The sequence below is a fragment of the Citrobacter freundii complex sp. CFNIH9 genome (assembly GCF_002903305.1).
Lineage (GTDB): Bacteria > Pseudomonadota > Gammaproteobacteria > Enterobacterales > Enterobacteriaceae > Citrobacter > Citrobacter portucalensis.
Genome location: NZ_CP026238.1, coordinates 2,013,755 through 2,127,348 on the forward strand (window position 1 = coordinate 2,013,755; position 113,594 = coordinate 2,127,348).

General features: G+C 50.5%; 110 protein-coding genes, 9 pseudogenes and 1 other annotated feature (2 of these 120 running past the window's edge). Of the genes and pseudogenes, 66 read left to right on the forward strand and 53 right to left on the reverse strand.

Going from position 1 to position 113,594, the window contains the following annotated elements; all coding sequences use genetic code 11:
- Window positions 1–145, reverse strand: partial view of a cytochrome b gene (locus C2U43_RS10135; RefSeq protein ID WP_103285062.1) — the beginning only. 395 nt of this gene lie to the left of the window's left edge; only the first 145 of its 540 coding nucleotides appear in the window; it begins with the start codon at window positions 143–145; its stop codon lies beyond the left edge, outside the window.
- Window positions 146–426: 281 nt separating this feature from the next.
- Here C2U43_RS10135 and C2U43_RS29755 point away from each other — a divergent pair.
- Window positions 427–594 (forward strand): annotated as a pseudogene (locus C2U43_RS29755) (HNH endonuclease); the annotation flags it as partial.
- A gap of 215 nt (window positions 595–809) precedes the next feature.
- On the opposite strand, the gene C2U43_RS10145 reads toward C2U43_RS29755, so the two are convergent.
- The 10 genes and pseudogenes from C2U43_RS10145 to rluE all read right to left on the reverse strand — a co-directional run bounded on the left by C2U43_RS10145 (window position 810) and on the right by rluE (window position 12,113).
- Window positions 810–3,809, reverse strand: a complete 3,000-nt coding sequence (locus tag C2U43_RS10145; RefSeq protein ID WP_103285063.1) for an autotransporter outer membrane beta-barrel domain-containing protein — start codon at window positions 3,807–3,809, stop codon at window positions 810–812.
- Entirely contained in the window at window positions 3,802–5,022 is a 1,221-nt protein-coding gene (locus C2U43_RS10150) for an autotransporter strand-loop-strand O-heptosyltransferase (protein ID WP_103285064.1), read from the reverse strand. Before C2U43_RS10150 ends, C2U43_RS10145 begins: the two co-directional genes overlap by 8 nt.
- A 198-nt stretch (window positions 5,023–5,220) precedes the next feature.
- Window positions 5,221–5,541, reverse strand: a complete 321-nt coding sequence (locus C2U43_RS10155; RefSeq protein ID WP_233899609.1) for an adhesin biosynthesis transcription regulatory family protein — start codon at window positions 5,539–5,541, stop codon at window positions 5,221–5,223.
- A gap of 556 nt (window positions 5,542–6,097) precedes the next feature.
- Window positions 6,098–6,367 (reverse strand): annotated as a pseudogene (locus tag C2U43_RS10160) (SOS response-associated peptidase family protein); the annotation flags it as partial.
- Window positions 6,368–6,834: 467 nt separating this feature from the next.
- Complete coding sequence (purB, locus tag C2U43_RS10165) at window positions 6,835–8,205, reverse strand: adenylosuccinate lyase (RefSeq protein ID WP_003832400.1); 1,371 nt, start codon at window positions 8,203–8,205, stop codon at window positions 6,835–6,837.
- A 3-nt stretch (window positions 8,206–8,208) separates the two neighbouring features.
- Window positions 8,209–8,850: a high frequency lysogenization protein HflD gene (hflD, locus tag C2U43_RS10170; protein WP_003832401.1), complete on the reverse strand. Its 642-nt coding sequence runs from the start codon at window positions 8,848–8,850 to the stop codon at window positions 8,209–8,211.
- A 34-nt stretch (window positions 8,851–8,884) separates the two neighbouring features.
- On the reverse strand, window positions 8,885–9,991 hold the full coding sequence (mnmA, locus tag C2U43_RS10175; RefSeq protein ID WP_003832402.1) for a tRNA 2-thiouridine(34) synthase MnmA: 1,107 nt from the start codon (window positions 9,989–9,991) through the stop codon (window positions 8,885–8,887).
- 53 nt (window positions 9,992–10,044) lie between these two features.
- Window positions 10,045–10,506, reverse strand: coding sequence for an NUDIX hydrolase (locus C2U43_RS10180; protein ID WP_008784446.1), 462 nt, complete (start codon window positions 10,504–10,506; stop codon window positions 10,045–10,047).
- A gap of 9 nt (window positions 10,507–10,515) precedes the next feature.
- Entirely contained in the window at window positions 10,516–11,445 is a 930-nt protein-coding gene (locus tag C2U43_RS10185) for a hypothetical protein (RefSeq protein WP_103285066.1), read from the reverse strand.
- Window positions 11,446–11,489: 44 nt separating this feature from the next.
- A complete protein-coding gene (gene rluE / locus C2U43_RS10190; RefSeq protein ID WP_003832405.1) occupies window positions 11,490–12,113 on the reverse strand; it encodes a 23S rRNA pseudouridine(2457) synthase RluE in 624 nt (207 codons plus the stop codon).
- Between the two features lie 202 nt (window positions 12,114–12,315).
- On the opposite strand from rluE, the gene icd reads away from it, so the two are divergent.
- The 3 genes from icd (at window position 12,316) to C2U43_RS10205 (ending at window position 17,776) form a co-directional block, all read left to right on the forward strand.
- Window positions 12,316–13,566: an NADP-dependent isocitrate dehydrogenase gene (gene icd / locus C2U43_RS10195; RefSeq protein ID WP_103285067.1), complete on the forward strand. Its 1,251-nt coding sequence runs from the start codon at window positions 12,316–12,318 to the stop codon at window positions 13,564–13,566.
- A gap of 623 nt (window positions 13,567–14,189) precedes the next feature.
- Complete coding sequence (locus C2U43_RS10200; protein ID WP_158654534.1) at window positions 14,190–16,490, forward strand: SIR2 family protein; 2,301 nt, start codon at window positions 14,190–14,192, stop codon at window positions 16,488–16,490.
- A gap of 569 nt (window positions 16,491–17,059) precedes the next feature.
- Window positions 17,060–17,776, forward strand: a complete 717-nt coding sequence (locus tag C2U43_RS10205) for an HNH endonuclease (RefSeq protein ID WP_045281728.1) — start codon at window positions 17,060–17,062, stop codon at window positions 17,774–17,776.
- Between the two features lie 374 nt (window positions 17,777–18,150).
- On the opposite strand, the gene C2U43_RS10215 is transcribed toward C2U43_RS10205, so the two are convergent.
- The gene (locus C2U43_RS10215; protein WP_231587310.1) at window positions 18,151–18,492 is read right to left on the reverse strand and encodes a hypothetical protein; all 342 of its coding nucleotides are present in this window, start codon (window positions 18,490–18,492) and stop codon (window positions 18,151–18,153) included.
- 150 nt (window positions 18,493–18,642) lie between these two features.
- Between C2U43_RS10215 and C2U43_RS10220 the strand changes: the two are divergent.
- Both C2U43_RS10220 and tnpA read left to right on the forward strand, forming a co-directional pair.
- Window positions 18,643–18,810: pseudogene (locus C2U43_RS10220) on the forward strand (isocitrate/isopropylmalate family dehydrogenase); the annotation flags it as partial.
- Window positions 18,811–19,003: 193 nt separating this feature from the next.
- Window positions 19,004–19,404, forward strand: a pseudogene (gene tnpA, locus C2U43_RS10230) (IS200/IS605 family transposase).
- Between the two features lie 212 nt (window positions 19,405–19,616).
- Here the strand turns inward: tnpA and C2U43_RS10235 are convergent.
- Together C2U43_RS10235 and C2U43_RS10240 are read right to left on the reverse strand one after the other, a co-directional pair.
- Entirely contained in the window at window positions 19,617–20,021 is a 405-nt protein-coding gene (locus tag C2U43_RS10235; RefSeq protein ID WP_103285070.1) for a DUF1398 family protein, read from the reverse strand.
- A gap of 151 nt (window positions 20,022–20,172) precedes the next feature.
- On the reverse strand, window positions 20,173–20,445 hold the full coding sequence (locus C2U43_RS10240; RefSeq protein WP_063941461.1) for a hypothetical protein: 273 nt from the start codon (window positions 20,443–20,445) through the stop codon (window positions 20,173–20,175).
- A 241-nt stretch (window positions 20,446–20,686) separates the two neighbouring features.
- Here C2U43_RS10240 and C2U43_RS10245 point away from each other — a divergent pair.
- Both C2U43_RS10245 and C2U43_RS10250 read left to right on the forward strand, forming a co-directional pair.
- A pseudogene (locus C2U43_RS10245) lies at window positions 20,687–22,209 on the forward strand (EAL domain-containing protein).
- A 169-nt stretch (window positions 22,210–22,378) separates the two neighbouring features.
- Complete coding sequence (locus tag C2U43_RS10250) at window positions 22,379–22,576, forward strand: hypothetical protein (protein WP_079935314.1); 198 nt, start codon at window positions 22,379–22,381, stop codon at window positions 22,574–22,576.
- A gap of 116 nt (window positions 22,577–22,692) precedes the next feature.
- On the opposite strand, the gene C2U43_RS10255 is transcribed toward C2U43_RS10250, so the two are convergent.
- Entirely contained in the window at window positions 22,693–24,780 is a 2,088-nt protein-coding gene (locus C2U43_RS10255) for a TonB-dependent receptor (RefSeq protein ID WP_103285071.1), read from the reverse strand.
- Window positions 24,781–25,176: 396 nt separating this feature from the next.
- On the opposite strand from C2U43_RS10255, the gene C2U43_RS10260 reads away from it, so the two are divergent.
- The 11 genes from C2U43_RS10260 to C2U43_RS10310 all read left to right on the forward strand — a co-directional run bounded on the left by C2U43_RS10260 (window position 25,177) and on the right by C2U43_RS10310 (window position 33,572).
- Complete coding sequence (locus C2U43_RS10260) at window positions 25,177–26,799, forward strand: ABC transporter substrate-binding protein (protein WP_103285072.1); 1,623 nt, start codon at window positions 25,177–25,179, stop codon at window positions 26,797–26,799.
- Complete coding sequence (locus C2U43_RS10265) at window positions 26,799–27,773, forward strand: ABC transporter permease (protein WP_048214387.1); 975 nt, start codon at window positions 26,799–26,801, stop codon at window positions 27,771–27,773. The genes C2U43_RS10260 and C2U43_RS10265 overlap by 1 nt, the downstream gene beginning before the upstream one ends.
- Window positions 27,763–28,575 (forward strand): ABC transporter permease, encoded by an 813-nt coding sequence (locus C2U43_RS10270; protein ID WP_003832419.1) that lies wholly within the window; start codon window positions 27,763–27,765, stop codon window positions 28,573–28,575. The genes C2U43_RS10265 and C2U43_RS10270 overlap by 11 nt, the downstream gene beginning before the upstream one ends.
- Window positions 28,569–29,363, forward strand: a complete 795-nt coding sequence (locus C2U43_RS10275) for an ATP-binding cassette domain-containing protein (RefSeq protein ID WP_008784504.1) — start codon at window positions 28,569–28,571, stop codon at window positions 29,361–29,363. Before C2U43_RS10270 ends, C2U43_RS10275 begins: the two co-directional genes overlap by 7 nt.
- Window positions 29,347–29,934, forward strand: a complete 588-nt coding sequence (locus C2U43_RS10280; RefSeq protein WP_008784505.1) for an ATP-binding cassette domain-containing protein — start codon at window positions 29,347–29,349, stop codon at window positions 29,932–29,934. Before C2U43_RS10275 ends, C2U43_RS10280 begins: the two co-directional genes overlap by 17 nt.
- 31 nt (window positions 29,935–29,965) lie before the next feature.
- Window positions 29,966–30,481 carry a phospholipase D family nuclease gene (locus tag C2U43_RS10285; RefSeq protein WP_003832425.1) on the forward strand — a complete coding sequence of 172 codons (516 nt, stop codon included), beginning with the start codon at window positions 29,966–29,968 and terminating at the stop codon, window positions 30,479–30,481.
- 77 nt (window positions 30,482–30,558) lie between these two features.
- Window positions 30,559–31,209, forward strand: coding sequence for a metal-binding protein ZinT (zinT, locus tag C2U43_RS10290; protein ID WP_003832427.1), 651 nt, complete (start codon window positions 30,559–30,561; stop codon window positions 31,207–31,209).
- A gap of 139 nt (window positions 31,210–31,348) precedes the next feature.
- On the forward strand, window positions 31,349–31,987 hold the full coding sequence (gene leuE, locus C2U43_RS10295) for a leucine efflux protein LeuE (protein WP_048227040.1): 639 nt from the start codon (window positions 31,349–31,351) through the stop codon (window positions 31,985–31,987).
- A gap of 173 nt (window positions 31,988–32,160) precedes the next feature.
- The gene (yeaR, locus tag C2U43_RS10300) at window positions 32,161–32,523 is read left to right on the forward strand and encodes a DUF1971 domain-containing protein YeaR (RefSeq protein ID WP_003030735.1); all 363 of its coding nucleotides are present in this window, start codon (window positions 32,161–32,163) and stop codon (window positions 32,521–32,523) included.
- A gap of 3 nt (window positions 32,524–32,526) precedes the next feature.
- Window positions 32,527–32,709, forward strand: a complete 183-nt coding sequence (locus C2U43_RS10305; RefSeq protein ID WP_003832433.1) for a DUF1869 domain-containing protein — start codon at window positions 32,527–32,529, stop codon at window positions 32,707–32,709.
- A 218-nt stretch (window positions 32,710–32,927) separates the two neighbouring features.
- Window positions 32,928–33,572 (forward strand): hypothetical protein, encoded by a 645-nt coding sequence (locus C2U43_RS10310; RefSeq protein WP_103285073.1) that lies wholly within the window; start codon window positions 32,928–32,930, stop codon window positions 33,570–33,572.
- Window positions 33,573–33,624: 52 nt separating this feature from the next.
- Here the strand turns inward: C2U43_RS10310 and fdhF are convergent, their stop codons facing one another.
- Entirely contained in the window at window positions 33,625–35,772 is a 2,148-nt protein-coding gene (fdhF, locus tag C2U43_RS10315) for a formate dehydrogenase subunit alpha (RefSeq protein WP_103285074.1), read from the reverse strand.
- Between the two features lie 361 nt (window positions 35,773–36,133).
- Between fdhF and C2U43_RS10320 the strand changes: the two genes are divergently transcribed.
- Complete coding sequence (locus C2U43_RS10320; protein WP_003832440.1) at window positions 36,134–36,382, forward strand: GlsB/YeaQ/YmgE family stress response membrane protein; 249 nt, start codon at window positions 36,134–36,136, stop codon at window positions 36,380–36,382.
- 48 nt (window positions 36,383–36,430) lie between these two features.
- Here C2U43_RS10320 and yoaJ read toward each other — a convergent pair whose 3' ends face one another.
- From yoaJ to C2U43_RS10335, 3 genes are read right to left on the reverse strand one after another with little or no spacing between them, the layout of a single operon-like run.
- Window positions 36,431–36,505: a protein YoaJ gene (gene yoaJ / locus C2U43_RS10325; RefSeq protein WP_095533175.1), complete on the reverse strand. Its 75-nt coding sequence runs from the start codon at window positions 36,503–36,505 to the stop codon at window positions 36,431–36,433.
- 2 nt (window positions 36,506–36,507) lie between these two features.
- Complete coding sequence (locus C2U43_RS10330; RefSeq protein ID WP_032941789.1) at window positions 36,508–36,606, reverse strand: YoaK family small membrane protein; 99 nt, start codon at window positions 36,604–36,606, stop codon at window positions 36,508–36,510.
- A gap of 47 nt (window positions 36,607–36,653) precedes the next feature.
- The gene (locus tag C2U43_RS10335; protein WP_103285075.1) at window positions 36,654–37,679 is read right to left on the reverse strand and encodes a sensor domain-containing diguanylate cyclase; all 1,026 of its coding nucleotides are present in this window, start codon (window positions 37,677–37,679) and stop codon (window positions 36,654–36,656) included.
- Between the two features lie 186 nt (window positions 37,680–37,865).
- Here C2U43_RS10335 and C2U43_RS10340 point away from each other — a divergent pair, with 186 nt between their 5' ends.
- Complete coding sequence (locus tag C2U43_RS10340; RefSeq protein WP_048214378.1) at window positions 37,866–38,114, forward strand: putative hemolysin; 249 nt, start codon at window positions 37,866–37,868, stop codon at window positions 38,112–38,114.
- A gap of 7 nt (window positions 38,115–38,121) precedes the next feature.
- Here the strand turns inward: C2U43_RS10340 and C2U43_RS10345 are convergent, their stop codons facing one another.
- The gene (locus C2U43_RS10345) at window positions 38,122–38,469 is read right to left on the reverse strand and encodes a DUF488 domain-containing protein (protein WP_008784512.1); all 348 of its coding nucleotides are present in this window, start codon (window positions 38,467–38,469) and stop codon (window positions 38,122–38,124) included.
- Window positions 38,470–38,667: 198 nt separating this feature from the next.
- On the opposite strand from C2U43_RS10345, the gene C2U43_RS10350 reads away from it, so the two are divergent.
- Complete coding sequence (locus C2U43_RS10350) at window positions 38,668–39,375, forward strand: CTP synthase C-terminal region-related (seleno)protein (RefSeq protein WP_020996459.1); 708 nt, start codon at window positions 38,668–38,670, stop codon at window positions 39,373–39,375.
- 37 nt (window positions 39,376–39,412) lie between these two features.
- On the opposite strand, the gene C2U43_RS10355 is transcribed toward C2U43_RS10350, so the two are convergent.
- Window positions 39,413–40,600 carry a CynX/NimT family MFS transporter gene (locus tag C2U43_RS10355; protein ID WP_071444726.1) on the reverse strand — a complete coding sequence of 396 codons (1,188 nt, stop codon included), beginning with the start codon at window positions 40,598–40,600 and terminating at the stop codon, window positions 39,413–39,415.
- Window positions 40,601–40,699: 99 nt separating this feature from the next.
- Between C2U43_RS10355 and C2U43_RS10365 the strand changes: the two are divergent.
- A pseudogene (locus C2U43_RS10365) lies at window positions 40,700–41,498 on the forward strand (AraC family transcriptional regulator).
- Here C2U43_RS10365 and C2U43_RS10370 read toward each other — a convergent pair.
- The 3 genes from C2U43_RS10370 to dgcJ form a co-directional block, all read right to left on the reverse strand.
- On the reverse strand, window positions 41,475–41,921 hold the full coding sequence (locus tag C2U43_RS10370; protein ID WP_003832453.1) for a DUF441 domain-containing protein: 447 nt from the start codon (window positions 41,919–41,921) through the stop codon (window positions 41,475–41,477). The pseudogene C2U43_RS10365 and the gene C2U43_RS10370 overlap by 24 nt on opposite strands.
- 137 nt (window positions 41,922–42,058) lie before the next feature.
- Window positions 42,059–42,562: a YbaK/prolyl-tRNA synthetase associated domain-containing protein gene (locus C2U43_RS10375; protein WP_032943105.1), complete on the reverse strand. Its 504-nt coding sequence runs from the start codon at window positions 42,560–42,562 to the stop codon at window positions 42,059–42,061.
- Window positions 42,563–42,606: 44 nt separating this feature from the next.
- Window positions 42,607–44,097: a diguanylate cyclase DgcJ gene (dgcJ, locus tag C2U43_RS10380; RefSeq protein WP_103285078.1), complete on the reverse strand. Its 1,491-nt coding sequence runs from the start codon at window positions 44,095–44,097 to the stop codon at window positions 42,607–42,609.
- A gap of 164 nt (window positions 44,098–44,261) precedes the next feature.
- Between dgcJ and C2U43_RS10385 the strand changes: the two genes are divergently transcribed.
- Complete coding sequence (locus C2U43_RS10385) at window positions 44,262–45,032, forward strand: class I SAM-dependent methyltransferase (RefSeq protein ID WP_008784518.1); 771 nt, start codon at window positions 44,262–44,264, stop codon at window positions 45,030–45,032.
- A 94-nt stretch (window positions 45,033–45,126) separates the two neighbouring features.
- On the opposite strand, the gene C2U43_RS10390 is transcribed toward C2U43_RS10385, so the two are convergent.
- Window positions 45,127–46,410, reverse strand: a complete 1,284-nt coding sequence (locus tag C2U43_RS10390; RefSeq protein ID WP_008784519.1) for a YeaH/YhbH family protein — start codon at window positions 46,408–46,410, stop codon at window positions 45,127–45,129.
- 120 nt (window positions 46,411–46,530) lie between these two features.
- The gene (gene yeaG / locus C2U43_RS10395) at window positions 46,531–48,465 is read right to left on the reverse strand and encodes a protein kinase YeaG (protein ID WP_003030707.1); all 1,935 of its coding nucleotides are present in this window, start codon (window positions 48,463–48,465) and stop codon (window positions 46,531–46,533) included.
- 433 nt (window positions 48,466–48,898) lie between these two features.
- On the opposite strand from yeaG, the gene C2U43_RS10400 reads away from it, so the two are divergent.
- The 4 genes from C2U43_RS10400 to C2U43_RS10415 all read left to right on the forward strand — a co-directional run bounded on the left by C2U43_RS10400 (window position 48,899) and on the right by C2U43_RS10415 (window position 51,864).
- A complete protein-coding gene (locus C2U43_RS10400) occupies window positions 48,899–49,645 on the forward strand; it encodes a MipA/OmpV family protein (RefSeq protein WP_008784520.1) in 747 nt (248 codons plus the stop codon).
- Window positions 49,646–50,226: 581 nt separating this feature from the next.
- Window positions 50,227–50,469 carry a hypothetical protein gene (locus tag C2U43_RS10405; RefSeq protein ID WP_032941787.1) on the forward strand — a complete coding sequence of 81 codons (243 nt, stop codon included), beginning with the start codon at window positions 50,227–50,229 and terminating at the stop codon, window positions 50,467–50,469.
- 10 nt (window positions 50,470–50,479) lie between these two features.
- Window positions 50,480–50,830: a hypothetical protein gene (locus tag C2U43_RS10410; RefSeq protein ID WP_008784522.1), complete on the forward strand. Its 351-nt coding sequence runs from the start codon at window positions 50,480–50,482 to the stop codon at window positions 50,828–50,830.
- A 179-nt stretch (window positions 50,831–51,009) separates the two neighbouring features.
- Complete coding sequence (locus tag C2U43_RS10415) at window positions 51,010–51,864, forward strand: aldo/keto reductase (RefSeq protein ID WP_100272589.1); 855 nt, start codon at window positions 51,010–51,012, stop codon at window positions 51,862–51,864.
- 565 nt (window positions 51,865–52,429) lie between these two features.
- On the opposite strand, the gene C2U43_RS10420 is transcribed toward C2U43_RS10415, so the two are convergent.
- Together C2U43_RS10420 and gapA are read right to left on the reverse strand one after the other, a co-directional pair.
- The gene (locus C2U43_RS10420; RefSeq protein WP_103285079.1) at window positions 52,430–53,314 is read right to left on the reverse strand and encodes a D-hexose-6-phosphate mutarotase; all 885 of its coding nucleotides are present in this window, start codon (window positions 53,312–53,314) and stop codon (window positions 52,430–52,432) included.
- Between the two features lie 72 nt (window positions 53,315–53,386).
- The gene (gene gapA, locus C2U43_RS10425; RefSeq protein ID WP_003030697.1) at window positions 53,387–54,382 is read right to left on the reverse strand and encodes a glyceraldehyde-3-phosphate dehydrogenase; all 996 of its coding nucleotides are present in this window, start codon (window positions 54,380–54,382) and stop codon (window positions 53,387–53,389) included.
- A 341-nt stretch (window positions 54,383–54,723) separates the two neighbouring features.
- Here gapA and msrB point away from each other — a divergent pair, with 341 nt between their 5' ends.
- Both msrB and C2U43_RS10435 read left to right on the forward strand, forming a co-directional pair.
- Entirely contained in the window at window positions 54,724–55,137 is a 414-nt protein-coding gene (msrB, locus tag C2U43_RS10430; RefSeq protein WP_103285080.1) for a peptide-methionine (R)-S-oxide reductase MsrB, read from the forward strand.
- Window positions 55,138–55,179: 42 nt separating this feature from the next.
- Window positions 55,180–55,455, forward strand: coding sequence for a YeaC family protein (locus tag C2U43_RS10435; protein ID WP_003030693.1), 276 nt, complete (start codon window positions 55,180–55,182; stop codon window positions 55,453–55,455).
- A gap of 45 nt (window positions 55,456–55,500) precedes the next feature.
- Here C2U43_RS10435 and yajD read toward each other — a convergent pair whose 3' ends face one another.
- From yajD to ansA, 4 genes are all read right to left on the reverse strand, one after another.
- The gene (gene yajD, locus C2U43_RS10440) at window positions 55,501–55,845 is read right to left on the reverse strand and encodes an HNH nuclease YajD (protein WP_003832478.1); all 345 of its coding nucleotides are present in this window, start codon (window positions 55,843–55,845) and stop codon (window positions 55,501–55,503) included.
- Between the two features lie 94 nt (window positions 55,846–55,939).
- Complete coding sequence (locus tag C2U43_RS10445; RefSeq protein WP_020996455.1) at window positions 55,940–57,193, reverse strand: glycoside hydrolase family 18 protein; 1,254 nt, start codon at window positions 57,191–57,193, stop codon at window positions 55,940–55,942.
- A 258-nt stretch (window positions 57,194–57,451) separates the two neighbouring features.
- Window positions 57,452–58,090 carry a bifunctional nicotinamidase/pyrazinamidase gene (gene pncA / locus C2U43_RS10450; protein WP_442861429.1) on the reverse strand — a complete coding sequence of 213 codons (639 nt, stop codon included), beginning with the start codon at window positions 58,088–58,090 and terminating at the stop codon, window positions 57,452–57,454.
- A gap of 14 nt (window positions 58,091–58,104) precedes the next feature.
- The gene (gene ansA, locus C2U43_RS10455) at window positions 58,105–59,121 is read right to left on the reverse strand and encodes an asparaginase (protein ID WP_103285082.1); all 1,017 of its coding nucleotides are present in this window, start codon (window positions 59,119–59,121) and stop codon (window positions 58,105–58,107) included.
- Window positions 59,122–59,358: 237 nt separating this feature from the next.
- On the opposite strand from ansA, the gene C2U43_RS10460 reads away from it, so the two are divergent.
- Window positions 59,359–60,426, forward strand: coding sequence for a GlxA family transcriptional regulator (locus C2U43_RS10460; protein WP_103285980.1), 1,068 nt, complete (start codon window positions 59,359–59,361; stop codon window positions 60,424–60,426).
- Window positions 60,427–60,462: 36 nt separating this feature from the next.
- On the opposite strand, the gene sppA is transcribed toward C2U43_RS10460, so the two are convergent.
- Entirely contained in the window at window positions 60,463–62,319 is a 1,857-nt protein-coding gene (gene sppA / locus C2U43_RS10465) for a signal peptide peptidase SppA (protein ID WP_103285083.1), read from the reverse strand.
- A 175-nt stretch (window positions 62,320–62,494) separates the two neighbouring features.
- Between sppA and C2U43_RS10475 the strand changes: the two genes are divergently transcribed.
- The 3 genes from C2U43_RS10475 to topB all read left to right on the forward strand — a co-directional run bounded on the left by C2U43_RS10475 (window position 62,495) and on the right by topB (window position 66,157).
- The gene (locus C2U43_RS10475; protein ID WP_008784540.1) at window positions 62,495–63,046 is read left to right on the forward strand and encodes an NAD(P)H nitroreductase; all 552 of its coding nucleotides are present in this window, start codon (window positions 62,495–62,497) and stop codon (window positions 63,044–63,046) included.
- Window positions 63,047–63,162: 116 nt separating this feature from the next.
- On the forward strand, window positions 63,163–64,206 hold the full coding sequence (gene selD, locus C2U43_RS10485; RefSeq protein ID WP_103285085.1) for a selenide, water dikinase SelD: 1,044 nt from the start codon (window positions 63,163–63,165) through the stop codon (window positions 64,204–64,206).
- 4 nt (window positions 64,207–64,210) lie between these two features.
- Window positions 64,211–66,157 (forward strand): DNA topoisomerase III, encoded by a 1,947-nt coding sequence (gene topB / locus C2U43_RS10490; RefSeq protein ID WP_032934436.1) that lies wholly within the window; start codon window positions 64,211–64,213, stop codon window positions 66,155–66,157.
- Window positions 66,158–66,245: 88 nt separating this feature from the next.
- On the opposite strand, the gene gdhA is transcribed toward topB, so the two are convergent.
- Window positions 66,246–67,589 (reverse strand): NADP-specific glutamate dehydrogenase, encoded by a 1,344-nt coding sequence (gene gdhA / locus C2U43_RS10495; RefSeq protein ID WP_103285086.1) that lies wholly within the window; start codon window positions 67,587–67,589, stop codon window positions 66,246–66,248.
- Window positions 67,590–67,841: 252 nt separating this feature from the next.
- Here gdhA and C2U43_RS10500 point away from each other — a divergent pair, with 252 nt between their 5' ends.
- Window positions 67,842–68,102: a YnjH family protein gene (locus tag C2U43_RS10500; RefSeq protein WP_170974251.1), complete on the forward strand. Its 261-nt coding sequence runs from the start codon at window positions 67,842–67,844 to the stop codon at window positions 68,100–68,102.
- On the opposite strand, the gene C2U43_RS10505 is transcribed toward C2U43_RS10500, so the two are convergent.
- Window positions 68,062–68,475 (reverse strand): pyrimidine (deoxy)nucleoside triphosphate diphosphatase, encoded by a 414-nt coding sequence (locus tag C2U43_RS10505; protein ID WP_103285981.1) that lies wholly within the window; start codon window positions 68,473–68,475, stop codon window positions 68,062–68,064. The genes C2U43_RS10500 and C2U43_RS10505 overlap by 41 nt on opposite strands.
- 79 nt (window positions 68,476–68,554) lie before the next feature.
- Between C2U43_RS10505 and C2U43_RS10510 the strand changes: the two genes are divergently transcribed.
- Together C2U43_RS10510 and C2U43_RS10515 are read left to right on the forward strand one after the other, a co-directional pair.
- Window positions 68,555–69,124 carry a carboxymuconolactone decarboxylase family protein gene (locus tag C2U43_RS10510; protein ID WP_032943126.1) on the forward strand — a complete coding sequence of 190 codons (570 nt, stop codon included), beginning with the start codon at window positions 68,555–68,557 and terminating at the stop codon, window positions 69,122–69,124.
- Window positions 69,117–69,740 carry a CDP-alcohol phosphatidyltransferase family protein gene (locus tag C2U43_RS10515; protein WP_008784544.1) on the forward strand — a complete coding sequence of 208 codons (624 nt, stop codon included), beginning with the start codon at window positions 69,117–69,119 and terminating at the stop codon, window positions 69,738–69,740. The genes C2U43_RS10510 and C2U43_RS10515 overlap by 8 nt, the downstream gene beginning before the upstream one ends.
- Window positions 69,741–69,840: 100 nt before the next feature.
- On the opposite strand, the gene C2U43_RS10520 is transcribed toward C2U43_RS10515, so the two are convergent.
- The 7 genes from C2U43_RS10520 to xthA all read right to left on the reverse strand — a co-directional run bounded on the left by C2U43_RS10520 (window position 69,841) and on the right by xthA (window position 76,996).
- Window positions 69,841–71,172 (reverse strand): sulfurtransferase, encoded by a 1,332-nt coding sequence (locus tag C2U43_RS10520; protein WP_103285087.1) that lies wholly within the window; start codon window positions 71,170–71,172, stop codon window positions 69,841–69,843.
- A gap of 88 nt (window positions 71,173–71,260) precedes the next feature.
- Complete coding sequence (locus C2U43_RS10525; RefSeq protein WP_032943130.1) at window positions 71,261–71,893, reverse strand: ATP-binding cassette domain-containing protein; 633 nt, start codon at window positions 71,891–71,893, stop codon at window positions 71,261–71,263.
- The gene (locus C2U43_RS10530) at window positions 71,893–73,428 is read right to left on the reverse strand and encodes a thiamine ABC transporter permease (protein WP_103285088.1); all 1,536 of its coding nucleotides are present in this window, start codon (window positions 73,426–73,428) and stop codon (window positions 71,893–71,895) included. The genes C2U43_RS10525 and C2U43_RS10530 overlap by 1 nt, the downstream gene beginning before the upstream one ends.
- Window positions 73,401–74,570: an ABC transporter substrate-binding protein gene (locus C2U43_RS10535; RefSeq protein ID WP_103285089.1), complete on the reverse strand. Its 1,170-nt coding sequence runs from the start codon at window positions 74,568–74,570 to the stop codon at window positions 73,401–73,403. The genes C2U43_RS10530 and C2U43_RS10535 overlap by 28 nt, the downstream gene beginning before the upstream one ends.
- 32 nt (window positions 74,571–74,602) lie before the next feature.
- Entirely contained in the window at window positions 74,603–75,313 is a 711-nt protein-coding gene (locus tag C2U43_RS10540; RefSeq protein WP_048235517.1) for a TVP38/TMEM64 family protein, read from the reverse strand.
- Window positions 75,310–75,966, reverse strand: a complete 657-nt coding sequence (locus C2U43_RS10545) for a TVP38/TMEM64 family protein (protein ID WP_182315605.1) — start codon at window positions 75,964–75,966, stop codon at window positions 75,310–75,312. The genes C2U43_RS10540 and C2U43_RS10545 overlap by 4 nt, the downstream gene beginning before the upstream one ends.
- 223 nt (window positions 75,967–76,189) lie before the next feature.
- Entirely contained in the window at window positions 76,190–76,996 is an 807-nt protein-coding gene (xthA, locus tag C2U43_RS10555) for an exodeoxyribonuclease III (protein WP_003030642.1), read from the reverse strand.
- A 444-nt stretch (window positions 76,997–77,440) separates the two neighbouring features.
- Between xthA and astC the strand changes: the two genes are divergently transcribed.
- From astC to ves, 7 genes are all read left to right on the forward strand, one after another.
- Window positions 77,441–78,661 (forward strand): succinylornithine/acetylornithine transaminase, encoded by a 1,221-nt coding sequence (astC, locus tag C2U43_RS10570; protein WP_103285091.1) that lies wholly within the window; start codon window positions 77,441–77,443, stop codon window positions 78,659–78,661.
- The gene (gene astA / locus C2U43_RS10575; protein ID WP_048214344.1) at window positions 78,658–79,692 is read left to right on the forward strand and encodes an arginine N-succinyltransferase; all 1,035 of its coding nucleotides are present in this window, start codon (window positions 78,658–78,660) and stop codon (window positions 79,690–79,692) included. Before astC ends, astA begins: the two co-directional genes overlap by 4 nt.
- Window positions 79,689–81,167: a succinylglutamate-semialdehyde dehydrogenase gene (gene astD / locus C2U43_RS10580; RefSeq protein WP_103285092.1), complete on the forward strand. Its 1,479-nt coding sequence runs from the start codon at window positions 79,689–79,691 to the stop codon at window positions 81,165–81,167. Before astA ends, astD begins: the two co-directional genes overlap by 4 nt.
- A complete protein-coding gene (gene astB / locus C2U43_RS10585; RefSeq protein WP_103285093.1) occupies window positions 81,164–82,507 on the forward strand; it encodes an N-succinylarginine dihydrolase in 1,344 nt (447 codons plus the stop codon). Before astD ends, astB begins: the two co-directional genes overlap by 4 nt.
- Window positions 82,500–83,465 (forward strand): succinylglutamate desuccinylase, encoded by a 966-nt coding sequence (gene astE, locus C2U43_RS10590; protein WP_103285094.1) that lies wholly within the window; start codon window positions 82,500–82,502, stop codon window positions 83,463–83,465. The genes astB and astE overlap by 8 nt, the downstream gene beginning before the upstream one ends.
- 348 nt (window positions 83,466–83,813) lie before the next feature.
- Window positions 83,814–84,299: an ATP-independent periplasmic protein-refolding chaperone Spy gene (gene spy, locus C2U43_RS10595; RefSeq protein ID WP_003832537.1), complete on the forward strand. Its 486-nt coding sequence runs from the start codon at window positions 83,814–83,816 to the stop codon at window positions 84,297–84,299.
- 353 nt (window positions 84,300–84,652) lie between these two features.
- A complete protein-coding gene (ves, locus tag C2U43_RS10600) occupies window positions 84,653–85,228 on the forward strand; it encodes an environmental stress-induced protein Ves (RefSeq protein ID WP_103285095.1) in 576 nt (191 codons plus the stop codon).
- Here the strand turns inward: ves and cho are convergent.
- Both cho and nadE read right to left on the reverse strand, forming a co-directional pair.
- Window positions 85,188–86,075 carry an excinuclease Cho gene (cho, locus tag C2U43_RS10605; protein ID WP_103285096.1) on the reverse strand — a complete coding sequence of 296 codons (888 nt, stop codon included), beginning with the start codon at window positions 86,073–86,075 and terminating at the stop codon, window positions 85,188–85,190. The genes ves and cho overlap by 41 nt on opposite strands.
- Before the next feature lie 131 nt (window positions 86,076–86,206).
- Window positions 86,207–87,037: an ammonia-dependent NAD(+) synthetase gene (nadE, locus tag C2U43_RS10610; protein ID WP_100272572.1), complete on the reverse strand. Its 831-nt coding sequence runs from the start codon at window positions 87,035–87,037 to the stop codon at window positions 86,207–86,209.
- A 211-nt stretch (window positions 87,038–87,248) separates the two neighbouring features.
- Between nadE and osmE the strand changes: the two genes are divergently transcribed.
- The 3 genes and pseudogenes from osmE to C2U43_RS10630 form a co-directional block, all read left to right on the forward strand.
- Window positions 87,249–87,590 (forward strand): osmotically-inducible lipoprotein OsmE, encoded by a 342-nt coding sequence (gene osmE, locus C2U43_RS10615; protein WP_003030621.1) that lies wholly within the window; start codon window positions 87,249–87,251, stop codon window positions 87,588–87,590.
- Window positions 87,591–87,888: 298 nt separating this feature from the next.
- Window positions 87,889–88,209 carry a PTS N,N'-diacetylchitobiose transporter subunit IIB gene (gene chbB / locus C2U43_RS10625; RefSeq protein WP_003832547.1) on the forward strand — a complete coding sequence of 107 codons (321 nt, stop codon included), beginning with the start codon at window positions 87,889–87,891 and terminating at the stop codon, window positions 88,207–88,209.
- Window positions 88,210–88,296: 87 nt separating this feature from the next.
- Window positions 88,297–88,656, forward strand: a pseudogene (locus C2U43_RS10630) (PTS N,N'-diacetylchitobiose transporter subunit IIC); the annotation flags it as partial.
- A 148-nt stretch (window positions 88,657–88,804) separates the two neighbouring features.
- On the opposite strand, the gene C2U43_RS10640 reads toward C2U43_RS10630, so the two are convergent.
- Window positions 88,805–89,785, reverse strand: a complete 981-nt coding sequence (locus C2U43_RS10640; RefSeq protein WP_000019450.1) for an IS5-like element ISKpn26 family transposase — start codon at window positions 89,783–89,785, stop codon at window positions 88,805–88,807.
- A 68-nt stretch (window positions 89,786–89,853) separates the two neighbouring features.
- Here C2U43_RS10640 and chbR point away from each other — a divergent pair.
- The 4 genes and pseudogenes from chbR to cedA form a co-directional block, all read left to right on the forward strand.
- A pseudogene (gene chbR, locus C2U43_RS10645) lies at window positions 89,854–90,501 on the forward strand (transcriptional regulator ChbR); the annotation flags it as partial.
- 124 nt (window positions 90,502–90,625) lie between these two features.
- On the forward strand, window positions 90,626–91,981 hold the full coding sequence (locus C2U43_RS10650; RefSeq protein WP_032943151.1) for a 6-phospho-beta-glucosidase: 1,356 nt from the start codon (window positions 90,626–90,628) through the stop codon (window positions 91,979–91,981).
- Window positions 91,982–91,993: 12 nt separating this feature from the next.
- Window positions 91,994–92,752, forward strand: coding sequence for a chitin disaccharide deacetylase (gene chbG, locus C2U43_RS10655; protein WP_103285097.1), 759 nt, complete (start codon window positions 91,994–91,996; stop codon window positions 92,750–92,752).
- A 169-nt stretch (window positions 92,753–92,921) separates the two neighbouring features.
- The gene (gene cedA / locus C2U43_RS10660) at window positions 92,922–93,185 is read left to right on the forward strand and encodes a cell division activator CedA (protein WP_008784569.1); all 264 of its coding nucleotides are present in this window, start codon (window positions 92,922–92,924) and stop codon (window positions 93,183–93,185) included.
- Between the two features lie 63 nt (window positions 93,186–93,248).
- On the opposite strand, the gene tcyP is transcribed toward cedA, so the two are convergent.
- The 4 genes from tcyP to hxpB form a co-directional block, all read right to left on the reverse strand.
- Window positions 93,249–94,640, reverse strand: coding sequence for a cystine/sulfocysteine:cation symporter (tcyP, locus tag C2U43_RS10665; protein WP_006684833.1), 1,392 nt, complete (start codon window positions 94,638–94,640; stop codon window positions 93,249–93,251).
- Between the two features lie 135 nt (window positions 94,641–94,775).
- Window positions 94,776–95,375, reverse strand: coding sequence for a metal-dependent hydrolase (locus C2U43_RS10670; protein WP_008784570.1), 600 nt, complete (start codon window positions 95,373–95,375; stop codon window positions 94,776–94,778).
- Window positions 95,376–95,458: 83 nt separating this feature from the next.
- A complete protein-coding gene (kduD, locus tag C2U43_RS10675; protein ID WP_103285098.1) occupies window positions 95,459–96,220 on the reverse strand; it encodes a 2-dehydro-3-deoxy-D-gluconate 5-dehydrogenase KduD in 762 nt (253 codons plus the stop codon).
- Window positions 96,221–96,366: 146 nt separating this feature from the next.
- A complete protein-coding gene (hxpB, locus tag C2U43_RS10680; protein ID WP_103285099.1) occupies window positions 96,367–97,035 on the reverse strand; it encodes a hexitol phosphatase HxpB in 669 nt (222 codons plus the stop codon).
- A gap of 166 nt (window positions 97,036–97,201) precedes the next feature.
- Between hxpB and C2U43_RS10685 the strand changes: the two genes are divergently transcribed.
- Window positions 97,202–97,738: a YniB family protein gene (locus tag C2U43_RS10685; protein WP_008784573.1), complete on the forward strand. Its 537-nt coding sequence runs from the start codon at window positions 97,202–97,204 to the stop codon at window positions 97,736–97,738.
- A gap of 64 nt (window positions 97,739–97,802) precedes the next feature.
- On the opposite strand, the gene C2U43_RS10690 is transcribed toward C2U43_RS10685, so the two are convergent.
- Window positions 97,803–98,663, reverse strand: coding sequence for a fructosamine kinase family protein (locus C2U43_RS10690; RefSeq protein ID WP_103285100.1), 861 nt, complete (start codon window positions 98,661–98,663; stop codon window positions 97,803–97,805).
- A 268-nt stretch (window positions 98,664–98,931) separates the two neighbouring features.
- Entirely contained in the window at window positions 98,932–99,861 is a 930-nt protein-coding gene (gene pfkB, locus C2U43_RS10695; protein ID WP_079933929.1) for a 6-phosphofructokinase II, read from the reverse strand.
- A 287-nt stretch (window positions 99,862–100,148) separates the two neighbouring features.
- On the opposite strand from pfkB, the gene C2U43_RS10700 reads away from it, so the two are divergent.
- Window positions 100,149–100,907: a DUF481 domain-containing protein gene (locus tag C2U43_RS10700; protein WP_003832568.1), complete on the forward strand. Its 759-nt coding sequence runs from the start codon at window positions 100,149–100,151 to the stop codon at window positions 100,905–100,907.
- Window positions 100,908–101,071: 164 nt separating this feature from the next.
- On the opposite strand, the gene yniD is transcribed toward C2U43_RS10700, so the two are convergent.
- A complete protein-coding gene (gene yniD, locus C2U43_RS10705) occupies window positions 101,072–101,179 on the reverse strand; it encodes a small membrane protein YniD (protein WP_003030590.1) in 108 nt (35 codons plus the stop codon).
- Window positions 101,180–101,483: 304 nt separating this feature from the next.
- Between yniD and thrS the strand changes: the two genes are divergently transcribed.
- The 12 genes from thrS (at window position 101,484) to C2U43_RS10765 (ending at window position 111,729) form a co-directional block, all read left to right on the forward strand.
- Complete coding sequence (gene thrS / locus C2U43_RS10710; protein ID WP_003832572.1) at window positions 101,484–103,412, forward strand: threonine--tRNA ligase; 1,929 nt, start codon at window positions 101,484–101,486, stop codon at window positions 103,410–103,412.
- Between the two features lie 3 nt (window positions 103,413–103,415).
- Complete coding sequence (infC, locus tag C2U43_RS10715) at window positions 103,416–103,958, forward strand: translation initiation factor IF-3 (protein ID WP_048997935.1); 543 nt, start codon at window positions 103,416–103,418, stop codon at window positions 103,956–103,958.
- 96 nt (window positions 103,959–104,054) lie between these two features.
- Complete coding sequence (gene rpmI / locus C2U43_RS10720) at window positions 104,055–104,252, forward strand: 50S ribosomal protein L35 (protein WP_003030583.1); 198 nt, start codon at window positions 104,055–104,057, stop codon at window positions 104,250–104,252.
- 55 nt (window positions 104,253–104,307) lie between these two features.
- Window positions 104,308–104,664 carry a 50S ribosomal protein L20 gene (gene rplT, locus C2U43_RS10725; RefSeq protein ID WP_003030578.1) on the forward strand — a complete coding sequence of 119 codons (357 nt, stop codon included), beginning with the start codon at window positions 104,308–104,310 and terminating at the stop codon, window positions 104,662–104,664.
- A gap of 120 nt (window positions 104,665–104,784) precedes the next feature.
- Window positions 104,785–104,909, forward strand: a sequence feature (Phe leader region).
- A complete protein-coding gene (pheM, locus tag C2U43_RS29360) occupies window positions 104,790–104,834 on the forward strand; it encodes a pheST operon leader peptide PheM (protein ID WP_001386830.1) in 45 nt (14 codons plus the stop codon). It overlaps the preceding feature by 45 nt.
- Before the next feature lie 124 nt (window positions 104,910–105,033).
- Window positions 105,034–106,017 carry a phenylalanine--tRNA ligase subunit alpha gene (gene pheS / locus C2U43_RS10735; RefSeq protein WP_003832580.1) on the forward strand — a complete coding sequence of 328 codons (984 nt, stop codon included), beginning with the start codon at window positions 105,034–105,036 and terminating at the stop codon, window positions 106,015–106,017.
- A gap of 15 nt (window positions 106,018–106,032) precedes the next feature.
- Entirely contained in the window at window positions 106,033–108,420 is a 2,388-nt protein-coding gene (gene pheT, locus C2U43_RS10740) for a phenylalanine--tRNA ligase subunit beta (protein WP_103285101.1), read from the forward strand.
- A gap of 4 nt (window positions 108,421–108,424) precedes the next feature.
- Entirely contained in the window at window positions 108,425–108,724 is a 300-nt protein-coding gene (ihfA, locus tag C2U43_RS10745; RefSeq protein WP_003030571.1) for an integration host factor subunit alpha, read from the forward strand.
- 121 nt (window positions 108,725–108,845) lie between these two features.
- Entirely contained in the window at window positions 108,846–109,826 is a 981-nt protein-coding gene (btuC, locus tag C2U43_RS10750) for a vitamin B12 ABC transporter permease BtuC (protein WP_103285102.1), read from the forward strand.
- Window positions 109,827–109,886: 60 nt separating this feature from the next.
- A complete protein-coding gene (locus C2U43_RS10755; RefSeq protein WP_003832585.1) occupies window positions 109,887–110,438 on the forward strand; it encodes a glutathione peroxidase in 552 nt (183 codons plus the stop codon).
- A complete protein-coding gene (btuD, locus tag C2U43_RS10760; RefSeq protein WP_008784579.1) occupies window positions 110,438–111,187 on the forward strand; it encodes a vitamin B12 ABC transporter ATP-binding protein BtuD in 750 nt (249 codons plus the stop codon). Before C2U43_RS10755 ends, btuD begins: the two co-directional genes overlap by 1 nt.
- Window positions 111,188–111,264: 77 nt before the next feature.
- Window positions 111,265–111,729: an NlpC/P60 family protein gene (locus C2U43_RS10765; protein ID WP_003832591.1), complete on the forward strand. Its 465-nt coding sequence runs from the start codon at window positions 111,265–111,267 to the stop codon at window positions 111,727–111,729.
- 661 nt (window positions 111,730–112,390) lie between these two features.
- Here C2U43_RS10765 and C2U43_RS10780 read toward each other — a convergent pair.
- Complete coding sequence (locus tag C2U43_RS10780; protein ID WP_000019450.1) at window positions 112,391–113,371, reverse strand: IS5-like element ISKpn26 family transposase; 981 nt, start codon at window positions 113,369–113,371, stop codon at window positions 112,391–112,393.
- Window positions 113,372–113,424: 53 nt separating this feature from the next.
- On the opposite strand from C2U43_RS10780, the pseudogene C2U43_RS10785 reads away from it, so the two are divergent.
- Window positions 113,425–113,594: pseudogene (locus C2U43_RS10785) on the forward strand (EAL domain-containing protein); its annotated part runs 367 nt beyond the window's last position; the annotation flags it as partial.

Genomic DNA, 113,594 nt, shown 5'->3' on the forward strand with positions numbered 1-113,594 from the left:
CATTGTAATGTGTTTCTTTCATGAGAAGGCAGGTGTTACTGCCTTTGGGAAACCATCCGCGCAGCTCCATAGCCGCATAGGTTATCGCTATTAACATAAGAGTTAGCCAGTGTAAGCGAATCTGAATTTTTGAGAATCTGATCATTATTCTTGCCTCAAACAGTGTGTTACATCGAACATAAAGCATGAAGCTTAACAAATCCTTATTTTCGTTGAGAGATTAAGAATCTGTTATTTCATTGACCGCATGTGAATGTTTTGATAATCATTCTCATTTTTTTTGGGGAGCCTTTCTGGTAATCCTGATTGTTACGGGGCGGCGACCGTGCATATTCTCGCTATTTATGAATATTCTCCGCTAGATGCCATTTCCGTTTTTCTCTCCGAGTACAACATAATTTGTATCCAACAAACAGGACTATTCCGATGCCAGCGCGCGCTAAACGCCCATGCCGACACAAAGGGTGTGCGGCAATCACCAACGATGTCAGCGGATATTGTGACCAACACCGACAGCAGCATGCTGGTGATGGCTGGCGCAACTATCAGGCAGGTAAGAGCAGGCGGGAACGTGGATACGGTCGGCCCTGGGAATGAAGTGGTCAAGTAATATTGGTCACGGTTTTACAGTAAATTTAGGCCAGCGTTTCATGGAATTGTTCATTCAAATTTAAAAGCGAAAGACCGTTCATTGAACCATGCTTCGGTCTTCTAGAAAAATGAGCGGCGCCTGACCGGCACCGCTCATTGTGTGAATGTTCACTCGAAGGGTAGACAGCCACATCTGTGACTGTCGTTTCCATCTCTGGTTAGAAATTGATGCGGAAACCGACGCTACCGGTCACCGGAGACTCGATATTCTCTCCTTTCTGGTAGTTTGCCTCAGCCCACACCCCTGAGTTTGGTGTCAACTGGGCACTCACTCCGACACCGTATTTACCTGTCGTGCCAGAAATATCGTTGGTGAAGTCATAGCGGTTGTTAATCTGCACCTTGTTGTTGTCCGAAAACTCATGGTTAACCGCAGCCTTGATGTACGGTTTGACTGTTTTTCCGGCAATATCAAGATTCATACCCAGATTCACGCCGGTCTCGGCCTGCAGAGACTTGGTTGCCCCGATGCTGGCTTTCATGCCGTTATTCAGACTGATATCTTTCGAGTCTGCCCGGAACGCCGTTGTCCGCACGTATGGCTGCGCCCATGTATTCTCATTCAAACTGAAGGTCTTGCCAGCTTCAAGACTGCCGCCGAAACCGTTCTGGCTGTAATCTCCCTTCACCGCCGTGCCGTCACTCATCCAGGTGCGCAGCTCATTACTAAAGCGGTTGAATTTGATAACCCCGTCCACGTAGTATCCGTCATTATCAAACCAGGTGGCATACAAACCACCGCCTGTACTGTCGATCGAACTATTTCCTCCACGTGCATGCTTAATGCTGTTATCGGTGTATGAGAAGAAGGCGCCCACAGCTAAACGGCTGCCATCCAGCTCAAAGACCTTGTCGCCCCCAGTTTCGAAACCGTTCTGGGTCAGGGTATAGCCCGAGCTGGCCCCGCCGCTGATGCGGTTATCTGACCCTGTATAACGGCCCCACACACCGCCTGGTGCACGGGTGTTTTGCATCACGTTACCGTGACGGAAACGCAGATTTTGCAGTTCGCTGTTGAAGACGTATGCCGGTGCAGTCGCCATGCCCAGCACCGCGTCGGCAGATTTTGTTGTGCGATATACTGGAGACGGCATACCTGTATCCGGGTTGCCAACATCCGGGTTACCTGCATCCGGGTTAGTCGGCGGAGTAACCGGAGGTGGGGTGTCAGTCTTCAGATACCAGTTGGTATTTTCCTTACTCAGGCTGTATTCCCAGGTACCTGCATCGACTTTCCCGCCTTTCAGGGTAAACGCCGCGTCACCGCCACCGGTCTGCACCACCTGAAGCGGTGCACCAGCGGATACTGGCTCCCGGCCGGTATTTTTGATATCCAGTACAAAGTTACCACTGGCGTTGCCCGTAACCTTCAGCATATCTCCGGTATGCGATGCGATATCGGTGTTCATCCGGAACGTCCCGTTACCCGACAGGCTTCCGAGCGCTAGCGAAACCGCCTGGAAGGCTGGCGTCAGACGCGTGGTTGTTGACGGACGGAAATCAACGGTCCCGTTATCCAGCGTTAATGCGCCGACAGTGGAGTCGCCATCGAGATGCCAGACAGACGCACCTTTAACCACCATGTTACCTGCGCCGGTGCTGTCTCCCGCAACGTTCCCCGTCAGGATGGTCCCGTTATCCAGAGTCAGAGTGGTGCCTGACTGTGTCGTCACATTGGCCTTCGCCTTAAGGGCATCCATCGTCATGGCACCGCCACTCTTAAGGGCAATCCCTCCGTCCTGAGACAACAGACCGCTGAAGCTGGTGTTTCCGCCTTCCTGTGTTAGGGTACCGGTACCTGTCAGGGTACCTGCGAAGGTCGCAGCACTGTTGTTGAGGAAATACAGGTTGCCTTCGTTTGTGACTACGTCACCGACGAGCGTCCCTTTATCAGTCAGGGTGGTAGTACCGTAGAGCACCCCGCCGCTGTGGACCTCAAGAGTCCCGTTGCTGCCAACAGTTGTATCGCTGGCCTGGTGACCGCTAAATACTGTCAGATAGCCTTCGTTCTCCAACAGCATATTGGCTGCACTACCGCCCGCGATACTGAAACTGCCATTAGCGTTGGTACCACTCAGGACTGCACTGGTATTGGTGACGACAGCACCGCCACTGTTCTGGGTAACCTTAGAGGCTGAACCACCGGCCTCTACCTGCAGCATGCCGCCGCTTGTAATGGTCGTTTCTGTGACATTTCCATCGATGTAAACATGCTGACGTCCACCGCTGTAAACGGTTGTGTTAGTGGCGCTGCCACCACTGTGGACGTACTCGCGTCCGCCGTTGTTAACAGAGGTGCCCGTGGTACTTCCGCCGTAGAGATACAGCCCCCCACCGGAATTAAGTGTAGTGTTAGTGGCGCTGCCGCCGCTGGAGACAAACTGACGTCCACCGTTGTTAACTACGGTGTCTGTGGCACTGCCGCCGGCACGGATATACTGGCGACCGCCTTTATTAACAGAAGTAGCCTTGGCGAAGGCGCCTTTGGAGACAAACTGACGCGCACCGTCGTTAACTGATGCGCTTGTGACGTTGCCACCACTGACTACATACTGGTCTCCTCCGCTGTTAATTATGGTGCCTATTGCACTGCCGCCGCTGAATACCGACTGTCTCCCACCACTGTTAACAGTTGCATTCGTGGCAATACCACCACTGCTGACATACTGGCTCCCGCCGCTATTAATAATGGCGTTTGCATCGCTGCCGCTGACATACTGATACCCACCGTCATTAATGATGGTGTCCGTGACACTGCCGCCGCTGTGAACTTTCTGGAGGCCGCCGCTGTTGATGGTGGTAGTAATGGCATTTCCACCGCTGGAAACATGCTGAACCCCGCTGTTGTTGATGGTGGTAGTAGTGGCACTGCCGCCGCTGGATACATGCTGGCCCCCACCGCTGTTTATGGTGGTATTTTTCACCGTTTCGCCTGCAGACAGGTGCATGTACATGTTTGTTTCACCACTTCCAATCGTCTGATTGTCACTGGGTGCCGCCATCACTGGCTGTGACGGCATAAGCAGGCCCGCAATCAGCCCTGCCAGCACGGTACGTTTGATTTGTTGGGGGCGTCGGCCCCCTTTACGGGTCAGTTCTGAAGTTACGACCCACGTTCCTGTGGATTCATTCCAGACAGTGTTATATACCTTATTCATTGCTTACTCCTTTTTTCAGGGTGGCCTCAACACCCTGTTCAGTTAAAGAACGGTGAAGTTTATTGATGACGCCATTGACCTGGGCGCCGGTTATCAGTCGGGTACATTCAAATTGCCGGTCGGTGTTTTTATGTCTCGGGCACCACAGAAAATCGTGGTGGTCAAAATTCAGCGATGTATCGTCCCAACATCCATAGCAGCCATGGGGGTTAAATACCCGCCACGGGGTATAAAATTCGCTGTTCGGGAGGCTGAAGCCACTTATCAGCACCACCGGAATACGGGCAGCCCATGCCAGCCATGACAGGCCGCTTGGCAGGCCAATGAAGAAGCTGGCATGACGCAGGAGGTTCACCCGTTCCTGAAGGGGGAGCTTGCCGGTAAAGTCTTCGGCTCCCCAGGGGATATGATTCCAGACAAAGCCCTGGCCATAATGGGCGTCCCGGTCAATGCATAGCACCCGGTAACCCAGTGATTTCAGGTGTGCGACAACCTCACACCAGCCAGTGCCGTTGTTCCAGTACTTCGCCTGACAGGTGGACTGTGTGGCGATGCATACGTAAGGCTCCTGGATAACCCGGGGCGCAGACAAGTCAAGCCGGACAGGGGCTTCACGCGGGTCAACGCCCAGAATGTAGCCTGCAGAACGATGGAAACCGACTTTGCGAAAATCCACCGGCTGATTATCTGTATCGCCACCAAAGTAGAGACCTACGCGGTAAGTTGCGTAAGGCGCTACCGTGCGTGGATTATCCTGCGTGGAAAACTGTATCTGCGGGTACTGAGGTGCCAGCAGGTCGATAATGTCCTGTGCCATCGTGCATTCCAGCTGGCACTTGTGCAGAGTCTGGAAGCGTTCGGCATAAGGAAACCAGCCGAGCAGGTCACCTAACGTCCCGGTGGGAAATGAAATCAGTACAGGTCGGTCTTTTAATTTCAGGGTTTCATCCAGCAAGGGAGTATCTTCCCCCTGACGGAATACCTGAATGCGGAAACGCACAAAATATTTCTTACTACTGGTCACCCAGCCGTTATCTGCATCGCAGCAGAAAAGAACGTTATCGGAGTCGGCATCCAGCAGACGTACGTGCCATTTCCCTTCAGGAAGCAATATACGAGCGCCATCATTAAAGTCATAAAAGATATTTTCAGGTCCGGCCTGCGTTGGAATATCCGGCGGAGAAATAAAAACTGTATTCTTCAGCGTTGACATATTCCCACCTTAAAATATACAAGCGTTGAAATTACAAAAATCGTTAAATATTAGTTGCGGAAAGTTGACAAACGCATCCGCATGCCTCACATACACCAGGGTGTGTAATGATTTTAATATCGTCTACTGGTTACAAATTCGAGAATCTCTTAAAGCTCACTGCATTGTTCGGAAATACTTAATAATTCCGCAGGGAATTCATTCGGTTATTTTGTCTTTTGACATCTTATAATAATTAAGTAGTGCTTTAACAACCTGGATAACATGCTCAAACCTGCTGATACATACTCCAAAGTAGCCATTACTAACACCATATTTATCGCAGCAGTGAGATCTTGGGTGATTTAATACGAAATAATCGTGCAATGCCCTGATAATTTTATCGCTGCGAATGGGCGTCAGTTCGATAAGAAACCAGAATTCATCGCCAGACATGTTTCCTGAAGGAAGAATGTGATTCTTTTTTTCCAGTAAGGAGTCCTGCTGAGGTTGCTGGCTATGTTCTTTTATGTATTCCACTTTCGTCTCCATTAAGCATTATCTAATTCATAACAATGACTGTCATCATTAAAAACAATACCATCCGGGAACGATTGAAAGTATACCAAAGAGAAATTGAGGAGAAAACAAAAAAAACAAAGAATAAAAATCTGGTAATCTTGATTGTCTAATTATTATATACTAAGAATTGTAAGTTTTAAAAAATATTTACATGTAAAAAGATGTTTTATTGGATGTATTCTCTTTTTTTGACAATGTTGAATTTGTTTTGTTTTTTGTAGTTAGCAGCATTTCAAATATAGCTTATTTATAAATATAGTAAGCGATGCAATTATTTATTGAGGTATTGTGAGGTGCTTTATTTTTTCATGTGTTAATGCTGCGTCAAATTTTATAAAATAACATTAACTATTTTTACAATGTGACAAAGAAACATTCATAGGTTTTATTAGAATCAGTGCAAGGTGTTAAGTACTCCAATTCCAACCACGTTACTGTTTTGACTAAGAGTGTTCAATTGCTGACATGAATATATGATGACCTTAAGCGATGAAGATAGCTGCCGGAAATGCAAGAGTGGTTTAAACATTCTGCTGGTGGCCGCAGTTTCAGATCGTGCATTAATTAGCGGCGGCTTATCCCACCATCCTGGAGCATATCCCCATAGAACCGGGTCAAGGTGCAACTGTTCATCACGTTCGCTAAGCAGCAGAACTTTTGTGCCTGGTGCAACGTTGAATCGACCTATTGGTTCTGGATCGTATGGGATGTTGAGTTCGACTGCTTCAGCGAGCAGGGCGAGATAGTCCTCGCGTGTCATTGACTGTGAAAATCGTCCACACATAGAAACCTCCAGCCAACTGTCAGACTGAAAGTATAGGATATTGGCTGACACGAGAGGATTTGAACCTCCATACCACTAATATTCCATTATGGCTTATAGCTTCTCGAAGTTGCTAAATGGCCGATAGACCACTACCCATTTTTACTTTTTTGGGGGCAAACTTGGGGGCAAAAATCAGTTTGGGGCATGATTTGGGGCGATGAAATGGCTTACATTGCCCGCAATTGTCCAAGACGGTTTTTATTAACTGGTTGATTTTATGATAATTAACTGTATTTGCTGAATTTACAAAATCAATTTTATAGTCTAACGCTGATTATGTGGCTGTGGGGATAAACATTTAATAAACCGGGGGAAGGGATAATCTCGCAGGCAATAAAAAAGCCGGAAACGCTGATGCTTTCCGGCTTACTACGATATGAACGGAAGGCCGGAACAGGCGCAAGCGCGCTCCGGCATCAAACAGATTACTTCAGTTCATCAACCATGGTGATGGCGCGACCAATATAATTGGCAGGCGTCATTGCTTTCAGGCGAGTTTTCTCTTCTTCCGGCAGCGCCAGACCGTCGATAAACTGCTTCATACCTTCGGCGTCAACGCGCTTACCGCGGGTCAGCTCTTTCAGCTTTTCGTACGGCTTCTCAATACCGTAGCGACGCATCACGGTCTGAATCGGCTCTGCCAGAACTTCCCAGTTATGATCCAGTTCATCCAGCAGATGATCGCGGTTCACTTCCAGTTTGCTCACGCCTTTCAGCGTGGACTGATACGCGATCAGCGCATAGCCAATGCCTACGCCCAGGTTACGCAGAACGGTAGAGTCAGTCAGGTCACGCTGCCAACGGGAGACCGGCAGTTTGCTTGCCAGATGCTGCAGTACCGCGTTAGACAGACCCAGGTTACCCTCGGAGTTTTCGAAATCAATGGGGTTAACTTTGTGCGGCATGGTGGAAGAGCCAATTTCACCCGCGATGGTTTTCTGTTTGAAATGGTTCAGCGCCACGTAACCCCAGACATCGCGGTCAAAGTCGATCAGGATGGTGTTGAAACGGGCGATGCAGTCAAACAGCTCGGCAATGTAGTCGTGCGGCTCAATCTGCGTGGTGTACGGGTTCCACTGGATGCCCAGCGAGGTGACAAACTCTTCGCTGAACTGATGCCAGTCAACTTCCGGGTAAGCAGCGATGTGGGCATTATAGTTACCGACTGCACCATTGATTTTACCAAGAATTTCAACCTGGTTGAGCTGACGATACTGACGCTCCATACGGTAAGCCACGTTAGCCATTTCTTTGCCTAGCGTAGACGGGGTGGCTGGCTGACCGTGGGTACGGGAGAGCAGAGGAATATCGCGATACTGAACAGACAGATCTTTCACCGCGTCGATAAGCTTACGCCAGTACGGCAGAACCACTTCGTCGCGTGCGGTTTTCAGCATCAGCGCGTGAGACAGGTTGTTGATGTCTTCTGAGGTACACGCAAAGTGGATAAATTCGGAAACAGCATGCAGTTCCGGGATATCCGCCACTTTCTCTTTCAGGAAATACTCAACTGCCTTCACATCATGGTTGGTCGTACGCTCAATGGTTTTGATGCGCGCAGCATCTTCTTCATTGAAGTTAGCGACGATCGCATCAAGGAAACCGATTGCGTCGGCAGCAAAAGCAGGAACTTCCTTGATCGCTGCGTGCGCGGCCAGTTTTTGCAGCCAGCGTACTTCAACCTGTACACGGAATTTCAGCAAACCGTATTCGCTGAAAATCCCGCGCAGCGCGCTGACTTTATCGCCGTAGCGTCCATCGACAGGGGAAACGGCGGTCAGTGAGGATAATTCCATAGATCACAACTCCGGGGTTAAATGAGCAAGAATTTGTTTTGCCTGAGTCGTCAGGCGATTACGAGAAAACATGAGTTGCAGACGGCCTCCACCAACCTGATGCCAGAGCACGGCAGCACGGATGCCAGCCAGCAGCGAAGCGCGTACTTTAGCCTGTACCTGTGGGCTCTGAAGGATGGCCGGGGAACCCGTGACCTGAATACGCGGGCCGAGTGGGCTGATGACGTCAACATAAATGCCAGCCATCGCACTCATCAACGTTTCTGACTGCAAATCAAAATGGTCCAGTTGGCGCTGCAAGCCGCTGATACGGTCTCCCAGCGTGTCCATAGCGCCCTTGGCCGCTGACAGCTTACGCTCCAGCACCATCAGGCTTAGCGTATAGCGGGTGAGTTCCGCGTTCAGTCCCTGACGACTGCTGGCGTTCAGCACGCCAAGCAGCGTTTCTAGGCCAAGACGCAGGTTGGCTTCGCTGCCGCCAAACACGCCCAGCGTAGAGCTGGGATTCATGTCGATGACACTGTTCAGTGAAACGTGTAATGCATCGGCATCACAATGCCCCTGGTGCGCCAGTTCCTGCACCAGGCGTGCCGACTGGCAAATGCCTGCCAGGGCGAGGGTGATGTCATAATAATTCTTTGCCACGTTCACTGCTTCCTTGTATCAAATGTGTAAGTAATTATACCGGCAGAGGCAATCGTTGTTCGATAATGCCGCCGCCGAGGCACACTTCGCCATTGTAAAAGACAGCCGACTGACCCGGCGTGACCGCCGCGACTGGCTCGTCGAAAATGACTTCAATACGCTCAGCATCCAGTGCCTTAACGGTGCACGGAATGTCGGTCTGACGATAGCGGGTTTTCACCGTGCAGCGCATGGTGCCGGTGAACGGTTCGCGATCGACCCAATGCAGCTGTTGCGCCACCAGGCCAACGGACATCAGACGTGGATGTTCATGACCCTGAGCGACAACCAGAATGTTATTCTCAACGTCTTTATCCACCACATACCATGGATCTTCTGTCCCTTCTTTCGTTCCGCCAATACCCAGACCTTTACGCTGACCCAGAGTGTGGTACATCAGCCCCTGATGCTGGCCAATCTCTTCGCCGTCAACGGTGATGATTTTGCCTGGCTGAGCCGGCAGATAACGACCAAGAAACTCGCGGAACTTACGTTCGCCAATGAAGCAGATGCCGGTGGAGTCTTTTTTCTTGGCCGTAATCAGACCAAGATCTTCGGCAATTTTACGCACCTGCGGTTTTTCCAGTTCGCCGACCGGGAACAGGCTTTGTGCGATTTGCTCATGGCCGAGCGTATAGAGGAAATAACTCTGGTCTTTATTGCCATCGAGCCCACGCAGCAGGCGGCTTTTGCCGTCGACATCCGCGCGACGCACGTAGTGACCGGTGGCGATGTAATCGGCACCTAAATCTTCGGCGGCAAACTCAAGGAAGGCTTTAAACTTAATTTCTTTATTGCACAGAATATCCGGGTTCGGCGTACGGCCCGCTTTGTACTCTTCAAGGAACAGTTCAAAGACATTGTCCCAGTATTCTGCGGCAAAGTTGACGGTATGCAGTTCAATGCCGAGTTTGTCACAGACAGCCTGCGCATCCGCAAGGTCGGCGGCCGCTGTGCAGTATTCCTCGCCATCGTCCTCTTCCCAGTTCTTCATGAACAGGCCTTCTACCTGATAGCCCTGTTGTTGTAACAGCCAGGCAGAAACGGAGGAATCGACACCGCCGGACATGCCGACGATCACTTTTTTTGGGCTTTCAGACATAGGAATACTCACGACATTGAACTTCAAGGCGGCATATTCTAGCACGCAGCCCTTTACTTGACACCCTCTGTAAACGGCCAGTTAAATTCGCCGATCATGGCTAGTGGGTAGCGCTGTCCGCTCTGATAACAGCGAATACTCTCCGCAACCAACGGCGAACGCAGGTTTGGCGCAGAGAAAATCTCTTCTGCGCTGACCCAACGACAGCAATCTATATCGCTGTCATGGGGTTCTGTAGCGCACATATTGGCAAGCTCGATAGAGAAAAGAAAACGCAAAAAGGGCGTTCTGTCTGGCGCAATCCATTGATGCATACGAATGAAATGCTGCGGCTGCGCTTTAATGCCCGTTTCTTCCCACAGTTCGCGTGCTGCGGCTTGCACCAGCGTTTCATCGGCTTCCAGGTGTCCTGCAGGCTGATTCCACAAGGCTTTGCCATTGATCGTTTCTTCAACGACTAAGAATTTATCTTCTGCATGCACAATGCAGGCGACCGTGACGTGCGGTTTGAACATGTTTCCCCCTTATTCCTCAGCAAATCCTTCGGCAACATCTGGCCAGCGAATTTCACCGCTGGCCTTGTCAATACTGATATAAGCCACGGGAGGTGACGTTTGTGGGTCGGCCCCTCCACGGCACAATGCGGTTTGATGATCCTCGCGCACGATAATCTCAATGGCCTTTTTAGCATTCCAGCTTTCATAAAAGATACATTGGTGGTCGTGACGTAGCCCAAGGGTGGCGACTCTCGTTGCTTTTTCTGTCGACAGCGGGTTGATGTCGTCGCGATAGTGGTCACCGCTGTTTATAGCCTGTAACTGCGACTTTTTTAACCAACCGCGTATAATTTGACGATCGGTGGTGTAATAGACCGCTTCCATAAAATCATCGTTGGATTGTTCTTGTACAGAGACGAGGTCGCCGGGCACTAAAAATACGGACGGGCTGCGACACTGTTCGGTTGGCATCGCATAGAACCATGCGCGGGTGTCTCCTGTTACCTGATAGTGGTTTGTGGAGGAGGAGGGTAAGAACCCGCGCTGCGACATCGCTTTATTTGCCCATGTCTGGCAAGACGCGCTTACTGCAAGCGGACTGGATAACGGCGTTAATCCATCTACCGAGACCCAGCCGGTGGCGAAGGTTCCTTTAGCGTCCCGATAACGTACGTAACTATAAGGCTCATCTTTGGAAAGCATGCCCGTGCTTTTGTAGCGCTGTGAACTCCTGAGTACCTCGACGGTGTCGCCATTGACCATGAACGCGGGGAGTTGACACTCTGTTGCTGGTGCAGAATAGAAATGCAGGCGTGAGTCGGTTTTTACTTTGGCAGACTCATAAAGGTAGTTTGCCTCTCCGGCTGCTGTTCCGGCAATTGTCTCACAGTCCAGTTTTGCTGAACAAAACGGTGACACGCCGAGCAGGATGAATGCTGCAAAAAGCTGCTTATCCATTTTTTATCATTCTTCCCTGTTAACACTCACGTTAAACCGTACGGTTACGATTTCAGTTCCCGCCACTCGCCGTTAGCAAGATTTTCCAGCGTGTAATCCCCCATGGCATAGCGGATGAGGCGCAGCGTAGGAAATCCAACATGCGCTGTCATACGACGTACCTGACGGTTGCGGCCTTCATATAAGGTAACTTTCAACCAGCTGGTGGGAATGTTTTTCCTTTCCCGAATCGGTGGATTTCTCGGCCACAGCCATACGGGTTCCTCCACTACTTCAATGCCTGCGGGTAGAGTGGGGCCATCATTGAGCGTTACTCCGTTACGCAGGGCGTCCAGCGCTTCTGCTGTCGGCTCACCTTCAACTTGGACGTAATAAATTTTCCCGGTACGCTTACCGGGTTGCGTTAACCGCGCCTGCAGAGCGCCGTCATTGGTCAGCACCAAAAGCCCTTCGCTGTCCCGGTCGAGTCGGCCCGCCGCATAAATTCCCGGCACGGGAATAAAATCTTTTAACGTGCTTCTGCCAGCCTCGTCAGTAAATTGTGGCAAAACATCGTAGGGTTTATTGAACAAAACCACGCGTTTTGGCTGGTTTTCTTTACGCTGCTTAGTGACTTGTCGTGAGCTGAATCGCTCAACCCGGTGATTTCTAAAAGAAGTTTTTTGCATGGTATTTTCAGATTATATCAATTGCCGCATTATAGCCTAAGAACGAGTGTCTTTCATGGCGGCGAACAATAGGGTAGTATTGACACGCTCATTACAAATCATTAACAAAAAGTTGCTCTAACGCATCCGTGTAGCAGGACGCAAACGCACATGCAGCGTGATGACAGACGAGCAGAACCAGAAGCGCTCGAAGGAGAGGTGAATGGAAAGCAAAGTAGTTGTTCCGGCGGAAGGTAAGAAGATCACCCTGCAAAACGGCAAACTCAACGTTCCTGAAAATCCGATTATCCCGTTCATTGAAGGCGACGGTATCGGCGTTGATGTAACCCCACCGATGATCAAAGTTGTCGATGCTGCTGTCGAGAAAGCCTATAAAGGCGAGCGTAAAATCTCCTGGATGGAAATCTACACCGGCGAGAAATCCACTCAGGTTTATGGCCAGGACGTCTGGCTGCCTGCTGAAACCTTAGATCTGATTCGTGAATATCGTGTTGCCATTAAAGGCCCTCTGACCACCCCTGTTGGCGGCGGTATTCGCTCTCTGAACGTAGCTCTGCGTCAGGAACTTGACCTGTATGTCTGCCTGCGTCCGGTGCGTTATTATCAGGGCACACCAAGCCCGGTTAAACACCCTGAACTGACCGACATGGTCATCTTCCGCGAAAACTCCGAAGACATCTACGCGGGTATCGAGTGGAAAGCTGACTCTGCCGATGCTGAGAAAGTGATTAAATTTCTGCGCGAAGAGATGGGCGTGAAGAAAATCCGCTTCCCGGAACATTGCGGTATTGGTATCAAACCGTGTTCTGAAGAAGGGACTAAACGTCTGGTGCGTGCAGCGATTGAATACGCCATCGCCAACGATCGTGATTCAGTTACCCTGGTACACAAAGGCAACATCATGAAGTTCACCGAAGGCGCGTTCAAAGACTGGGGTTACCAGTTAGCGCGTGAAGAATTCGGTGGTGAACTGATCGACGGCGGTCCATGGGTGAAAATCAAGAACCCGAAAACCGGTAAAGAGATCGTGGTTAAGGACGTTATCGCCGATGCGTTCCTGCAACAGATCCTGCTGCGTCCGGCTGAGTATGACGTGATTGCCTGTATGAACCTGAACGGTGACTACATCTCCGATGCGCTGGCCGCACAGGTTGGTGGTATTGGTATCGCGCCGGGTGCAAACATTGGTGACGAATGCGCTCTGTTCGAAGCAACCCACGGTACTGCACCGAAGTATGCAGGTCAGGATAAAGTGAACCCAGGTTCCATCATTCTGTCTGCTGAAATGATGTTACGCCACATGGGTTGGATCGAAGCGGCTGATTTAATTGTTAAAGGTATGGAAGGCGCGATCAACGCCAAGACCGTAACTTACGATTTCGAACGTCTGATGGAAGGCGCTAAACTGCTGAAATGTAGCGAGTTTGGCGACGCAATCATCGAAAACATGTAATGCGGTAATTTGTTAAATTCATTAACGGGAGCGTAACGCTCCCGTTGTTTTTTGTTAGGCTGCTAACGGTTATCAAAATTTTATCAAAATAAGTTATCAAAACCCCCTTGGGAGTTTGGAGTAGGATGGTCGGTCAGATGCCAGTTCTACTGCCAGGTCCCCATTTGACATTCTTCAGCTTTTTATTATTTCTGGTACACGCTTGTTAATGTTTAGGTCCGTTCTGTGCCAGAAGCGGACGTTGATGACATAGCAGTGTGTTAAACAACCGCAAACAGGTCAGTCAGTTGGTGATGGGTATGAGTTGTCAAAAGTTGTCGCCCGCCATCACCGCCAGAGGCGATTCTTGACTGTACGAACTCGAAGTTATAATGTCTTCAATGTGTGTTTTTAACTTTACGGACAGAATTAACATTGTTATTAGGTGATATGATTTAGATACGATAAAGCATTGTATTTCAATTGGTTGTGTTATTTTTAAATCCTGCCAATCAACATTTGAAAGTTCGTAAAATAAAGGATAAAGTTAAAATCATAGGCTTTTCTGACCAGAAGTTTCACTAAAATCAATGCTATCTCTTAAAATAAAGCCTCAACTTCTAAACAAATATAGGGAATCTCTAATGGAAATTGAAAGTAAAAATACTTTTGAGCGAGTTTTGCGAGAAGGTATTAATGTTTTTACCGGGGCTGGGTTTTCTGTTTTAGCTTCTGATAAAAATGGGGAAATACTTCCGATTGGTGATGGGCTTAGAAAGGAAATTATCAGAGAGTTTCCAGGTTCTCCATCCATACTACAGCTACCTCAATTGTGTACTTTAATCTCTAGATCCAGGAGAGAGGACCTTTACCGTTACATACGAGCTAGATATGAAGTTGGCGATTTTAGTTCTAAATATCAGCAATTGGCGAATGTAAACATTAAGAATATATTTACTACAAATATAGATAATCTTGTAGAGAAAATATTCAAAGGAAATCCTCATAAATATGTTAATAATGCAATGTTTAATGGCGTAAGCTTTAGAGATAAGATTGCTATAGATTATTTTTATTTACATGGGTCGGTCAGTGATCCTGAGTCTCATTTAATATTTGGTGACCTTGATATTGCTAATGCTTTTTCAACTGAACCAACAAAGTGGAATTATTTAAAATCTGTAATGAATAAATTCCCAACTGTTTTTTGGGGGTATGCACTAAAGGATGCGGGAACTTTACAGGTATTTGCAGATGCACTGAATGATAAAAACAGGAAAAATGCTTGGATAATTGTACACCCTAAGTTTGTTGATGAGGGTGAGATTGAATATTATCAATCATTAGACCTTAAGATAATACGTGCAGATACAGAGGAGTTTTTAGATTATTTATCTAGCTTCGAAGGCATTGATTCCGTTGATGGTACAATTAATAAGTATCAAAATCCGTTTATGGAATATTCTGTACCGTCTCATTCAGAAATAGAAAGACGGTCAATTAATGACTTTTACCAAGGGGCCAATCCCTCCTGGAGTGATATTTATTCATCTCGCGTAATTAGATTGAGTTATTATTCAATTGTTGAGGAATATATAAATAGCGGGAAGAATATACTAATTACAGGCGGGCCTGCTACAGGGAAATCAACCCTATTAATGCAGTTGGCAGCATTTCATGACTTTAATGGCGTCAAATTATTTCTCTCGGATATATCTATAACTAAAGCTGAAACTCTAGCTGCAAGATTAAAAGATATTCCAGTTCTTCTGTTTGTAGATAACATGCAAACTTCAATGGATGCTCTTAATAACCTTTCTCTCAAGTCAAATATTAAATTAGTTATAGCTGAAAGAGATTATGCTTACCTCTCAGCTTCTAGGGCAAACTTTTTAAGGAAAAACATCGAGATAATTGATATCACTCAAATAACTGATGCTGATTGCCAAGGGATTACGGATAATATACCAGTGGATTTAAAATCAAGAAAATTTTATAATAAGAAAGATGGCGATTCATTATTTGAATTAATTGAGCATAACTGTCGCACTCCAAGTATTAAAGAAAGATTTAAGAATGTTCTGAATGAATTAAAGAAGAGGGATGAGAAGTTAGTGCAACTATTTTTGCTGGCTTGCTACCTTCATAATAGCCGAAGCGTGACATCAATGGATGTTATTTACAGTTATTTCCAAGGGGAACGTGTTGGGCATGAAGAAATATATGCTTTAATACAGATATTGAGTAGTTGCTTATCTGAGAACGTTGGTGAATATTCTGATAGTGATCAGGATTGCTTCTCAATTCGCTCAAACCTACTGGCGGAACATATTACAACTATAGCTCCAGAAAAAGAACTTGCTTGTATGTTAGTTAACTTCCATAATAATGTATCACGTTTTTGTATTCCTAATTATGATGCTTTTAAAAGACGCGCTTATGATGCCAGGTTATTTGAAAAAGCATTTCCAGAAACCAATGATGGTGAGGAAATATATGATATTATCTTTAGAAAACATGCTTCCCCCTTTAACTTGCAGCAGAAAGCGCTCTATTTGAGTAGAAGAGGTAATCATGAAAGAGCATTTATTGTTATTGATGAGGCCATAGCGAAAAGTGGAAGCGGTAACTGGTCTGTCAGAAACTCTTACGCGATTATTAAGTTTAAAGCAAATATTGGCAGAGCGGATTCAAATGATGTTAGAAAAGCATTGGATGAAAGTATGGAGTCGTTAGAGCAATGTCATGATGCTGATTTAAGAAAGGCATTTCATGCTATGTCATATGCAGATCAGTCCCTGAAGTATTGGAGAAAATATAGGGATGATACGGCTCGAGGATATCTTAGAAAGTCCAAAGAATGGCTGGGAGAAGAGGCCGATAAAGATAATAAAATTGGAAATGTCGGAAGACTCCTAAAACAAATCAATAAGTCTTTAGGATAAATAAAAACCGCCATTAAAGCAAGTTTGTTTGTATGCCTAATGGCGGTTTTTAACATTAACATATAATACTTGACCAAATATTGGTGTTCATTTTAGTTTAAAGCTGTAGAAAATTTTTTAAATAGACTTAAGAAAAATCTAAGTGACTAATGATCACTTTATGCAGGGTGCATAAAATCAGTTAAGGATACTCTCAGGGATTTAGTGCGATTACAATCTCATAACCCCCTTTTGAATCTGTGTTTTCTTACTCTGATCTTTTCATATTATCACCAAAATTAACCAACCAGCCCCTGATTACTACCCAACTGTATAACGGCAATCTTTACATATAGTCCTGACCAACCACTAACAACTGTAGTGAATAGCTAAATTTGGTTACTATAACAGATATGTCAATGTTCGCTTCTCGCTCACAGCGGACCTTAAGCTCAGTATGTCAGCCCGCTTTGTGCCAGGAGCGGAACTTGCTTACATCATGCTATGTTAGTTTGCTGGGAGCAGGTCAAAGATGTTCACCGCGCCTATGCTTCAGCAACACCTTCCAGAACTTTTCAAGGAATAGAGAAATGGCTCGTAAGTATGTTTATGGTGATAAACCAATCCGCACAACAACCGCTGAGATAGTTGAAAACGAGTTTGCTGGAAAAGCTACGGCTGCTCAGGTCGATGCAATTTTAAAGAAAAGATTTCCACATTACAAAGACAATACTTATTTGAATCTGATAGTTAACGCAGTTAACTGCAATCGTGGTCACTGGAGTTTTAACAGGACTGCCAGACGAACAGATGATGCCACCCATCGCCACCATGAATATGATCGACTTTTCAAGCGCGGAAACGTTTTCGAGGTCTATGATTCCGCACTTCATGGTGTTTTTGAAATCTATGAAGCTTCAGACGGCAAATGGCTAACACGTCCGGTTAAAAGTGAGTTTGAAAAGGCCATAGAAACAGCGTCTCAACTTACCTCAGAACAACGTAGAGAGAAGCTGGCTACAGCCAACACCACGCCAGAAAGGGTCATTATAAAGAGCTATACCTTCAAGCGTAATCCCCTCGTTGTAGCAGAGGTATTAGCCTTAGCTGGAGGTAAGTGTCAAAGCTGCCTACGTGATGCACCATTCAAGCGGGAAGATGGTAGACCGTATCTTGAAGTGCATCATGTGGAGTGGCTTGCTAACGGTGGAGAAGACTCTGTTGAAAATGCTATCGCACTCTGTCCGAACTGTCACCGCGAAGCACACTACGGCACGCTTGTGTTGAAGCCGACTAACATTAAGTAGTCTTCTTATAGCCCTCAACGTCTGCACTTCGCTCATAGCAGACGCTCACATAAGTTATGGCTAAAAAGCAGGAATGAGGGGAAGGTGACAGGCTATGGTGAAAGAAAAGTGGGCTGCTGTTTGTGGTCGCATTGAGCGTGGCGAATGAGGCAAAGGAGCAAAAACAAAAAAGCCCGCATCAGCGAGCTTTCATGTCACTCTGGAGCCACGGCTCCTTTGTGTATCCTTTTTTGCCCCATCACCGTCTGGTCGGTGTCCTGCTGAGACTGCTAACTTCCTGTTATTGCTGGTGATGTACTATCACTGTCCAATCATGATTGGTGGAGCAGGCGGGAGTTGAACCCACTGCCGGTATGAAGAACATAGAACATGAATTATTGTTTCAAAATTGCCTCAGCCATTGCTCTCAGACGTTCAATTTGAACGTTTATTTCCGAAACAATTTCTTCAGGCTTCAGCCCCTTGTTAGATTGCACAAAATCTCTAATTTGCATCATTTGATGTGCACGAATTTCTAATTCGCTATAAATACTTAGCTCGTCAGGATCATCTGGCGATTGTTCACCTGTTTCAAATTCTACATAGGTATGTGGCGGATTGTGATAAACACGAGAAATAGGGGTCGGCCACCATTCCTCACCGGTCACTACGTCCGCATCGAATGGCACAGTTTTGTCAATTTCCATTAATTTCTGAATGAGAACAGAAGTTTTCAAGCGAACCTCCATTTAGCCCTAAAGTGGTTATCAAAATGCTACGTAAACTATACAAAATCAGTGAGTTATCGTGAAGGTAAAAAAACAAGTTTAGATACTTGCTAAGCATAAAATCGTTTTAATTCAATTGGATATAATAAATTGCTAAATCTACTGTTACGCCACATGGGTTGGGTCGAAGCGGCTGACCTGATTGTTAAAGGTATGGAAGGCGCGATTAACGCCAAGACCGTAACCTATGACTTCGAACGTCTGATGGACGGTGCTAAGTTGCTGAAATGTTCAGAGTTTGGTGACGCGATCATCGAAAACATGTAATCCAGACCTTGGGTTGTATGAGAACGGGAGCCGAGAGGTTCCCGTTTTTTTGTGCACAGAAAACCCCCAGCTAGACTGGGGGGCCGGAAAGCTTTCAGCTTTGGGCCAGTTATTAAAACCCTTTTTGATTTGTTAAAACACCTTGCGGTCTGGCAACTGCAAGGGTTAAACAAGAAATCAAAAGAGGGTCCCAATGGGAGACGAAAAGAACTTAGCGCACACCCGATGGAACTGTAAATATCACATAGTTTTTGGGCCCAAATACCGAAGACAAGCATTCTACGGGGAGAAAGGTAGGGCGATAGGCAGCATCTTAAGAAAGCTGTGTGAGTGAAAAACGTGCGGATCCTGGAATAGGAGTGCTGTGCAGATCGTATCCATATGCTTATGGAAATCCTGCCCAAAATGAGCGTATCCGGCTTTATGGGGTATCTGAAAGGGAAAAGCAGTCTGATGTTGTATGAGCAGTTTGGTGATATGAAGTTTAAATACAGGAACAGGGAGTTCTGGTGCAGAGGTTACTACGTCGACATGGTAGGTAAGAACACGGCGAAGATAACTACCTGCAGGAGTACATCAGGACGCAATGCCTGAATTAACTGAGCCAGCTTAATTGCGGATTTCATATACCTGGGTGTCCAATCAATTAAGCACAGTACAGTGACATAATCATGCGTCATGTCGCCGCAGTGTTCCGCATTAACTATGACTGTAGCCCGATGTGGTGATCCTTCACGCGGGTTTGTCCCTTAAGCCAGCTTCTACGGTGCTGAGTGGAAGAAACCGGACTACTAGTTCAACTATCATTATATTAATGGATTATTGTTCTCAACATCTTCCATGTATAAAAGCGTATCGTCAACAGAGTAGTAATGCCGTTTGTTATCATTGACATCCGTAACCCATCGGAAAACGCCAGCATTGACAAGTGTTGCAGTATATTCACGAAATGTGGATTTCCCGGAATAATGAATCTGGGCTGCTTTTTTTACTTGTTCCGGGTTCTTATTTGTACTGACTTTCAATAAGTCTCTTTTCCCTCTTATTAATATTACTTCATCATTTTCTGTCACAACTCTGATGTTATCAGTAGCCAGGTAGTAAATATAATAAGCAATATTCTGGCGTTTTAGTTCAGAGTAAAACCACGGAAAGTTATGTTCCTTTCTCACTTGCTCAAACATCTTTTCAAGAACATCAACCTGATCCATCAGGGTTATAACCTATTGTTAGTCATGAGAGCGTATAGTGTGCACGAACGGCTTTATCACTTCAATCTGGTCTGACTTCTTGGTGCGGACAGCAAAGCCATGAGAGCAATTGCGCACAGCCCATATACGCGTGCGCACCCGGTGCGTGCAATTATTCTTTTGCTGAAAGTTTGTACGGAAATACATGTAGAGCGTTGGCTGCGATGGGGTAAACGCCCAGGCCTTCTGTTCTGGCTTTGATTTCCTCGAAAGAGAGTGAAGGGGAGGGTTCTCGTCCGCCCCACAGATTAATGCCTTCAGGAACATCGTCCCGGCTGTACTCCTCGGCGATCTCGATGGTTCCGCCACTATTCAATTCGATGACAACGCTTTTTCCGTCAACAGGAATCAGGTTACCGTCATTGTCTGTGATAAAGATTTTCATTTGATTACCTCTTATTAGTTCATTCCAATGATAGCAAAATTGGATGAGGTGCAACGCCGGTTTTGTACTGCAAATTTCAGTAATGATTTTATCAATAAATTAGTAAGTTACGTTGTTATTGAGGAAATGTGACTGGGCGCATGGCGACTTTTGTTTCTGTCTACCATGCTCTGTAGAGATAAATTAGAACACGTCAATGCTCATCGCAACGACTGATCAGTTTTCACCACAGGACATGAGAATGCGCAAAGCACTTTTACCGGTAACTGCTGCGGTGTGTCTTTTTTTAATCGGTGTTTTTATTCTTAATATGCAGCTTTGGTATTCCTCCTCGATGGAAACCCTCGGGGGGCCAGATATGCCGCGAAAAATATGGATAACATACTTGATGAAGCTTTCCAGGCAACCCGTACCGCTATGCACATCGCTGAAAAAAAATGCGATTTGGAGGGACAATACCAACTTGGAACCGAAGCTGCGCTCCGACCCCATTTGCGAACGCTGATAATTATTCGACAGGGGAAGGTTTGGTGTACCTCTTTGCCGGGTAATCGGATATTACTTAAGCATATTCCCGTTATAGCTGATACTAATTTACAACTGACTCCCGCAAGCAATACCGAGAATGAAATACCAGTTCTGCTGTATCAAACACGTTTTCACACAGGCCGTATCATCGTCACCATAAGTGGCGTGCATATCCGAGGGGCACTGAATGTCCCGTTAGCGGGAGTAACGTACTCGTTGCTTGTGGGTGACGCAGTACTCGGTTTATTGGGCGATGTGAAACCTGTTGCTGCAAATGCGCAGAAGTTTGGCCAAGTGAATTCCGCGAAATATTCCTTCAGCATCATTTACGCTGAACCACCATTGTTTAGTGCTAAAAGGCTGATCAGGCATGGTTTAGGGATCCTGATTTTTATCCTACTGATATCGCTCGCCGCCGCATATGCCATTGATAAGTATCTGAACAAGAACGATACCCCTGAAGAAACGTTGCGCAGGGCGATAGTAAAAGGAGAGATCGTGCCTTTTTATCAACCTATCGTAAATGGTCGCGAGGGGACGTTACGCGGTGTTGAAGTGCTGGCCCGATGGAAACATCCTAAGGCCGGGTATATTTCTCCTGCTTCCTTCATTCCCGTCGCTGAAAAATCAGGCCTGATAGTGCCACTAACTCAAAGCCTGATGAGGCAGGTCGCGGAAAACATGAACGCCATTGCCAGCAAACTGCCATCCGGCTTCCATGTCGGCATTAACTTCAGCGCATCCCATATCACATCCCCTACATTCGTGCAGGAGTGCCTGCATTACAGGGATAGTTTTAACCGCGATGACCTCAATCTGGTAATCGAAGTTACTGAGCGCGAGCCGTTAGATGTGGATGAAGATCTTGTGCAAAGGCTCAATACCTTGCATGAGAATGGCTTTGTGATTGCGCTGGATGATTTTGGTACGGGCTATTCTGGGCTTTCTTATTTGCATGACCTGCACATTGATTACATTAAAATCGATCAGAGCTTTGTGGGAAGGGTAAATGAGCTTCCCGATTCAACCCGAATTTTGGATTGCGTCCTCGATTTGGCGCGCAAGCTGTCTTTAAGCATCGTTGCAGAAGGGGTTGAAACGAAGGCTCAGCTCGATTATCTCAACAAAAACAACATTGTTTTCCTGCAAGGGTACTATTTCTATAAACCAGTAACCTTCACTGAGTTCGTCATGATTCTGCTGTCAAAGCCTAAAGTGAAGGTTTTTGTCGAATAACTACAAGATAACCTTATTGATCAAAAGTGAGCATGAAATCTGCTTCGGTAGCAAAAATCCGACGATTATCTTTATCGTGAGACAAATCTCAGATTCTGTTAGTTAAAATCTATACCCTTATCGATGTGGTGGTTATTTATGTTTTCATATACAGCAACTGGATAATGGTATGGCAGATATAACATTCGCGATGGAGCGTGATTCAAGTCATAGAGCGGCGAAAAATAAGTTGGATGTGCGAAGCAAAGCGAAGAACACAAATCGCAACCAGCTTGCGATTGCCGCAGTCTTGTTTTTAGGCGGTATCGTCGGGGTTATTGTTTTGGCATTATATCTAATGGTGCAGGAAGGGGTGTTTCTGTATTAATTGTTTAAATATTCTTATATGTTAAAATAAGTTGCTGATTATATCTTGTGTCTTCTTTCAATAATATTCTGCTGGTCGGGGTATTAGTGTGCCCCGACCAGCAGGATCTTATAAAATTAGAACTGATAATTTAAAGATACCCAGTAGTTACGACCAGGGTTTACGTACCCAGTGGTGGATTGCGCCGTTTGATAGTAATCACCTGCGTAAGTACTATTACGCCCCACCTGATACAATTTGACCTCACTAAAGTCTTTATCCAGCACGTTATTAACCGCCGTATTAAGCGTCAGATCTTTGGTCAGCTTATAAGACATCCCCATGTCGACAACGGTCCAGGCTTTTAAATCAGCGCCTTTATCGTCATAGACGGCCTTTTGTACCGCGCTAAGGTTGTCGTAATTTTCGGTAAAGCGTGGGGCTTTGCCGCGATAACGTGCGCTGAGCCAGGCGTTCATATCTTCCGTTGCCTGCCAGTTCAGACGGGCGTTAGCCATATGTTTTGGGGTGTAACTTAATGGCGCGCCTTTATTTTCACCATCTTTTTGCTTGCTCTGAGTGTAGGTGTAGTTGAGAGATAAGGTCAGCACATCCGACCATAGAGGGAAGGTGCTGGCAAATTCAACGCCATCGGTCCTCGCCTTGCCGCTATTGGTATAGCTGTTGGTATTATCATCGATAGAATATGAGACAATTTTATTTTTGTATTCGGTATAGAAGCCGGTAATGTTGGCGTTAAGCCCGGCGTCGTTCTCGTAATACAGCCCGGTTTCGTAGCTGATACTTTCTTCAGGTTTGAGGTCCGGGTTACCGACCGTATTCACCGTTCCCTGCGCGGTTACACCGCTGATCCCGTTATGCAACTGGCTTAGTGATGGTGCTTTATAACCTGTCGTTACGCCGCCTTTGAGGGTCCATTCGTCGGATGCGTCCCAGACCATATAGGCACGCGGGCTGAGATGACCGCCAAAGACATCGTTATGCTCATAGCGTGTTCCTGCGGTTAAGGCCAGCGAGTCGAGAATATGCCATTCATCTTCCGCATAGGCTGCCCACGTTTTTTGATGGAACGTCTCGCCGGTATTGGCCAGTACCACACCATCTTTCATCCGGGCATCCCAGAATTCTCCGCCAAGGGTTAAGAGGTGCGAATCACCTAATGGCGTCAGCAGCACTGAGTCAAGAATGACGTTGGTGTTCTTCAGTTCACGTGCGTCACCGGCCCGGCCAGCGTTCTCTGGCGTGAGTGCGGAAGATACCAATTGCCGGCCTTTGTTTTCGGTTTCATTCCAGCCGAGGGAGGATTTCCAGGTGCCGAACGTTAAGGCTGTATCGTGGCCGAGGGTCACTTTGTTACGCTCATAGCGTAGCGTTTTATCATACCCCCCTGTCAGGTTGCCCAACTGCCCGTCATCGTTGTCATAGCGCTGTCTGGCGGAGTCGAGATCTAACCACAGCGTATTGTTCTCATTGGTTTTCCAGTCGAGGCGCGTGCCAATATTATAGTTTTCCGATTCGGTAGGATAAGGTACGCGGGTGGAGGCGGTATCGCTGAGGGAGGTGACGCTGGAACCCTGACGCTGGGTTGTGCTCCCCCGAACCTGCATATCCAGTACGCCCGCAATCAACGGGCCGCTTGACCAGAAGTTGGCGACCGTACTGTTACCCCATTTATTACTCTCTTGCAGGTTAACGCCGGTATTGATGGAAGTGCTCCATTTATCGGTGCTTTTTTTGGTGATGATATTCACCACGCCACCGATTGCGTCGGACCCATAAAGCGTCGACATCGGGCCGCGGATCACCTCAATATGATCGATTGCCGCCAGCGGGGGCATAAAGCTGGTATTCATGGCAGAGAAACCGTTTGGCGTTACGTCGCTGCTGCCGTTTTGACGAATACCGTCAATCAGGATCAAGGTATAGCTGGCAGGCATGCCACGGATGCTGATCTCCAGACCGCCGGTTTTACCGGTGCTGCTTTCAACATCTACCCCTTCAACAGAACGCAGGGCTTCACCTAAGTCATTATATTTATTGGTTTGTAACTCTTGCTGCGAAATAACAGAGACGCTGGCGGCGGCATTGGTGATTTTCTTTTCATAACCGGAAGCGGTTACCACCATGACATCTTCAGCAAATACCAGGGGGCTGGAAAATCCTAAACAGGACAGAACGACAGAGGCAACAGGTTTTAAACGCATAGTCAAACTTCCTTTGTTAAAAATTCAAAGGCAGTAAGATAATTGATGGAAATAATAATACAAATAATTATCATTACAAATTTACATAACTTGTCACTTCTGGTGTTTTTCTTGAATAAATATACATAAATTGTCATGAATTTTAGATAAGGATTTAGCAGGAAGGGCCAATAGTCCGCATAGGCAATTATTAGTTCGGGATTAATATTCCTGTGAATAAATGGCGAGGGATTAATCTATTTTCTGAGATTCACATCGTACTCATAACGGAGTATCAGAAAAAAGTATGATAATTTTAGAAAATCGTCATACTTTTCTGCGCCGCATCATTTTTTTCATCATTTCGGTCCGCCATAATCCCTTCCCCAGGAGACTGCTTAACGACGGTAAATCGTTATGCGGCATAAAAATAACGTAAATCTGGATAACATAATGATCAAAGGCAAGCTGGCACTGCTTACGTGCGCATTGACTCTCGCATTAACCTCACCACTTCTTGCCGCGCAAAATGCGAGCGAAGGGCAGACGTTAAAACTGGCAATTGGACCAGAACCAACGGAAGGGTTTGACCCGATGCTGGGCTGGAGTCATGGCAGCTATTTGCTTTTGCATGCACCATTATTAAAACAAAATGCAGATATGAGCTGGGGAAACCTGCTGACGGAAAAAGTAGAGACCAGCGCAGACGGCAAAACCTGGATATTGACGTTAAAACCTGACCTTAAATTCTCTGATGGTTCCCCGCTAACCGCTGAAGATGTGGTGTTCACCTATAACAAAGCAGCAAAAAGCGGCGGCAAAATCGACATGGGAAACTTCACCCATGCCAGCCTGAAAGATAACCGTACGGTAGAAATTACGCTGAATAGCCCACAGAGCACCTTTGTGAATGTGCTGGGTTCTTTGGGTATTGTTCCGGCGAAACGGTATGACGAAAAAACATTTGCCAAAAATCCGATTGGCGCAGGTCCTTATCGGCTGGTGAGTTTTCAGCCGGGACAGCAGTTGATCGTGGAGGCTAATCCCTGGTATGCCGGTAAGAAAAATGATTTCAGTAAGCTGGTGTTTGTCTTCCTTGATGAAGATAACGCTTATGCCGCAGCGCGCAGTGGCCAACTGGGACTCGTACGTATCGCGCCGTCGATGGCGGTCGCTCCTCAGCAGACAAATTTGAAACTTTGGGTACGCGATAGCGTGGAAAACCGGGGCATTGTGTTCCCGATGGTTCCTGCAGGTAAAAAAGATGCCAATGGCTATCCGATTGGGAACGATATCACTGCCGATGTTGCCATCAGGCGCGCCATCAACTATGCCATCGACCGTAAGCAGCTTGCCGATCAGGTCATGGAGGGTCATGCGATTCCTGCGTATAGCGCAGTGCAGGGGCTGCCATGGCAGGGGCAATCCGTTGCGTTCAAAGATGGTGATAGCGAAAAAGCACGTACGATTCTGGAAGAAGCCGGCTGGAAGGTAGGTAAAGATGGCGTGCGAGTGAAAGACGGCAAAGAGGCTCGACTGACTTTATGGTACGCCAGCGGTGACAGTACGCGCCGGGATTTAGCCGAAGCTGTTCGCGCAATGCTGGAACCGGTGGGCATTCAGGTATCACTACAGTCAGGAAGCTGGGAAACCGTTGAACGTCACATGCATGCGAACCCGACGTTATTTGGTTGGGGAAGCCTGGATCCGATGGAGCTTTTCCATCATTACAGTAATCAGGCCGCGGGCGTGGAATATTACAACCCAGGTTATTACAGCAATCCTGTTGTTGAACAGCATCTTAAACAGGCTATCGACGCCCCAGACTGGCAAAAAGCGTTGCCTTTCTGGCAACAGGTGGAGTGGGATGGTAAGCAAGGGGCTGGCGTGCAGGGCGATGCTGCCTGGGCATGGCTGCTGAATATTCAGCACACTTATCTGGCAAATCCGTGTATTGATTTAGGCAAAGGCGCACCGGAGATTCACGGTAGCTGGTCACTGCTCAATAATCTGGACGAATGGACCTGGACCTGCCGTTGATGAAGTCTGTTGTGGGCCATTTTCTACGGCTGATTGTGCTATTAGTGCTGGTTGCGGCTGGCACTTTTGTGCTGCTCAGTTTTTCTCCAGTCGATCCGATTCGCGCTTATATCGGCAACGATCTCCTGCACGTGCCGCCGGAACAATATGCGCGGATCGCTGCTCGCTGGGGATTGGACCAGCCGCTATGGGAGCGTTTTGGTCACTGGTTTGTTCGTGTATTGCAGGGCGATCTCGGCTATTCCATGTTGTTTAATGCGCCGGTTGCCAGCGTGATCAAGGAACGCTTTTCCACCTCGTTTGCGCTGCTTGGCGGCGCGTGGCTACTCTCCGGCATATTGGGAACGGCAATGGGATTTGTCGCGGGTCGCTACCTGAATCGATGGCCGGACAAAGCAATCTGTCGCCTCAGCTATCTGCTTTCTTCGCTGCCGACCTTCTGGATTGGCATGTTGCTGCTGGCGTTATTTGCCGTGCGCTGGCCGGTATTTCCGGTCTGCTGCGCGTGGGAGCCGGGCAACAGCGGCGATATGGCGACGCTGACCGAGCGTCTGCGTCATCTGGTGCTTCCCGTTTGCGCGCTCAGTTTGCTGGGGCTGGGGCAAATTACGCTTCACACGCGGGAAAGCATCGCCAGCGTAATGAAAAGCGAATTTGTCCGTTTTGCGCGTTCCCAGGGAGATAAAGGCTGGTCACTGTTACGTCATCAGGTTCTGCGTCATGCAATTACGCCTGCGCTGTGTTTGCAGTTTGCCTCACTGGGAGAACTGTTGGGAGGTGCACTATTGGCCGAAAAAGTCTTTGCTTATCCAGGACTGGGGCAGGCCACTATTGATGCCGGGTTACGCGGCGATCTGCCGTTACTGATGGGGATTGTGTTGTTCAGTACCGTACTGGTATTCATTGGCAACTCGCTGTCTACCTGGCTTGTCCGTATGTTGAACCGTGCTCTGGAGCGACCTGATGCTCTATAACCCGACGCCGACGCTAATTCGTCTTTTGTTCTCTTTTAGCTGCCTGTTATTCATTGCAGTGTATGGTGCCGCAATGCTGGATAACCCGTTGAGCGTTAATCTGCTTGCCCGTCATCTTCCACCTGATGCGATGTACTGGTTTGGCACCGATAACCTCGGTCGCGATCTGTGGATCCGTTGTTTTCAGGGGGCACTAACCAGTCTGCAAATTGGTATTGGTGCGGCGTTGTGCAGTGGCTTGATTGCGTTAATGATGGCGGCGGTTTCGCGCATACATCCGCGTCTGGATGTGCTTATGCGTCTGATTACTGATGCCATGCTATCGATGCCGCATCTGCTGTTGCTTATTTTGATCTGTTTTACGTTGGGCGGCGGGAAAAACGGGGTAATCATGGCGGTTGCACTAACGCACTGGCCGCGTCTGGCGCTGATCCTGCGTGCTGAAGCGCAGCGCGTGGCCCACAGTGACTATCTGACGTTGACCTGGCGTCTGGGACACGGCCATTTTTACTGCTGGCGGCATCACTATCTACCAGCGTTGTTACCCCAGTGGTTAACCGGGACATTGCTGATGTTTCCCCATGCGGTGTTACACAGCGCGGCGTTAAGCTTCCTCGGTTTTGGACTGGCACCGCATGAACCGTCGCTGGGCCTGCTGCTGGCGGATGCGCTGAGGTTTATCAGTCATGGTGATTGGTGGTTAGTGCTGTTTCCAGGACTGATGCTGTTCAGTCTGGTGATGTTATTCGATCAGCTCGCAAGGGCGGTGCATCGTTTATGGTTACGAGGTGACGCATGTTGAGTTTAAGGCAGGTCTCGCTGGACGTGGCGCGTTATCGCTGGTACGGCGCGAAAAACTGGTCTTCGCTGTTGCAGGATATCTCTTTCGACGTAGCGCCTGGTCAGATGGTGGCGCTAGTTGGGGGAAGTGGGGAAGGTAAGAGCCTGTTGCTGCAATGTCTGCTCGATCTCTTACCAGACAATTTGCGTTTCAACGGCGTTATTACCCTGGAAGGTAAAGCGCTGGGCAGTGATGATATTCGCAAATGTCGTGGCAATACCTTCAGCTACGTCCCACAAGGTATTCAGGCACTTAACCCGCTGCTCTCGATTGAAAAACATCTGCGCAGGGCATGCCAGCTTTCTGACCAGCAGTGGAATGCCGGAAAAATTGAACGATTGCTCCAGCGTAGTCGACTGGAAAGTCGCGTATTAGATGCTTTTCCGCGTCAGCTTTCAGGCGGTATGGCAAAACGTGTTCTGGCTTGTCATGCGTCTCTGAGTCAGGCTCGCTATATTCTGGCGGATGAAATTACCGCCTGGCTTGATGCACCTCTCGCTAATCAACTGCTTGAACAGTTGCGTGAGCAATGTGAGCAAGGGGCTGGTGTTTTGTGGGTAACGCATGACCTCACGCTGGCGGCCCGCCATGCGGATCGTATTGTCGCACTGCATCAGGGAAGGGTGTCGGATAACGTCAGCCGGGAACAGCTGTTACGCGGAGAGATTAGCGAACACCTGCAACGACAATGGCGGGCACTGCCTGAAAGAAATCAACTTTTTGGAGAGCGCGATGCTGTGCTGTCGTGATGTAACAATCCGTCAGGGGGAAAAGGTTCTGTGGCAAAATCTGACCTTTTCTCTACGCCCTGGAGAACGTATTGGGATTTGTGCGCCCAGTGGAACTGGCAAAACGACGTTGGGACGCGTGCTGGCGGGCTGGCAGAAACCAACTTCCGGTGACATTCTGATTGATGACCAACCGTTGCCGATGCACCAGTATTGTCCGGTGCAACTGGTGCCACAGCATCCAGAATTAACTTTTAACCCCCGACGCAGCACCGGTGATGCGGTGCATGATGCATGGCGACCGGATGCTGCAATGCTTACCCGTCTTCACATCAATCCAGAGTGGTTAACCCGCCGTCCCGGACAACTTTCAGGTGGTGAACTGGCGCGAATTGCTTTACTTCGCGCGCTGGACCCGCGGACACGTTTTCTTATTGCCGATGAAATTACAGCCCAGCTTGATCCTTCTATTCAACGGGATATCTGGGCGCTGCTGCTTGAAGAATCTCAGCGTCGGCCATTGGGTATGCTCATTATCAGTCATCAGCAGGCGCTGCTTGATCAGATCTGCACGCGAGCGCTACTCTCTTAGGTCTCTTTCGCATTTCAGGCAAATAACTAACGTGATCGTAAAAACTATCGCTGTGGCTGCGCTAATGTACGGGGCGGGGGCTTTTGCAGCACATGCTTCCATTCAGGTGGGTTTTTCACCGGAAGGGTCGGCTCGGGCTTTAGTGCTGGATTCAATTAACCATGCGCAGCACAGCATCGATATGATGGCTTATTCATTTCAGTCTGCAGATATTGTTCAGGCCCTGGTAAACGCTGAAAAGAGAGGCGTAGTGGTTCGGGCTGTTATCGATAAGAAACGTAACCAGGGCAAGGTTAGCCAGAAGGCCATCGCGTTTGCTGCCGCGAATGGGGTTGATGTGCAACTGGATGGTCACTACCACATCCAGCATGACAAGGTAATGATTATTGATGGCGACACGCTGGAAACCGGTTCGTTCAACTTTGCCAAATCCGCAGAATTTGCCAACTCTGAAAATGTGTTAGTTATTCGTGACGAACCTGCCGTTGTTGCGCAGTATCAGGCCCATTTTGACAGCCGTTGGAAAATCGCGCACCAGAGCGGTTAAATGCTTCACAACGCCGTTGATTTAAATGTGATGTTATATTATAACATTTCACTCGCAAATGATTTGAGGGTGAAATTTTGGCTATTCGTTTTAAAAAACTGACAATCGCTCTGGGGATGCTTTTAGTCAGTAGTTCGGTTCTGGCGCATGGTCATCATTCCCATGGTGCGCCAATGAGTGAAGCAGAACAAAAGGCGTCGGAAGGGGTATTTGATGATAACCAGGTGCAGAACAGGGCGCTGACCGACTGGGATGGCATGTGGCAATCTGTTTATCCGTATCTGGTCAGCGGCGAACTTGACCCAGTATTCAAAAAGAAAGCGGAGAAAGATAAAAGCAAAACGGCAGAACAAATCAAAGCGTATTACCGTACAGGCTATGCAACCAACGTAGACACTATCGGTATTGAAAATGGCGTGATGGAGTTTCATACCGGGAATCAGGTTGCATCATGTAAATACGACTACGCCGGATATAAAATCCTGAATTATAAATCAGGCAAGAAAGGTGTACGGTATCTGTTTGAGTGTAAAGCTGCTGACAGCAAAGCGCCTAAATATGTGCAATTTAGCGATCATATTATCGCGCCGCGTAAATCGAGCCACTTCCATATCTTTATGGGAAATACCTCGCAGGCAGCCTTGCTTGAAGAGATGGAAAACTGGCCTACCTACTACCCTTATCAGTTGAAGGGAGAAGAGGTTGTGGATGAGATGCTGCACCATTAATCCGGGCTAACCTTATCTGTACACACCCGTCACCAGTGGCGGGTTTTTTAATTCATAACCTTCTCTTTCCATCACCCGATGCATTCGTTAGCATATTGTATCGCAGCAAGTGCATGTGTTTTTTCAGGAAGAGGTTAACGTGTTCGCAGAGTATGGAGTTCTGAATTACTGGACGTATCTGGTGGGAGCCATTTTTATCGTGTTGGTACCGGGGCCAAATACGATATTTGTGTTGAAGAACAGCGTCGGTCGGGGAGTGAAGGGTGGTTATCTCGCCGCAAGCGGTGTGTTTATCGGTGATGCCGTGTTGATGTTTTTGGCCTATGCCGGTGTTGCCGCATTGATCAAAACAACGCCCGTTTTGTTCAACATCGTTCGCTATCTTGGCGCGTTTTATCTGCTGTACCTCGGTGCGAAGATCCTGTATGCGACACTGAAATCGAAAGCAAGCGATGCTGCGGCCGAGGAAGTCCCGTTTGGCGCTATTTTTAAGCGAGCATTAATTCTGAGCCTGACGAATCCCAAAGCTATTTTGTTTTATGTTTCGTTCTTTGTGCAGTTTATTGATGTCAATGCACCGCACTCAGGGCTGTCATTCTTTATTTTGGCCATTACGCTTGAAGTAGTGAGCTTTTTCTATCTGAGCTTCCTTATTTTCTCCGGCGCGTTCGTGACACAGTATATTCGCACGAAGAAAAAACTGGCCAAAGTGGGTAATTCCCTAATCGGCCTGATTTTCGTTGGTTTTGCCGCTCGTCTGGCCACGCTTCAGTCGTGATGCTATCGGCCCGCTGGTTGCGGCGGGCCTTCAATATGACGCTTTGCTTTTCAGTTGTAATTGTAGGGTTATAACCAATAAATGGTATTTTAAATGTATATTTTGAGGCGTACCTTGTGTACAGCAGCGATTCAATAAGACTCGCTGGTTGTCGACTGGAAAAGGGAAGAAAAATGCTTCAAATTCCACAGAATCATATCCATACACGCTCTACACCATTCTGGAACAAAGAAACTGCGCCTGCCGGAATTTTCGAACGCCACCTTGATAAAGGAACTCGTGCCGGGGTTTATCCACGACTTTCTGTTATGCAGGGGGCGGTCAAATATCTCGGATACGCCGATGAACACAGTCCGGAGCCAGTAGAGGTGATGGTTATTGAAGCCGGTCAGTTTGGCGTTTTTCCGCCGGAAAAATGGCATAACATCGAAGTGATGACCGACGACACTTACTTTAATATCGATTTTTTCGTTGCCCCGGAAGTTCTGATGGAGAGTGCAAATCAACGAAAAGTCGTGCGCACCGGCAAGGAGTAAATCATGGGCAAAGCAACCTATACCGTAACCGTGACCAATAACAGTAACGGTGTTTCTGTTGATTATGAAACAGAAGCACCGATGACATTACTGGTGCCGGATGTGGCAGCAGAAGTGGTCAAAGACTTGGTCAATACCGTTCGTTCGTACGATACCGAGAATGAGCATGAAGTCTGCGGATGGTAGGCGTTAAATACTCTTACTGATTGAATACACAGAATTTTAATGTACTAACCGCACAGCGTTTTGACGGCGCCGTGCGGTTTTTTTATTTGTGTTGAACGTAGTGATGTCCGAAAAAAGATTTCTTAAGAATACCTTAAGAAATTCGCATTGAATGCTAATTGTCGATCATTCACAGGAGTTATGATCGCAAAACAGTAACAATACAGAACATCGCGCTTATGAAACTGAATACCCAAATTACATTCCCCACACTTATTCTAGGACTGGTCATTGTGGCGATCCCGTTCACCGCGAACTGGAATCTTCCGCTGCTTAACGGCACTGTCGTCAGATGGATCGAAAATGGGCAGGCGCTATGGCTACTGTTTGGTGCCGTATTTACCCTTGGCTATATCCGGCCTTTATCACGCCCTGAAGGCGAGAAGCAATTTTGGCTTTGGGCAGCCGTGTGGTGGTTGGTATTGCTGGGGAGAAGCACCAGTTGGGGCCGTGACTATTTCCCGGAGCAGCCTAAACTTCTGTTCAGAGCTATCTCTGTTGTAATGATTTCCATGATTATTCTGCCGGTGCTGTTGTCGAAGCGCTTACGCCTGGATATTGTCCGACGCGTGCGTAATGAACCGCTACCGCTCTGGCTGCTGGCGATCACCGCCTGCGCATTTTTGATTTCCGATACGGTAGAGCATCATCGTCTGCTGGCTCCCATCTTCCTGCACAATGTCCAATATGGCGATATGATTGAAGAATTGTACGAACTGCCGTTTATGGCTGGCCTGTTTCTGATGAACCTCGGTTTTATGCAGCGGGATATGCAGGAGGAATCTGCCTCCATCCGCTTCAGTGAACCACACCTGGTAAAGTAATGAGATAAAACCTGAGTCTGGGTATCCAGACTCAGGTGGCGATGCTGGGGAATTACGCAATGGCCTCACATAAGCGCGATTTCATGTCGCTATACGATTGAGCGGCATACTTTTCAGCCCATCTCTGATCGCTAATGTGCTCGATATTTACGGCACAATATTTGGTTTCCGGCGTTTTCGAGATTGGATCGAGGTTATCCTGGGTCAACTCGTTGCATGCACCAATCCACCATTGATAGGTCATATACACCGTTCCGGAATTGATACGCTCGGATACATCCGCACGGCTGATGACCTTACCCCGACGCGAGCTGACCCACACCAGATCACGATGACGGATACCGAGTTTTTCGGCATCATGGGTATTGATTTGCACATATCCTGGTTCATCAGCCAACGCTTGTAACGCTGCGCAGTTACCGGTCATCGAGCGACAGGAGTAATGCCCAACTTCACGCACGGTACACAGTACCAGCGGATAATTGTCATCCGGAACTTCTGCGGGCGCTCGCCACGGTGCGGCAAACAGTTTGCCTTTGCCGTTGGCGGTATCAAACTGGCTGTGCGCGTAAAGGTACGGCGTACCAGGACTATCGAGATCGGGGCACGGCCACTGAACATGCCCCATTTCCCCCATTTTCTCATAGGTCACGCCGTAGAACAGCGGGCACAGCTCGCGCATCTCATCCCAGATTTGCTGGTTATTTTGATACTGCATCGGGTAGCCCATTTCGCTGGCCAAAAGGCTGATGATCTCCCAGTCACGTTTCACATCAGCGGTGGGCTCAATCGCTTTCTCAAAACGCTGGAAGCCGCGATCGGCGCAGGTAAATACGCCGCCATGTTCGCCCCATGAGGTGGCGGGCAGGAGGACGTCGGCCATTTCCGCTGTCTTAGTCATGAAGATGTCTTGCACGACGATAAAATCGAGCGCGTTAAACCCTTCCCGAACCAGGCCCAGGTCGGCCTCGGTTTGCAGCGGATCCTCTCCCATGATGTAGTAGGCTTTTATTTTGCCTTCGAGAGCCAGATGCGGAACTTCAGTGATGCGCGTTCCAACCTTGTCATCCATCTGATTAACGTCAATGCCCCATGCGCTGGCGAATTTTTCCCTGACGGCGGAATCGGTCACGTCCTGATACCCCGGGAACTGGTTAGGTAGTACCCCCATATCGCACGCACCCTGCACGTTATTTTGCCCGCGCACCGGACCAACGCCGACGTTAGGGCGACCCAGATTCCCGGTCAACAACGCCAGGCTCGACAAACCGCGAACCACATCAACGGCCTGACCAAACTGGGTGACGCCCATCCCCCACATTACGGTTGCCGATGGTGCTGCGGCAAATGTACGCATTGCCTGACGAACCTGCTGTGCGGGAACGCCGGTCAAATGTTCAACGGCTTCAGGCGCATAGTCCTTAACGGTTTCCCAGTATGTTTCCAGCCCTTCCGCATGCTTTTGCACATACTCGCGATCGTAGAGTTGCTCTTCGATAAGAACATGGCCGAAGGCATTAACCAGCGCCATGTTGCAACCGTTTTTCAACTGCAAATGTTGGTCAGCAATACGGGCGGTTTCAATACGACGTGGGTCGCAGACAATGATTTTTGCGCCGTTCTGGCGAGCTTTAATTACCCGGCGGGCTACGATTGGGTGTGAGTCGGCGCAGTTATAACCAAAGATCAGCAGGCATTTTGAGTTTTCAATGTCGCTGATGGAATTGCTCATGGCGCCATTGCCTAACGTTTCTTGTAACCCGGCAACGGAAGGACCGTGACAGACGCGGGCGCAACAATCGACATTATTGGTATGAAGTACGCCACGTGCGAATTTTTGCATCACGTAGTTAGTTTCATTTCCGGTTCCCCGGGAGGAGCCGGTGGTCATGATGGCGCGAGGACCATAGGCTTTTTTGATTTCAGACAGGCGTTTTGCGGTGTAACGAATGGCTTCATCCCAGCTAACGGGCGTGAATTTGCCACCTTTTTCATAACGGATCATCGGGCGAGTCAGACGGGGAGTCAGGAGGCGAGTGTCGTTAAGAAAGTCCCAACCATAATAGCCTTTCAGGCATAACTGATTTTGGTTCGTTACACCCTCTGCGGCTTCGGCGCGGATGATTTTGTTATTTTCGACAACAAGCTTGAGCTTGCACCCGGCCCCACAGTATGGGCAAACACTGGTGATTTTTTTCATCAATAACAGACCTGTTAAATGCTGAAATAGCGCGAATTGTAGACGCAGCCGCGCGATAAGCACCGCGGACTACGATTTGTCGTAGCGACGGGTTGTTTAAGCATAAAGTGTGCCAGAAGTGAAAACCCAGCAATAACGGGGCTGACGGCAAAAGAGTTAAGCATAATGACTGACGATTCGACATTAATGACGAGGAGCGGCAAAAATTTAGCCTGCCGGTCAGCAGTCATAACCTTATGAAACATCGGAAAAAGATGAAAATATGAAGTGATGACGATCACAAATTTTAATTTTTCAGCGCTATGCTATGCTTTTATACAACGAGTGAATCGTTAATTTAAAAACATAAGTGAGGAAAATTATGGGCATTATTTCATGGGTGGTTTTCGGTCTTATCGCTGGGATTTTGGCAAAATGGATTATGCCGGGTAAAGATGGCGGCGGATTCTTTATGACCATTATCTTAGGGGTTGTTGGTGCGGTAGTGGGTGGCTGGATCAGTACCTTCTTTGGTTTTGGTAAAGTTGATGGTTTCAACTTCGGCAGTTTCGTCGTAGCGGTTATCGGTGCGATTGTGGTATTGTTTATCTACAGAAAAATCAAAAGCTAAGTAAACATACAGACAATAGGGGCCACTGATAAGTGGCCTTTATTTTGGTTACCACCACCCCAGTTCCGTGCCCAGAACCACGATGATCGCCACGCCAATCATAATAATCGTTGTTTTTTTCATCGTTATGCTCCCGGCGCAGCGTAGCCGCCAATAAAAAACCAGGATAAGAAAACGACAGCGGAAATGAAAATAATGACAGGGAAAATAATACCGAGTCGCATACGATTATCTACCAGAGTTATTTAAAGACGAGCCAGCATAGCAGGGCTTAATGTACGACAAAAGGGGTTTTATCCTGACGCTTTTTATCCTGATACATTGCGCTGTCTGCAAGATGAAGCGCACAGTTTACATCAGTCTCCAGCGGATCAATTTCCACCACACCCAGACTGGCACCAGGATAATACAGATGAATGTCACCCAGGTGGTAGTCACCGCAAATCTGCTGTTGCAGCTGATTTTTCACCTGCTGCAGACGCATAAGCTGATCAAGTTCATCTTCCGCTGACAGGCGAACGACTAAAAATTCGTCACCGCCCAGTCGACCGAGAATGTCATTATCATTACATTCACGGAGCAGGCGCTGCCCAATCTGGATCAGGAACTGGTCACCAACCTCGTGGCCAAAGCGGTCATTGATCAATTTGAAATCATCCAAATCGATATAGGCGACAACTATCTTCTGCCTGAGGTGACGGGCAAGCGAAAAAAGGGTCTCCACATTTTCAAAAATTGCGCGCCGATTCGGTAACCCTGTCAGGGCATCAGTGTAGGAGTGAGCAATCAGCGCGGCGTTCGCTTCACGTAACTGAGCAACCAGCGACTCTTTTTGAATCGACTGGGCGATCAGACCGGCAAACAGATGTAATACTTGTTCTCCACGTTGGCTCAATGCCTGCTGCTGGCGACTGGTAGCGCAGAGCGTTCCGTAAAACGTTCCGTCGGGAAGATGAACGGGAGTGCTCAGAAAGGTGGTGATGTCCAGTGCGCGAGCGGCGGTACATTCCGGCCAGCGTGCGGGCACGTTGTCACTGTACAGACAGTTTTCCTCAATAGCGCGTTTGCACAGCGTTTCATCCCACGGCACGGATAGCCCTTCGGGGATCTGCATTTGGCGGCTATTACGCGCATACAGAATATGCTGCAGACGGGCATCCAGATCGACCTTGGTCAGGTAGGTCGATTCCATCTCAGTCACCATCTCCAGCATCTCCAGAAGTTGCCGAACCAGACTTTCAACAGACTGCTCCGTGGCTAAGGATTGTGAGACTCTGGCAAGGATCATGTCCGACATGAGATGTAAATGCTCCTGAGTAATGACTGGGCTGACGTTGCCCGCATGATAGAACATCAAGGTGAAAGATGAAACACGCCATCCAGCTCAGAATGTAAACATAAAATGGATAGCTGGCAGGAAAACATGGAGATAGATGGAAAGTCGGGGTAACCTGCCAGGATAAGGTTTTTAACAGGAGTAAATATGAAACTGGCATCTATTGTTTTGCCCGGCTTGCTGGTGCTGGCGGGGTGTACCACGGAACCGGAAGCGCCTGTGCCACCGAAAGTTGGCATGGCGAATCCAGCATCGGTGTATTGCGAACAAAAGGGCGGCTCGTTGATTGCGGTGCAGACTCCGCAAGGTGTTAAGTCTGACTGCAAACTACCCAACGGGGAAGTGATTGATGAATGGTCACTCTGGCGTAGAGATCATCCGGCAACGGCCAAGTAATATGCGGTCAGCATTGACGTAGCCACTCAGCGAGCACCAGCGCGTGGTTTTGCTGGGTATTCTTCGCCGCATACAGTAGCGTTAAGGTTTGCTGCTGGGCAATCTCTGCGAGGCGCTTTCCTTCCTGCTGCTGTTGGGCCAGCTCTGCGCGATATTGTTCGGAAAAGTGTGAAAAATCGATCAGTTCTGCGTGGAATGCTTTGCGCAATTCAGAGGATGGCGTCAGCGTTTTATTCCATTCGTTGAAAGCAAGGTCAGTCTTTTTTATCCCGCGTGGCCACAACCGGTCGACCAACACGCGATAACCATCGCTTTTTTCTGCCGGGTCATACACGCGTTTACACTGAATCTTCATCTCTTCATCCGCTCCTTTCAGCTACCGCTCAGGTATTTATCATCAACTTTATTACGGTTAAATAAGATCGTAAAACGTGACCATTATAGCATTTTGCCCGCCCTGACTCCCAATTTAAGGGATTGTGATACCACTAAAAAGTCGGTAGGCTGAGGCTCCTTATGCTGTCCCTTATTGTCAGGACACAAGGAAAGCTTAATGGAAATTTCCCCAATTAAAGATACGCTTCGCATTGCGCTGGTGGGCGATTACAGCCCCGATATTGTGGCGCACCAGGCTATTCCCCTTGCTATCGATGATGCTGCCGCCGTCCTGGAATTGGTGGCTGATTATGACTGGCTAACTACATCTGATATCAACAGCAGTGAGGACTTGATTGGCTATGATGCCATCTGGGTCGTTCCAGGCAGTCCATATCGCCATCTTGAAGGGGCGCTGATAGCGATACGCTACGCGCGTGAAAACAGCATCCCGTTCCTGGGGACCTGCGGCGGCTTTCAACATGCGATTCTGGAGTACGCCCGCAACGTGCTGGGCTGGAGCGATGCCGCCCACGCCGAGACGGACACCACGGGTCGGATGGTGATAGCACCATTGACCTGCTCGCTGGTAGAAAAAACGGATGATATTGAGCTGCGGGCCAATACGCTGATTGCCAAAGCCTACGGGCGGGATGTTATCACCGAGGGATATCACTGCAACTATGGCGTATCGGAGGATTTTGCCGCCGAGCTTGAAAGCGGCGATCTTCGGGTGACCGGTTGGGATGAGGCTGGTGATATTCGTGCCATTGAGCTGGTGACGCATCCATTTTATGTTGGCACGCTCTTTCAGCATGAACGCGGAGCGCTGGCGGGAAAACCCGTACCGTTAGTTCAGGCGATGCTGCGCGCCGCGCGCGGATAAAAAAACGGGCAGGTTGTTCACGAACCTGCCCTGTGCATTATGCGCTCGCGATCTCCCGATTGCGCCCCGCGCACAAACCAAATACCGCCATCAGCATCGCTAACACGGCGACCCCGCCAAGAGGAATCAGCCAGCTATCGTTGAGGTCGTGAATTTTCCCCATCAGTGGTGGTCCGCAGGCCGCCAGTAAATATCCGACAGACTGTGCCATGCCGGAGAGGGCAGCAGCCTGATGCGCTGAGCTTGCGCGCAGGCCAATAAAGGTCAAGCCGAGGATCATCGTCGCGCCCGAGCCAAAGCCAAACAGAATGGTCCATAGCAATGCCTGATCGGGCATTATGGCGAATCCCGCCGCGCCGACGGCGCACATTAATGAAACCAGAGCGGCGATGGCGCGCTGATCCTTAAATCTGTTCAGGACGAGAGGAATCAATAATCCCGGCGCGGCGGTCGCCAGCTGCAGTAAACCATGCAGCGAACCGGCCTGCGCCTCGCTGTAACCGTGGCTGATCAAAATGGCGGGCAACCAGCCGATGATGACGTAGTAGATAAGCGAATTGATCCCCAGAAACAGCGTCACCTGCCAGGCGAGGCTGGAGCGCCAGATCGCGCGGGAATGCAGAGCGCGCGAGTTGCTCAAGCTGGCATTGGCCGTCTGGCGGCATTGGGGTAACCAGATAATCAGCGCCAGCAGCGGAAAGGCCATCAGTACCATCAGCGCGCCGCGCCAGCCAAACCCGTTCAACGCCAGCGGTACCACAATGGCGGAACCCAGTGCCGCTGCTGCGCCCATGGTCAGCGAGTATGCGCCAGTGAGTTTCGCCACATGCTGAGCAAAATCACGCTTAATCAGTCCGGGTAAAAGCACATTTCCCAATGCGATTCCGCAACCAATGATAGCGGTGCCGCTAAACAGGAACCCTGGTGAGGGCAGCGAACGTATCGCAATACCCACGCAAATCAGTAGCATAGCAACAAACAGGCTGCGTTCGATACCCCAACGGCGCGCAACGGCGGCAGCCAGAGGTGAAACCAGTGCGAAAGCCAGCAGTGGCAGGGTGGTCAGAAGCCCCGTCTGGGCGGTGCTCAGACCGTAGTCGGCGCGAATTGCATCCAGCAACGGGGCAGCACCGGTAAAGGTGACGCGCAATGTGGTGGCAATCATCAGGATCCCCGCAATCAGCAACGCTGCGTTCTTGCCACGGGAGGAAGGTGTATTTGTCATTTTTTTCTCATATCGTCAGGCGAGGCGATACCTTAGCGTTTTTACTCAATGGATAAATCAAGCTAAAATGACAGTTTATCGCTTAAATCGGACATTTTTATGTTAGGACTGAGGCTGGATGGATACGAACCCGATCTTCACCACGATGCGGCGGTGGCGTTTTGTATTCAGGCCCGGGAAGATGAACTTTTCAGTCCGCTGCATCAGCACCGTAAAGGCCAGTTGATTCTGGCACTGCATGGCGCGATCACCTGTGAGGTTGAGAATGCTATGTGGATGGTGCCCCCGCAATATGCGGTGTGGATCCCCGGTGAAATTCCACACAGCAACCACGTTACCGTTGGCGCACAATTGTGCTTTTTGTTTATTGAGCCGCAGGCCGTCGTGATGCCCGATCGTTGCTGCACGCTGAAAATTGCTCCGTTGTGCCGGGAGCTTATTCTGGCGCTGGCATCCAAAACGGATGCCCAACGGCTGGAGCCGGCAACCCAGCGGCTGACGCAAGTGTTGTTTGATGAACTGCCGCAGCAACCCCAGGAGCAAATGCAGTTGCCGGTTTCCGATCACCCGAAAATTCGCAGAATGGTCGCAACGATGGCGAGAGAGCCTGCACAATGGCAGACGTTGGGGCAATGGGCCAGCGTATTTGCGATGAGTGAACGTAACCTTGCTCGCCTGGTCGTCAAAGAAACGGGGTTGAGTTTTCGCCGCTGGCGTCACCAGCTCCAGCTGATTCTGGCGCTGCAGGCGTTGATTGATGGCCGCAATGTACAACAGGTCGCGCAAATGCTCGGGTACGATTCGACCACGGCATTTATCACTATGTTCAAAAAAGGCCTGGGACAGACGCCAGGCCGTTATCTGAACGGGCTGGCTACTGCTTACCAACAATCAATGAGACCAGACCTGCCGCAATAAGCGGCCCCACTGGCACACCGCGAAACAGCGCCACGCCCAGTACCGTGCCCACCAGTAAACCAGCAACAAGCTGAGGCTGGCTGCCCATTAGCGTAACGCCGCGTCCGCCAAGCCAGGAGACAAATACCCCAACGGCAATAGCAACCAGTGATTTCCAGTTCACAAAGGAGTGGATGAGCGTGGAGGGCGGTAGCGTTCCGCTGGCGATCGGCGCCATGACGCCAATGGTCAGAATTATAATCCCGACGGTCAGGCCCTGTTTTTCAATCCAGGGAAAGAAGGTATTCAGTGGGGTAACACGGACAATAATCAGCACCAGAATTGAAACAGCGACAGTGGTGTTGTGGCTGACAAAGCCCAGAGCTGCCAGTCCGAGCAGGATCAGCAGAGTGACATCAAACATCGTAGTTTCCTTGCCAAAAGAAAAAATAAGCCTGCTTACTGTACGCGTAAATGCGTGACGGAACAGGCTTTTTTTAATGATTATGATTTTTTTGGGCTAACGCACGAAGCGATGTTTTTTACTGCTAACTTGTGCAGTTATTGTTCTCTGCGGAACGGGATTAATTCCGGTTGCGCGATGCGCAGGTAATCTGCGGTATCCATGATCACAGATTTTTCCAGCATTCCGGCATTGAACGCAATTTCATTAAAACGCTCAAACAACAGCGGGTCGGCGACCAGCTTGAGGTTCGGATGAAAACTGAACGGTGGGATAGCGCCAAATACGCAGCCAGTCAGTTCATCCACCTCCGCCGGGCTGGCAAGTGACGCTCTCAACCCGCCAATATGGCTGGCCAACAGGCTCAGGTCGGCCTGCTGATCGGCAGAGAGGATCGCCAGGACATGCTGATTGACGCCGTTGCCTTTTACTTTGCAGACCAGCGCTTTTGCACCCTGACCCAGTGCGGTACCGCGAATTTCAGAGACAGCTTCACATTTGCCTACGGCTTCATGGCTGACTACGCGGTAGGTCGCACCGTGTTCTGACAACAGGGAGATTAAACGCTGGTGCGTTGCGTTACCTTTGTTTACTTCCGTCATGACTTACTCCTGGTACAACAATGAAAATCCTGTCAGAAAAATAATTACGCATCGGTGCGTTTTTTCTGTTTGTTCAGGTAGAGCTGTGCATCAGATGCTTTGTAGGCATCATCAATGGTGTCGTTTGGCTGCATATTATAAATCCCGACAGAGAAGCTGATTGATCTATCTTGCGCAATAATTTGTAAGTTATAGCGAATCCTCTCCAGCAGGCGGGGCGTTAATTCACTGGGGTGATCGATGAGGATAATGCAAAACTCATCGCCGCCGAGGCGGATGGCATAGTCGCTTTTGCGAATGGACGTTTGAATAGCTTTGGCCAAAATGGTGATAATGCGATCGCCTTCCTTATGCCCCAACGTATCATTAATAACTTTTAGTTTGTCGCAATCAATGGCGATAAAGGTCACGAGCGTTCCTGTGTTCACCAACTGTTGCAAACGCTGCTCAAGCGCTGGCGTTAAAATTTTACGGTTGTAGAGCCCTGTCATCGCATCACTGACATTTTCCCGTGTGACGTTGTGATACAAGCGAAAATGCGTTCTGACCATATTCAGCAGCAATATCGTTGCCAGTAGATAGAAGGCGAATATCTTCCAGGACGAGACAATAAAGTACATAACATCAAGTGAGAGGGTGATACGTATACCGCCAGGTATGTCCTTCTCATAGTGAACATAGCGGAACAGATCGGTTTCACTTTTGTGAACGAGGATCTCTTTACCTGAACTGGTGTCAGAGACCATTACGTTAAGATAACGCCAGACGAGAGGGCGGTCGCTGGTATAGAAAATATTCTGTAAATTCTCTTTATTAATATCCACCATCACCACGCCTTTTAGCTTATTGGCGTAGTAAACCGGTGTTAAAAAGCTCATCACCTTTTTCTCGGTCAGGTTATCTTCATAAATACTGGAGATCACCGTGCGGCCAGTAAAAATACCGTCAATATCATTCTGGTCGATTCCCAACGTACCTTTTTGCAAAAACGACCAGTTGTGTATCGCAAATTTCCGCGAGTCGATCACATCATAGAAATAAACGTAGTTATTTTTGAGATCGACGTAATATCGAAATTTATACTCCAGCGTCCCTAATCCCTGACCGTAATCTTTCTGCTGGCGATTAACATTGACCGCCCGGTCAAAAGAGGGCAGCAGAAAAATGTCATCAAGCTGTTCGCTACATTTTGTTGAGGTGGTCTGCAACGTACCGTGTAATGGCAGATAGTTGCGCTTAGTGAGATTGAGCCCATGAGTGCCGTTAACGCTGTCGAAAGCGTTGCAAAGTACTTTTTGCTGTTCGAGAGAAGCAGGCCCCTGAGGGGATGAAAATGTGCGCATCAGATGGGCTGCGATGCTCTGATTTGTGTACTTATCATAGAGAAACGAGGAGTCGGCTTTCTCATTGATATAGCGCATGTACGCATTCATTGCTTTATCACTAGCAATGAGCTCATAAACCAAAAAAGAAGATGTCAAAACAATTACGCTGACGGAGATAAAGATCCTGAGCGCTTTATGATGCAATTTCATAATGATTTACAGCCCTGTAAGTCTGATACTTCAGTCTATCACACGGCATACATCCGCTCTAACGCTACGGGAAAGGACATTTTGAAATAAAAATCATTCGCGTACTTCACCTTTAACTCTTAATGTTGTATTTATAATGCAACTTATGCAAAGGAGACAGGCCAATGAGCGCGACTGAAAAAGCGGGTCATACATTTTTAGCCAGCCTGGGCAAAACCCGTCTGCGTCCGGGCGGTGTTGAAGCAACAGAATGGTTGTTTAGCCAGTCACAGCTGACGCCCGGCAGCCAGGTACTTGAAGTGGCGTGCAACATGGCCACGACGGCGATAGAGTTAGTTCAACGCTATGGCTGTACCGTATACGCCATTGATATGGATAAAACCGCACTGTCAAATGCAAGGAATAACGTAGCGGCAAATGGTCTGGAAAATCATATTCATGTGATGGCTGCTAACGCCAACACTCTTCCTTTTGCGGATAACAGTTTCGATGTTGTGATTAACGAAGCCATGCTGACAATGTATGCCGATAAAGCGAAGGCGAAGTTAATTGCCGAATATTATCGCGTGTTGAAGCCCGGTGGGCGTCTGCTCACCCACGATATTATGTTCACCGCCCAAAAACTGGGCGCGGGCGATCAGGGCCAGCTTGTCGATGTGGTGAAATCAAACGTTAGCCCAATGACCAGACAAGGCTGGCGTGATTTGTTTCTTAACTGCGGGTTCGAACAGGTCCTGCAGCAGAATGGCAACATGTCGCTGATGTCGCCGCGCGGATTAGTTCGTGATGAAGGGCTTACGGGGGCGGTAAAAATTGTGTTTAACGGCTTACGCACGAGCGAAAATCGTCGTCGTTTCCTGAAAATGTTTCGCTTCTTCCGTTCGCAACGTCATCAACTCAATTACATTGCCTGCTGCTCTGTAAAGGGAAAATAAAAAGGATAAACGGATGAATATTGATAAGATGAAAAAACAGCACCCGTAAAAAATCAGCCAGAGAAGATAACCTCTGGCTGATTTGTTTAGGTGGTTAACTATTGCTGGTCGTACTTTGTTTATGAAACAGTTCGCGGAATACCGGGTAAATATCATCCTGGTCGCGAATATGTTGCATCGCAAAGTTATCAAAAGTTGATTGCAGATGTTCGTATTCACGCCACAAGGTTTGGTGAGCGCGGCGAGTGATTTCGATATAGCTGTAATAGCGGACCACTGGCAGCAGTTTTTTCGCCAAAATTTCATGACACAGCGGTGAATCATCAGCCCAGTTATCACCGTCCGATGCCTGTGCAGCATAGATGTTCCACTGGGCAGGGTTGTAGCGCTCTTTCACCACTTCATCCATTAACTTCAGCGCACTGGAGACAATGGTTCCCCCGGTTTCCTGAGAGTAGAAGAACTCATGCTCATCCACTTCTTTCGCCTGGGTATGGTGGCGAATATAAACCACCTCCACGTTCTTATAGGTCCGGCTTAAGAACAGATACAGCAGGATATAAAAACGTTTAGCCATATCTTTGGTCGACTGATCCATTGAACCAGAAACGTCCATCAGGCAGAACATTACCGCCTGGCTGGAAGGGTCGGGGCGTTTTTCATAATTCTTGTAGCGTAAATCAAAGGTGTCGATAAATGGCACGCGTTCGATTTTTGCCCGTAGTTCGGCAATCTCTTTGCGTAACCGTTCCTCTTCCAGCAACTGTGCTGGTTCGCTTTTCGCGATGGTTTCCAGATCCGCTTCGAGAGCATGCAGTTCGCGACGCTTACCCGCTGTCATCGCCGTGCGGCGCGCCAGTGAGTTTTGCAGGGATCGCACCACGCTGATGTTGGCTGGCACACCGTTAGAGGTAAAACCTGCCCGGTGCGTTTTGTACTCCGTTAGCTGACGCTGCTGATTCTGCTTCAGGTTAGGAAGTGCTAAATCTTCGAACAACAGATCGAGATATTCATCTTTAGAGATCTGAAAGACGAACTCATCCTGACCCTCACCATCCTGGCTGGCCTGGCCTTGTCCGCTTCCTGAACCGCCACCGCCGCCCTGTGGGCGTTCAATGCGGTCATTCTGCACAAAATGGTCGTTACCCGGATGCACGCGATGGCGCAGGCCACCACGTCCCTGATGAAACATAGGTTCGCTAATATCATCAGTCGGAATAGAGACAGATTCGCCGCTATCCACATCAGTCACCGAACGCTTGTTAATGGCCTCGGAGATCGACTGTTTAATTTGCGATTTATAACGGCGTAAGAAGCGCTGGCGGTTTACCGTGCTCTTGTTTTTGCCGTTAAGACGCCGGTCAATAAACCAGGTCATAAGCCCCCCGTACTGCCAACTGTTCGCCATGTCTGTAAGTGCCGGATGGCGCTGGCGCTATCCGGCCTACGGAACATTGTTTTGCAAGCCCGGTAAGCGCATGCGCACCGGGCACTTATGTTAAGACGATTTACGTACGCGCAAATACCATTCGCACAGTAAACGCACCTGTTTACGCGTGTAGCCTTTTTCCATCATACGGTCGACAAAATCGTCGTGTTTTTTCTGCTCGTCAGTCGAGGTTTTAGCATTGAACGAAATGACCGGCAGCAGCTCCTCGGTATTGGAGAACATTTTCTTCTCAATAACCGTGCGCAGTTTTTCGTAACTGGTCCAGTTTGGATTGCGACCGCTGTTATTCGCTCTGGCACGCAGAACAAAGTTGACGATCTCGTTACGAAAATCTTTCGGGTTACTGATACCCGCCGGCTTCTCAATTTTCTCCAGTTCTGAGTTTAGTGACTCGCGGTCAAACAGCTGACCGGTATCCGGGTCGCGATACTCCTGATCCTGAATCCAGAAATCCGCATAAGTGACATAACGGTCGAAAATGTTCTGTCCGTATTCGGAATAGGATTCGAGATAAGCCGTCTGGATCTCTTTGCCGATGAATTCAGCATATTTCGGGATCAAATAGCCTTTCAGGAACTCAAGATAACGCTCAGCTTGCTCCTGCGGGAACTGTTCACGTTCGATTTGCTGCTCCAGTACGTAAAACAGATGTACCGGGTTAGCTGCCACTTCGGCATGGTCAAAGTTAAAGACGCGAGAGAGGATCTTAAACGCGAAACGCGTGGACAGACCGTTCATTCCCTCATCAACCCCGGCGTAATCCCGATACTCCTGATAGGATTTCGCTTTCGGATCGGTATCTTTCAGGCTTTCGCCATCGTAAACGCGCATCTTCGAGTAAATGCTCGAGTTCTCAGGTTCTTTCAGGCGAGAAAGAATGGTAAAGCGAGAGAGCGTTTCCAGTGTGCCCGGTGCGCAAGGCGCATGGGTCAGCTCACTGTGGTTAAGCAGTTTTTCGTAAATTTTGATCTCTTCAGAGATACGCAGGCAATAAGGCACTTTGACGATGTAAACACGGTCAAGGAACGCCTCATTGTTTTTGTTATTACGGAACGTTACCCATTCGGACTCGTTCGAGTGGGCAAGAATAATCCCGTTAAACGGCAGGGCAGAGATACCTTCTGTCCCGTTGTAGTTTCCTTCCTGGGTGGCGGTCAGCAGAGGATGCAGCACTTTAATCGGTGCTTTAAACATCTCAACGAACTCCATAATCCCCTGGTTTGAGCGGCATAGTGCACCCGAATAACCGTAGGCATCAGGATCGTTCTGGGCGTGGTGTTCGAGTTTACGAATATCCACTTTCCCGACCAGCGCAGAAATATCCTGGTTGTTTTCATCACCAGGCTCCGTTTTGGCGATTGCGATCTGCTCCAGAATAGACGGCCAGACTTTGACGACGCGGAATTTTGTAATGTCCCCGCCGAAATCGTGCAGACGTTTCGCAGCCCAGGGAGACATGATCGTACCGAGATAGCGACGCGGGATCCCATACTCTTTTTCCAGGATCTGCGCGTCTTCCTGCGGATTAAACAGGCATAACGGATGATCGTTGACCGGGCTACGTTCGCCATTGGCACTCAGGACATAAATCGGTACTCTCTGCATCAGCGACTTCAGTCGCTCAGCAAGAGATGATTTCCCCCCTCCCACAGGCCCCAGCAGATACAGGATCTGCTTCTTCTCTTCCAGACCCTGAGCCGCATGTTTCAAATAAGAAACAATTTGCTCAATGGCGTCTTCCATGCCGTAAAACTCTTCAAAGGCGGGATAGCGTGCAATTACCCGATTCGAAAAGAGTCGAGAAAGTCGAGGTTCGTGGGCAGTGTCGACCATGACAGGCTCACCAATAGCCATTAATAGCCGCTCTGCCGCGTTGGCATAAGCACTGCGATCTTGCCGACAAGTGGTAAGAAACTCCTGCAGCGTGAACTCTTCGTCCTTGGCAGCTTCATAACGCTGGCGATAGTGATCGAATATATTCATGGTATGCCGTCCTTTCGTTTTTTAGCACATGTTAAGAGCCGTTCATATGAATAGTAGAGGCCCCTGAAGAGGTAAACTGAACGACGTCGCTGCTGAATAAATAAGCAACTCTCATGCCATTTTGGTGGTCAGGAGATCAACGTATTCGGTGATACACCTTCTAAAATTAAGCGTAGATGGCATTTGCAAAACTTGCCTGTGTGCGCAAATGAATTTCAATGGCATATCAATAACTCATCAGCAAAAAAAGCACATCTTATGTAAAGAATTGGAGCGGGATTCATGCGGTGTTCACCGTCCTGCAAGCAAAATGTCATCACTCGCTGAGAAATTAGGGGGTTACATTCTGGGACGAATACGTAAAATAGTTGGGCTGAAGCGTATTGGCGGTTACACTTTGACCGCTACACATTTGAATAAGGAATTATGGATTGTGACCAAACTCAAACTTCTGGCACTTGGCGTCCTTGCCGCAACCGCAGTTAGCACCGCACAGGCGGAAAGTCAGTGGACTGTTGGCGCGGGTGTCGGCGTGATTAACAGCCCGTACAAACAGTATGACCGCGATGTTTACCCTGTTCCGGTTGTCACCTATGAAGGCGATAATGTCTGGTTCCACGGCTTGGGTGGCGGCTACTATCTGTGGAATGACACGGCAGATAAGCTTTCCATCATGGCGTACTATGATCCGACGCATTTCAAGCCGGGTGATAGCGATAGCCATGCTTTGCGCCAACTCGACAAGCGTAAAAGCAGCTTGATGGCTGGCCTCTCGTATGTACATAACACCCAGTATGGTTTCCTGCGTACTGCACTGGCGGGTGATACTCTGGATAACAGCAACGGCTTTATCTGGGATCTGGCCTGGCTCTACCGTTACACTAATGGTGGGCTGACTCTGACGCCGGGTATCGGTGTGCAGTACAGCAGCGAAAACTACAACGACTATTATTATGGCGTGTCCAATCACGAGTCTCGCCGCAGTGGTCTGAAAAGCTACAACGCTGACGATGGATGGGATCCGTACCTGGAGTTGACCGCGAGCTATAACTTCATTGGAAACTGGAACGTATACGGCACTGGCCGTTATGTGCGTTTGAGTGATGAAGTGAAAGACAGCCCGATGGTCGATAAGTCCTGGTCTGGCATCTTCTCGGTGGGTGTAACCTACAAGTTCTGATGCTACTGCGCGTCAAACACTAGCCCGCATCAGTGCGGGCTTTTTTGTGCGCTACCGATATGAATATTGATCTAAAACATGAAATTTCATCTTTTATGCTGATTTGACATTCTGTCAGGCTACAACGAATTTTTAACGTATTATTCCTGTCGCTGTTACTAAAAATAAACCTGCTATTTTATTAACCTGTTATCTATTCATTTTTGAATGAAATAAAGTCGTGAAGGTTTAGCAAGTCATTGTCATGAGGTAATGGTTTGTAGCTATACAATGCGTTGATAATGCTAGGGTTTACGATCGAGGTAAGCGTTGTTTTCTTATTGTTAAGCACAATGAAAATTATTGATAACTCTTTTAGCATGTTTATCTCATGGCGAAAGTTAACTTTCATGTGAAAAAAACAAAAATTAATCAATTGATTTTAATTTTACATCTTTAGGTATTTATCTGAAAAAATTAAAATTGACATTAAATATTCCATTGCAGATATTAATTAAACTTTAAAGTATCGACAGCAACTCTTCATGGCATTAAATATAATGCGCCATGTGGATTTTTTGAGAATAAACCTGGTATATATAATGAAAAAGTTAATCATGATAGCTGTGATGGGCGGGATTCTGGCTGGTTGTTCCTCCGAGGCTTCACGCATGAATGCTTGCGAAAGCAAGGGTGTGAGCCGTGATGCCTGTTATGTTGCGGAGCAAAACCGTCAGGCGACAATCAATGCTGCCGCTGAAAAACAGGCTATGGAAAATGCGCAAAACTTGTATGGCACAAATGATACAAATTCCAGTCACCACCACAAACACGATAAATATTAAGGTTTAACTAATGAAGAAATTAATTATTATCGCTGCTCTTGTGGCTTCCTCTGCTGCACCTGCTTATGCCATTAGCGAGGCTTATCGTCAACAGTTACAGCATGAACATAAAACCATGGTCAGTGACACGAATGCCCCGGTACACACCAGTAAAATCACGCCCGTGCATGTGAATAAACTTGGAGTGGACTTTAAACGTGGTGCTGATGGCATTGCTTATATTAATGGCAAACCTGCGGCAAATGATGAGAATAGTGCAGAAGCTCAGTCTTATAGCGCAGGTTTGATTTCCGTTATCGTCTATAAAAACGGAAAAATCAACGCTATGAAAGAGGGGAAATATTTAGGTCGGTTGAAATAACCACTTCGTAGATAAGATTTTTTATTTTTTCGGCCCGGGAACATCTGCTGTTCCCGGGCTTTTTATTTCGCTCGCCTTAACGATCGGTTTCCAATCCATGATGGTGCAATTTGTGCACCCTAACAGGACACATGCACGTTGTTTTGCTTTACTGTGGTGCATTAACACAGGAGGGTGCGATGACAGCGAAACAGGTGACGTTTACAAACCAGGTATCGCTTCCTGCTATTGGGCAGGGAACATGGTACATGGGCGAGGATCCAAGCCGACGCCGGGATGAAGTGTCTGCGCTGCAGGCCGGACTGGATCTCGGCCTGCGATTGATTGATACAGCAGAAATGTACGCTGATGGTGCAGCGGAAGAGGTGGTGGGTGAAGCATTAACGGGACGGCGTGATAGCGCTTTTTTAGTCTCGAAAGTTTACCCATGGAATGCCGGTGGACAGAAAGCCATTGCCGCCTGCGAAGCGAGTCTGCGTCGACTGAAAACTGATTATCTGGATCTCTATTTGCTGCACTGGATGGGCGATTTTTCATTTGCAGAGACCATCGATGCCATGGAAACACTGATTGCGCAGGGGAAAATCCGCCGTTGGGGCGTCTCAAATCTCGATTATGATGATATGCAGGCGTTATGGCAGGTACCCGGTGGACGAGAGTGTGCAACTAATCAGGTGCTTTATCATTTAGCCTCGCGCGGTATTGAATATGATTTACTGCCGTGGTGCCAGCAGCAGCAGATGCCGGTCATGGCATACAGTCCGCTGGCTCAGGCGGGACGACTGCGTGGAGATTTGCTTTCTAACTCTGTGGTGAATGACATCGCGCGTGCGCACAATGTTAGCGCTGCGCAGATTTTGCTGGCATGGGTGATTCGTCAGTCGGGTGTAATAGCCATCCCGAAAGCCGCAAGCGTAGCGCATGTCGAACAAAATGCCGCCGCGCTGGAGATAACGCTCTCTGTAGATGAGTTGAAGCAGTTAGATAAGGCGTATCCGGCGCCAAACGGTAAAACCGCGCTGGATATGGCCTGATTTGCCAAATGCCGATGTTCCCGCAGCTTATCAGGCCTATGGCTGTATGTAGTTTGTAGGCCGGATAAGGCGTTAGCCGCATCCGGCATGGTGCGCGGAACTGCCTGATGCGCTGTGCTTATCAGGCCTACGGCTGCGTGTAGTTTGTAGGCCGGATAAGGCGTTGGTAGCATCCAGGCACGGTGCGCGGAACTGCCTGATGGCGCTGCACTTATCAGGCCTACGGCTGTATATAATTTGTAGGCCGGATAAGGCGTTGGCAGCATCCAGGCACGGTGCGCGGAACTGCCTGATGGCGCTGTGCTTATCAGGCCTGCGGCTGCGTGTAGTTTGTAGGCCGGATAAGGCATTAGCCGCATCCGGCATGGTGCGCGGAACTGCCTGATGCGCTGAGCTTATCAGGCCTACGGCTATATGTAGTTTGTAGGCCGGATAAGGCGTTAGCCGCATCCGGCACGGTGCGCGGAACTGCCTGATGGCGCAGCGCTTATCAGACCTACGGCTGTATGTAGTTTGTAGGCCGGATAAGGCATTAGCCGCATCCGGCACGGTGCGCAGAGCTGTGTTAGCGTTTAGCTACACGAATAGTCTGCGCGAGGCGAGATGGTTTTTCTTCGGTGGTTTTCTGCGGAGCGGTCGCGTAAGCCGTTTCTACACAAACAAACGTTTTGTAGCCATCATCCGGCATATCGCTCATGCTGACGGACAGCGCCGGGCCAGGGTTCCAGCCCACGACATTCAGGTGATGGTGATGGACAACATCTATATTGCGATTCAACGCATCATCATGAATCACGCTGCACGCTTCCGGATTCAGATAGACACGATCGGTGCGGTCCGGGAAGGTCTGGATACCACCAGCCAGCACATCTTCTTTAGCATCATTCACTTTATCGATCAGGCGATCGCCAAGACCACTGACTTTCACTGCCGCAATGTCACCAACGTTGAAATAGGTATGCAGTGCCGAGGTGGTTTCAAACTCACCATGAGCTTCCAGCTCCATTTCACAGGTGGCTCCCACTTTGAAGCGAGCCAGCAGACAGAACTCGTGCGGCCAAAGCTGATGCGTTTCAGCGTTGCTCTGCAGTTCAAACGTCAGCACCACGCCATTGTCGTCTTCGTTGTGCGCTTTCAGCGTCCATTGCAGGTTGCGGGCAAAACCATGCGAAGGCAGGCCCTTCGTAGCAGCCGGACCAAACCACGGCCAGCAAATTGGTACGCCGCCACGCAGCGCTACGCCGGTTTTAAACGGGGTGTTATTACTTAACCACAGGACTTCCTCTTCACCATTTGGTTTCCAGGAAAGAAGATGTGCGCCCTGCAGCGCGAAAGAAGCTTTAACCTGTGGGTGATCGACAACAAGAACCTCAAGCTCATCAAGCTGACGGCGGGAGAGGACAGGGGTAATTTGTTCGATTACCGGAAGTGCAAAAATTTTATTAATCATTACGCAATCCTTTCTTCAGGCAAAAAAAAGAGCGACCTGAGTCGCTCTTACAGATTACTGTTTCATCTCAACTTATTTGGAGATGTGAGCAATCAGGTCCAGAACTTTGTTGGAGTAGCCGGTTTCGTTGTCGTACCAGGATACCAGTTTCACGAAGTTGTCGTTCAGTGCGATACCAGCTTTAGCATCGAACACGGAAGTGCAAACTTCACCGTTGAAATCGGTAGATACTACGTCGTCTTCGGTGTAACCCAGAACGCCTTTCATCGGGCCTTCGGAAGCAGCTTTGATTGCTTTCTTAATTTCTTCGTAAGAAGCAGCTTTTTCCAGACGAACGGTCAGGTCAACAACGGATACGTTCGGGGTAGGAACGCGGAACGCCATACCAGTCAGTTTGCCGTTCAGTTCTGGCAGTACTTTACCTACAGCTTTAGCTGCACCGGTAGAGGACGGGATGATGTTCTGGGATGCGCCGCGGCCGCCGCGCCAGTCTTTGTGAGACGGGCCATCAACGGTTTTCTGAGTAGCGGTGGTCGCGTGAACAGTAGTCATCAGACCTTCGATGATGCCGAAGTTGTCGTTGATAACTTTAGCCAGCGGAGCCAGGCAGTTAGTGGTGCAGGAAGCGTTAGAAACGATGTCCTGACCTTCGTATTTGTCAAAGTTAGCGCCTTTAACAAACATCGGAGTGTTATCTTTGGACGGACCAGTCAGAACCACTTTTTTCGCGCCAGCAGTGATGTGCTTACGAGCGGTTTCATCTGTCAGGAACAGGCCAGTAGCTTCAGCTACTACGTCAACACCAACTTCGTCCCATTTCAGGTTAGCCGGATCACGTTCAGCGGTAACACGGATTTTTTTACCGTTTACGATCAGATGACCGTCTTTCACTTCAACGGTACCGTTGAAACGGCCGTGAGTGGAGTCATATTTCAGCATGTAAGCCATGTAGTCAGCGTCTAACAGGTCGTTGATTGCAACGATCTCGATGTCAGAGCGTTCTTGAGCAGCACGGAAAACAATGCGACCGATACGGCCAAAACCGTTGATACCTACTTTGATAGTCATATATTCCACCAGCTATTTGTTAGTGAATAAAAGGTTGCCTGTAAAATTACAAAAACCTTACGCAGCGTCAAGCGGAATCGTGTCAATCATTGCGACAAATCAATCTGCTGCCTAAGCTTTGCGCAACTGACTCGCCTCACTCTTCCTTTGGGCTTGAAACCACATGGGGTCGGCGGCCCGAATTTTAAAGGGCAATCAAGATAAAAACGTGATTCTGATCACGAATTGCAGGCTGCCATTTCGCAAGGATCAAGTTTAGAACAAAAGTTCGCACTCCGGTGTTAATGTTTTGTTAGAATCTGTCTCGCGATGTGAGTTTAGATAAAGCGAGATGTGAGCAAATGGCTAATCAACCTTCTCCAGAAGAACTGAAAAAAAATTTAACCGAAATGCAGTTCTACGTAACGCAGAATCACGGGACAGAACCGCCATTTACCGGACGTTTGCTACATAACAAACGTGACGGCATCTACCACTGTTTGATCTGCGACAATCCGCTATTTCGTTCCGAGACAAAATATGACTCTGGCTGCGGCTGGCCCAGCTTTTACGAGCCTGTCAGCGATGAGGCTATCCGTTACATAAAAGATACGTCACACGGCATGCAGCGCATTGAAATCCGCTGCGGAAACTGTGATGCACACCTGGGACACGTCTTCCCGGATGGTCCGAAACCTACCGGTGAACGGTACTGCGTTAACTCAGCGTCTTTGAACTTCACCGATGGTGAAAACGGTGAGCAAATCAAGGGTTGAAGAAACGATTCAGCAAATTATTCTACGGAGAGTGGTTTTAACATGAATCTTGATGAGATGATCAACAGCATGACGCCGGAAGTTTATCAGCGCTTATCGACTGCCGTTGAACTCGGAAAATGGCCGGATGGCGTAGCGCTAACGGCAGAACAAAAAGAGAATAGCTTACAGCTGGTGATGTTATGGCAGGCGCGAAACAATATTGACGCGCAGCATATGACGATTGATACCAACGGTGAGATGGTGATGAAGAGCAAGCAGCAGTTGAAGGTTGAGTTTGGTATTACGCCAGAACCGATTGCGACGTTTAAATCCTGATTACCCAGGCCCGGCAAACATCTGTGTCGGGCCCGTCAGTTGATATTATTTCTTGTTCATCATCGCCTTCAGATCGGCGAACGGGTTGTATTTCGCTTCGCCCACGGCCTTTTGCGCATCTTCTCCTGCAACCACCGTTGAACCATACTGGTCCGCTTCCGTATATTTGGAATGCTCGTGATCGTGGCAGTACAGGCACAACATTTCCCAGTTGCTACCATCTTCCGGGTTATTCGAGTGATCGTGATCGATATGGTGTACCGTCAACTCGCGCAAATTTGAATACACGAACTCACGGGAACAGCGTCCGCAGACCCAGGGAAAGAGTTTAAGCGCCTTTTCCCGGTAACCGACTTCCAGACGGGCGTAATTTTTAGGGATAAAAGCCATAAAAGCGCATGCCTCCAGTAGAAAATGAAGAGCTGCGCCAAAAGCTGGCGCAGCAGAATGCGCTAATCATAACCTATTGTGTCAGGCGTTGGGATCAGTGTTTGATGCCTAACGAATCGGCTAACTGCTTCGCCAACTGATTATTGTCATCTGCGCCGTACTCCCAGAACATAGCGCCTGCCAACCCTTTGCTTTTGATGTAGTCGGCTTTGATCGCCACTGAACGCGGGTTTTCATAGGAGAGGGCAAAGAGTTTTTTTCCATCCGCAGACTGTACCGACAGCCACGGCACTTTCGCTTCATCATCCCAATGTTGGCTAAAGCGTTTTTGCGGATCGTTGATCAACTTCGCCACAATATCGTTGTACTTCACGTAGGTGTCTTTGCTCAGGTCGACGCCCAGTGATTTGAACAACTCAATTTGAGCTGACTCGAAATAGGGCTGGGTAGCCGGGTTTTTCTGCGCGTCAGGTTTGCTCCAGTCAATACCTGGCTCAACGGCGCGTTTTGGTACGCGTCCATAAAAGCCAATGCCCAGATTCATTTGACTCGGTTTCAGACCGGCGGCGAGATAGTTATTGACCACAAAATCGGCGCTGTACTTATCCGCCGCGGCGACCGTCGGCCATTGCGTCGAATCATACAGGTTCGAGTTGAAATACTGTGTGCCGTAAGCCATGTCATAGGTCATCAGGTTGATGTAGTCGAGCGATGGTGCAATGGCTTTTACATCCACCCAGCTTTTCGGACTTTCCGCATTCGCGCCCACGGCGATGGTCAGCAGTTTTTTATGCCCCAATGCGGCGCGCAGTTCTGTTAGCAGTGCGGTGAAGTTAGCGCGGTCAGCCGGTTGGCTTTCGACCAGTCCCCAGGCGCCGTTAACCGGGTATTCCCAGTCGAGATCGATGCCATCCAGACCATATTTCGCAATTATCTCCTGTGCAGACTGAATAAACACTGCGCGTGTTTCCTTCGTTGCTGCCGCGCCAGAGAATCCACGCGCTCCCCAACCGCCGACGGAAAGCAAAACTTTCAGGTTTGGATTTTGTTTACGCAGCTGTGGAATTTTCAGCAAATCATCCTGCACTTTCTGTGAAAGCCAAATCTGATGCAGTTTGCTGGCGTCTTTTAAGGCGTCATTGGTCTCGTCTTTTTCGTTGTTGTAGACAAGGCCAAACGAATAGTTGAGATGGGTTATCTGACGAACATCCAGTTTATTGATGTCGCCACCGGGACCGGCAGTGACGTCGCCGCCGCCATTAAAGTAGCCAACTGACATCAGTGAACTGGCGGAAACAACGCTGGCGCAGAGCAGGGGTAATGCTGCCAACAAAGGCAATAGTTTCATCGGTGTTCCTCTTTGACATTTAAACAAGCAAACACGCTACGGAAATGGCGTGGCGAAAAAAACAGCACCCGCAGGTTAACAGTTTCATAACAGGAAAAATGCGAAGAGGTTCACGCCATGCTGGCGCAGCGGCAAACCAATTTTGGTAGGTTGTATTGGTTAGAGGAGTACTGGTTGAAAGGGAGATGCGTATTAATCCGGCCTATAAATTTGCAAAAATGTGCAGTTTCAATCGACCGGATATAACGTTTTAAAGCATTAGCGCTGGGTTTCCAGCCAGTCGTCCAACGTATACAGCGTTGCGCCCGCAGCAGCCATTTCCATAAAGGCGTTTGCACTGTCCTGGGGGTGAATATTAACGCCACGGCAGCCGTCGGTTATAACGCTGACGGTGTAGCCAAGATCGAGCGCATCCAGAACGGTGAATTTAACGCAATAGTCGGTAGCCAGACCCATGATGATGAGCTCGGCAATGCGGTGTTCGAGTAGCCATGCATTCAGCGCGGTTGCCTGACGACGACCGTTATCAAAAAAAGCACTGTAGCTGTCGACCAGCGGGTTCTCACCTTTAGTGAACGTTTGAGTTATCGCACGCTGGTTCAGCAGCGGATGCAGGGCAGCACCTTCGCTGTTTTGTACGCAATGATCGGGCCAGAACGTCTGCGCCAGGCCATCGAGTTGTCCCTGGCTGTAGGGCTCGACCTGATGCTGGCTGGCAAAACTACCGTGATTCTCCGGGTGCCAGTCCAGACTGGCAACGACCGTGTCGCCGCGTATGGCACACCAGTCAATCAGGCGGTTGGCGATATCGATCGTGCTGTCACCTTGTGGGACCGCGAGGGCACCACCGGCACAAAAGTCGTTTTGTAAATCGACCAACAGTAAGGCTCGGGCCATGGGCATAGACTCCTTTAATCGTCAGGCGTGAGCTCACCACGCAGATTTTGCGTCATTGCTTCACGAATTGTCTGCGTATCCAGTCCCTGACTCAGCAAATAGTGCAGTTTGGTGAGAGTGGCTTCGACGGTCATATCCGCGCCGCCAATCACGCCAGCATGCGCCAGCGCATTCCCTGTCGCGTAGCCCCCCATGTTCACCTTGCCGGACATACACTGCGTAAGGTTCACCACCACAATGCCACGCGAGCTCGCATCTTCAAGTTCTTTCAGGAACTCTTTATTCTGCGGCGCATTGCCCACGCCGTAGGAGCGCAAAATTAATGCTTTTACCGGCTGGCGCAGGAAGTTGCGTACTACATCAGCGGAGATCCCTGGATAAATGGTGACCACGCCAATCGGTTGTGGAGTGATAGGATGGACAATCAACTCACCGGTGCCGTGAGGTGCGGGCGGTGTTCCCAGCCGACGAATGTGGATCCCGGCTTCCAGCAGTGGTGCAAGGTTGGGTGAGGCAAACGCGTCAAAACCATCAGCATGCGCTTTAGTGGTCCGGTTACCGCGAAACAGTCGGTTGTTGAAAAACAGGGTCACTTCATTGAACGGATAATTTGCTGCAACGTACAACGCATTCAGCAAATTGATTTGTCCGTCAGAACGTAGCTCTGCTAATGGGATTTGTGACCCTGTCACAATGACTGGCTTGCCCAGATTCTCCAGCATAAATGAGAGCGCCGAAGCCGTAAACGCCATGGTGTCAGTGCCGTGCAGAATGACAAAACCATCGTAATCGTCGTAGTGCGCTTTAATGTCTTCAGCAATATGCTGCCAGTCTTCTGGCGTCATGTCTGAGGAATCCATCAGCGGGACGTATTCGTGGATGGTGAAGTCTGGCATCTCTGGGCGGTGGAATTCAGGCATCAGTGCCAGCTGACGCTGGAGATGACCGGAAACAGGAATATAACCCTGTTCTGAGCGCTGCATACCAATGGTACCGCCGGTATAGGCAACGTAAATCGATTTCTTTTGCATGGGCGTCACAGGTTAAGTTGTGCATAAACAGGCGCAGTATAAAGTTCCCCCCGAAAAAATACAGTGCAAATGACGCATACCTGCCATCCGATCAATATGTCATTTATGTTCAGTGCCTTGTCCCGTTTGTTCAGTGTGGTTTTGCACCCTCGGCCCTACAGTAGCAGCCTTGCTTTTTGGATATAGCGATTGCCGTTATCATGTTTCGTCGTAATGACAATACGCATGGAGCCTGAAGTGAAGAAAGACCTGAGAATTTTTCAGCCATGCGAGTGGACGGATGGAGACATCATTACGGCTATCGATGCGAGTCAGACAGAGACACCGCACAGACCACAGTTGAATGTCGGCATTCTTCTGTGGCCGGAATTTCCTCTGCTGGCGCTGGCGGGGTTAACCGATGCGTTACGTCATGCGGCGGATATGGGAGATGATAGCCAGAAAATTCGCTGCTCCTGGCGTCTGATGAGCGCTACACCAGACCGACCTGTTCTCAGCAGTTCAGGAATGGCGATGATACCGGATAGCGCATTCGTCGCACCGGAACAATTTGATTATGTGGTGGTGATTGGCGGCTTGCTGCGCAGTATGGCGAAAGCCGATCGGGCTGCGCGACGTTACCTGCATCTTGCACATCAACTCAACATTCCGCTGGTAGGTATCTGCACGGGGAGCTTTGTTCTGGCGCAAGAAGGTTTCCTCAATGGGCTGACGGCGGCGATCCACCCCTGGCATCTGAATGATTTTAAAACGCAATTTCCTCAGCTGGCTGCCCGTAGCGGGGTCGATTTTCATGAGGAAAAAGGGATTCTGACATGTCCGGGTGGCATTTCGACGATAGGGCTGGCAACAGAGCTTATTCGCCGCCACTGTGGCCCCGACAGGGCGACAAAAGCCATCTTCCAGATGTCCGTCCCCAACCGCATAGACAGCACGTCAGTGGCGGTCTCCAGAGCGATAGGTTTTACCCACGTGAGCGACAGTCGGTTACGCAAAGCGGTCTTTTTAATTGAGCAAGGGCTGGTAAAGCCCATATCGACCCGCTGGCTGGCCGCTGAAGTCAACCTGAGTCCGCGACAGCTTACCCGGTTGTTTAACGCCGAATTCGCCCAGTCGCCGGGAGAGTTTATCCGACGTGCGCGTTTGCGTTATGCCCACTGGCTGCTGATGAATTCTGGAGAGAGCGTCACGGAGATTGCGCTGCGTCTGGGATTTAGCGACTGTGCGCACTTTATTCGTTTGTTTAGTCGGGAGTTTGGCTGTACGCCTGGAGATTGTCGCAGTACGCGACATCAGAATGTGTAAAAAAATGCTGCCCCGACTTGGGGCAGCATTGGCAGATTAGCGAACGTTGGCGCAGGTCAGGCAAAACGCATAGCGGTTTTGCGGATCGTTAAACGCGGCCAGCTTATCGCTCTCCGCTTTAACCGTACTCGCCGCAGAAGCGAGCGGCGCCGGGAGCATCGCCTGGATCGCTTCAGGCAGCATGGCACGAACGGAACCGGACATGCTGTCCATCACCATATCAACGAATGTCGGTTCGTCCTGATAATACTCAATGTGCCATTGCTTCAGTTTGGCCAGCTCAACCGCTTTCGCCACGGCGTCATCAAAATCACCCAGACTGTCTACCAGACCGTTGGCTTTCGCATCCTGGCCGGTCCAGACGTGGCCCTGCGCGATTTTGTCAATCTGCTCAGGCGTTGTCTTACGCGCATCGGCGACCAGCGTGATAAAGCGCTTATAGCCGTTCTCGATGCTCAGTTGCATCATTTGCTGCACTTCAGGTGGTAACGCTTTGGTGATGGAGATATCCGCCAGTGGGGATGTCGCCACGCCGTCGGTGTGTACCCCAATGGAATCCAGACTGTTTTCCACAGTGTTGATCACGCCAAAGATCCCGATTGAACCGGTCAGCGTGCTGGGGTTCGCCACAATGTAGCTTGCTGGGGTGGAGATCCAGTACCCGCCGGATGCCGCCATGCCGCCCATGGACACGACAACCGGCTTGCCTGCCGCTTTTGCCGCAGCCAGCTCAGCGCGAATGACTTCGGAAGCGCTGACGCTGCCGCCAGGGCTGTTCACGCGCAGGACAATTGCTTTCACTTTCGGATCAAGACGCGCTTCGCGGATCTGCGCGGCAGTCGTGTCACCGCCCACATTCCCAGGGGTTTCTTCACCGTCCATAATTGCGCCATTCGCGAAGACGACGCCAATGCTGTCCCCAGTATCCGCTGGCGTTTTCAGCGAGTAATCGTAATAGCTGACGGCGCGATAATTTTTATCCGCTTTGCTCCAGCCAAACTGTTTGGTCAGCATTTTTTCGACTTCGGCGCTGGAGGCCAGTGCATCCACCAGTTTGTTGTCGAGCGCATATTTCGCGGTATCACCATCGACTTTTGTCAAACCGTCCAGCATGGCCTGTGCGCCCGGGAACACCTGCTGAGCAGGGATCTGGCGGTTGGCAGCGACCGTGTCGAGATAGTTCTGCCACAGCTCGCCGATCCAGCGGCTGTCGGCCTCGCGCGCGGCAGGAGACATATCATCACGAATGAACGGTTCTACGGCAGACTTATAAGTCCCGACACGGAACACGTGTGTGGAAACTTTCAGCTTGTCGAGCAGGGACTTGTAGTACAAACCGTTGGTGGCAAAGCCGTGCAGATCAACGGAACCCTGCGGAGAGAGATAAATTTTATTGGCGAAACTGGCGAGGTAGTACTGCCCCTGGCTGAAGTTATCGCCCACGGCAAAGACCGGTTTGCCGCTGTCGCGGAATTCCCGCAGCGCTTTACCGATATACTGCATGGAAGGCTGGTCGGCCCCGGCAAAATTTTTCAGATCCATCACAATGCCGGTGATGTTGCGATCATCTTTTGCCTGGCGAATAGTATTCACGATATCGAACAGGGAGTTTTCCTGCAGACGATCGGAACTGGCGCCAAACAGCTGACGACCAATAACGCTTAAGCGACTGGTGCTCGAAGGCTTATCGACAATCACCCCCGAGATATCCAGCAGCAGTGCGCCTCGCTCAGCGTGTTCACTGGTATTGCTGCTGCTGACCTGCATCCAGATGCCCACGCCCACCAGCACCAAGAAGATGAAGAACAGGTTAAGCACAAATTCACGGACGAAATTCAGTAATCGCCATGTCCATTTAAAAAATCCGGCAATAAATCGCCACAGGGTTCGCATGTATTCTCCCTACCGATTAACAACACGCCACCCCGAAATTCCGGAGAAAGGCGATAAGATGAGGCTATCGTAATGACCCGACAGGCACTTGTCAGCAGGAATCACCGCCTGTGCTGTAACAAAATCCGCTCACGTGTTAATTTTGTGAACAAATCTCATTGTTGGAGTTAAGCAAATGGATGCACTCGAATTACTGATTACCCGTCGTAGCGCCTCTCGTCTCGTCGAGCCAGCCCCGACAGGAGAGCAGCTGCAAAACATTCTGCGTGCGGGAATGCGCGCGCCAGACCACAAAACGCTGCAACCGTGGCAATTCTTTGTCATTGAGGGCGAAGGGCGTGAGCGTTTTAGCGCGGTGCTTGAAAAAGGGGCGATTGCCGCAGGCAGTGACGAGAAAGCCCAGGAAAAAGCGCGCAGCGCACCGTTTCGCGCACCGCTGATTATTACCGTGGTGGCGAAATGTGAAGAAAACGACAAGGTTCCTCTGTGGGAACAAGAAATGTCTGCCGGTTGTGCGGTAATGGCTATGCAGATGGCCGCAATTGCCCAGGGCTTTGGCGGTATCTGGCGCAGTGGTGCATTAACCGAAAGTGCGGTCGTTCGCGAAGCATTCGACTGTCGCCCGCAAGATAAAATCGTCGGTTTTCTCTATCTGGGCACACCGCAGCTAAAAGCATCCACGACGATTAACCTTGCCGATCCGAGCGCATTCGTCCGTTATTTCTGATATCAACGGCAAAACTGTCTGGATTCTGAGCAAAGACACCCTAATTCAGACAGTCACTCTTACCACATCAAGGAATGAGCGCTACCATATCCGGATTGCAATGACAGGAGATGTCCATGAGCGAGCAAGCTATTCGTTTAACGCAATACAGCCACGGAGCCGGTTGCGGTTGTAAAATTTCCCCAAAAGTGCTGGAAACCATCCTGCACAGCGAGCAGGCGAAGTTTGTTGATCCGAACTTACTGGTGGGTAATGAAACCCGCGACGACGCGGCCGTATACGATCTGGGAAACGGCACCAGCGTTATCAGCACCACCGATTTCTTTATGCCGATTGTCGATAATCCGTTTGATTTTGGACGCATCGCCGCGACTAACGCCATCAGCGATATTTTCGCCATGGGCGGCAAACCGATTATGGCAATTGCTATTCTGGGCTGGCCGCTGGATAAGCTGGCACCGGAAATCGCCCGCGAAGTCACCGAAGGCGGACGCTTTGCCTGCCGTCAGGCGGGTATTGCGCTGGCGGGCGGCCACTCTATCGATGCCCCAGAGCCTATCTTTGGCCTTGCGGTAACCGGCGTTGTGCCGACCGAACGCGTGAAGAAAAACAGCACCGCTGAGGCAGGGTGTAAGTTGTTCCTGACCAAGCCTCTGGGTATTGGCGTTCTGACAACTGCAGAGAAAAAATCACTGCTGAAGGAAGAACACAAAGGACTGGCGACAGAAGTGATGTGCCGGATGAACATTGCCGGTGCGGCATTCGCCGATATTGACGGCGTGAAAGCCATGACCGATGTTACCGGTTTTGGTCTGCTGGGGCATCTGAGTGAGATGTGCCAGGGCGCAGGCGTTCAGGCACAGATCGTCTACCAGGATATTCCTAAGCTGCCTGGCGTTGAAGAATACATCGCGCAGGGCGCGGTGCCGGGTGGTACCCAACGTAACTTTGCCAGCTACGGACACCTGATGGGTGAAATGCCGCTATCGGTACGCGATCTGCTGTGCGATCCGCAAACTTCAGGTGGTCTACTGCTGGCGGTAACGCCGGAAGCTGAAGCCGAAGTGAAAGCGGCAGCGGCGCAGTTCGGTATCGATCTCACCGCCATTGGTGAGTTAGTGGAAGCTCGTGGCGGTCGCGCCATGGTTGAGATTCGTTAACTCGATGCGGTTGTTTATTGCCGAAAAACCAAGTCTGGCGCGTGCTATCGCCGATGTGCTGCCGAAGCCGCATCGCAAAGGCGATGGTTTTATTGAATGCGGAAATGGACAAGTGGTGACCTGGTGTATTGGTCACCTGCTTGAACAGGCGCAGCCGGATGCCTACGACAGTCGTTATGCTCGCTGGAGTCTGGTCGATCTGCCGATTGTCCCTGAAAAGTGGCAACTGCAACCGCGTCCCTCGGTGACCAAACAGCTCAACGTCATTAAGCGCTTTTTGCATGAAGCCAGCGAAGTTATTCACGCCGGTGACCCCGATCGTGAAGGGCAACTGCTGGTAGATGAAGTGCTGGATTACCTGCAACTGGCACCTGAAAAGCGCCAGAAGGTGCAGCGTTGCCTGATTAACGACCTCAACCCGCAGGCCGTTGAGCGGGCTATTGAGCGGTTGCGCGCCAACAGTGAGTTTATCCCGCTGTGCGTGTCGGCACTGGCGCGAGCGCGTGCGGACTGGTTGTACGGTATCAATATGACGCGCGCTTACACCATTCTTGGACGTAACGCGGGCTATCAGGGCGTACTTTCGGTCGGGCGCGTACAAACGCCGGTGCTTGGGCTGGTTGTGCGTCGCGATGAAGAGATAGAGAACTTCGTCGCCAAAGACTTCTTCGAAGTGAAAGCGCATATCGTAACGCCCGCCGATGAGCGGTTTACCGCTATCTGGCAGCCGAGCGAAGCGTGTGAGCCGTATCAGGATGAAGAAGGGCGCTTGCTGAACCGCACGCTGGCTGAACACGTGGTGAACCGCATTAACGGTCAACCGGCGATAGTCACCAGCTATAACGATAAACGGGAATCAGAATCCGCGCCGTTGCCGTTCTCGCTGTCGGCGTTGCAGATTGAAGCGGCGAAGCGCTTCGGTTTAAGTGCGCAAAACGTTCTGGATATCTGCCAGAAGCTGTATGAAACCCATAAGTTGATTACCTATCCGCGTTCGGATAGCCGTTATCTGCCGGAAGAACACTTTGCCGGACGTCACGCGGTACTGAACGCGATTAGCGTCCATGCGCCGGATCTGCTCCCGCAGCCGGCGGTCAATCCCGATACGCGAAATCGCTGTTGGGACGACAAAAAAGTGGATGCGCACCACGCCATCATTCCTACCGCGCGCAGTTCGTCCATCAACCTGAATGACAACGAAGCGAAAATTTACAACCTGATTGCCCGTCAGTATCTGATGCAATTTTGCGCAGATGCGGTATTCAGGAAGTGCGTTATTGAGCTGGACATCGCCAAAGGCAAGTTTGTCGCTAAAGCCCGTTTTCTGGCGGAAGCCGGATGGCGCACGCTGCTCGGCAACAAAGAGCGCGACGAAGATAATGACGGGACGCCGCTGCCGGTGGTGGCAAAAGATGACGAACTGCTGTGCGAAAAAGGCGAAGTAGTTGAACGTCAGACCCAGCCCCCGCGGCACTTTACTGATGCAACTCTGCTGTCAGCGATGACCGGGATTGCGCGATTCGTGCAGGATAAAGATCTGAAAAAGATCCTGCGCGCAACGGATGGTTTAGGTACGGAAGCGACGCGCGCCGGAATTATCGAGCTGCTGTTTAAGCGCGGGTTCCTGGTGAAAAAAGGACGTTATATCCATTCGACTGACGCGGGAAAAGCGCTGTTCCACTCGCTGCCAGAAATGGCGACGCGCCCGGACATGACAGCGCACTGGGAATCTATCCTGACCCAAATCAGCGAAAAGCAGTGTCGCTATCAGGATTTCATGCAGCCGCTGGTGGGAACGCTGTATCAGCTTATCGATCAGGCGCGCAGCACACCGGTACGACGCTTTCGTGGAATTGCTGCACCTGGCGGTAGTGGTAGCGATAAGAAAAAAAGCGCGCCGCGTAAACGTCCGGCGAAAAAAAGCCCGCCATCTGAAGAGGCGGGTCTGTAAGTTTGTAGGCCTGATAAGCATAGCGCATCAGGCTTAGCCGGATGCGGCACCCGTGCCTAATCCGGCCTACTGGCCTGCAGAGACAATATTAAATCACGCCCTGACCCAGCATCGCGTCGGCAACCTTCACGAAGCCCGCGATGTTGGCGCCACGTACGTAGTTGGTCTGCTTGCTTTCGCCGCCGTATTCAACGCAGGCATGGTGAATATCCAGCATGATGTGGTGCAGGCGCGCATCCACTTTCTCCGCTTTCCAGCCCAGACGAGCGGCGTTTTGCGCCATTTCCAGACCGGATGTCGCTACGCCACCGGCGTTGGCGGCTTTACCCGGTGCGAACAGTACGCCCGCTTCGAGGAACAGATCGGTGGCCTCGATAGTGGTCGGCATGTTTGCCCCTTCGGCGACAGCTTTCACGCCGTTGGCGATCAGTACGCGCGCTGCACCGACATCCAGTTCATTCTGAGTGGCGCACGGCAGGGCGATATCGACCGGAACCGACCACGGCTGTTTGCCTTCCAGATAGGTCAGGCCAAACTCACGGGCGTAATCCGCCACGCGACCGTCACGGCTGTCTTTGATCGCGCACAGACGCGCCAGCTTTTCTTTAGTAAATCCGCTTTCGTCGACCACGGTACCGCTGGAATCGGAGGCGGTAACTACTCGCGCGCCAAACTCCATGGCTTTCTCAATGGCGAATTGCGCCACGTTGCCGGAGCCAGAAACCGCCACGCGCATGCCTTCAAAGCCCAGACCATGGCGTTTGAGCATTGCTTCGGTGAAGTACACCAGACCGTAGCCGGTGGCTTCCGGGCGGATCAGGCTGCCGCCAAAAGAGAGACCTTTACCGGTAAAGACGCAGGCGCTGTTGTTGGACAATTTTTTCATCATCCCGGCCATAAAGCCGACTTCACGACCACCCACGCCGATATCGCCCGCCGGGACGTCGGTATCAGGACCTAAATGGCGGAACAGTTCGGTCATCAGTGCCTGGCAGAAACGCATGATTTCGCCTTCGCTTTTACCTTTCGGATCGAAATCGCTCCCGCCTTTACCACCGCCCATTGGCAGCGTGGTGAGGGCGTTCTTAAAGGTCTGCTCGAAACCCAGGAATTTCAGGATCGACAGGTTCACGGAAGGGTGGAAACGCATACCGCCTTTGTACGGGCCAATGGCAGAGCTAAACTGTACGCGCCACGCGCGGTTGACCTGCACCTGATTGCGATCGTCCAGCCAAACTACGCGGAACTGGATCACGCGCTCCGGTTCAACCAGACGTTCCAGCAACGACATCTGACGATAACGCGGGTTCTGCTCAAGAAAGGGCCACAGCGTCGTCATTACCTCACGAACGGCTTGCGCGAACTCGGTTTGATTCGGGTCGCGCTTTTGCACATGGTTGAGAAATGACTCCAGAGAACATGTCTGATCCATAGATATAAGAACCTCTTATGTATTGATATGGTTATATTTTTGATATTTATGTTATGTGTTGTGCAGTTTTTGACTATACCATCAGCAGTGTGACGTGACGCAAGAAAAAATTAACCCCGCTAAGTAAATTAATATTGCGCCGTGGGTCATAACCAAAAGCGATGATGGAAGGGACTAAAGTTTCTGCCGATTTATACCGTTATACTGAGCATAAATGTCAGTTAAAAAGGAAAGACAATGCGCCGTTTAATCATGGCAGGAGCGTTGGTACTGGTGTCCAGCGCGACGCTGGCAAATCAGCTTTATCGCCCTGATGTGCAGGTGAATGTACCGCCGGAAGTGTTCAGTTCCAGCGGTCAGCGGGCACAGCCCTGTAGCCAGTGCTGTATTTATCAGGATCAAAACTACTCAGAAGGGGCGGTGATTAAAGCCGATGGCGTTCTGTTGCAGTGCCAGCGCGATGATAAAACGATCAGCACGAATCCGCTGGTCTGGCGGCGTGTAAAAGGATAAACGCCTCTAACAACGGGATATCGGCGGGTGCCAGCGGATAACGCAGCGCCTCTTCGGGTGAGCACCAGACGATATCCTGATGTTCAAACGCTCTCAATTCCCCCTGAAAAGACGGTACATGCCAGGCGTGTAGGTGAATCAATCGGCCTGAAACCTCGCGTTGATGACTGGCAATGTAGCGCCCCACGACCGCCTCAATGCCCAATTCTTCACGCAATTCACGGATCAGCGCCTCGGGCTGACTTTCGCCCGGCTCAACCTTACCCCCGGCAAACTCCCACATGCCTGACTGATCCGCATGCAGCGGACGCTGAGCCAGTAAAATTTTGCCATCACGTTCAATGATAGCGGCGACCACGTCGAGGGTTTTCATCATATTCATCAAGATCTAACAGCAGAAAATGACATACTATCGTTATCTTTGTTTTATCTAAAGTATTCAGGAGCCACCGTTGAACGAACCTCAGTCGTGGGTAAAGCCGTTAACGCGTATCCCTTCCAGTTTAAAACCGCTCGTTGCCACGCAGAAAAAACATTATGGCGATGTGCTGCATCCCACGCGCTGGTGGGGGCGGATGCCGTTTCTGTTCTGGCTGGTGGCGCTGTTTGTCGGGTTTCTGGAGCGTAAAAAGGCGCGCTTAACGCCGGTGATGCGCGCGCTGTTGATGACCCGCGTTTCTCAGGTCTGCCACTGCGCTTTCTGTATTGATGCGAATAGTTTACGGCTGGCAGAACGCTGTGGCGCGCTGGATAAAGTCATGCAGGTTGCTACCTGGCAAGATTCGACGCTGTTTAGCGCTGAAGAACGCGTAGCGCTGGCCTATGCCGATGCGGTTACCGCAACGCCTCCACAGGTTGACGATGCGCTGAAAGTGCAGATGAAGCAGCATTTTACCGATGATGCCATTACGGAAATGACCGCGCTGATTGCGTTTCAAAATCTCTCGGCGCGTTTTAATGCCGCTCTCGATATTCCCTCGCAGGGACTGTGCGACAGTTTTAAAGGACGCCCGCATGCTTGACCGCCATCTTCATCCACGATTAAAACCGCTGTTGCATCGGTGCGTAGGTATTATTGATAAACCGGCGATTACCCCGGACGGACTTACGCTGGTCGGATTTGCCATTGGCGTGCTGGCGTTGCCATTTCTGGCGTTAGGCTGGTATCTGGCGGCGCTGGTGGCCATTGTGCTCAATCGGTTGTTTGACGGACTGGATGGGGCGCTGGCACGGCGCAGAGGGCTCTCCGACGCGGGGGGATTTCTCGATATCTCGCTCGATTTTTTATTTTACGCCCTTGTGCCGTTTGGTTTTATTCTTGCCGCTCCGGCACAGAATGCGCTGGCAGGCAGTTGGCTGTTGTTCGCGTTTATTGGCACCGGTAGCAGCTTTCTGGCTTTCGCCGCACTGGCAGCGAAACATCAGATTGATAACCCCGGTTACGCGCATAAATCGTTTTATTATCTGGGCGGGCTGACCGAAGGAACTGAGACAATTTTGCTGTTTGTGTTGGGGTGTCTGTTCCCGGACTATTTTGCCGTGCTGGCGTGGGTCTTTGGCGCGTTGTGCTGGATGACAACGTTCACCCGGATCTGGAGCGGATATCTGACGCTGAAAACCGTTCAGCGTCAGGCGTAAGGTAATGCGTTGCCGGATGCGCTTCGCTTATCCGGCCTACAACGATGATATATCCAGGCTGGGTAAAGCGTTCTCGCCGCATCCGGCAATAATGCCAGTCTTACTTGCTGGAGTCCGGACCCCGTTCACCGCTGGAGTCCGGACCCCGTTCACCGCTGGCGACCGGGTTTTTCGGATTGCTGCTCCACTCGTACCAGCCACCATCGTAAACAGAGACGTTTTTCCAGCCCATTGCGCGGGCATACATAAACGTTTCTGAAGCACGCCAGCCGGTACCGCAATAGAAAGAGACCTGTTGATTCGGCAGGATATTCCATTGCTTCCACATGGCGGCGATGTCATCCGCGCTGCGCATGGTGCCATCCGGGTTATGGAAATCTTCCATGTGGGTGGAGTCGCTGCCCGCGTGGCCCCAACGCGCGCCTGCGATCTCACCTTTTGGCTTAATGTAGCTGTAACCGCTGGTGGTACCGACAAATTCCGGCCATGAACGAATGCTCACCAAAGACGCATCCTGGCGATGCAGCAGACCGCGAGCCTGTTCCATATCCAGCATAAGCTGCGGCTGGGCAGGGATTTTCACGCCGAAATCAGGCTCTGGTTTCACCGTTGGCGGAGTGCCGCGTTCGACCGGTAAACCTGAGTCGGACCAGGTTTGCCAACCGCCGTCGAGCAGACGAACGTCTTTCACGCCTGCGTACAGCATAATTTGCGCCACGCGAGCGGCGGCATAGACATCGCGGCCGTATAAAATTACCGTGGTATCGTGGCGGATACCGTGTTTCGCCAGCATCGCTTTAAGCTGCTCGTCGGAAACTTTATTCCACAGCGGTTCGCTTTCAACTTCATTGGTATCAATGTAGCCCGCGCCGGGGATGTGGCTGAGCAGATACAACTTCGGCGCGCCCCAGGCGGCTTCAATCACTTTCCAGTCACCCGCCGGTTTGGCAGTCACGTCTTTACCCTGCTGAAGATCGTGCAGCCACTGTGGGTAAACCAACTGTTCGAAGTGCGGCAGACGTTGCAGACGGGCAGGGTCTGTCAGCGCATCGCTGAGGGTTGAAATCTGGTTAAAGCCAACTTTTTGCAGACGGGATTTAACGGCCTGCATGTCGTTATCGCTACCATACAGCGCCACCGGAGCGTCGGTCTTAAGTTGATGTGACTTAACCCAGGCGCTGAGTTGTTCATCATTCATCTTGTCGAGCCAGGCGGCAGACAGGTTCAGTGCGGAAGGTTCGTGTCCTGAAGGACCATTGAGCGATTGTGGCCAGCCGTTGTAAAAAGCGCTCTGACGGGTATCGATCGCCGCGCCTTGTTTTTGCTGTAACTGGTTGAGGGTGAGCGTCTGTGCTGTTTCAGCAGCCCAGGAAGAAGCGCAAGCGAGCCCTAAAGCCAGTGCCAGCGCGGTCATTTGAGAAACACGTTTCATCGAATAGCCCGACGTTGAAAAAAAGAAGACGACATTCTGTGCCGCCAGTTACGTAAAAACCTTGCGTTAACGCAGCATATCGCCACATTCACGCCCAGTTTTCCATCTGAAATACGCGGCCTGCAGGCGGTACGTCCTGCGCGTCATGGGTCACCTGTACCACCGGGATCCCCAATTTACGCACCTCGGTGAAGACCCATTGGCGAAAGTTATCGCGTAGCGACGCGTCCAGCCTGCTAAAGGGTTCATCAAGTAACAGCGCCTGGGGCTGCGCCAGTAGTGCGCGGAGCAGGGCGACACGTGAGCGTTGTCCGCCGGAGAGTGATGCCGGATCGCGCGAATAAAAACCTGCCAGGTCAGCGCGCGCGAGAGCGCATTCAATCTCATGGCGTCTGGCGGGACCTTGCAGGCTGGCGGGTAAGGCCAGCAGTAAATTCTGCCCAACGCTGAAATGGTCAAACAGCAGCGCATCCTGGAACAAAATGCCAATCTGGCGCTGCGCGGTAGGTAACGTATCGATGCGTCGTTCATTAAGCCACAGTTCGCCTGAGGCCTGGAACTGGGGAGACAACGCCCCGATCATCCATGAAAACAGCGAAGATTTCCCGCTGCCGGAAGGTCCCATAATAGTGACGATGTCACTTTTGTTAACCTGAAAATTAACGTCTTTCACCAGCGCTTTCACGCCCTGGTACAACGAAGCGCCTCGTACAGTAAGCATTAGCGGAGTCCTTGTCGAAAGCGGCCAATCCACGCGGTGAGAAAGGCTGCAAGTGCGAAAACGAGCAGTGGTAAAAGCAGCTGCCACAACGCCTGTGTTGCCAGAATCGCACTGCTACCGCCGCTGCTTAATGCCACCGCTTCGGTGGTTAATGTGGGATAGCGTCCGGCACCTAGCCACAGCGTTGGCATATACTGGGCGATACTGACCGAGAAGCCAACCGCGCAGGCAATCAACGCCGGGCGCGCCAGCTGCGGGCATTTCACCAGCCAGAATATCCGCCCCCGCGTCCAGCCCAGGGTTTGCGCAATCAAAATTAATCGTGGGTCAATGCGCTGCCACGCCGGTTTAAGCACAAATAGCATCCAGGGCATCACCCACAGCAGGTGGCCCCAGATAATGGTAGTCATCAGTCCATCTTGTTCGGCATATAACGCCAGCAGATATTGTCCGGTTACCAGCGGTAGCGCAGGCAAAATGAGCGGTAGCCAGACCCAGCGGTGTCCAGTTTGTGGACCCCATTCCAGCCAGGCAAAAAGTATCAGAAGCGCCAGCACGCTGGAAAGGAGCCCCAGTTGCAGGCTGTTGCTGAGCGCCTCGCTGTTTAGCGAGGAATAGCTGGCGATAAGCGCCAGTACCAGCGCGCATACCACACCGCTGACGGGCAAAATCTGTACCAGCGGGCGTGCGATTGTCATAGATGAAAAATGCTGGCGTTCACCGTTTACTGCCGGAATAGTATGTCGCCAGGCACGCCAGAGCAGATAACCCACCAGCGCGATAACAAGGAGCAACAGCACCAGCAACAGACTGGCAAGTGCGCCTTTCGCCTGCTGTTCGACGTCGCCCTGACTGAGCCACTGCCAGCTCAATACGGCAAGCGTTGGCGGATTGCCGGGGCCAAGAACGATTGCCACATCAACAACGGAGAGTGACCAGGCAACAATCGCCAGCATAGCTTTACCTAATGCCGGGCCGATAGCGGGCAGAACCAGCCAGTTCAGGCATTGCAGTCGGCTGTAACCCAGCGAATCCAATACGATAACCTGCTGAGAAAGTTGTTTTTCACTCAGCAGGGCCGAGAGAATCCATAACAAAAAAGCGCTCTCTTTCACCGCCAGCGTTACGCCAAGTCCAATGCCGTAGCGGTCCGGCTGTGGGCTGAGGAACGGGAGCCATTGCCAAAGTATGCCGCCTTCAGCAAAAACCAACAGCACGCTGGTGGCGAAGGCAACGTGCGGAATTGCCAGCAGCCACGGAAGACGCGTATACAGACGTACCCAGCCAGTGCCGGGCCACAAGGCGAGGATCGCCAGCAGCGCGATGGTCAGCGCGCCCCCAGCCGCGAGGCCGACGGAAACCAGCGTTGCCAGTAACGCCTGCGGAAGTTGAGGATCGGCAAAGAGCGCCAGCCAGTGTGTGGTACTAAGCGCCGGTGTTATCAGTGACCATGCCGCTGGCGCCAACGGCAGATAAACTGCCGCCATGATGGCCCAGAGTAGCAGAATTAATGCGTACCGTAGCGGCGTAGCCATTCTTGTTCCAGAGCGTTTACCCAGGCTGCATGCGGTTCTGGCAACACGGCAGGGAGCCCCTGTGGGATCCGCGCCAGCAGCGCATCACGCTGTTCGTCAGGCAATTTTTGTGGATCAAGCACCGAAGGATCTCCCCAGACAGCCGGGTCAGCTTTGCGCAGTTGTGCTTCAGGAGAAAGCAGGAAGTTTGCCACGACTTTTGCTCCGGCACTGGCGTGGGCATTCGCCGGAATGGCAACAAAGTGCACGTTGCCGAGCATGCCCTGTGAGAAACCAAAACTGTAGCTGCTTTTAGGCAATTCGCCGCTAGCCACTTTTTGCTGCGCGTGGGCAGGGTTAAAGGTCAATGATAAACGCAGGGTGCCGCTATTGAGCAGTGCATCCATTCGTGCTGGCGTGGGAGGAAAATCTTTGCCTTCACGCCAAAGTACAGGATGCAAGGTATCAAGATACTGCCACAATGGCGCGGTAACTTCGGCGAATGTCGCTGCATCTGGCGCAACTTTCAATGCCTGTGGTTTGGTGGTGAGCGAAATTAGCAACTGCTCAAGAAAAGCCGTTCCGGTAAAGTCTGGCGGGCGTGGATAGGTCACCGTGCCAGGGTGCGCCTGCGCGAATTTAAACAGTGCCTGCGGAGATTGCGGCGGCTGCGCGGTAAGATCGCGCCGGGCAATAAAGGTGAGTTGGGCACCGCCCCACGGTGATTCAGCCCCCTCTGTTGGAACGGAGAAATCTTCGGTCACCGGTTTTTGTGTATCAACATAGCGCCAGTTAGGCAGCGATTGTGCCCACTGGGTTTGCAGCAGCCCGGCTTCTTTTAGCGTACGGAAGTTTTCGCCGTTAACCCACAGTAAATCGACAGAGCCGCCGGTTTTTCGCCCGGATGCCGCTTCCGTCTGGATGCGTTTTACGGCATCGGCGGCGTCTGCCAGGCGCACGATTTTCAGGTTAATGTCGTAGTGCGTTTTCATCTCGCCGCTAACCCAGTCGAGATACTGGTTAACTGCATTGTCGCCACCCCAGGCGTTGAACCACACCGTTTGACCACGGGCGTCATTTTTGATTTGTTGCCAGCTGGCGTCCTGGGCAAACGTCGCCAGCGGGCAGAGCAACAAACTCAGACACAATAAGCAGTAACGCATAATATCTCCATGGCTAAAAATAGGGGAAGGTCTCAGTTTTTTTTCCGTTGGCGCTCAAGATAAAGGCTTCTTGCCACCGATATCACCACGCTTAGGGCAAACAGGACAAACAGACCCGTCACAAACCAAAATGTGCCGCCAGTTAACAGGCTTCCCGCCCATGAGTAGACGATAGTGGCGGGTAACTGTCCGATGCCGGTGGCGATGAAAAAATGGCGAAAACGAATTGAGGTCAGGCCAGCCGCGTAGCTTACCGGGTCGAACGGCACAAAAGGTAACAGGCGGCAGACCAGAATAGTGTGCTTACCATAGCGCTCGAAAAAAGCGTCCATATTGTTCAGCACCGTTTTTCCGGTCAGCTTTTCTACCGCATCGCGACCTAAAATGCGGGCAATAAAAAAGCACAGCGCCGCACCTGCCATTGCGCTGCTCCAGGATAGTACGCCGCCCCAAAATGCGCCAAACAGCGAGGCATTGGCAAACGTGATCACAAACGCAGGAAGCGGTGCAACGATGGCCTGTAAGATCATCAGGAAGAACGACACCACTGCCGCCTGGGTTCCATAAGAACGAATAAAGTTCTCAAGAGCATGCTGATCAAGTGTGGTAAATGCTGCCAGGCTGCCGTGGAGAAAATCACTCACGCCAGGTATCCATGCCCATGCCATTAGCGCGAGCAGTAGCAGAGCAATCAAACCCGCCCGGTAATAGCGAGTCAGCCGCGCTTTATTCCGTTTTATCATTTACCCGTACACTCATGGTTGGCTGACGGATCGATATGCTTATATCGGGCCCAGGCTTTGGCTGCCTGAACGAGGGCGAATAACGCCAGCCCTGCCACGCTGAGCTTACCGATGAATACCAGGGTAATGCCTTCGCTGGCGAGTTCATGCGACATCAGCGTATAGATAAAGATGCCGGGTAAGGTGGTAAGTGCCGATATTACGGTAAATGACCAGAACGGAATGGCCGTCAGCCCATAGGCGTAATTTTGAATATTATAGGGGAACAGCGGCACGAGCCGGGTCAGGATTAGAAAGTCTACTCCGCTATGGGCAATGCCTTTTTCGATAGCCTGAAACGTCGCCGTGTGCCCAACGTATTTCAGTAGTAGATCCCGTCCAAGCCAGCGAGCCAGCAAAAACGACAGCGCCGAGGCCACGGTTGCTGCCACTAACGAGATAAGCGTCCCAGCCACGGGGCTAAACAGCACACCGCCGACGATCACCAGGATGCTGCCTGGGATCAGACACAGCGCAGCAACAATAAACAGCAGGATATAAAGCGTATAGCCGAACATACCGCTTTGGCGGATGACGTCTTGTAAATGATGGAAATTGGTTATCAGGTCGGTCAGACCATAATGATGGAAAACTCCCGCCAGAACGCAGAACAGGACCGCGACAATCAGCAGCCGGTATTCTGCTTTATGCGAACTTCTTTTTCATGGGGGTTCTCCTGTAAAACCGAGTGCAATGGAGCATTTTCGTCAGCGAAAAGCGCGCGCGAAGATATAATAAATTCCCGGCCGTAACAATGTATTGCCGTCACTTTATTGATTTTGCACAGAATAAACAGACTCTCCAGGCCGGGCCTGGAGAGTAAAAAGACGCAGAAGGTCAGACGCGGAATTTAGCCCATACAGGCGCATGGTCGGACGGTTTTTCCATGCTGCGAATTTCATAGTCGATGCCGGTTTCTTCGCAGCGTTCCGCCAATGGGTTGCTCGCCAGCAGCAGGTCGATACGCAGGCCACGGTTATCGTCAAAGCCTTTTGAGCGATAGTCGAACCACGAGAACTGGTCATTCTTTTCAGGATTTGCGTGACGGTAAGTGTCCACCAGACCCCAGCCCAGCAGGCGTTCCATCCACTCACGCTCCTCCGGCAGGAAGGAACATTTACCGGTACGCAGCCAGCGTTTACGGTTTTCTTCACCGATGCCGATATCGAGATCGGTTGGGCTGATATTCATATCGCCCATAATCAATACCGGATTGTCGCGCTTCAGTTCAGTCTCCAGATAGTTTTGCAGGTTCTGATAAAACGCGGCTTTGGCCGGGAATTTGGTTTCATGGTCACGGCTTTCGCCCTGCGGGAAATAGCCGTTGATCACCGTGATGCTGCCCAGAGGGGACGGAATTTCTGCCATGATGATCCGACGCTGCGCTTCTTCGTCATCGCCCGGGAAGCCACGACGTACCGCAATTGGCGTTTCTTTCGTTAACAGCGCCACGCCGTAATGACCTTTCTGACCGTGATAAAAGACGTTGTAACCGAGCTTTGCTACCTCTTCGAGAGGGAACATATCGTCGTGGACTTTTGTCTCCTGTAAGCCAATAACATCCGGTTGATGTTTTTCGACAATGGCTGCCAGTTGATGGGGACGGGCACGCAGGCCGTTGATATTAAAAGAGACAAATTTCATAGTCGCTGCCACTTTGCAAGATGAATAGTGCAAGGATGGTAGCAGAATTTCTGCAGCCTGACTGCTTCTTGTCACCTGATTCCAACAATGATTGCTAATGGTGTTAACGATGGAGCAAAAACTGCACCGTTTTGGCGCGAAGCGCGTCGGAATGGGGCAATAATTTCCGAAAAATTTCGTATACGATCACAATTCCAGAATTATATTTGGCGACTGAATAAAACTGCGTTTTTTCCTCTGTTTAGTCGCCTGATGCGCAAACATATTCACTTTATATGCACATGCAGTGAATATCGCCACGTTGTAACCTGTTGATATTACGTCATCGACCTCCGTTTATGCACTTTTTTCGCTGGCTGGCACGAACCCTGCAATCTACATTTACACCGCAAACACTATATTTATTAACATATAAATAACCTTTTATTTACCGTTGAGGTCGCTATGTCTCTGTCAATTACGCGTGAAAATTTTGATGAATGGATGATGCCCGTATACGCTCCGGCCCCTTTTATTCCGGTGCGGGGTGAAGGTTCACGTCTGTGGGATCAGCAGGGTAAAGAGTATATTGATTTCGCGGGAGGCATTGCGGTTAACGCGCTGGGTCACGCCCACCCGGCATTGCGCGAGGCATTAAACGACCAGGCGAGCAAATTCTGGCATACGGGAAATGGCTACACCAATGAGCCGGTACTGCGTCTGGCGAAAAAGCTGATTGACGCCACCTTCGCCGAGCGCATTTTCTTCTGTAACTCCGGTGCAGAAGCCAACGAAGCGGCACTAAAACTGGCGCGTAAATATGCCCACGATCGTTTTGGCAGCCAGAAGAGCGGGATTGTAGCGTTTAAAAATGCTTTCCATGGCCGCACGCTGTTTACCGTCAGCGCCGGAGGACAGCCTGCCTATTCACAGGATTTCGCGCCGCTGCCGCCGGATATCCGTCATGCCGTATACAACGATCTCGATTCTGCCAGCCAACTGATTGATGACACCACCTGTGCGGTTATCGTGGAGCCTGTGCAGGGTGAAGGCGGTGTGGTACCGGCAACAAAAGCCTTTTTGCAGGGGCTACGTGAGTTATGCGATCGCCATAATGCGCTGCTGATTTTTGATGAAGTTCAGACCGGCGTTGGCCGTACCGGGGAACTGTATGCCTATATGCGCTACGGCGTGACGCCGGATCTTCTGACGACAGCAAAAGCGCTGGGCGGTGGTTTCCCCATCGGCGCACTGCTGGCGACAGAGCGTTGCGCCAGCGTGATGACGGTTGGCACACACGGTACAACGTACGGCGGAAACCCGCTGGCTACGGCGGTGGCAGGTAAATTGCTGGAAATTGTGAATACACCGGAAGTGCTCAACGGAGTAAAACAGCGCCACGACTGGTTTGTGGAGCGTATAAACGCCATTAACGAACGTTTTGGACTGTTTAGTGAAATTCGTGGACTCGGACTGCTGATCGGCTGCGTGCTGAACGCGGAATTTGCCGGGAAAGCGAAACTCATCTCGCAAGAAGCGGCTGTTGCCGGGGTGATGGTACTGATCGCTGGCGCTAACGTGGTGCGTTTTGCGCCAGCGCTCAACGTCAGCGAAGAAGAAGTCGCCACCGGACTGGATCGCTTTGCGCTGGCCTGCGAACGCATTAAAGCAGGAGGTTCATCATGATGGTGATTCGTCCCATTGAACGCGCGGATATCACCGCGTTGATGCAGCTTGCCAGTAAGACCGGCGGCGGGTTGACCTCGCTACCGGCGAATGAAGCTACGCTGATGGCGCGTATCGAACGTTCACTCCAAACCTGGCGCGGTGAGTTGCCAAAAAGTGAGCAGGGATATGTGTTTGTGCTTGAAGACAGCGCCAGCGGAACCGTGGCGGGAATTTGCGCCATCGAGGTGGCGGTGGGGCTTAACGACCCCTGGTACAACTACCGGGTCGGTACTCTGGTGCACGCGTCGAAAGAGCTGAACGTGTACAACGCGCTGCCGACGCTGTTTCTGAGTAACGATCATACGGGCAGTAGCGAACTTTGCACTCTGTTTCTCGATCCGGACTGGCGAAAAGAAGGCAACGGCTATTTGCTGTCCAAATCGCGCTTTATGTTTATGGCGGCCTTTCGCGATCGATTCAATGAGAAGGTCGTGGCCGAGATGCGCGGCGTGATCGATGAGCATGGCTACTCTCCGTTCTGGCAAAGCCTCGGCAAACGATTTTTCTCAATGGAGTTCAGCCGGGCGGATTTTCTCTGCGGAACAGGACAGAAAGCCTTTATTGCTGAACTGATGCCCAAGCATCCTATTTATACCCATTTTCTGTCTGATGAAGCGCAAGGCGTGATTGGTCAGGTACATCCGCAAACGGCCCCAGCGCGGGCGGTGCTGGAGAAAGAGGGATTTCGCTACCGCAACTATGTCGATATTTTCGACGGTGGGCCAACGCTGGAATGCGATATCGACCGGGTTCGGGCTATTCGTAAAAGCAGGCTGGTGGAAGTGGCGGAAGGTCAGCCAGCAACCGGTGATTATCCGGCCTGTCTGGTTGCCAATGAAAACTATCAAAACTTCCGCGTCATGCTGGTTCGCGCAGACCCGGATACCCAACGTCTGGTACTGACGGCGGCGCAACTGGATGCCCTGAAATGCCACGCGGGCGACCATGTACGTTTTGTACGTCTTTGTGCAGAGGAGAAAACAGCATGACACTATGGATAAACGGTGACTGGGTGACGGGGCTGGGCGAGCGTCGGGTGAAAACCAACCCGGTAAGCGGTGATGTGCTGTGGCACGGTAATGATGCAGATGCAATGCAGGTGACGCAAGCGTGCCAGGCCGCACGCGCAGCCTTTGCCGGTTGGGCTAAACAGCCTTTCAGCGCACGCCAGACTATTGTTGAAAAGTTTGCTTTATTACTGGAAAGCAATAAAGCCGAGCTAACTCAGATTATCGCCAAGGAAACCGGAAAACCTCATTGGGAAGCCGCGACTGAACTGACGGCGATGATCAATAAAATCGCCATCTCCGTCAAAGCTTATCATGCCCGTACCGGTGAGCAGCACAGCGAACTACCGGATGGTGCGGCAACGTTGCGCCATCGCCCACACGGCGTGCTGGCGGTTTTTGGTCCGTATAACTTCCCCGGTCATTTACCCAATGGTCATATTGTTCCGGCATTGCTGGCAGGCAATACGTTGATTTTCAAACCCAGCGAGTTGACGCCGTGGACCGGTGAAGCAGTAACAAAACTGTGGGAGCAGGCGGGGTTGCCGCCGGGCGTGCTGAATCTGGTGCAGGGCGGACGTGAAACGGGACAGGCGCTGAGTGCGCTGGAAGACCTCGATGGCCTGCTGTTTACCGGCAGTGCGAATACCGGTTATCAGCTGCATAAGCAGTTATCCGGCCAGCCGGAAAAAATCCTTGCCCTGGAGATGGGGGGCAACAACCCGCTGATTATTGAGAATCCGGAAGATATTGATGCCGCAGTGCATCTGACCATTCAGTCCGCATTTGTCACCGCCGGACAGCGCTGTACCTGTGCCCGCCGCCTGCTCGTAAAAAAAGGCGCGCAGGGTGATGCGTTCCTGAAGCGTCTGGTGGAGGTTAGTCAGCGTTTAATGCCCGGCAACTGGGATGCACAACCGCAGCCATTTATGGGTGGACTAATTTCCGAACAGGCAGCGCAACACGTCTATGATGCCTGGCAGCGTCTGGCGTCGTTGGGCGGCCGTACGCTGTTAGCGCCACGTCTGGTAAATGCCGGAACGTCACTGCTGACCCCTGGAATCATCGAACTGACCGGGGCGGGGAACGTACCTGATGAAGAGGTTTTCGGTCCGCTGCTCGGCGTCTGGCGTTATGACAGCTTTGATGATGCGATTCGTATGGCGAACAACACCCGCTTTGGATTGTCATGTGGGTTAGTTTCGCCCGATCGCGGCCAGTTTGAACAGCTACTGTTGGAGGCGCGGGCAGGGATCGTCAACTGGAATAAGCCGTTAACCGGCGCTGCGAGTACCGCACCGTTTGGCGGTGTAGGCGCTTCCGGGAACCATCGCGCCAGCGCGTGGTATGCCGCAGATTATTGCGCCTGGCCGATGGCAAGTCTGGAATCCCCGGCCCTAACGCTGCCAACGGCGCTTAGCCCCGGACTGGATTTTTCTCGCGAGGATAAGCTATGAAAGCCCGTGAGGTAAATTTTGATGGTCTGGTGGGACTGACTCACCACTATGCTGGATTGTCATTTGGTAATGAGGCCTCAACCAAACATCGATTTCAGGTGTCGAACCCGCGTCTGGCGGCAAAGCAAGGTCTGCTAAAGATGAAAGCGCTGGCGGATGCGGGATTTCCTCAGGCGGTGATCCCGCCCCACGAGCGGCCTTATATTCCGGTTCTGCGTCAGTTGGGTTTTAGCGGCAGTGACGAACAGGTGCTGGAGAAAGTGTCGCGTCAGGCGCCTCACTGGCTCTCCAGTGCCAGCTCCGCATCGCCTATGTGGGTAGCGAATGCGGCAACGGTTTGCCCTTCGGCAGACTCGCTGGACGGGAAAGTGCATCTGACGGTGGCGAATCTGAATAATAAGTTCCACCGTTCACTGGAAGCGCCTACTACCGAAGCATTGTTACGGGCGATTTTCCGTGATGAGAATAGCTTTGCGGTCCACGGCGCGTTGCCCCAGGTTGCGCTTTTCGGTGATGAAGGGGCGGCAAACCATAACCGGCTGGGTGGAGATTACGGTGACCCCGGCGTACAGCTGTTTGTTTACGGTCGTGAAGAAGGCAATGCATCCCAACCGAAGCGCTATCCGGCAAGGCAATCCCGTGAGGCCAGCGAAGCGGTCGCGCGACTGAATCAGGTCAACCCACATCAGCGCATTTTTGCCCAGCAAAACCCGGACGTTATCGATCTTGGCGTGTTCCATAACGATGTGATTGCGGTATCGAATCGCCAGGTGCTGTTTTGTCATCAGCAGGCGTTTGTCAGACAGCAGGCATTGTTAGAGCAGTTGCGCAGTCAGGTGGCAGGTTTTACCCCGCTGGAAGTCCCGACAGCGGAAGTGTCGGTGCAGGATGCCGTGACCACTTATCTGTTTAACAGTCAGTTGCTGAGTCGTAGTGACGGTTCGATGATGCTGGTCCTGCCGCAGGAGTGTCGGGAGCATGCTGGCGTGTGGCGGTATTTGAACCGGCTTCTCGAGGAAGACAATCCGATCGATGACCTGCGGGTATTCGATCTGCGTGAAAGTATGTCCAACGGCGGTGGTCCGGCATGCTTGCGCCTGAGAGTGGTGCTCACCCCGCAGGAACAGCAGGCGGTGAATCCGGCGGTTATCATGAACGACACGCTGTTTAACACGTTGAATAACTGGGTTGACCGTTACTATCGCGATCGTCTTACCGCTGCCGACCTTGCCGACCCACAGCTGTTGCGCGAGGGGCGTGAAGCGCTGGATACGCTGACGCAATTGCTCAACCTCGGCTCAGTGTATCCTTTCCAGCAGGAGGGGATGCGCCATGGATAACTTTCTGGCGATCACGCTCGCAGGCGCCACTCCAGAGAAAACGCAAGGAGCCACTCATGGTTTTGACTGGCAGTGGATCGGCCACGGAATTCTGGAACTGACGCCGCTTGCACCCGTTGAACATTCTCTGGTGCTGTCTGCGGGGATCCATGGCAATGAAACCGCGCCGGTAGAGATACTCGATTCATTGCTTTCCAGGCTGTTTAGCGGCGAGCTGACACTGACATGGCGGCTGCTGGTGATTCTGGGAAACCCGCAGGCGCTGGCTGCGGGAAAACGGTATTGTCATAGCGACCTGAATCGTATGTTTGGCGGTCGGTGGCAGATTTTTACCGCAAGTGAAGAAACGCACCGAGCCCATGAGCTTGAGCTGTGTCTGGAAGATTTTTATTCGCGGGCGAAAGAGCCAACACGCTGGCATCTGGATCTGCACACCGCGATCCGCGGTTCACAGCATCTGCGCTTTGGCGTATTGCCACAACGCAACGTTGCCTGGGACGAGGATTTTCTTGAATGGCTGGGAGATGCGGGACTGGAAGCGCTGGTTTTCCATCAGACGCCTGGCGGCACGTTCACCCATTTTAGCGGGGAACATTTTGGTGCGTTGGCCTGTACGTTGGAACTGGGTAAAGCGCTGCCGTTCGGGCAAAACGATCTCACCCAGTTTGCGCAAACGGCAGACGCACTGGAGAAACTGCTGCGGGGTGAGCGGGTGCCGACGAGAGAAATATCCCCGCTGCGTTATCGCGTGGTGTCGCAAATCACGCGTCGTAGCGACGATTTCATTCTCCACATGGATAACCAGACGCTAAACTTTACCCCCTTTAAAGAAGGCACCTTGCTGGCGCAGGACGGAGATGAACGTTTTATCGTCACCCATGATGTTGAATATGTTCTCTTTCCGAACCCTAACGTGGCCTGCGGTTTACGTGCCGGATTGATGCTCGAAAAGTTGTGATAAATATATTCGCCCTCAGGTTTATCCCTAAGGGCTTATTTTTACGTGCTGTTTTTATTTATTACGGATTATTCCTGGTGAGTTGCTTTCTTAATAATCATGGTTCAGGTATAGTTCTTCATAATCCTTTCAAAATCATCCGCTTGTAATTTTTAATTTCAACTCTACGCAATTTATTCTTTTTTTCTCCATAATTGATGAAAGTTTGTTTTTTACACTTTCACGGTTTTACCGTTGCTCTGATTAATTGACGATTAAGCCGGTAAAGTTACTCTCGTCAACACGACATCACATTGCATAAGAGTCGCATGAGTGTCGTAAAAATAACTGAAAGAAAGGATAGAAATTATGCGTAAACTGACTGCTCTGTTTGTTGCCTCTACTCTGGCGCTGGGTGCTGCGAACCTGGCTCATGCTGCTGACACTACAACAGCTGCACCAGCGGATGCTAAACCGATGATGCACCACAACGGCAAATTTGCCCCGCATCACGACATGATGTTTAAAGACCTGAATCTGACTGACGCTCAGAAACAGCAGATTCGCGAGATCATGAAAGGCCAGCGCGATCAGATGAAACGTCCGCCGCTGGAAGAACGCCGTGCAATGCACGATATCATCGCCAGCGATAGCTTCGATAAAGCGAAAGCCGAAGCGCAGATTGCGAAGATGGAAGAACAGCGCAAAGCCAACATGCTGGCGCATATGGAAACCCAGAACAAAATTTACAACATTCTGACCCCGGAACAGAAAAAGCAGTTTAATGCCAATTTTGAGAAGCGTCTGACAGAACGTGCAGCGCAGAAAGGTAAAATGCCGGAAGCTGCCGAGTAATCGATCAGCGTCTACACTAAATCATTCACACTGTGTCGCGCTGATTGCCGCACAGTGTGAAACAAAACTCAAGACCGCCGCTCTTGTCCACAACACGTATAACGATGTGGGCAGGATCGGCGGTTTTTTCATTTCTGCCTATTGCACCGGACGCACGACACGCTATTCTCCTGAAGCCCGCGAAAATTCTACCTGGATCAGCGCGTTATTCTTTTTTGCAAAATGCCGGGTTCATCGCTAAGGCAAATCAACTCTGCTGCCGATAACAATAATCTGCAGGGTGAACATAATAATGATGATTTATGGCTGTCTGTTTACGGCAGGCTGCCATGCTTCTCCTTTCTGGAGGGATGATGGAATACTTTGATATCCGCAAAATGCCGGTTAACCTCTGGCGGAATGGTGCGGGGGAAACGCGTGAGATTTGCTGTTTTCCGCCAGCAACACGAGATTTTCACTGGCGGGCGAGTATCGCCTCCATTGCAGCAAACGGTGAATTTTCACTTTTCCCGGGTGTAGAACGCGTGATTACGCTGCTGGAGGGAGGGGAGGTCACTCTGGAAGAAGCGAACATCTTTACGCATACCCTCAAACAGCACCAACCTTTTACCTTTGCCGGTGACAAGGTGGTAAAAGCAAAGCTGACGGAAGGGCAGATGTCTATGGATTTTAATATCATGACCCGACGAGATGTTTGCCAGGCAAAAGTCAGAGTTGCCGATCGCACCTTTACGACCTTTGGTTCACGCGGCGGCGTGGTGTTTGTTATCAGTGGTGCATGGCAACTGGGCGATAAACTGCTGACGGCCGACCAGGGTGCGAGCTGGCATGACGGCAAACACACATTACGACTGCTGGAGCGCGAGGGAAAATTGCTGTTCAGCGAGATTAACTGGATGCCGGGGCATTCTCCGGACACAGTTCAATAATGTCATATTGACCAGACAGAACAGGCCGGCAGAGAATTTTGTAGCCATCATGGTCAAAGCCTGCTGGCATACGCGCCAGGGTAGTCGCTTCATCCAGCGTTGAAACGACTCCCAGCCACAGCCAGTTGTTGATGATATGGTACTGTGTCATTTCAGCGCCGGTTTCCTGCAGTGCAATAGCATTGCTCCATGGCCAGCAAATCACTCTCACTCTTTCCAGCGCCGCTAACAGACGCAAATGATGCGCTTCATGACTCTCTTTTCCGCAGCACGCTCCGGCGCAGCGTTTAAGCGCGGAGCGAAAACAGGCGCGCCCGCGACTCAGGGGTTCCAGCCCCAACAGGCCGTAGCACAGCTGTTGTTCATCCGCGAGGCTTTGCAACGCTTGTAGCGCTGCGCGACGATTGGCAAACAGGCCAAACAGATTGGGTGCATGGGAGAAATCAATATCTCGTGCGTAGACAACCTGAACAGTTCGGTCGGTAAGCTGCAAGGCGCAAAGCTGACGATTGCGCCGCAGTCGTTTATTAAACAACGGCTGTTGTTCTTTGATCAACCGCGCTTCCAGCAGCAGGGCACCAATTTCTCCCGCCGTACAAATCCAGCTAATGCGTTTGGCCTGACGCAGCATTGCCGCTTCGTCCGCGGTACGCAGGTGTGCCAGCACGCGGCTGCGAATATTGACGCTTTTACCAATGTAGAGCGGCATAGTGTCGCTTTCACTGTGAAACAGATAGACGCCTGGTGCGGTGGGAAGCGCACTCAAAAATGGACGCAGGTGTTCAGGATATTCATAGATTGCCGCTGCCTCAAATGTCAGGCGTGGGGCTGATTGACGCCGTACCACTTCTCACTCCGGATGCTGGTTATTCATCCAGTGTAGCAGTTTGAAACCGATTAAAAAAGCGGCATCAGACAAGGAAGAGTGGCCGGACAGCGGTGATCCCAGTGCTATCCGGCAATATGTGACTAAAAAAATTACGCTTTTTTCCAGAAGTCATCAAACACCGTAATCGGTGTGCGACGTTTGTGTTCGGTCTTCAGATACCAGCCTTCAATTTTTTTCGCGATGTCGGCAGCCAGCGTTTTTCCTTCCAGATAATCGTCGATGTTGTCATAGGTGACGCCTAATGCGGCTTCATCCGGCAGAGAAGGGCGATCGTCTTCGAGGTCGGCCGTTGGCGCTTTCTTATATAAATGTTCCGGGCAACCCAGTGCGGCAAGCAGCTGCTTACCCTGACGCTTGTTCAGGCGGAAAATAGGGTTAATGTCAGTACCGCCATCGCCGTATTTGGTGAAAAATCCGGTGATGGCTTCTGCTGCATGATCGGTACCCACGACAACACCGCTGGTCATTCCGGCGATACTGTACTGGGCCTTCATACGTTCACGGGCTTTTTCATTGCCACGGACAAAATCGCTCAGTTCAATACCCGCTTCACGCAGGGCCTGTTCACTGGCCAGTACTGCACCCTTAATATTTACTGTGAGCACGCGGTCAGGTTGGATAAAGGCGATGGCATCCTGACAGTCCTGTTCATCAGCCTGAACGCCATACGGCAGACGTACGGCAATAAACTGCAACGCGTCATTCCCCGTTTCTTCGCGAAGCTCGGAAATAGCCATCTGGCAAAGTTTTCCCGCGAGCGTTGAGTCCTGTCCGCCGCTTATCCCTAATACCAGTGATTTCAGAAAAGGGTACGTTTGCAGGTAGGATTTCAAGAAATCCACGCTGCGGCGAATTTCCTCTTCTGCATTAATTCGCGGTTTTGCGCCAAGCGCCTGGATTATCTCTTGCTGCAGAGTCATTTAACCCCCTCCGAAAAATGAAATGATCAAAAAAAATGATGTGTTAAAGCTAACGCGTTGGGACCCAAACGACAAGGGATGCAGGCCTGATCTAACATCATTTTGTTTTAATAGAATTTTCCGAAACGACCTAAGTATCATCTGATTGCTTGAAAAATGTGTTGTTGTGCTCCAGGCTTATATAACACGCTGAAATACAAGAGGACGGAATATGAACAAGAACCTAACAGGAATTCTAAGCGCAGCGGCTGTTTTGACTATGCTGGCAGGGTGTACGGCCTACGATCGCACCAAAGACCAATTTGTTCAGCCCGTGGTGAAAGATGTGAAGAAAGGGATGAGCAGGGCGCAGGTGGCGCAGATTGCCGGTAAACCTTCTTCTGAAGTCAGCATGATTCATGCGCGAGGGACATGCCAGACCTACATCCTGGGTCAACGAGATGGTAAAGCTGAAACCTATTTTGTTGCTTTAGACGACACCGGACATGTGATTAACTCCGGTTACCAGACCTGCGCAGAGTACGACACTGACCCGCAGGCGGCGAAGAAGTAACAACTGCTTATTGCCTGAGCATTCAGAAGAACCGGCCATCGTGCCGGTTTTTTTGTGCCGAACGATCTTATTTATTGCCGCGAATTATTTGCCCGAAATGTGAGGGGGGTCATAACGACAGGTCAAGGAGAGACAATTTAGTTGGTCAAGGAAATACCATCCACCGGTGCAATCCCGTATACTCATTTCAGCCACCTAAAAAAGTAATTTAGCTGACGCAAGTTACCCAGAGCATGGATGCAGGTTATGGCTTGCGGAGTGTCTGGTTGACAGATAATCGCACATGAGGATCGTTTTAATGGAAAAGAAACACATTTATCTGTTTTGTTCTGCGGGCATGTCGACTTCATTGTTGGTTTCGAAGATGCGTGCTCAGGCCGAAAAATACGAAGTGCCGGTTATTATTGAAGCATTTCCTGAAACGCTGGCCGGAGAAAAAGGTCCTGTCGCCGATGTCGTGTTATTAGGTCCACAAATTGCTTATATGTTGCCCGAAATTCAGCGTTTGTTACCCAACAAGCCTGTGGAAGTGATTGACTCGCTGCTGTATGGCAAAGTCGATGGTTTAGGCGTGCTTAAGGCTGCTGTTGCAGCAATTAAAAAAGCCGCAGCAAATTAATTATTTTATTTTAATTTTTCCCGTCAAAGAGTTATTTCATTAACATTCACCGCAATTATTAATTGCGGTATTTAAGGGTATTTTTCTATGAGTAACGCTATTGCTTCACTTGAAAAGGTACTCCTTCCTTTTGCTGTAAAAATTGGAAAGCAGCCACACGTTAATGCAATCAAGAACGGTTTTATTCGTTTAATGCCGTTAACCCTCGCAGGGGCTATGTTTGTATTAATCAATAACGTTTTCCTGAGCTTTGGGGAGGGGTCGTTTTTTTATTCAATGGGCATTCGACTTGATGCTTCAACTATTGAAACTTTGAATAGCTTGAAAGGCATTGGTGGAAACGTCTATAACGGTACGCTGGGTATCATGTCATTGATGGCACCGTTCTTTATCGGCATGGCGCTGGCAGAAGAACGTAAAGTCGACTCACTGGCTGCCGGGCTGTTATGGAAGGTGCGAATAAGCAGGTCATTTCTTCCCAAGCTGACTCGCTGATTAAAATTTCGCGGATCTGGGCCGATTTTTTTCCCGCAAACACATCGAATCAGCCTATTTAGGCTATTTTTTCCACCATTTCTGGCGTTATTTCCGGTTTTTACTGAGATCTCTCCCACTGACGTATCATTTGGTCCACCCGAAACAGGTTGGCCAGGGTGAATAACATCGCCAGTTGGTTATCGTTTTTCAGCAGCCCTTTGTATCTGGCTTTCACGAAGCCGAACTGCCGCTTGATGATGCGAAACGGGTGCTCCACCCTGGCACGGATGCTGGCTTTCATGTATTCGATGTTGATGGCCGTTTTGTTCTTGCGCGGATGCTGCTTCAAGGTTTTTACCCTGCCGGGACGCTCGGCGATCAGCCAGTCCACATCCACCTCGGCCAGCTCCTCGCGCTGTGGCGCTCCTTGGTAGCCGGCATCGGCTGAGACAAATTGCTCCTCTCCATGAAGCAGATTACCCAGCTGATTGAGGTCATGCTCGTTGGCCGCGGTGGTGACTAGGCTGTGGGTCAGGCCACTCTTGGCATCGACACCAATGTGGGCCTTCATGCCAAAGTGCCACTGATTGCCTTTCTTGGTCTGATGCATCTCCGGATCGCGTTGCTGCTCTTTGTTCTTGGTAGAGCTGGGTGCCTCAATGATGGTGGCATCCACCAAAGTGCCTTGGGTCATCATGACGCCTGCTTCGGCCAGCCAGCGATTGATGGTCTTGAACAATTGACGGGCCAGTTGATGCTGCTCGAGCAGGTGGCGGAAATTCATGATGGTGGTGCGATCCGGCAGGGCGCTATCCAGGGATAATCGGGCAAACAGGCGCATGGAGGCGATTTCGTACAGGGCATCTTCCATGGCACCGTCGCTCAGGTTGTACCAATGCTGCATGCAGTGAATACGCAGCATGGTCTCCAGCGGATAGGGCCGTCGGCCATTGCCCGCCTTGGGATAAAACGGCTCGATGACAGCGGTCATATTCTGCCATGGCAGAATCTGCTCCATGCGGGAGAGGAAAATCTCTTTTCGGGTCTGACGGCGCTTAGTGCTGAATTCACTATCGGCGAAGGTGAGTTGATGGCTCATGATGTCCCTCTGGGATGCGCTCCGGATGAATATGATGATCTCATATCAGGAACTTGTTCGCACCTTCCCTAGAACGTGGAGACTTTGTCTTTATCCCGTTGGGATCGCACCACCAGAGTTTTTATGATTTTGGTGCGACAAGGATCCTTAACGTCGGCATCAGTAAACGTTTTTTTGAACAGCACTATCACCCGCTGCTGCCATTTTGTTTCGTTGCATCGCAGGTCTACCGGGCGAATAACTCGTTTCTTACCTACATTGAAACGGTTATTGCATCACTTAACTTTCGTGAGAGCGGGCTGGATGAATTTGTAGAAGTGGTCACCTTCTATATTATAAATCGGTTACGCCATCATCGCGAAGAGCAAGTGCTGGATGATATTCCGCAGTGGCTTAAAACCACCGTCGAGACCATGCACGACAAACGGCAGTTTAGCGAGAATGCGCTGGAAAATATGGTACACCTGTCCGCGAAATCCCAGGAGTATCTGACCCGCGCTACCCAGCGTTATTACAGCAAAACGCCGATGCAGATTATTAATGAAATCCGCATTAACTTTGCTAAAAAACAGCTGGAAATGACGAACTATTCTGTAACGGATATTGCTTACGAGTCTGGCTACAGTAGTCCAAGCCTGTTTATTAAAACGTTTAAAAAGCTGACGTCGTTTACACCGAATAGCTACCGTAAGAAATTAACTGAATTTAATCAGTAGATATTATTTGCTAATAACCCATTTTTTATAGCTTGCCCAAAATAGCGTCGGGACAGCCACGCTATACCTGACAAACGGGTTGAGCATAATACACGTCAGTGTTTTTACACTGAAGGGAGAAAGTATGAGCCAGAAATTAAAAGTCGTCACTATCGGTGGCGGGAGCAGCTACACCCCTGAATTACTTGAAGGCTTTATTAAGCGCTATCATGAATTACCGGTTTCTGAGTTGTGGCTGGTTGATGTCGACGGTGGAAAAGAGAAGCTGGACATTATTTTTGACCTTTGCCAGCGCATGATCGACAAAGCCGGCGTACCGATGAAGTTGTTTAAAACGCTGGACCGCCGTGAAGCACTGAAAGATGCTGATTTCGTTACCACCCAACTGCGCGTAGGGCAACTGAAAGCCCGTGAAAAGGATGAACGCATTCCACTGAGCCACGGTTATCTGGGACAGGAAACCAACGGTGCTGGCGGGCTGTTCAAAGGTCTGCGTACCATTCCGGTTATCTTTGACATTATTAAAGATGTGGAAGAACTGTGCCCGAATGCCTGGGTGATTAACTTTACTAACCCGGCAGGGATGGTGACTGAAGCGGTCTATCGCCACACGAATTTCAAGAAATTCATCGGTGTGTGTAATATTCCTGTCGGCATGAAAATGTTCATTAGCGATGTGCTGGCGCTGAAAGAGAGCGATGATTTATCCATCGATCTGTTCGGTCTGAACCACATGGTCTTTATTAAAGACGTGCTGGTGAACGGTACATCACGCTTTGATGAACTGCTGGACGGCGTGGCTTCTGGACAACTGAAAGCTTCCACCGTGAAGAACATTTTCGACCTGCCGTTCAGCGAAGGGTTGATTCGTTCGCTGAAGCTGCTGCCGTGCTCGTATTTGCTGTACTACTTTAAGCCAAAAGAGATGCTGGCGATCGAAATGGGCGAGTACTATAAGGGCGGCGCACGTGCCCAGGTAGTACAAAAAGTAGAAAAACAACTGTTTGATCTCTACAAAAATCCTGAGCTAAACGTTAAGCCGAAAGAGCTGGAGCAGCGCGGTGGCGCGTATTACTCCGATGCGGCCTGTGAAGTGATCAACGCCATCTACAACGACAAACAGACCGAGCACTACGTCAACATTCCACATCATGGACATGTTGATAACATTCCTGCGGACTGGGCGGTTGAGATGACCTGCACGCTCGGACGTAACGGTGCTACGCCGCACCCACGTATTACCCATTTTGATGAGAAAGTGCTTGGCCTTATCTACACCATCAAAGGCTTTGAGGTTGCGGCGAGCAATGCGGCATTGAGCGGCGAGCTGAATGATGTGCTGCTGGCGTTAAACCTGAGTCCGCTGGTGCATTCTGACAGCGATGCCGAGATTCTGGCGCGTGAGCTAATCCTGGCGCATGAAAAATGGTTGCCAAACTTCGCCGGGTGCATTGAGAAACTCAAAAGCGAACAACACTAACTGAGGTCGGCTATGGAACGCATACTGATTGTGAATGCGGATGATTTTGGCCTGAGTAAAGGACAAAACTACGGCATTGTTGAAGCCTGTCGTAATGGCGTTGTCACCTCGACAACAGCACTGGTTAACGGTGCGGCGATTGACCATGCGGTACAGCTGAGTCGTGACATACCTGCACTTGCCGTCGGGATGCATTTTGTTCTGACGCTGGGTAGGCCGTTGACGGCAATGCCGGGCCTTACCCGTGACGGATTACTGGGGAAATGGATCTGGCAGATGGCAGAGGAGGACACTTTGCCGCTGGATGAAATTTCTCAGGAGCTGGCCGCGCAGTATCAGCGTTTTATTGACCTGTTCGGGCGGGAGCCGACGCATCTGGATAGCCATCACCATGTGCATATGTTCCCGCAAATTTTCCCTATCGTAGCCGGGTTTGCTGCCCAGAAGGGGATTGCATTGCGTATCGATCGTCAGACCGTGTTCCAGGCGTCTGATTTTCCGGAAACGTTACGTACCTCCCAGGGATTCAGCAGCGAGTTTTACGGCGAAGCGATTTCCGAGGCTCTGTTTTTACAGACGCTGGATGCTTCAGCCGACCGGGGAGAGTCTTCGCTGGAAGTGATGTGTCATCCGGCCTTTATCGATGACATTATTCGTCAAAGTGCCTACTGTTACCCCCGCTTAACTGAGCTCGACGTGCTGACGTCTTCGTCACTGAAATATGCAATTGCGGAGCGCGGTTATCGTCTTGGCAGTTTTCTGAACGTGTAATTCCTGAGTTTGCGGCGCAATCGTGCGCCGCATTTTTTTGCTTGTGGCACAAATAGCACCTGCAACCCGTCTGCGATCCCCGATATAGTCATTCCCTTCATGAATACGCTGTTTTTGCACCGCCCAGTGGCAAAATCGGCTAAGATAGCGGTTTTCTGATTTTTAGAATTTGTCTTTAGTGAAGCAACTGATTATGAAACCTCTTCGCCAACAAAATCGTCCGGTTATCAGCTATGTTCCTCGCGTGGAGCCCGCGCCACCAGAGCATGCGATTAAAATGGATGCGTTTCGTGACGTATGGATACTACGCGGAAAATATGTCGCTTTTGTCTTAATGGGGGAGGCGTTTCAACGTTCGCCTGCATTTACGGTCCCGGAATCAGCACAGCGCTGGGCTAATCAGGTTCGCCAGGAAAATGAACTAAGGGATTAATGGATATAAAAAAACCGCCGGAGCATGATACTCCGGCGGTTTTTTGTTTTTTAGCTGACAGACTTAGCGATGCGCCAGTTCGGCGTTATCGTCGCTGTCCAGAATCGTTTTATCAGTCTGCTTGAGCCATTGGCTGGTCAGCGTACCGGCAGTCATGGAACCGCTTACGTTCAGCGCGGTACGACCCATATCGATCAGCGGCTCAACGGAGATCAGCAGCGCAACCAGCGTGACCGGCAGACCCATAGCGGGCAGGACGATCAGCGCGGCAAATGTTGCACCGCCACCCACACCCGCAACCCCTGCGGAGCTCACGGTCACGATACCAACCAGCGTGGCAATCCACATTGGGTCCAGTGGGTTGATACCGACGGTCGGTGCAACCATTACTGCCAGCATTGCCGGGTACAGGCCCGCACAACCATTCTGACCAATCGTGGCACCAAACGAGGCGGCAAATGAGGCGATGGATTCAGGCACGCCCAGACGACGGGTCTGCGCTTCAACGTTCAGCGGAATTGAGGCTGCGCTGGAACGGCTGGTGAAGGCGAACGTCAGCACTGGCCATACCTTGCGGAAGTATTTTAACGGGCTAACGCCGTTCACACCCAGCAGGATCCCGTGTACCACGAACATAATGCCCAGACCGAGATAAGAGGCCACGACGAAGCTACCCAGCTTGATGATGTCCTGCAGGTTGGAACCCGCAACCACTTTGGTCATCAGCGCCAGAACACCGTACGGCGTCAACTGCATCACCAGACGAACCAGTTTCATCACCCAGCTTTGCAGGGTATCGATAGCGACCAGAACGCGCTCGCCTTTTGGTGCATCATCTTTCAGCAGTTTCAGTGCGGCTACACCCAGGAATGCCGCGAAGATAACCACGCTGATAATCGACGTCGGGTTCGCGCCAGTCAGATCGGCAAACGGGTTTTTCGGAATAAACGACAGCACCAGTTGCGGAACGCTGAGGTCAGCCACTTTGCCAACATAGTTGGTTTCAATCGCGTTCAGACGGGCGGTTTCGGCACCACCTTGCACCAGACCTTCGGCGGTCAGGCCGAACAGGTTGGTCACCAGAACCCCTACCAGCGCGGCAATCAGCGTGGTAAACAGCAGCGTTCCGATGGTCAGGAAGCTGATTTTACCTAACTGAGAGGCGTTATGCAGACGTGCAACGGCGCTGAGAATAGACGCAAATACCAGCGGCATAACAATCATCTGCAGCAGTTGGACATAACCGTTGCCGACAATGTTGAACCACTGTACTGAGTCTTTAAGAACCTGGCTGTCGGAGCCATAAATGGTGTGCAGGGCAAGGCCGAACACGACACCCATGACCAGACCGACCAGTACTTTTTTGGCCAGACTCCACTGTTTGTGACGGGCTTGCGCCAGCACGAACAGCAGCACTACGAACACGATAATGTTCGCGATTAATGGAAAGTTCATCCCCGTTCTCCTGATCTTATTATGCGTATCACCGTTTAAAGGTGATTCTGTTGGCGCAAGATTAGCAGAACTGTGACTTACCTCTTATATTCAAATGGAATTGTTTATACCTAAAATGACTTTTTGGCTGATTTATTAGTCAATCTGATGCGTTATGAAACGATTGAACTGCATTTGTAGCGTATTAATCATCTGCGAAGACCAGCGTACCGCGCTGTTCTCTTGTACGGTCTGCGGCATCCAGATTGCCCACGCGAACAGTGCCATGCACAGAAACCGCTCCAGTTGATTGCCTTTTTGCGGCACGAGGATGGGCAGACGAAAACGCCAGCGGCAGGGCCAAAGCAGGGGAACGCCTGCTGGAGTCAGCATGTCAGCCAGAATGTGACTAAGATAGCCGAGTACCATACCTTGTAAGGCATCAGCCGGTATTATCCAGGTATCCGGGACTTTCAGGTAGAACGTGGCCAGCAGGGCAAAAACCGCCAGCAGGCTATGTGTAAACCCGCGATGACCAAATGCCCGGGCAATGGGTTTTGATATCCACTTCAGACGCTGCCCCAGCAGAGATTTGGGATGATCGATATCCGGCAGCAGGCACGTTAAAATGGCTGAAGGAACAATATGCCACCAGTCACCCTGCGCAAGAACGGGCGTTAGCTCGGCATTCTTGGCAAATACCGCACAGGCAATAGAAAAAAGAAGGTGGCCTTCCGCCGTCATGATAAAACCCAATAAACTGTCAATTCATACAGTATAGGGGTTTTATACAGTAGGCGGAAGAGGTGACGTTGTAACCCTTTGTCACAAGTGCGCCTTTACCGCGCCAGCCAACCGCCATCCACCGCCAGCGTATAACCATGAATATAGTCAGAGGCGGGACTTGCAAGGAAAACAACCGGGCCTTTCAGGTCATTTGGCGTGCCCCAGCGTCCGGCGGGAATACGATCGATAATCTCCTGATTGCGCTCGCTGTCTGCGCGCAGTTGCTGGGTGTTGTTGGTCGCCATATAGCCGGGCGCGATGGCGTTGACATTAATTCCTTTGGCCGCCCATTCATTGGCGAGCAGGCGAGTGATGCCCAGAACGCCGCTTTTTGATGCGGTATAGGAAGGTACACGGATACCCCCCTGAAAAGAGAGCATCGAGGCAATGTTAATGATTTTTCCGCCATTGCCCTGAGCCAGAAACTGGCGCGCCACGGCCTGCGACAGAAAGAAAACGGATTTTAGATTCAGATTCATCACGTCATCCCAATCTTTTTCACTGAAGTCCAGTGCATCCTGACGGCGTATAGTTCCTGCATTGTTGACCAGAATATCGACCCGGCCAAACGCCGATACCGTTTGTGTCACGATGCTGGTGAGAGCATCTTGTTGACTGAGGTCGGCCTGAATGGCCATAAAGCGTCGACCGAAGGCGTTAATTTTCTCTGCGGTTTCATGCGGTATTTTACGATTCACGCCGACTACATCGCAGCCCGCTTCAGCCAGCGCCACTGCCATACCCTGCCCGAGGCCGGTGTCACATCCAGTGACGATGGCGACTTTACCCTCGAGACGAAAAGCTTCCTGAATCATGTTTACCTCAACTATTTATGTCATTAACGCTTGCGCTATAGGGCAAGGATAGGAGAGGTTAAACAGAAATACAATTAAAAATGAAACGGCGTTTTAAAATAGAAAGTCTGAAAAGACGGGCAATACGATCATTGCCCGTTACAGGATTAGCCGCGCAGATGAGCGGCTGTGAGTTCGGTGAGCGAGGTTAGTTTGACGTCGGCAAGCACGAAGCGAGGATCGTCCTGATTCTCATGCGCTGGTACGACGATGGAACGCATACGGGCAGCTTTCGAGGCAATCATGCCGTTCACTGAGTCTTCCAGTGCTACGCAGTTTAACGGGCCAATGCCCAGTTTTGCCGCACAATCGAGGTAAACTTGCGGGTGCGGTTTGCTGTAAGGCAGTTTTTCTGCAGAAGCCAGCGCGTCGAAGTCATCGCGCAGATCAAACATGGTCAGCACTTTTTCCAGCATATGTAGCGGCGAGGCGGATGCCAGTCCTACTTTGATTCCCTGAGATTTGCACAGTGCCACAGCTTCACGAACGCCTGGCAGCAGCGGTTTTGTCTCTTCAACCAACGCAATGGCCCGGGTAATGATGCGCTCGGTGACTTCCTGACGTGAGGGGCCGTTCCAGGGTTGCTGCGCAAACCACAAATCAACCACCATGTCGATGCGTAAGCCAAGGGTATCGGGAAGTTCATGGCGGCGGGAGATATCAACGCCTAAACTTGCTATCACATCCAGTTCAGCCTGATCCCAAAGCGGTTCAGAATCGACCAGTAACCCATCCATATCGAAAATTGCAGCAAGAATTTGACGCGGGGTTGACATTACAACCTCTCCTTTACGGTGATAAAAGGGATTAGAGCCAGCCTGGACGGACTCTGAGCGTTCATTATGGCTAATTCAGAAGTATACCGCCTTTAAAGATCAGGCGAAAACGGTAATCAACGGGTAAACTTAGGCCAAAATGACACGTCTTAATCAAGGGGAACTCATGACGTATCAACAAGCTGGACGCATTGCCATCTTGAAAAGGCTGGTGGGATGGGTGGTTTTCATTCCCGCGCTGATTTCAACGCTGGTTTCAGTACTGAAGTTTATGTACGCGCACAGCGAAAAGCAGGAAGGGATTAACGCGGTCATGCTCGATTTTGCCCATGTGATGATCGACATGATGCGGGTGAACACACCTTTTCTTAACGTGTTCTGGTATAACTCGCCAACGCCCGATTTTCAAAGTGGACTGAATCTCGTTTTTTGGCTGATATTCATTCTGATTTTTATCGGCCTGGCGTTGCAGGACTCAGGCGCCAGAATGAGCCGCCAGGCGCGTTTCTTACGCGAAGGCGTTGAGGATCAGCTAATTCTGGAACAAGCAAAGGGCAGTGAAGGATTATCCCGCGAGCAACTTGAGTCGCGAATTGTGGTACCGCACCATACGATCTTCTTACAAATTTTCCCGCTTTATATTCTGCCGGTGATCGTTATCGTGATCGGCTACTTCTTCTTCTCACTGCTGGGCTTTTTGTAAGTGCCACTCTATCGGGCCTGCCACGTTGCGAAACGGCAGGCCTGATAAGCAACACGGTACGTCGTTAAGCCGACAGTAATCTATCCAGCGCTTTCTGCGCCACAACCAAATGCTGTCCCCCGAACAGAATTGCCCGATTCAGCAGCGTATAGAGCTGGTAGATTGGCTGCCTGTCGAGAAAATCCAGCGGTAGTGGCGAGACAGACTGGTAACCGTCATAAATTTGCGGCGGCTGATCGGTATGTAACGGCAGCATTGCCAGGTCACACTCTCTGTCCCCCCAGTAGCAGGCAGGGTCAAAGATGTACGGACCGTTAGGACCGAGGGCGCAGTTCCCGGACCACAAATCACCGTGCAGGAGAGACGGCTGCGGCTGATGAGAAGAGAGACGTTGCTGAACGTGTTCGACTATGGCGTCAATATTGCCAAACGCTATGCCTTTTTCAGCGGCGAGTTCCAGCTGCCAGCCTATACGCTGCTCGGCGAAGAAGGTTGACCAGCGACGTTGCCAGGTATTTGGCTGCGGCGTGGTAGAGAGCGCGTTATCGAAGTCGAGACCAAACTGAGGCTGGTCGCTCCATTCGTGCAAATGCGCAAGCTGTTGACCGAGGATAAACGCGTTATGCGCATCAAGCGGACGGGGAGGGAGGAAATCCATCACCAGAAAGCTGTAATCTCTGTCTGCGCCTACTGCCCAGACTTTCGGTACAGATACAGTTTGACTGCGGGAAAGTAGCTCCAGCTGATCGGCTTCTGCCGTAAAGCCGGTTAACAGCTCTCTTTCATCGCATTTGACGAAAAAATCTCGCCCCGCATAGCGTAAATGCCATGCGGCGTGGATCTCTCCGCCGGGCAGTTCATTACGCAGTTCGATTTCGCCTTCACCTAATTGCTCGCTTAAAAGACGACTGATAGCCTGCCACATGATGTCTCTCCCCATGTTGTCTGCCAGATCATAAGGTTAGCGCAAGAATGCGGTTAAAAAACACGAACTGACGCACACCACGGACGCGTCATCGCTGGAAAGGCACTTAATGTTTGTCGTTCTTCTTCACCCCGTACCGTTGTGGAGACACCTGACTGCACATGATTCACTTCTTTGTAATCACGTGATTTTTTAGCATAGACGTATAACCCCCATGCCGACAGTTTTACCGGAACATCCCCCTTCTGTTAAAAGGGGGACGGTGCCATTACTGCGCAAGGTATGCATATATTTTTTGCGTATCGTCCAAAGCGCACAGACGCGTACCCTGATTCAGGGTTGCTGCGCTACCGGCTGCGACACCGTAACGGACAATATCCTCAAAAGGCGCGTTCTCTGCCAGTTTAAGCGTCATGGCTCCGACCATACTGTCGCCCGCGCCTACGGTACTTTGACTTTTCACCGGTGGCGGAACCACCTGAACGCAGGTATCGCGATCTACACCCAGCGCCCCTTGCGGCCCAAGCGAGACCACAACGCGGTGCGCTTTCCCACTCTGTACGATTTCCTGCGCGGCCTTGCGCACATCATCGGGTTGAGTGAGTTCGCGGTTTACCAGCGCACTCAGTTCTTTGAGGTTGGGTTTGACCAGTTCGATATTGCCGATGGCTAACGCCGCCGTCAGTGCTTCGCCTGAACTGTCGACAATACAGCGGATCCCCTGTTTTTGTGCGGTGGTAATGAGTCGGGTCAATTTCTCAAGCTGTACGCCGGGCGGCAAACTGCCGCTGATGACCAGCAGCGCACCAGACTCAATTTCCAGCACCTGATCCTGAAGTTGGTAGAACTCGTCATCGGTCAGCGCAGCGCCTGGCATGACAAAACGATATTGTTCGCCGCTGGACTCCACGTGGACATGAAGATTTTGTCGGGTCCAGTCTTTGGCTTCGACGGTAGATACGGGAACATTTTCGTCGGCGAGCAATGCAACAAGATGCTCTCCGGTTGCTCCCCCCGCGGGGAAAATCGCTGTTGCGGTTCCGCCAAGATGGGCAATTGCGCGAGCGACGTTGATACCGCCGCCGCCGGGTTCAAAAACCGGCGAGGTACAACGAAGCTTACCTTCCGGGTAAATTTGCGGGGTGATTGTTGCGCTATCGAGAGAGGGCGCAAGTGTTAACGTATAGATACGTACCATCTTTACCTCCTGTTAGGCTGAACTCAGTCTGGCACTTAACCTCCCGAAAGTGAAGTAATTAACAACATGATTTTTCATATCTTTATTTAAAATTATCGTCATAAAGATATATAAATAAAATAAAGGTTTAGGAACGCTCTTATTCAAAAAATGAAATAAGAATTTATTGCTATGTTATTCGAGTCTTTTTATAATTTGTTACCTTTCAAGGGTCTTTTGTCATTGATCCATATGAAAGTTTCCGAGACCGTAATGGTCTCTTTTTTTGTTGTACGGACTCTTAATAAATGAAGCTTTTGAAGACAGTGCCCGCAGCATTACTGCTGACGGGAGGCCTGCTTGCGTCAATGCATGCTGTAGCCGATGATTCCGTTTTTACTGTCATGGATGACCCTTCCAGCGCGAAAAAACCCTTTGAAGGTAACCTGAACGCGGGATATCTCGCCCAGTCAGGCAACACAAAAAGTTCTTCTTTAACCGCAGATACCACCATGACCTGGTACGGCCAAACGACCGCATGGTCTCTGTGGGGAAATGCCAGCAATACCTCCTCAAATGATGAGCGTTCATCGGAGAAATATGCCGTAGGTGGCCGTAGTCGTTATAACATGACCGACTATGACTATCTCTTTGGGCAGGCAAGCTGGTTGACCGACCGTTACAACGGTTATCGCGAGCGTGACGTACTGACCGCAGGTTACGGTCGTCAGTTCCTCAACGGACCTGTGCACAGCTTCCGTTTCGAATTCGGTCCTGGCGTGCGCTATGACGAGCACACGGATGGCACCACCGAAACACAGCCGTTGGGCTATGCGTCCGGGGCCTATGCATGGCAGATGACGGACAATACCAAGTTTACTCAGGGTGTGTCGGTATTCGGCGCTGACGATACCACGCTCAACTCTGAAACTGCCCTCAACGTTGCCATCAATGAGCACTTTGGGTTAAAGGTGGCTTACAACGTGACCTGGAACTCTGAACCGCCGGCAACAGCGCCGGAGCATACCGATCGCCGCACGACAGTTTCCCTCGGCTATCGGATGTAATGACAAGCCGGGTCAAATAAATGACCTGGCTTTCCTAAATTAAAGTTAAGTTTATTTAATATTTAATTTGTGTTTTATTTTTTTATCTGGTCATAACGCACTATTTTCAGACTAATTCGATTAATCGATAAATAAACGAAACCGGAACAGTGGGGGAGCGTCATTTAGCCCCAGATCATCGCAGCCCAGCGCAGCATCAACATGGCCGCACAAATAACGAGCAGAATCACAACCATCTTCCAGTGTTTCTTCGCAAAGCGATTTGTGGGCATTGTTTTTTTCCTGCTCAGGTTAGATGACTTTGTGCAAGTGTAACAAAGACGGTTGGGTGTCAGTGAATTGATTTACATCATAGAGCGCGCGTTGATTGTTGCTTTGATCGACCCGTAATGCCGTGTACACTGTCAAACGGTGTTATCAAAAAGCGGGTGTAGGTCCAGTGTGGTCTCTAAGGCGACCAGTGACATATTTCGCAGAGTGAAGCGGGAATCAGCCCAGACCTTTTTGATAATTTTAAATATTGAATCTTTGTATGTGCTCTTACGTGTGGGGCACCACTGCAAATAAGGATATAACATGCCTGTTATTACTCTTCCTGATGGCAGCCAACGCCATTACGACCACGCTGTAAGCCCCATGGATGTTGCGCTGGACATCGGTCCAGGTCTGGCGAAAGCCACTATTGCTGGCCGTGTTGACGGTGAGCTGGTAGATGCTTCCGATCTGATTGAGCATGATGCGAAGCTCTCCATCATCACCGCGAAGGATGAAGAAGGTCTGGAGATCATTCGTCACTCCTGTGCGCACCTGTTAGGGCACGCGATCAAACAACTCTGGCCGCACACCAAAATGGCGATCGGACCGGTTGTTGATAACGGTTTTTACTACGATATCGATCTTGACCGTACGTTAACCCAGGAAGACGTCGACGCGCTCGAGAAGCGGATGCACGAGCTCGCTGAGAAAAACTACGATGTCATTAAGAAGAAAGTCAGCTGGTACGAAGCGCGTGAAACCTTCGTGAAGCGTGGCGAGACCTATAAAGTCTCCATTCTTGACGAAAACATTGCCCATGATGACAAGCCTGGCTTGTACCATCATGAAGAATATGTCGATATGTGCCGTGGCCCGCACGTGCCGAACATGCGTTTCTGCCATCACTTCAAACTGATGAAGACCGCAGGGGCATACTGGCGTGGCGACAGCAATAACAAGATGCTGCAGCGTATTTATGGTACTGCATGGGCAGATAAAAAAGCCCTGAATGCCTACCTGCAACGTCTGGAAGAAGCGGCCAAACGCGATCACCGTAAAATCGGTAAACAGCTTGACCTGTATCATATGCAGGAAGAAGCACCGGGTATGGTGTTCTGGCACAACGATGGCTGGACTATCTTCCGTGAACTGGAAGTATTCGTTCGTTCAAAACTGAAAGAATACCAGTATCAGGAAGTGAAAGGCCCATTCATGATGGACCGCGTGCTGTGGGAAAAAACAGGTCACTGGGATAACTACAAAGATGCGATGTTCACCACCTCTTCTGAGAACCGTGAATACTGCATTAAGCCAATGAACTGCCCAGGCCACGTGCAGATCTTTAATCAGGGTCTGAAATCCTATCGCGATCTGCCGCTGCGTATGGCTGAGTTTGGTAGCTGCCACCGTAATGAACCGTCAGGTGCGCTGCATGGCCTGATGCGTGTTCGTGGCTTCACTCAAGATGATGCACATATCTTCTGTACTGAAGAGCAGATTCGTGATGAAGTTAACGCGTGCATTCGTATGGTCTACGATATGTACAGCACCTTTGGCTTCGAGAAAATCGTCGTCAAACTGTCCACTCGCCCCGAAAAACGTATCGGTAGCGATGAAATGTGGGACCGTGCTGAAGCTGACCTGGCCGTTGCGCTGGAAGAAAACAACATCCCGTTTGAGTTCCAACTGGGTGAGGGCGCGTTCTACGGTCCGAAAATTGAATTTACCCTGTATGACTGCCTCGATCGTGCATGGCAGTGCGGTACTGTACAGCTGGACTTCTCCCTGCCGTCCCGTTTAAGCGCCTCTTACGTTGGCGAAAACAACGAGCGTCAGGTTCCGGTTATGATTCACCGTGCAATTCTTGGGTCGATGGAACGTTTCATCGGTATCCTGACCGAAGAGTTCGCGGGCTTCTTCCCGACCTGGCTCGCGCCGGTTCAGGTTGTGGTCATGAACATCACCGATTCTCAGTCTGAATACGTTAACGAATTAACGCAGAAACTACAAAATGCGGGTATTCGTGTAAAAGCAGACTTGAGAAATGAGAAGATTGGCTTTAAAATCCGCGAGCACACTTTACGTCGTGTCCCTTACATGTTGGTCTGTGGCGACAAAGAGGTAGAAGCAGGCAAAGTTGCCGTGCGCACCCGTCGTGGCAAAGACTTGGGCAGCCTGGACGTAAATGAAGTGATTGAGAAGCTGCAACAAGAGATTCGCAGCCGCAGTCTTCAACAACTGGAGGAATAAGGTATTAAAGGCGGAAAACGAGTTCAAACGGCACGTCCGAATCGTATCAATGGCGAGATTCGCGCCCTGGAAGTTCGCTTAACAGGTCTGGAAGGCGAAGCTTTGGGTATTGTGAGTCTGAGAGAAGCGATCGAAAAAGCTGAAGAAGCTGGAGTAGATTTAGTTGAAATCAGCCCTAACGCCGAACCGCCAGTTTGTCGTATTATGGACTACGGCAAGTTCCTTTATGAAAAGAGTAAGTCTTCTAAGGAACAGAAGAAAAAGCAAAAAGTTATCCAGGTTAAGGAAATTAAATTCCGTCCTGGCACCGACGATGGCGATTACCAGGTAAAACTCCGCAGCCTGGTACGCTTTCTGGAAGATGGCGATAAGGCTAAGATCACGCTGCGTTTTCGCGGTCGTGAGATGGCCCACCAACAGATTGGTATGGAAGTGCTCAACCGCGTCCGTGACGATCTGAGTGAACTGGCAGTAGTCGAATCCTTCCCTACGAAGATCGAAGGCCGCCAGATGATCATGGTGCTCGCTCCTAAGAAGAAACAGTAAGGCCTTCAAGTAGCAATGTCTGTGGAGCCTACGGGTTCCACAGCCGTTGTTCGCCTACGTTTCGTTTATTAACAATGCGAAGTGGAAGTTATTAAAATGCCAAAAATTAAGACCGTACGCGGTGCTGCTAAGCGTTTCAAAAAAACCGGTGGTGGTGGATTTAAGCGTAAGCACGCAAACCTGCGTCATATTCTGACCAAAAAATCTACTAAGCGTAAACGTCACCTGCGTCCAAAAGGCCTCGTGTCTAAAGGCGATCTGGGTCTGGTTATCGCGTGCCTGCCGTACGCATAAGCCGTTAACGTTTAATTCATTTTTTTACTAAGAATATAGATACAGGAGAGCACATATGGCTCGCGTAAAACGTGGTGTAGTTGCCCGTGCACGTCACAAGAAAATTTTGAAACAAGCTAAAGGCTACTACGGTGCGCGTTCTCGCGTATACCGCGTTGCCTTCCAGGCTGTTATCAAAGCTGGTCAGTACGCTTATCGTGACCGTCGTCAGAAAAAGCGTCAGTTCCGTCAACTGTGGATTGCGCGTATCAACGCAGCAGCACGTCAGAACGGTATTTCTTACAGCAAATTCATCAACGGCCTGAAAAAAGCCTCTGTTGAAATCGACCGTAAGATCCTGGCTGACATCGCAGTATTCGACAAAGTAGCGTTCACCGCTCTGGTCGAAAAAGCGAAAGCAGCTCTGGCATAAGCCGGTGAAAAGAGGGAGCCTGGCTCCCTCTCTTTTATTTGTAGTGCAATCAATTAGTTGACAATTTATCCGTAAGCCTTTTCAATAAAGGTTGTCCGGTTTTTACCACACAAGGTAACGCAAGCATGAATGCTGCTATTTTCCGCTTCTTCTTTTACTTTAGCACCTGAACTCAGGAGGCTTGCGCGTGAAAGAAGAAACGGAAAACAGCGCCTAAAAGCCTCCCTGGTGGAGGCTTTTTTTATACGCGTCATCCTTCAAGTTGTCTCTGTATTGGCTGCATTCGCTCTTTGGCCGCGTTGATACAACTTGAATGATTTTGCGTATATACGAGCGACTAGTGAATATCGCAACATAACGAGGAAAACCATGTCACATCTCGCAGAGCTGGTTGCCAGTGCAACGGCCGCCATTAACCAGGCTTCAGATGTTGCCGCGTTAGACAATGTCCGCGTCGAATATTTGGGCAAGAAAGGGCACCTGACCCTTCAGATGACAACCCTGCGCGAACTGCCGCCAGAAGAGCGCCCGGCAGCAGGTGCGGTGATTAACGAAGCCAAAGAGCAGGTACAGCAAGCGCTGAACGCGCGTAAGGCCGAATTAGAAAGTGCTGCGCTGAATGCTCGTCTGGCTGAAGAAACGATCGATATCTCCCTTCCTGGGCGTCGTATCGAAAACGGCGGTCTGCACCCGGTGACGCGTACAATCGACAGGATTGAAAGTTTCTTCGGTGAGCTGGGCTTTACCGTGGCGACCGGTCCGGAAATCGAAGATGACTATCATAACTTCGATGCGCTCAACATTCCTGGCCATCACCCGGCGCGCGCTGACCACGACACTTTCTGGTTTGACGCGACGCGTCTGCTGCGCACACAGACTTCCGGCGTGCAGATCCGCACCATGAAAGAAAAACAGCCGCCGATCCGTATTATCGCCCCGGGCCGCGTATATCGTAACGATTACGATCAGACTCACACCCCAATGTTCCACCAGATGGAAGGGCTGATTGTTGATACCAACATCAACTTCACCAATCTGAAAGGCACGCTGCACGATTTCCTGCGCAACTTCTTTGAAGAAGACCTGCAGGTTCGTTTTCGTCCTTCCTACTTCCCGTTCACTGAACCATCTGCGGAAGTTGACGTGATGGGCAAAAACGGCAAATGGCTGGAAGTGCTGGGCTGCGGGATGGTTCACCCGAACGTGTTGCGTAACGTTGGAATCGATCCGGAAATCTATTCCGGCTTTGCATTCGGTATGGGTATGGAGCGTCTTACTATGCTGCGTTACGGCGTTACCGATCTGCGTTCTTTCTTCGAAAACGATCTGCGTTTCCTCAAACAGTTTAAATAAAGGCAGGATAAAACAATGAAATTCAGTGAACTGTGGTTACGCGAATGGGTAAATCCGGCGATTGATAGCGATGCGCTGTCAAACCAAATCACGATGGCGGGTCTTGAAGTTGACGGTGTGGAACCTGTTTCCGGCGCGTTCAATGGCGTTGTGGTAGGTGAAGTGGTTGAATGCGGCCAACACCCTAACGCTGACAAACTGCGCGTCACCAAAGTGAATGTAGGCGGCGACCGCCTGCTGGATATCGTCTGCGGTGCGCCAAACTGCCGTCAGGGGTTGAAAGTGGCTGTGGCAACCGTTGGTGCCGTTCTGCCGGGCGATTTCAAAATTAAAGCCGCGAAACTGCGCGGTGAACCGTCTGAAGGCATGCTGTGCTCGTTCTCCGAGCTGGGTATTTCCGACGATCATAACGGGATTATCGAACTGCCTGCCGATGCGCCAATTGGCACCGATATCCGTGAATATCTGAAGCTTGACGACAACACCATCGAAATCAGCGTCACGCCGAACCGCGCCGACTGCTTAGGCATCATCGGTGTGGCGCGTGATGTTGCTGTACTGAACAAAGCCCCGCTGGTTGAGCCGGAAATCGCGCCAGTAGCCGCGACCATTAGCGACGTCCTGCCGATTCAGGTCGAAGCCGTGGAAGCCTGCCCACGCTATCTGGGCCGCGTGGTGAAAGGCATCAATGTTAAAGCGCCGACCCCGCTGTGGATGAAAGAAAAACTGCGTCGTTGCGGTATTCGTTCTATCGATGCCGTGGTTGACGTGACTAACTATGTGCTGCTCGAACTGGGCCAGCCGATGCACGCATTCGACAAAGACCGCATTGAAGGCGGAATTGTTGTCCGTATGGCAAAAGAGGGTGAGACCCTGGTATTGCTGGACGGCAGCGAAGCGAAGCTGAATGCAGATACGCTGGTGATTGCGGACCACAACAAAGCGCTGGCGATGGGCGGCATCTTTGGTGGCGAACATTCCGGCGTGAACGATGAAACACAAAACGTCCTGCTGGAATGTGCATTCTTCAGCCCGCTGTCTATTACCGGTCGCGCGCGCCGTCACGGTCTGCACACCGATGCATCTCACCGCTATGAACGTGGTGTCGATCCTGCGCTGCAACATAAGGCCATGGAACGTGCAACGCGCCTGCTGATTGATATCTGCGGCGGTGAAGCGGGCCCAGTCATTGACGTGACGAACGAAGCCACGCTGCCAAAACGCGCAACCATTACGCTTCGTCGTAGCAAACTGGATCGTCTGATCGGACACCATATTACCGATGAGCAGGTGAGCGACATTCTGCGTCGTCTGGGTTGTGACGTGACGGAAGGGCAGGATGAGTGGAAAGCGGTCGCGCCGAGCTGGCGTTTCGATATGGAAATCGAAGAAGACCTGGTCGAAGAAGTCGCCCGCGTATACGGTTATGACAATATCCCGAACACGCCGATTCAGGCGGGTCTTATCATGGGTACGCATCGTGAAGCGGATTTGTCGCTGAAACGTGTAAAAACCATGCTGAATGACAAAGGCTACCAGGAAGTCATTACCTATAGCTTCGTCGACCCGAAAGTCCAGTCGCTGCTGCATCCGGGTGAAGAAGCGCTGCTGCTGCCAAGCCCAATCTCTATTGATATGTCGGCAATGCGTTTGTCCCTGTGGACTGGCTTGCTGTCTACGGTAGTGTATAACCAGAATCGTCAGCAGAACCGCGTACGTATTTTCGAAACGGGTTTACGTTTCGTGCCAGATACGCAGGCCAATCTCGGGATCCGTCAGGATCTGATGCTGGCTGGCGTGATCTGCGGTAACCGTCATGATGAACACTGGAATCTGGCAAAAGAGACCGTTGATTTCTATGATCTGAAAGGCGATCTGGAAGCGGTTCTCGACCTGACAGGCAAACTGGCAGACATTCAGTTCAAAGCTGAAGCGAATCCAGCACTGCATCCGGGTCAGTCTGCGGCGATTTATCTGAAAGGTGAACGTATTGGTTTCATTGGGGTTGTTCATCCTGAACTGGAACGTAAACTTGATCTGAACGGTCGCACTCTGGTGTTTGAACTGGAGTGGAATAAGCTCGCAGACCGCGTGGTGCCTCAGGCGCGTGAAGTTTCTCGCTTCCCAGCGAACCGTCGCGATATCGCAGTCGTTGTGGCAGAAAACGTTCCCGCTGCGGATATTTTATCCGAGTGTAAGAAAGTTGGCGTAAATCAGGTAGTTGGCGTAAACTTATTTGACGTGTACCGCGGTAAGGGTGTTGCGGAGGGCTATAAGAGCCTCGCTATCAGCCTGATCCTTCAGGATACCAGCCGTACACTTGAAGAAGAGGAGATTGCCGCTACCGTCGCCAAATGTGTAGAGGCATTAAAAGAGCGATTCCAGGCATCATTGAGGGATTGAACCTATGGCGCTTACAAAAGCTGAAATGTCAGAATATCTGTTTGATAAGCTTGGGCTTAGCAAGCGGGATGCCAAAGAACTGGTCGAGCTGTTTTTCGAAGAGATCCGTCGTGCTCTGGAAAATGGTGAGCAGGTAAAACTCTCTGGTTTTGGTAACTTCGATCTGCGTGATAAGAATCAACGTCCGGGCCGTAACCCGAAAACGGGCGAAGATATTCCCATTACAGCACGGCGCGTGGTGACCTTCAGACCCGGACAGAAGTTAAAAAGCCGGGTTGAAAACGCAACGCCCAAAGAAGAGTGATTTAACGATACGCAGAGTATGACGCGTATAACTAAAAAGGCCGCTATGCGGCCTTTTTCCTTTTCACTACCGAATCAGCACCGTAGAATCACCTCCATCTCTTTTCAGCAGAATGGAAAACATGCTGACTTTCGCCCATCAACAACAGCGCCGAAACGTACGCTGGATACTGTCACTGTCAGTACTGATGCTACTGGCAACGATTCTAAGCTTGTGCGCAGGAGAACAATGGATCGCTCCCGGCGACTGGTTCAGCGCCCGCGGCGATCTGTTCGTCTGGCAAATTCGACTTCCCCGTACCCTTGCCGTTTTGCTGGTAGGCGCTGCATTGGCCTTATCTGGCGCAGTGATGCAAGCTCTGTTTGAAAACCCGCTCGCAGAGCCTGGATTACTGGGCGTATCTAACGGCGCGGGAGTCGGGCTTATCGCGGCGGTGCTGCTGGGGCAGGGGCAACTCCCCGGCTGGGCGTTGGGCCTTTGCGCCATTGCCGGAGCGCTGATTATCACGCTTATTCTGCTACGTTTCGCCCGTCGGCATCTGTCTACCAGCCGCCTGCTGCTGGCGGGGGTGGCGCTGGGGATTATCTGTAGCGCGCTGATGACATGGGCTATCTACTTCTCTACCTCGTTTGATTTACGTCAGCTGATGTACTGGATGATGGGGGGCTTCGGTGGCGTAGACTGGCATCAGGCCTGGCTCATGGTGGCGTTGATTCCGGTGCTGGTGTGGATCTGCTGTCAGTCGCAGCCGATGAATATGCTGGCGTTAGGAGAAACTTCTGCGCGTCAGCTGGGACTGCCATTATGGTTCTGGCGCAACCTGCTGGTGGTTGCCACAGGCTGGATGGTTGGCGTGAGCGTGGCTCTGGCAGGGGCGATTGGTTTTATTGGGCTTGTGATCCCGCATATTTTGCGACTGTGCGGCCTCACCGATCACCGTGTTTTACTGCCAGGTTGTGCGTTGGCTGGCGCAATCGCATTATTGTTTGCTGATGTTGTCGCGCGTTTGGTGCTGGCCTCGGCTGAGTTACCTATCGGCGTGGTAACGGCCACCATGGGTGCACCGGTATTTATCTGGCTATTGTTAAAAGCCTCGCGCTAGAACGCGTTGGTTCGGTCTATGATTAAAAACTGAAAATCCACCTGTTGTTCTGGAGATGCTATGCAAAACACTATCCTCGATACAGAAGTGACGACCATCGACGGCGAGGTTACCTCACTGCAGCCGTATTCCGGGAATGTGCTGTTAATCGTCAACGTTGCTTCAAAATGTGGACTGACGCCGCAGTACGAGCAACTGGAAAATCTGCAGAAAGCCTGGCACCAACAGGGCTTCAGCGTTCTTGGTTTCCCTTGCAATCAGTTTCTGGGTCAGGAGCCGGGCAGCGAAGAGGAAATAAAAACGTACTGCAGCACCACATGGGGCGTAACTTTCCCGATGTTCAGCAAAATTGACGTCAACGGCGAGGGACGCCATCCGCTGTATCAGAAGCTGATTGATGCCGCGCCAACGGCCGTTGCGCCTGCGGACAGTGGGTTCTACGAGCGAATGGCGAGCAAAGGTCGTGCGCCGCTCTACCCGGACGATATCCTGTGGAATTTCGAGAAGTTTTTAGTGGGTCGCGATGGAAAAGTGCTGCAACGATTCTCACCGGATATGACGCCTGAGGATCCCATCCTGGTGCAAACCATCAAGCAGGCGCTGGCAAACTAATGTCTCGATTGATGCAGCTACAGGACGTCGCGGAATCGACCCGTCTCGGCCCGCTTTCTGGTGAGATCAAAGCAGGAGAGATCCTGCATTTAGTGGGACCAAACGGTGCCGGAAAAAGTACGTTGTTGGCGCGTATGGCGGGTCTGACAAACGGAGAGGGCAGTATCACTTTTGGTGATATGCCGTTGGAGGAATGGCCCGCCGCCAGGCTGGCGCAATATCGCGCCTATCTTGCGCAACAGCAAAATCCGCCGTTTGCCATGCCGGTCTGGCATTTTCTGACGCTGCATCAACCCGACAAAGCACGCACCGATCTGTTACAGGAGATCGCCGATGCGCTCGGCCTGGGAGATAAACTGGGGCGCGGCGTGAACCAACTTTCCGGCGGTGAGTGGCAGCGTGTGCGCCTGGCTGCGGTTATCCTGCAGATTTGCCCACAAGCGAATCCATTAGGTCAGCTTTTACTGCTGGATGAGCCGATGAACAGTCTGGACGTCGCGCAACAAAACGCACTGGACCGACTGTTGAGTCAGCTGTGTTTGCAGGGCATAGCGATTGTGATGAGTAGCCACGACCTTAATCACACCTTACGCCATGCGCATAAAGCCTGGCTACTCAAACGCGGGAAACTGCTTGCCAGTGGTTCACGAGATGCGGTACTGACGCCGGCCAATCTGTCTGCGGCCTATGGCGTCAACTTCCGTCGTTTGGATATTGAAGGGCACAGAATGCTCATATCAACCACTTAAGTGAAATGGGTTCTTGAAAATCATATAATTTCCACGCTAAATTGGCATAAAAATAAAATTCAGAGGATTCGTACTGAATGCGCTTTTGGCTCCTTTTCATCACAGCATTGTTTTTGGCGGGCTGCAGCAGCCATCGTGCGCCTGCGCCAAATGCCCGCTTGTCGGATTCTATTGCCGTTATCGCCGGTCTTAATGATCAGCTACAAACCTGGCATGGCACACCCTATCGTTATGGCGGTATGAGTCGTAGTGGGGTGGATTGTTCTGGATTTGTTTTGATGACGATGCGCGATAAATTCGACCTGCAACTTCCGCGCGATACGCGTACGCAATCAAAGATTGGTACCGAAATTGATAAAGACGATTTGCTGCCCGGCGATCTGGTTTTCTTTAAAACCGGGTCTGGGGAAAGCGGTCTGCATGTTGGTATTTACGATACCAATAATCAATTTATTCATGCTTCAACCAGCCGTGGCGTGATGCGCTCGTCTCTGGATAACGTTTACTGGCGTAAAAACTTTTGGCAGGCGCGACGTATTTAATCCCCCGCAACTCCGAGGCTGCCATCGAGTGCGCAGCCTCAACATCACCATTTGAAAGTTAACTTTTATTTCTGCTTTTGGTTAGACAATACCCCTGAACATTAAGAGCGTATCTTGCTAAAAATATGATTTATTCCGAGATATTAAAAAGTGCAAAGCTGGATATTCGCTTATAATCAGGATAAGCTAAAAAAAAGGATTCGATTTACCGGCTAAAAAGGGAAAAATGAAAGGGCCTCTACTTGCATCAGCAGTAACGTATTTCTCCATCCTTTGCTACAGGATGCCGGATAACACCCATGCAGCGGGGCTGGCACGATGATTGTTTCACTGGATAATCTTTACCATTCTGAGTTCTCTTTTCTTCCTGCGAGAAGCGAAAAAGGCGATCTTGAATTCGTCGATATCATCACCAGTTTCGCCAGTGCGCATGGGGATGTGCGTATACCCACCGAGCTGGTCCTACCTCGGATGTCAGACGACGAACAATGTCGTTTATTTGTAGAAAAACTAGGGAAGGTGCGAATAAGCAGGTCATTTCTTCCCAAGCTGACTCGCTGATTAAAATTTCGCGGATCTGGGCCGATTTTTTTCCCGCAAACACATCGAATCAGCCTATTTAGGCTATTTTTTCCACCATTTCTGGCGTTATTTCCGGTTTTTACTGAGATCTCTCCCACTGACGTATCATTTGGTCCACCCGAAACAGGTTGGCCAGGGTGAATAACATCGCCAGTTGGTTATCGTTTTTCAGCAGCCCCTTGTATCTGGCTTTCACGAAGCCGAACTGCCGCTTGATGATGCGAAACGGGTGCTCCACCCTGGCACGGATGCTGGCTTTCATGTATTCGATGTTGATGGCCGTTTTGTTCTTGCGCGGATGCTGCTTCAAGGTTTTTACCCTGCCGGGACGCTCGGCGATCAGCCAGTCCACATCCACCTCGGCCAGCTCCTCGCGCTGTGGCGCTCCTTGGTAGCCGGCATCGGCTGAGACAAATTGCTCCTCTCCATGCAGCAGATTACCCAGCTGATTGAGGTCATGCTCGTTGGCCGCGGTGGTGACTAGGCTGTGGGTCAGGCCACTCTTGGCATCGACACCAATGTGGGCCTTCATGCCAAAGTGCCACTGATTGCCTTTCTTGGTCTGATGCATCTCCGGATCGCGTTGCTGCTCTTTGTTCTTGGTCGAGCTGGGTGCCTCAATGATGGTGGCATCCACCAAAGTGCCTTGGGTCATCATGACGCCTGCTTCGGCCAGCCAGCGATTGATGGTCTTGAACAATTGACGGGCCAGTTGATGCTGCTCGAGCAGGTGGCGGAAATTCATGATGGTGGTGCGATCCGGCAGGGCGCTATCCAGGGATAACCGGGCAAACAGGCGCATGGAGGCGATTTCGTACAGGGCATCTTCCATGGCACCGTCGCTCAGGTTGTACCAATGCTGCATGCAGTGAATACGCAGCATGGTCTCCAGCGGATAGGGCCGTCGGCCATTGCCCGCCTTGGGATAAAACGGCTCGATGACAGCGGTCATATTCTGCCATGGCAGAATCTGCTCCATGCGGGAGAGGAAAATCTCTTTTCGGGTCTGACGGCGCTTAGTGCTGAATTCACTATCGGCGAAGGTGAGTTGATGGCTCATGATGTCCCTCTGGGATGCGCTCCGGATGAATATGATGATCTCATATCAGGAACTTGTTCGCACCTTCCCTAGAATTAATCGAAACGTGCCAACATTTTTTTATTCGGCGAAAAGTATCCGCCTGGATTAATTTAACGCCAGCAGTTGCTAATACTTTATTATCAGATACTGAATTTGCTTCACAAGTTGAACGATTTTCATTTCTGGAGCTGACTATTAATGA

What these genes read in the sequence shown, in the direction of transcription:
- C2U43_RS10145 (WP_103285063.1), bottom strand. Translation starts at nt 3,809, where the DNA reads ATGAATAAGGTATATAACACTGTCTGGAATGAATCCACAGGAACGTGG.
- C2U43_RS10150 (WP_103285064.1), bottom strand. Translation starts at nt 5,022, where the DNA reads ATGTCAACGCTGAAGAATACAGTTTTTATTTCTCCGCCGGATATTCCA.
- purB (WP_003832400.1), bottom strand. Translation starts at nt 8,205, where the DNA reads ATGGAATTATCCTCACTGACCGCCGTTTCCCCTGTCGATGGACGCTAC.
- mnmA (WP_003832402.1), bottom strand. Translation starts at nt 9,991, where the DNA reads ATGTCTGAAAGCCCAAAAAAAGTGATCGTCGGCATGTCCGGCGGTGTC.
- C2U43_RS10180 (WP_008784446.1), bottom strand. Translation starts at nt 10,506, where the DNA reads ATGTTCAAACCGCACGTCACGGTCGCCTGCATTGTGCATGCAGAAGAT.
- C2U43_RS10185 (WP_103285066.1), bottom strand. Translation starts at nt 11,445, where the DNA reads ATGGATAAGCAGCTTTTTGCAGCATTCATCCTGCTCGGCGTGTCACCG.
- rluE (WP_003832405.1), bottom strand. Translation starts at nt 12,113, where the DNA reads ATGCAAAAAACTTCTTTTAGAAATCACCGGGTTGAGCGATTCAGCTCA.
- icd (WP_103285067.1), top strand. Translation starts at nt 12,316, where the DNA reads ATGGAAAGCAAAGTAGTTGTTCCGGCGGAAGGTAAGAAGATCACCCTG.
- C2U43_RS10200 (WP_158654534.1), top strand. Translation starts at nt 14,190, where the DNA reads ATGGAAATTGAAAGTAAAAATACTTTTGAGCGAGTTTTGCGAGAAGGT.
- C2U43_RS10205 (WP_045281728.1), top strand. Translation starts at nt 17,060, where the DNA reads ATGGCTCGTAAGTATGTTTATGGTGATAAACCAATCCGCACAACAACC.
- C2U43_RS10235 (WP_103285070.1), bottom strand. Translation starts at nt 20,021, where the DNA reads ATGGATCAGGTTGATGTTCTTGAAAAGATGTTTGAGCAAGTGAGAAAG.
- C2U43_RS10240 (WP_063941461.1), bottom strand. Translation starts at nt 20,445, where the DNA reads ATGAAAATCTTTATCACAGACAATGACGGTAACCTGATTCCTGTTGAC.
- C2U43_RS10250 (WP_079935314.1), top strand. Translation starts at nt 22,379, where the DNA reads ATGGCAGATATAACATTCGCGATGGAGCGTGATTCAAGTCATAGAGCG.
- C2U43_RS10255 (WP_103285071.1), bottom strand. Translation starts at nt 24,780, where the DNA reads ATGCGTTTAAAACCTGTTGCCTCTGTCGTTCTGTCCTGTTTAGGATTT.
- C2U43_RS10260 (WP_103285072.1), top strand. Translation starts at nt 25,177, where the DNA reads ATGCGGCATAAAAATAACGTAAATCTGGATAACATAATGATCAAAGGC.
- C2U43_RS10265 (WP_048214387.1), top strand. Translation starts at nt 26,799, where the DNA reads ATGAAGTCTGTTGTGGGCCATTTTCTACGGCTGATTGTGCTATTAGTG.
- C2U43_RS10270 (WP_003832419.1), top strand. Translation starts at nt 27,763, where the DNA reads ATGCTCTATAACCCGACGCCGACGCTAATTCGTCTTTTGTTCTCTTTT.
- C2U43_RS10275 (WP_008784504.1), top strand. Translation starts at nt 28,569, where the DNA reads ATGTTGAGTTTAAGGCAGGTCTCGCTGGACGTGGCGCGTTATCGCTGG.
- C2U43_RS10280 (WP_008784505.1), top strand. Translation starts at nt 29,347, where the DNA reads ATGCTGTGCTGTCGTGATGTAACAATCCGTCAGGGGGAAAAGGTTCTG.
- yeaR (WP_003030735.1), top strand. Translation starts at nt 32,161, where the DNA reads ATGCTTCAAATTCCACAGAATCATATCCATACACGCTCTACACCATTC.
- C2U43_RS10305 (WP_003832433.1), top strand. Translation starts at nt 32,527, where the DNA reads ATGGGCAAAGCAACCTATACCGTAACCGTGACCAATAACAGTAACGGT.
- C2U43_RS10310 (WP_103285073.1), top strand. Translation starts at nt 32,928, where the DNA reads ATGAAACTGAATACCCAAATTACATTCCCCACACTTATTCTAGGACTG.
- fdhF (WP_103285074.1), bottom strand. Translation starts at nt 35,772, where the DNA reads ATGAAAAAAATCACCAGTGTTTGCCCATACTGTGGGGCCGGGTGCAAG.
- C2U43_RS10320 (WP_003832440.1), top strand. Translation starts at nt 36,134, where the DNA reads ATGGGCATTATTTCATGGGTGGTTTTCGGTCTTATCGCTGGGATTTTG.
- C2U43_RS10330 (WP_032941789.1), bottom strand. Translation starts at nt 36,606, where the DNA reads ATGCGACTCGGTATTATTTTCCCTGTCATTATTTTCATTTCCGCTGTC.
- C2U43_RS10335 (WP_103285075.1), bottom strand. Translation starts at nt 37,679, where the DNA reads ATGTCGGACATGATCCTTGCCAGAGTCTCACAATCCTTAGCCACGGAG.
- C2U43_RS10340 (WP_048214378.1), top strand. Translation starts at nt 37,866, where the DNA reads ATGAAACTGGCATCTATTGTTTTGCCCGGCTTGCTGGTGCTGGCGGGG.
- C2U43_RS10345 (WP_008784512.1), bottom strand. Translation starts at nt 38,469, where the DNA reads ATGAAGATTCAGTGTAAACGCGTGTATGACCCGGCAGAAAAAAGCGAT.
- C2U43_RS10350 (WP_020996459.1), top strand. Translation starts at nt 38,668, where the DNA reads ATGGAAATTTCCCCAATTAAAGATACGCTTCGCATTGCGCTGGTGGGC.
- C2U43_RS10355 (WP_071444726.1), bottom strand. Translation starts at nt 40,600, where the DNA reads ATGACAAATACACCTTCCTCCCGTGGCAAGAACGCAGCGTTGCTGATT.
- C2U43_RS10370 (WP_003832453.1), bottom strand. Translation starts at nt 41,921, where the DNA reads ATGTTTGATGTCACTCTGCTGATCCTGCTCGGACTGGCAGCTCTGGGC.
- C2U43_RS10375 (WP_032943105.1), bottom strand. Translation starts at nt 42,562, where the DNA reads ATGACGGAAGTAAACAAAGGTAACGCAACGCACCAGCGTTTAATCTCC.
- dgcJ (WP_103285078.1), bottom strand. Translation starts at nt 44,097, where the DNA reads ATGAAATTGCATCATAAAGCGCTCAGGATCTTTATCTCCGTCAGCGTA.
- C2U43_RS10385 (WP_008784518.1), top strand. Translation starts at nt 44,262, where the DNA reads ATGAGCGCGACTGAAAAAGCGGGTCATACATTTTTAGCCAGCCTGGGC.
- C2U43_RS10390 (WP_008784519.1), bottom strand. Translation starts at nt 46,410, where the DNA reads ATGACCTGGTTTATTGACCGGCGTCTTAACGGCAAAAACAAGAGCACG.
- yeaG (WP_003030707.1), bottom strand. Translation starts at nt 48,465, where the DNA reads ATGAATATATTCGATCACTATCGCCAGCGTTATGAAGCTGCCAAGGAC.
- C2U43_RS10405 (WP_032941787.1), top strand. Translation starts at nt 50,227, where the DNA reads ATGAAAAAGTTAATCATGATAGCTGTGATGGGCGGGATTCTGGCTGGT.
- C2U43_RS10410 (WP_008784522.1), top strand. Translation starts at nt 50,480, where the DNA reads ATGAAGAAATTAATTATTATCGCTGCTCTTGTGGCTTCCTCTGCTGCA.
- C2U43_RS10415 (WP_100272589.1), top strand. Translation starts at nt 51,010, where the DNA reads ATGACAGCGAAACAGGTGACGTTTACAAACCAGGTATCGCTTCCTGCT.
- C2U43_RS10420 (WP_103285079.1), bottom strand. Translation starts at nt 53,314, where the DNA reads ATGATTAATAAAATTTTTGCACTTCCGGTAATCGAACAAATTACCCCT.
- gapA (WP_003030697.1), bottom strand. Translation starts at nt 54,382, where the DNA reads ATGACTATCAAAGTAGGTATCAACGGTTTTGGCCGTATCGGTCGCATT.
- msrB (WP_103285080.1), top strand. Translation starts at nt 54,724, where the DNA reads ATGGCTAATCAACCTTCTCCAGAAGAACTGAAAAAAAATTTAACCGAA.
- C2U43_RS10435 (WP_003030693.1), top strand. Translation starts at nt 55,180, where the DNA reads ATGAATCTTGATGAGATGATCAACAGCATGACGCCGGAAGTTTATCAG.
- yajD (WP_003832478.1), bottom strand. Translation starts at nt 55,845, where the DNA reads ATGGCTTTTATCCCTAAAAATTACGCCCGTCTGGAAGTCGGTTACCGG.
- C2U43_RS10445 (WP_020996455.1), bottom strand. Translation starts at nt 57,193, where the DNA reads ATGAAACTATTGCCTTTGTTGGCAGCATTACCCCTGCTCTGCGCCAGC.
- pncA (WP_442861429.1), bottom strand. Translation starts at nt 58,090, where the DNA reads ATGGCCCGAGCCTTACTGTTGGTCGATTTACAAAACGACTTTTGTGCC.
- ansA (WP_103285082.1), bottom strand. Translation starts at nt 59,121, where the DNA reads ATGCAAAAGAAATCGATTTACGTTGCCTATACCGGCGGTACCATTGGT.
- sppA (WP_103285083.1), bottom strand. Translation starts at nt 62,319, where the DNA reads ATGCGAACCCTGTGGCGATTTATTGCCGGATTTTTTAAATGGACATGG.
- C2U43_RS10475 (WP_008784540.1), top strand. Translation starts at nt 62,495, where the DNA reads ATGGATGCACTCGAATTACTGATTACCCGTCGTAGCGCCTCTCGTCTC.
- selD (WP_103285085.1), top strand. Translation starts at nt 63,163, where the DNA reads ATGAGCGAGCAAGCTATTCGTTTAACGCAATACAGCCACGGAGCCGGT.
- topB (WP_032934436.1), top strand. Translation starts at nt 64,211, where the DNA reads ATGCGGTTGTTTATTGCCGAAAAACCAAGTCTGGCGCGTGCTATCGCC.
- gdhA (WP_103285086.1), bottom strand. Translation starts at nt 67,589, where the DNA reads ATGGATCAGACATGTTCTCTGGAGTCATTTCTCAACCATGTGCAAAAG.
- C2U43_RS10500 (WP_170974251.1), top strand. Translation starts at nt 67,842, where the DNA reads ATGGCAGGAGCGTTGGTACTGGTGTCCAGCGCGACGCTGGCAAATCAG.
- C2U43_RS10505 (WP_103285981.1), bottom strand. Translation starts at nt 68,475, where the DNA reads ATGAAAACCCTCGACGTGGTCGCCGCTATCATTGAACGTGATGGCAAA.
- C2U43_RS10515 (WP_008784544.1), top strand. Translation starts at nt 69,117, where the DNA reads ATGCTTGACCGCCATCTTCATCCACGATTAAAACCGCTGTTGCATCGG.
- C2U43_RS10520 (WP_103285087.1), bottom strand. Translation starts at nt 71,172, where the DNA reads ATGAAACGTGTTTCTCAAATGACCGCGCTGGCACTGGCTTTAGGGCTC.
- C2U43_RS10525 (WP_032943130.1), bottom strand. Translation starts at nt 71,893, where the DNA reads ATGCTTACTGTACGAGGCGCTTCGTTGTACCAGGGCGTGAAAGCGCTG.
- C2U43_RS10530 (WP_103285088.1), bottom strand. Translation starts at nt 73,428, where the DNA reads ATGGCTACGCCGCTACGGTACGCATTAATTCTGCTACTCTGGGCCATC.
- C2U43_RS10535 (WP_103285089.1), bottom strand. Translation starts at nt 74,570, where the DNA reads ATGCGTTACTGCTTATTGTGTCTGAGTTTGTTGCTCTGCCCGCTGGCG.
- C2U43_RS10540 (WP_048235517.1), bottom strand. Translation starts at nt 75,313, where the DNA reads ATGATAAAACGGAATAAAGCGCGGCTGACTCGCTATTACCGGGCGGGT.
- xthA (WP_003030642.1), bottom strand. Translation starts at nt 76,996, where the DNA reads ATGAAATTTGTCTCTTTTAATATCAACGGCCTGCGTGCCCGTCCCCAT.
- astC (WP_103285091.1), top strand. Translation starts at nt 77,441, where the DNA reads ATGTCTCTGTCAATTACGCGTGAAAATTTTGATGAATGGATGATGCCC.
- astA (WP_048214344.1), top strand. Translation starts at nt 78,658, where the DNA reads ATGATGGTGATTCGTCCCATTGAACGCGCGGATATCACCGCGTTGATG.
- astD (WP_103285092.1), top strand. Translation starts at nt 79,689, where the DNA reads ATGACACTATGGATAAACGGTGACTGGGTGACGGGGCTGGGCGAGCGT.
- astB (WP_103285093.1), top strand. Translation starts at nt 81,164, where the DNA reads ATGAAAGCCCGTGAGGTAAATTTTGATGGTCTGGTGGGACTGACTCAC.
- astE (WP_103285094.1), top strand. Translation starts at nt 82,500, where the DNA reads ATGGATAACTTTCTGGCGATCACGCTCGCAGGCGCCACTCCAGAGAAA.
- spy (WP_003832537.1), top strand. Translation starts at nt 83,814, where the DNA reads ATGCGTAAACTGACTGCTCTGTTTGTTGCCTCTACTCTGGCGCTGGGT.
- ves (WP_103285095.1), top strand. Translation starts at nt 84,653, where the DNA reads ATGGAATACTTTGATATCCGCAAAATGCCGGTTAACCTCTGGCGGAAT.
- nadE (WP_100272572.1), bottom strand. Translation starts at nt 87,037, where the DNA reads ATGACTCTGCAGCAAGAGATAATCCAGGCGCTTGGCGCAAAACCGCGA.
- osmE (WP_003030621.1), top strand. Translation starts at nt 87,249, where the DNA reads ATGAACAAGAACCTAACAGGAATTCTAAGCGCAGCGGCTGTTTTGACT.
- chbB (WP_003832547.1), top strand. Translation starts at nt 87,889, where the DNA reads ATGGAAAAGAAACACATTTATCTGTTTTGTTCTGCGGGCATGTCGACT.
- C2U43_RS10640 (WP_000019450.1), bottom strand. Translation starts at nt 89,785, where the DNA reads ATGAGCCATCAACTCACCTTCGCCGATAGTGAATTCAGCACTAAGCGC.
- C2U43_RS10650 (WP_032943151.1), top strand. Translation starts at nt 90,626, where the DNA reads ATGAGCCAGAAATTAAAAGTCGTCACTATCGGTGGCGGGAGCAGCTAC.
- chbG (WP_103285097.1), top strand. Translation starts at nt 91,994, where the DNA reads ATGGAACGCATACTGATTGTGAATGCGGATGATTTTGGCCTGAGTAAA.
- tcyP (WP_006684833.1), bottom strand. Translation starts at nt 94,640, where the DNA reads ATGAACTTTCCATTAATCGCGAACATTATCGTGTTCGTAGTGCTGCTG.
- kduD (WP_103285098.1), bottom strand. Translation starts at nt 96,220, where the DNA reads ATGATTCAGGAAGCTTTTCGTCTCGAGGGTAAAGTCGCCATCGTCACT.
- hxpB (WP_103285099.1), bottom strand. Translation starts at nt 97,035, where the DNA reads ATGTCAACCCCGCGTCAAATTCTTGCTGCAATTTTCGATATGGATGGG.
- C2U43_RS10685 (WP_008784573.1), top strand. Translation starts at nt 97,202, where the DNA reads ATGACGTATCAACAAGCTGGACGCATTGCCATCTTGAAAAGGCTGGTG.
- C2U43_RS10690 (WP_103285100.1), bottom strand. Translation starts at nt 98,663, where the DNA reads ATGTGGCAGGCTATCAGTCGTCTTTTAAGCGAGCAATTAGGTGAAGGC.
- pfkB (WP_079933929.1), bottom strand. Translation starts at nt 99,861, where the DNA reads ATGGTACGTATCTATACGTTAACACTTGCGCCCTCTCTCGATAGCGCA.
- C2U43_RS10700 (WP_003832568.1), top strand. Translation starts at nt 100,149, where the DNA reads ATGAAGCTTTTGAAGACAGTGCCCGCAGCATTACTGCTGACGGGAGGC.
- yniD (WP_003030590.1), bottom strand. Translation starts at nt 101,179, where the DNA reads ATGCCCACAAATCGCTTTGCGAAGAAACACTGGAAGATGGTTGTGATT.
- thrS (WP_003832572.1), top strand. Translation starts at nt 101,484, where the DNA reads ATGCCTGTTATTACTCTTCCTGATGGCAGCCAACGCCATTACGACCAC.
- rpmI (WP_003030583.1), top strand. Translation starts at nt 104,055, where the DNA reads ATGCCAAAAATTAAGACCGTACGCGGTGCTGCTAAGCGTTTCAAAAAA.
- rplT (WP_003030578.1), top strand. Translation starts at nt 104,308, where the DNA reads ATGGCTCGCGTAAAACGTGGTGTAGTTGCCCGTGCACGTCACAAGAAA.
- pheS (WP_003832580.1), top strand. Translation starts at nt 105,034, where the DNA reads ATGTCACATCTCGCAGAGCTGGTTGCCAGTGCAACGGCCGCCATTAAC.
- pheT (WP_103285101.1), top strand. Translation starts at nt 106,033, where the DNA reads ATGAAATTCAGTGAACTGTGGTTACGCGAATGGGTAAATCCGGCGATT.
- ihfA (WP_003030571.1), top strand. Translation starts at nt 108,425, where the DNA reads ATGGCGCTTACAAAAGCTGAAATGTCAGAATATCTGTTTGATAAGCTT.
- btuC (WP_103285102.1), top strand. Translation starts at nt 108,846, where the DNA reads ATGCTGACTTTCGCCCATCAACAACAGCGCCGAAACGTACGCTGGATA.
- C2U43_RS10755 (WP_003832585.1), top strand. Translation starts at nt 109,887, where the DNA reads ATGCAAAACACTATCCTCGATACAGAAGTGACGACCATCGACGGCGAG.
- btuD (WP_008784579.1), top strand. Translation starts at nt 110,438, where the DNA reads ATGTCTCGATTGATGCAGCTACAGGACGTCGCGGAATCGACCCGTCTC.
- C2U43_RS10765 (WP_003832591.1), top strand. Translation starts at nt 111,265, where the DNA reads ATGCGCTTTTGGCTCCTTTTCATCACAGCATTGTTTTTGGCGGGCTGC.
- C2U43_RS10780 (WP_000019450.1), bottom strand. Translation starts at nt 113,371, where the DNA reads ATGAGCCATCAACTCACCTTCGCCGATAGTGAATTCAGCACTAAGCGC.